Origin of the sequence: Aeromonas sp. R2-2, from assembly GCF_040908355.1 — a bacterium.
GTDB lineage: Bacteria > Pseudomonadota > Gammaproteobacteria > Enterobacterales > Aeromonadaceae > Aeromonas > Aeromonas veronii.
Window position 1 is genome coordinate 56,901 of sequence record NZ_JBFODQ010000022.1, and the last position, 84,983, is coordinate 141,883.

An 84,983-nucleotide genomic window follows, 5' to 3' on the forward strand; every position below is an offset into this window, starting at 1 on the left:
ACTTCGTGTTCCTGGATCAGGGCCAAAACGTTCTGGGCTGACATGCTAAGTAACCTCCGGTGTTAAAACTCTCTGGGTGAATGCGTCGTCGTATTCACATAAGCCAGTATCGTGCCAAGTTTGTGACAGCTTGATTTCAGGGCAATCTCGCTGAAGAGGCTCCCCAAAATCAGGCGATCTCGACTCGCGTTGCATCAATTTAGTGCGATGGTGGATCGTTTTGGTGCACTGTAATGGTGCGCGAAATACGGTCACCGCCCATCTAAGCAGGGTTTGTCAGAGAGGTCTATGATCCAGATCTGTTGTTATGCGCGAATGTACTGCAATTCTGCTAGGCAGATCACAAAGGCAAGAGTACAATTAGCGCCCAATTTTACCCGGTGATTGAGGCGAGAATGTTAGAGAATTTACGCAATATTGCGATTATTGCGCACGTTGACCACGGCAAAACGACTCTGGTTGATAAGCTGCTGCAGCAGTCCGGCACCCTGGACCGCTCCACGGAAGGCCAGGAACGGATCATGGACTCCAATGATCTGGAACGGGAACGTGGCATCACCATTCTCGCCAAGAACACTGCGATCCGCTGGAATGACTACCGCATCAACATCGTTGATACCCCGGGTCACGCCGACTTCGGTGGTGAAGTAGAGCGCGTACTGTCCATGGTTGACTCCGTGCTGCTGCTGGTTGACGCCGTAGACGGCCCGATGCCGCAAACCCGTTTCGTGACCCAGAAGGCGTTCGCTCAGGGTCTGAAGCCGATCGTGGTCATCAATAAGGTTGACCGTCCGGGTGCTCGTCCTGACTGGGTAATGGATCAGGTATTCGACCTGTTCGACAACCTGGGCGCGACTGACGAACAGCTGGATTTCAAAGTTGTTTACGCCTCTGCACTGAACGGTTGGGCCACCATGGATCAGGACGTCGAGTCCGAGAACATGGAGCCGCTGTTCCAGGCTATCGTTGACAACGTTGAAGCGCCGAAGGCTGATGCCGAAGGTGGTTTCCAGATGCAGATCTCCCAGCTGGACTACAACTCCTACGTGGGCGTTATCGGTATCGGCCGTATCACCCGTGGTCGCGTCAAGACCAACCAGCAAGTCACCATCGTTGGTGCTGACGGCAAGACCCGTAACGGTAAAGTCGGTCAGGTGCTGGGTTACCTGGGTCTGTCCCGTACTGAAGTTACCGACGCGCAAGCGGGTGACATCATCGCTATCACCGGTCTGGGCGAGCTGAAAATCTCCGACACCATCTGTGACAACGGTGCCGTTGAAGCCCTGCCGCCGCTCTCCGTTGACGAGCCGACCGTGAACATGACCTTCCAGGTCAACACCTCACCGTTCGCCGGTAAAGAGGGCAAGTTCGTGACCTCCCGTAACATTCTGGAGCGTCTGAACCAGGAGCTGGTCCACAACGTGGCCCTGCGCGTGGAAGAGACTGATGATCCGGACAAGTTCCGTGTATCCGGTCGTGGTGAACTGCACCTCTCCATCCTGATCGAAAACATGCGTCGCGAAGGTTACGAACTGGCTGTGTCCCGTCCGGAAGTAATCCTGCGTACCGTTGATGGCGTTCTGCAAGAACCGTTCGAAACCGTAACTGTGGACGTTGAAGAAGCGCACCAGGGTTCCGTGATGGAGCAACTGGGTCTGCGTAAGGGCGAAATGACCAACATGACTCCGGATGGCAAGGGTCGTGTCCGTCTGGACTTCATGATCCCGAGCCGTGGCCTGATCGGTTTCCAGACCGAGTTCATGACCATGACCTCAGGTACCGGTCTGCTGTACCACACCTTCGACCACTACGGTCCGCACAAGGGTGGCAGCATCGGCGAGCGTCAGAATGGCGTGCTGATCTCCAACGCAACCGGTAAGGCTCTGACCTACGCCCTGTTCGGTCTGCAAGACCGCGGTCGTCTGTTCATCGGTCACGCGACCGAAGTGTACGAAGGCCAGGTGATCGGTATTCACTCCCGTTCCAACGACCTGACTGTTAACTGCCTGAAAGGCAAACAGCTGACCAACATGCGTGCCTCCGGTACCGACGAAGCTCAAGTGCTGACTCCGCCGATCCGCATGACTCTGGAACAGGCTCTCGAGTTCATCGATAACGACGAACTGGTAGAAGTGACTCCGAAGAACATCCGTATCCGTAAGAAATTGCTGACCGAGCTGGATCGCAAGCGCTCTGGCCGTGGTTAATGCTATGTGCTGAGTCTCGGCAGCCCTTGCGGCCGCTGACGGTTCACTGATAAACGGACCCAAACCTCTGGTTTGGGTCCGTTTTTTTATGCTTGTGATCCGCTCTGGCCATCCTGATGAGCTCGTTCAGGCCATCCGGTAATGGGGCTGATGAGCGTTGAGCGAAGATCGTGGGGGTGGGTGAGATAAAAAAGCCGCAGCGGATGAACGCTGCGGCTTTTTGCTGGCTTGCAGTAAGGGGTTACTGGCGCCAGAAGGAGGGGAAGAAGAGCACGGCGACCGTCAGGATCTCCAGTCGTCCCAGCAGCATGCCGAATGACAGCAGCCATTTGGCCGATTCCGGCAGGCTGGCAAAGTTGGTGCTGGGGCCGACCACAGGGCCCATGCCCGGGCCGACGTTGGCAACGGCGGTGATGGAGCTGGATATGGCTGTCAGAGGGTCAAGCCCTATGGCGCCCAGCAGCGCAGCTATCACCAGAATGATGGCGAAGTAGGCCAGTACGAATGAGATCATCGAGCGGATGATGGCGTCATTGACCGTCCGGCCGTTGTACTTCTGGGGGAATACGGCAGAGGGGTGCATCAGCTGGCGCATCTGCTTTCTGAACAGGGCGAATGCCACCTGTACCCGGAAGATCTTGAGACCCCCCGCAGTGGAGCCTGAGCAGGCCCCCAGCGCCAGCAGCACGATGAAGACGATGCTGGCGAGCGGCCCCCAGGTGCCGAAGTCACCAAGGCCGTAGCCGGTGGTGGTGAGCACCGAGACGATGTTGAAGCAGCTGATGCGCAGGGCATCCCAGAAGCCGAACAGGTCTCTCTCCCACAGATAGAAGGTCATGATGACGGTGACCCATACCACCAGCCAGAAGAAGCCTCGCACCTGGGCATCCTTGAACAGGCTGTTGTCCCTGTGGTTGAGGCTCTGCACATAGAGCAGGAAGGGCAGGCCGCCAAGGAACATGAACAGGGTGCCAATCCAGTGAGCCGAGTTGGAGAAGTGGGACATGGATTGATCGGAGGTGGAGTAGCCGCCGGTACTGAGGGTGGTCATGGCGTGGTTGATCGCTTCGAACATGTTCATGCCGCTGGCCCAGTAGGCCATGAAGCAGAGCATGGAGAGCACCAGATAGACCACGACGATGTTGTTGGCGACCGTCTTGGCCCGCGGCGCGCTTTTGTCCGACCAGTCCGAGCTCTCGGTCTGGAACAGCTTCATACCGCCGACGTTGAGGTAGGGCAGCACGGCAACCGCCATCACGATAAAGCCAACCCCGCCCAGCCACTGCAGGATGGAACGCCACAACAGGATGCTGTGGGCCATGTTGTCGAGGCCGGAGAGCACGGTGGAGCCCGTGGTGGTCACTCCCGACATAGTCTCGAAGTAGGCGTCGGTGAAGTTGATGTGGGTGATGAAAACAAAAGGCAGGGCGCCGAAAGCGCAGGCCACCACCCAAACCGAGGTGGTGAGCAGGAACATCTCCCGCACCCCCAGATGAAACTCCGCTTTGCGGCCGTAGTGGAGGCAGAGCAGGGCGGCGCCGTGAGTGATCAGCACGGACTTGAGAAACTCGACAAATCCCTCTGACCCGGTGAGCAGTGCCAGCAAGGTGGGCAGCCACATGAAGAGCGCCAGCTTGGAGAGCACCAGCCCGAGGGTGAAGATAATGGGACGCAGCTTGATCATGTTCGATAACCTGGTCGTTGATTAACAAAAGACCCGGACCATCCCCTTGGGGGAGCTGAGCCGGGTCTGGTTTGACAGCCTGTGCGCATGAAGACGTTACAGGAAGAAGGGGCTTGGCTGGAATAGCCGCTCCACTTCCGGGATGTACTTCTTGTCCACCAGGAACATGACCACGTGGTCATCCTGCTGGATCTTGGTGCGATCGTGGGCGATCAGCACCTCATCCCCGCGTACCACGGCACCGATAGTGGTGCCCGGTGGCAGCTTGAGTTCGCCAACCGTCTTGCCGACCACCTTGGAGGTGTTCTCGTCGCCGTGGGCGATCGCCTCGATCGCCTCGGCCGCGCCGCGGCGCAGACTGTAGACGTTGGCGATATCGGCCCGGCGCACGTGGGTCAGCAGGGCCGAGATGGTGGCCTGCTGGGGCGAGATGGCGATATCGATGGAGCCACCCTGCACCAGATCGACGTAGGCGCCGCGCTGGATCAGCACCATGGTCTTCTTGGCGCCCATCTTCTTGGCGAGCAGCGCCGACATGATGTTGGCCTCATCCTCGTTAGTCACGGCGATGAAGACGTCGATCTGGTCGATGTGCTCCTCGGCCAGCAGCTCCTGATCCGCCGCATCGCCACAGAAGACGATGGTGTTCTCCAGCAGTTCGGAGAGCTGCTCCGCCCGCTTCTGGTTGCGCTCGATGAGCTTGACGCTGTAGCGCTTCTCCAGCTGGCGGGCGAGACCCGCGCCGATGTTGCCACCACCGACGATCATGATGCGGCGGTAGGGGCTCTCGAGGCGCTGCAGCTCCGACATCACGGCACGGATATGGCCCGCGGCGGCAACGAAGAAGACCTCGTCATCCGCTTCGATGATGGTGGTACCTTGCGGACGGATCGGGCGGCCCTGACGGAAGATAGCCGCTACCCGGGTCTCGATGTTGGGCATGTGCTCGCGCAGGGTTGAGAGGGCGTTACCCACCAGCGGGCCGCCGTAGTAGGCCTTGACCGCCACCAGACCGACGCGGCCACCTGCAAAATCAACCACTTGCAGGGCACCCGGATATTCGATCAGGCGACGCACATAGTCGGTCACCAGTTGCTCCGGCGCGATCAGGTGATCCACCGGCACCGATTCCGGCAGGAACAGGCGATCCCGCTCGGTCAGATAGGCGGGCGAGCGGATCCGTGCCACCTTGTTCGGGGTGTTGAACAGGGAGTAGGCCACCTGACAGGCGATCATGTTGGTCTCGTCACTGTTGGTGACGGCGACCAGCATGTCGGCATCCTGAGCACCCGCTTCGCGCAGCACCTTGGGGTGGGCGCCGTGACCGTTGACCACCCGCAGGTCAAACTTGTCCTGCAGTTCGCGCAGGCGTTCGCTGTCGGTGTCGACGATGGTGATGTCGTTGTTCTCCCCGGCCAGGTTCTCGGCCAGAGTGCCGCCGACCTGGCCGGCTCCCAAAATGATGATCTTCATAGGGAACGTCTACTCACGTTGAGGCAGTAAAGGGGCATTTCGCCTGCATGGCGATTGCCCCGGAAGAAGCATGTCAGCGTCACAGCTTGACCAGCTTGGCGTAGTAGAAGCCATCCATCTCGGCTTCACCCGGCAGGAACTGGCGACCCGGGCAATCCGGGGTGTCCTGTTCGTGCAACGGTACCAATTTGGCATCTTTGGTCGCGGCAAGGAAGGCGCGGATCTGGTCGCGATTCTCTTCCGGCAGGACGGAGCAGGTGGCGTAGAGCAGGGTGCCGCCGCTCTTCAGCTTGCCCCAGAGGGCGTTCAGAATACGGCGCTGCAGCTCGGCCAGCTCGCGGATGTCCTGATCACGGCGCAACCACTTGATATCGGGGTGGCGACGGATAACACCAGTGGCGGAGCAGGGGGCATCCAGCAGGATGCGGTCGAACTGGCCCTCCGGCCACCACTGTTCCGGTGCCGCGGCATCGCCGTGGATCACTTTGGCGGTCAGGCCGATGCGATCCAGGTTCTCCTGCACCCGCTTGAGGCGGTTCTCGTCTGCATCGACGGCGACCACGCCAGCCAGCTTGGGCTGACGCTCCAGCAGGTGGGCGGTCTTGCCGCCGGGGGCGGCGCAGGCATCCAGCACCCACTCACCCGGTTGCGGGTCGAGCAGGGCGGCAGCCTGTTGTGCTGCACCATCCTGTACCGAGCAGTCACCGACCTCGAAGCCGGGCAGCTTGGTCACATCGCAGGGACGCTCCAGCAGGATGCAATCCTCGCCCTCTTCACCGGCCACCGCATTGATGCCGGCTTCGGCCATGCGAGCCAGCATGGCATCGCGGCTCTGGCGCTGGCTGTTGTTGCGGATCCACATGGGGGGACGCTGGTTGTTCGCCTCCATGATGAATTCCCACTCATCGTGATAGGCCTGACGCAGGCGCTTGGTGAGCCACTCCGGATGACCGAGGCGAATGCTGGGAACGCGGTCGATGCGCAGCAGAATGACTTCGGCGCTGCGCTGGAAGTTGCGCAGCACGCCGTTGATGAGGCCACGCAGGGAGGTGCCCTTGAGCAGTTTGACGGCGTTGACGGTCTCGGCCACCGCGGCGTGAGCCGGAATGCGGGTGTAGATGAGCTGATAGAGACCGACCAGGATGAGGTAGTGGAAAATGCGGCTCTTGTTTTTGAGCGGCTTGTCCATCATCTCGTTGACTGCCGCATCAAGGCGGGGCAGCCAGCGCAGGGTGCCGTAGCAGAGTTCTTGCAGGAGAGCGCGATCGCGAGGTGCAACCTTCTCCTGGGCAGCAGGCAGAACAGCGGAGAGGGATTGACCCTGATCCAGCACCTGTTGAATAACGAGAGCGGCCTGTGCACGTGTTTTCATAGAGTTACCTTAGATGCGCAAGTCGGGGCCTGGGCCCCGCTTGTGTCAATTCAATCCAGTTCAATTCAATTGCGTGCCGGGTTCAAACCAGTCGCGGCGAGAGTTGAGCAGATCCGAAACGGACATCGCCTTCTTGCCGGGCGGTTGCAGGGTCAGCAGGCGCAATACCCCTTTGCCGGTGGCGATATCGATCCCCTGCTTGTCGGCCTTGAGCAGGGTGCCGTCGGGTTGGCCGTGGTCGCTGTCAATGACGGCGGCTTGCCATACCTTGACGGTCTGGTCAGCCACTTCAAACCAGCTGATGGGCCAGGGGTTGAACGAGCGGATGCAGCGTTCGATGGCAACAGCCTCCATCGACCAGTCGATGCGGGCCTCTTCCTTGGAGAGCTTCTCGGCGTAGTTGGCCAGCGCATCATCTTGTGCCTCGGCAGCGGTTTCACCGGCGGCCATGGCATTGATGGTGTCGACCAGTGCCTGCGGGCCCAGCTCGGCCAGCTTGTCATAGAGGCTGGCGGAGGTCTCGTCGGCGGCGATGGGGCAGGTCACTTTGCGGATCATGGCGCCGGTATCCAGCCCCACATCCATCTGCATGATGGTGACGCCGGTTTCGGCATCGCCCGCCCAGATAGAGCGCTGGATCGGTGCGGCACCGCGCCAGCGGGGCAGCAGGGAGCCATGGACGTTGATGCAGCCCAGCCGCGGGGTATCGAGTACCACCTTGGGCAGGATCAGACCATAGGCCACCACCACCATTAGGTCGGCGCCAAGGGCGGCCAGTTCGGCTTGCGCCTCTTCCTTGCGCAGAGAGGCAGGTTGGTAAACCGGCAGGTTGTGGGCCAGTGCCAGCTCTTTGACCGGGCTGGCGGTGAGCTTCTGGCCACGGCCAGCGGGCTTGTCAGGCTGGGTATAAACGGCAACGACCTCGTGGTCGGAAGACAACAACGCCGCCAGGTGACGGGCGGCGAAGTCGGGAGTACCGGCAAAAATCAGTTTCAGCTTATTCAATGGGGCAGATCCTCAGAGGACTTTGCGATCTTCACGGGCCATCTTTTCCAGCTTCTGGCGAATGCGCTGGCGCTTGAGCGGGGACAAGTAATCCACAAACAGCTTGCCGACCAGATGATCCATCTCATGCTGGATGCAGATGGCGAGCAGATCGTCGGCTTCCAGCTCGAACGGCTTGCCGTTGCGATCCAGGGCGCGGATTTTGATCTGTTCAGCGCGAGGCACCAGAGCTCGGCTGCCGGGCACGGAGAGGCAACCCTCTTCAATGCCGGTGCTGCCGCACTGCTCGATGACCTCCGGATTGATCAATACCAGAGGATCTTCACGGTTTTCAGAGACATCGATCACTATGATGCGCTGGTGAATGTCGACCTGAGTCGCGGCCAGGCCAATGCCTTCCTCCGCGTACATGGTTTCGAACATATCATCTACAATCTGTTGTAACTCGGGTGTAAAGGTCTCGACAGGGGCTGCAACGGTGCGCAGGCGCTCATCGGGAAAACGCAATACATCTAGAATGGCCATAGTTTTTTCTTTAGTTTCGTATAAATGCAGTCAATATTGGCGTAATTCTAGTCATTTACGCCGACAAAAAACAGCAACACTTTGCGTACAGAAGTAACAGGGAGTGTTATGTATCTGAAGCAAACCATCCTCGCCTGCCTGCTGGTGACCGTGAGTCAGGCAGCATTGGCCGATCAGCTGAGGCTGAAAGCGGGTTACCCCGAAAGCTATGTAGTGCAAAAAGGCGACACCCTGTGGGATATCTCCGGCAAGTATCTTTCCGAACCCTGGCTCTGGCCCCGTCTCTGGAACATCAATCCGCAGATTGCCAATCCTCACTGGATCTACCCCGGTGATGTACTGCATCTGAGCTGGGTCAATGGTGAACCCCGGCTCGGCAAGGCGATGCAGGGTGGCAAGCAAGTCATCCGTCTCGGCCCGAAAACCCGTTACGAGAACAAGGCCAACCCCATTCCGACCTTGCCTATCAGCGAGATCGGCCCCTTCCTGCAAACCGACCATGTTCTGGCTGACAGCCAGCAGCAGAAAACCTTGCCCTATCTGCTGGGGTCGGATCAGAAACATATCGGCATGCTGGAGGGGGACACCCTCTATGTGCAGGGCTCCCTGACGCCGGGGCAGGTTTATGGCATTTATCACCCCGGAGTGGTCTACAAGGATCGCGAAACCGGTGAACTGCTGGGCCAGGAGGCGATCTTTGCCGGTGTGGTGCGGGCCGTGGCGCGTCTTGATGGCGATCGGACCGAGGTGACTCTGACTCATAACCAGCGCGAAGTGCTGCAGGGCGACAAGGTGATGCCGCTGCCCGCTCAGGAGAACATGCCCGCCGTCTTCACACCGAAAGCGGCACCTGCCATCACGCCGGGCTATATCATCGATTTGCCGAACAAGACCCGGGGCGGTGGCAAGTTTGATGTGGTACTGATCAACCGGGGTGGCCGCGATCAGCTAGTCGCCGGGGATGTACTGGATGTCAGACGGCCCGGTGCTGCTCTGGTCACCAAGAATGGCGATGTACAGTACAAGGAGCTCTCGTCGGTTTTTAACCGGGTGTTTTACAGCAGCAACAAGAAGGCACCACTACCCTCTGAAGCGATTGCCCGTGTCATGTTGTTCAAGGTGTATGACAAGCTGAGTTACGGTCTCATCATGCAGAGTAACGACATGGTGAGTGCGGGCTATCAGGTCACTCACTTCTGACGTGAACTACCCCGACGCGCGTCTGGCGCTCTGGCTAACTCTCGATGCGGTCACCGGTATCGGTCCGGTGACCGCTGCACGTCTGTTGGAGCGGGCCGGGGGAAGTATTGAGACCCTGTTCCAGAGCGATGAAGCGCAACTGCATGGTATGGGGCTGTCGTCAGAGCAGATCAAACAACTGCGCTGGCCCTCGCCAGTGGTTGAGCAGAGCCTGGCTTGGACTGCTTTGCCTGACAATCTCCTTATTCCGCAAGATCACCCGGTTTATCCACCCTTGTTACGGGAAATTCCCGCAGCCCCCCTGTTGCTCTACTGTCGTGGCGATCTTGCTGCGCTATCGCGACCCCAGCTGGCAATGGTGGGGACACGCCATCCTACCTATGCAGGTAAAGATAATGCCTCCCGCCTCTGTAGCGAGCTGGTTGGATGCGGGTTAGCCATCACCTCGGGCCTTGCGCTCGGTATCGATGGTGTTTGCCATCAGCAAGCGCTGGCTTGTGGCGGTATCACCCTTGCCGTGTTGGGTTCCGGGCTGGATTGCCTCTACCCCAAACGCCATCAGGGGCTGGCAGGCCAGATTCTGGAGAGCGGTGGTTTGCTTATTTCCGAGCTGGCGCCGGATAAAGGGCCGCTGGCTGAACATTTTCCTCGTCGCAACCGTATTATCAGTGGTCTGTCGTTGGGAACTCTGGTGGTGGAGGCGACCGAGCAGAGTGGGTCGCTGATCACCGCTCGCTATGCGCTTGAACAGGGGCGCGAAGTGTTTGCGGTACCCGGTGCCCCGCAAAACGCCCAGGCGATAGGGTGCAACAGATTAATTCAGCAGGGGGCCAAACTTGTGCTGAGTGCGGCCGATATAGTGGAAGAGCTGCCAGAGTGGGTCGCACGGCCACATCCGTCGGTTACACCATCTGAGCAACCGCATAATAGCGAATTGCCTTATTCCGATTTGTTGGATAACGTAGATTATGAGACCACGAGCGTGGATACCGTTGCCGAACGGGCCCAGCTTCCTGTCGAAGTGGTATTGGGCAGGTTGGTAGAGCTGGAGCTGGCCGGTGCAGTGATGGCGGTAGCCGGTGGATACGTCAGAGCGAGGAGGGCGAATCATGTTTGATGTATTGATGTACCTTTTCGAGACCTACATCCACAGCGATGCAGATGTGATGGTCGAGCAGGATGAGCTCACCGACGAGTTGAGCCGGGCCGGTTTCGATAAAGAAGAGATCGACAAGGCGCTCGACTGGCTGGAGCGACTAGCCAATCTGCACGATAGCGAGCGAGAGGTCTATGTCACCGCCAGTGCGCAAGGCTCGATGCGTATCTATGCTCCGCAAGAGCTGGCACGCCTCAGCACCGAGTGCCGCGGCTTCCTGCTCTTTCTGGAACAGGCCCAGGTGCTGAATGCCGAAACCCGCGAGATCTGTATCGAGCGCCTGCTCGAACTGGACAAGCCGGATATCGAGCTGGATGACCTTAAGTGGGTCGTCATGATGGTGCTGTTCAACGTACCGGGCAGTGAAAATGCCTACCAGCAGATGGAAGAGCTGGTGTTTGATGAGTCAGACGGCGTCATTCACTGACAGTCCGCTGCCGCGCTGGTAGAATTCAGGCCATCTGGATTTCAAGGCGCGGCCCATGTCAAAAATCGATCATCACCTCTTTTCAGCCCACGAACATGCCTTCGAGCGCGAGCCGTGCCCGCAGTGTGGGGCCGAGCTGGTGATCCGCCAGGGCAAACATGGCCCATTTCTAGGCTGTTCTGCCTATCCTGCCTGTGATTACATACGCTCCCTGACGCCATCCGGCCGCGACATCGAAAAGGTGCTCGAAGGCTCTGCCTGTCCCGATTGCGGAGAGCCGCTGGCGATCAAGAAGGGGCGTTACGGTCTGTTTGTCGGTTGTACCCAGTATCCGGCCTGCCAGCATATCGAATCCCTGCAGGAGAGCGACGATACCCAGATCCTCTGCCCCGAGTGCGGCAAGGGTCATCTGGTGAGCCGCACCTCCCGCTACGGCAAGCAGTTTTACTCTTGTGATGGCTATCCACACTGCAAATATGTGGTGAACGACAAGCCGATCCCCATGCCCTGCCCCGAGTGTGGCTGGGGCATCATGGTTGAGAAAAAAGTGAGGGGAACGCTGCGTTGGGTCTGTCCGCAAAAGAAATGCGGCCACCAAAGTGAGCAGGTATAATCCCGCCGCCGCAACCGGATTGAAACGTTTTCGGTGAACTTCAACCCCCCACTTGGAGTAAGGAAATTCCCACCATGAATAAACCCTTTGTTGCCGTATTGATGGGCTCTGATTCTGATTTCCCCGTGATGCAGACTACCCTCGAGGTGCTCAAGTCATTTGATATCGCAGTGGAAGTCAAAGTCACCTCCGCGCACCGCACGCCGGCTGCGACCCATCAGTATGTGACCGATGCCGAGGCCCGTGGCTGCAAGGTCTTTATCTGTGCTGCCGGTCTGGCTGCGCATCTGGCGGGTGCCGTAGCCGGCATCACGACTCGTCCCGTGATCGGGGTGCCCATCGATGGTGGCCCGCTCAAGGGGCTGGATGCGTTGCTCTCCACCGTGCAGATGCCAGGTGGTGTGCCGGTAGCGACCGTGGCGATCGGCAAAGCCGGTGCCAAGAACGCAGGTTATCTGGCCGCCCAGATGCTGGCAGTAGCCGATGATGAACTGGCGGCCAAGGTTCGGGCCGAACGCCAGAAGAATGCCGAAGAGGTGATGGCCAAGGATGCCGCCCTGCAGGCTCAACTCAAGTAAGTGAACGGGTGGCGATCCGGATGTGTCGTATTTTTCCTGTGCTACAGCAAAACGTCACTTTGCCATGGTCGCCGCCATACGGATTCAACTTGCTACTAAGTGACGAGGCGGCAGCCAAGCTGCCGCATTTTTCCTATGCCAAATGAATTTGAACAGGCAGTTGCCGCCCTCCAGCAGGAAGGGGTGATTGCTTATGCGACCGAGGCCGTGTTTGGTCTGGGATGTGATCCCGACTCCGAAGTTGCGGTGCAGCGACTGCTGGCCATCAAACAGCGTCCGGTGGAGAAGGGGTTGATCCTGATTGCTGCCGACGTAGAGCAATTGCAGGATTACATCGATCTGAGCCAGCTTAGCGGTGAGCAACTGGCTCTGGTTGAAGCCAGCTGGCCCGGCCCCTTTACCTGGATCATGCCTGCCCGTACAACGACGCCGGCCTGGCTGACCGGGCAGTTCGAGACCATCGCGGTACGCGTGACGGCTCATCCTCAGGTGCAGGCGTTGTGTCGCGCCTTTGGCAAGCCGCTGGTCTCTACCAGCGCCAACCTGACCGGTGAGGAGCCTGCCCGTCGGGTGGCCGATATTGGTGAGCGGCTGGCAAGCAAGTTGGCCTATATCCTGCCCGGTGAAGTGGGTGGTCAAGCTAACCCCTCCGAGATCAAGGACGCCCGAACCGGCGCCATTATCCGCCCCTCCTGAGCTGGCGGATACGTCATGATTTGCTATCAATCTGCTGAGTGGTGAGCTCACCGGATTGATTTAACTATAAAAATGGACAGGGCGTTCACGATCCTGCCTGACTGGAGACAAGATGAGCAAACCAGATGTGGCCCAGGTCAAGGCCTTCCTGTTGCAGTTGCAGGACGAGATCTGCCGTGGTCTGGAGCAGGCCGACGGCAGTGGACTCTTTGTGGAAGATGCCTGGAGCCGTGAAGGCGGTGGCGGTGGTCGCACCCGTGTGCTGCGCCACGGTGCGGTGATCGAGCAGGGGGGCGTCAACTTCTCCCATGTGTATGGCGATGCCATGCCTGCCTCTGCTACAGCACATCGACCAGAGTTGGCCGGTCGCAAGTTCGAGGCGATGGGCGTGTCGCTGGTGATCCATCCGCACAACCCCTATGTGCCGACCAGCCACGCCAACGTCCGTTTCTTCATCGCCGAGAAAGAGGGTGAAGAGCCCATTTGGTGGTTTGGCGGTGGTTTCGATTTGACGCCCTTCTACCCGTTTGCCGAGGATGTGCAGCATTGGCATCAGGTCTCCCGTGATCTCTGCCAGCCCTTTGGTGATGAGATCTACCCCGAGTTCAAATCCTGGTGCGATCGCTACTTCTTCCTCAAGCACCGCAACGAGACGCGGGGGGTGGGCGGTCTCTTCTTCGACGATCTGAATCGCTGGCCTTTTGCCGACTGCTTTGCCTTTATGCAAGCGGTAGGTCGGGGTTATCTGGATGCTTACCTGCCGATCATCGAACGACGCAAGGCGCTGCCCTATGGCGAGCGGGAGCGGGAGTTCCAGCTCTATCGTCGCGGCCGTTATGTGGAGTTCAATCTGGTGTATGACCGTGGCACCCTGTTCGGGCTGCAGACCGGCGGACGTACCGAGTCGATCCTGATGTCGATGCCACCGCTGGCCCGTTGGGAGTATGACTGGCAGCCGGAAGCGGGCACTCCTGAAGCCTTGCTCTACACCGACTATCTCACGCCGCGAAAATGGCTGTGATCCGAGGGGCCATGATGGCCCCTTTTTACTGGCCGATATTCGGCTTGTTCCCGAGTGCGAAAACCCGTTAAATCGGAATATTGCCCTCTGATGGAACTCTTTGATGGATCGTTATCTGGTTTTTGGCCACCCGGTGCGCCACAGCAAGTCCCCCTTCATTCACACCCTGTTTGCCAGACAAACCCAGCAAGAGCTGGAGTATGGGCTGGCTGAACCCGCCGTCGACGAGTTTGCCCAAGCCCTGCGCACCTTCTTTGACCAAGGGGGCAAGGGATGCAATGTCACCGTTCCCTTCAAGGAGCAGGCATTCACTCTGGTCGATCGCTTGAGCCCGAGGGCCAAGCGGGCGGGCGCGGTCAATACCATCAAGCTGACCGATGATGGCGTGTTGCTGGGGGATAATACCGATGGCGCTGGATTGGTCGCCGATCTCAAGTCCCATGGTGTGACGCTGGCGGATAGTCGGATCCTGCTGCTGGGTGCCGGTGGCGCGGCTCGTGGTGCATTGGCGCCGCTGCTGGCTGAGTTGCCGAGCGAGCTGGTGATCGCCAACCGTACCCACACAAAAGCGCAACAGTTGGCTGCCGAATTCCACGATCTGGGGCCTGTGACTGCCCAGACCTATGAGCAGTTGGCTGGTCCGTTCGATCTCGTCATCAATTCGACTTCAGCCAGCCTGCAAGGAGAGCTGCCGCCGTTGGCCCCAGCCCTGATCCACACTGATATTGCCATCTACGACATGATGTATGGCGCCTCGGATACGGCGTTTATCAGTTGGGCCAAACAGCATGGGGCCCGTCAAACCATGGATGGACTCGGCATGCTGGTGGAACAGGCCGCCGAAGCGTTTACCGTGTGGCGCGGAATTCGTCCCGGGACTAAACAGGTATTGAGAGAGTTGAAGCGTAACTTGGGGGTGATATGAACCAGGGTATTCTGTTTCCTGATCTGATGGAGTGGCAGGCTGACGAACAGCGGGTGCGTTTTCCTGCCCAGCAGATGGGGGCGCTGATAGATTGTTACATCAGTCAGCGGCGGCTGGAGAGAATGACCGGTCTGGCGCTGACGAGAGAGGATGACATCGTTAGAGCCTTCGAAAGTGTACGTTTTGATATTGAAGATATGGCTGAAAAACTCATTGAAGAACAAGAGTTTGCTGAAGATGGCGCTATCTCTCTCTGATTTTTCAAAGTTTTTTTGTTTTGTAGCGGAACTACTTTGAAATGGCGCTGACTAACTAGATAGTTGAGGAAGTGCTAGCTAGTCACCTTTATAACTCCCCGGTATTCGTACTGGGGATTTTTTTATCTGTATGAAAATAAAAGATTTTTTCTTAATCTGTAAGTTGTGAAACTAAATTACATAAATTACTTTCACTTTCTGCTGCTTTGCTGTACAGTTGTCTGCGTAGGGTACAGAGGTAAGATGTTCTATCTTTCAGACCTTTTATTTCACGTAATTGAATGTGGCTGAATAGCTGCCCCGATGAGGTTCTCGTCGGGGTGTTTTTTTATGCGCGCCATTTAGAGTAAATGCTTTAAATTGGCGATGCATTTGATAGAATGAGGCTGCTTCTTGAGGAATACCTGTCGTCTGGTACTCAAGATTCAGCTTCTTCCCAATTTTTTGAACTTATTATTTCAGGCTGGATGGCATCACTGTCGTCCGGCCTCATTTTTATCCCTTTCGGTTAGATCTTGTAATTAAATTTCATTTTTGTCTCTTTTTGTAATTCTGGTTCGTTTTGAAAGAACGAATTTGAAAACGTTCTCAACGTCTTTAGAGGTTAATTTCTCGTGTGAATTAACTGCCTATCTATATGAACTTTAAGCAGTATTGGATATAGCAGGGGGAGGCGAATGCGGGGTGTTTGTCGTAAGGCAGGTGAAAGCGGCAATCTGAAACCCTTTCAATCAGCGGAGGAGTGCTCCGCCAATTGCAATGAGAGCGAGGAGTAGATTACTCCTCGGCAGGTTGCTGTTCGTCAGCGTTCAGCAGGTCGGTATCGTCACCACTTACGTACCATTCGGTCAGGGTTTGCGCCAGCTTCTCCACACCGATATTGGTGAGAGAGGAGAATGCTTCGACCTGGATCTGGGAACCGAGGTTGGCAACGGCCTGGCGCACCTTGATTACCTGGTTGTTGCGCGGGCCGGGGCTCAATTTGTCAGCCTTGGTCAGCAGCAGCATGACGGGCAACTGACGGTGCGAGCTCCACTCCAGCATGTTCATGTCGGCATCTTTGAGCGGGTGGCGGATGTCCATCAGGATCACCAGACCTTTCAATGACTCACGGCGCTGCAGATACTCTGCCAGTGACTTTTGCCACTTGAGCTTCATTTCCAGCGGAACTTGCGCATAACCATAACCCGGCAAGTCGACCAGACGCTTGCCCGGTTCCAGCTCAAACAGGTTGATCAGCTGAGTACGACCGGGTGTCTTACTGGTGCGCGCCAAGTTCTTGTGTTTGGTTAAGGTGTTCAATGCAGATGACTTACCGGCGTTGGAACGGCCGGCAAACGCGATCTCGACACCCCCATCATTTGGCAGGTGACGGATGTCGGGTGCGCTGGTCACAAAATGCACCTTATTGAAATTCAGAGTTTGTGTATCCAACGTAAATTCCCCATGGAGATAGAGGGTTATAGAGTTACTTTTTTGTAAAATGGTGTAAAATAGCGTCGCTTAAACGCGTTTATTTTAACATGCCTTCAGCGGCATGGGATCTGGAAGCCTAATAACGAAAAGTTGGAACGCCATGAAGAACCTAGTCATTACTCTTGCTCTGATGGTTGGCGTAACGGGGATGGCACAAGCCAAGGGCGATGCCGCTGCGGGACAGACCAAGGCTGCCGTTTGTGCGGCTTGTCATGGACCGGACGGAAACAGCCTGGTTGATATGTACCCCAAAATTGCTGGTCAGCACGCATCATATATCAAAAAGCAGTTAGTTGAACTGAAGGCTGCCGCTTCTGGTCAAATTGGCCGGGTTGCGCCAGTGATGGGGCCGATGGCGTTACCTTTGTCGGAACAGGACATGGATGACCTGGCGGCTTATTTCTCCAGCCTGAAGGTTACCCCTATCGCTGTCCCTGACGACGTGGTCGAAGCGGGCAAGGCTCTCTATATGGGTGGTGACATGAGTCGTGGTCTGGCAGCTTGTACGGCTTGCCATGGTCCCCGTGGCTCGGGTGTCGAACAGGCGAAGTATCCCAACCTGTCCGGCCAGCATCCTGCCTATATCAAGGCTCAGCTCACCGCATTCCGTGCCGGGACGCGTGACAACGATCCGAACGGCATGATGCGGGACGTTGCCAAGAAACTGACTGATCAGGATATCGAAGCCCTCTCCAAATATGTGGCGGGTCTGCACTGATATAGTCGATACGGTCGATTTGAGTTGAAACGGGGAGCCTGGGCTCCCCGTTGTTTTTATGGCTTTCAGATAATTCTCGGTTTAATCCCCCCGTTCTGTAAGAGATCTCCCATTCTCAAGGCAGGCCAAGGCTCATAAAATTGCATAAAATATTAAATAACCATTATTTATCAACAGGTTATATTAATGTTGATGTTTTTCGACATGTTGAGAATGTTTTGAGTGGATTGAGCCGCTTTATAGAGTTGGTACAGTAGGCTTAATGGATTCACCCACGGATTGGGTGGCGGTTTCACGACAGGGTGTTGTGAGCAGAGGATGGCTGGCGTGGCGGGATGCCATGGGCTCGGATGAGCTGGCAAAGGATTGAAGGATCAGGATGGTGACCATCTCCGGAGCGGGATGGGGTTGCGGGATGCAGACTCCCCGGCACGATGGCAGGATGCGGTCGAGACGGGTCAAACAGGCACACGCACATTCAGGAACGACCAATATAAGGTCAGGATGACCACACAACGATATGATGCGGCGACAAGTTGTCACGGAGAGGACGAAACAGATTGTTTTGCCATTCAGGATGGCGCACGCATGAACATATCAAGGCAGCTTCGGCTGCCTTTTTTCTTTTGGGTCATTAACCCGATTAGCCATTCTGTGTCAAAATACCAGCAACATGCCCAGAGGATACCGATCCTGCGGTGTTCAGTGGCCTGATTGGGCCGGATTGGTGCGGGATCCTGCTCTTGTTCCAGCCTTACTGTTCCTCGCATCGTATCCCACCGGGTGAGATCATCCCGGGTACGGGTCAAACCAGTTATTTTCGGAGTTAGCCATTCATGTCTGCCAAACAACCCACTCGCAAGCCTACTGGCAAGCGCAAAGAATCTGATGTCAGTGCTCAGGAAGGCCGTGAGCGTAAACGGGCTGCCAAGCGCAAGGGCCTGAAGGCTGGTTCTCGTCAGCAAGTTGAACAGCCGAAGAGCAAGTCTGGCAACAGCCAGTCCAAAGATCCGCGTATCGGTTCCCGCAAGCCGGTAGTTCTGGTGGTGGATGACAAACAGAAGAAGCCGGCAGCACTCAAGGCGGTGAAAGAGAAGAAGCTGGTGATGACGCCCGAGCAGGAGCTGGCTTCCATCGAAAACGATGACCGCTTGAATGATCTGCTGGATCGTCTGGATGCCGGTGAAACTCTGGAAGCGGCCGAGCAAGCCTGGGTTGATCAGCGCGTCGACCGTTATCAGGAGCTGATGGATGAGCTGGGCATCATCGACAACGACGATGATGAAGATGACGAGCTGCCGTTTGATGATGGCGATGACGCCGAGTTCGACGAGCAGAAACCAGCTTCCGAAGAGGAGCTGTGGGACCGTTTCAACCAGGTCGATTTCAAGCCGGAACCCAAGCCTGAGCCGAAGAAAAAGTGATGAGTGGATGGATGCTGGCCGCCCTGTTGGGCGGCCTGATTTTGTCAGGGTTGGCCATCTATGCAGGCATGCTGCTGGCCAGACTGAGACGACAGCAAGCGATGCAGTGGCAGGCTATTACTGCTCGCAATGAACGAATTCTGGAGAGCGTGCGGGTCATTGCCCATGCGGTGCAGGAGGGGCAGTGCGATTACTCCGAAGGCGCCATTCGGCTGACCAATCTGCTGGATGCGTTGCAGATCAAGGGGGGGCGGGCGTTCGTTGCCGAGTTCCCGGGTCTGTACGGGCTGTATGAGAAGGTGAAAGATATGCCGACTCATGAGGCCAGACGCGCCCTCAAGCGCAATGAAGTGATGAAGATGGATCTCGAACGAAGCGGCTACGAGGCCGAGCTGGAGGCTCAGATCCTCAAGGATGTTGCCCAGCTGAAGGATTTTCAGTTAGGTCGGTGAGCCAACAATAACAACAAGAGAGGAAGCGAGCGTGCAAGCAGAACAGATTGTGTGGGATCAGGCCCTGATCGAAAAATATAACTACAGTGGCCCGCGATACACCTCTTATCCCACTGCGCTGGAGTTTAACGAGAGCTTCGGCTATCCGGATTTTGTCCGCGCTGCCAGCCAGTATCCCGAGCGCAATCTGTCGCTCTACGTGCACATCCCTTTCTGTCACAAGCTCTGCTACTACTGCGGCTGCAACAAGGTCATTACCCGCCATCAGCACAAGGCTGACGAGTACCTCGACTACCTGGAGCAGGAGATCAAGGCGCAAGCCCCGCTCTTCAAGCACCGTATGGTCACCCAGCTGCACTGGGGTGGCGGTACACCCACCTATCTGGATGAAGCGCAAACGCGCCGCCTGATGGCCATGCTGCGTGAGCACTTCCATTTCGCCGAAGAGGGGGAGTTCAGCATCGAGGTCGATCCGCGCGAGATTGCCATTACCATGCTGGATGTGCTGCGAGACGTCGGCTTCAACCGCATCAGCCTTGGGGTGCAGGACTTCAACAAGGATGTGCAGGTTGCGGTCAACCGCGAGCAGGACAACGACTTTATTAAAGCCATGTTGGAGCGGGCCCGTGAACTTGGCTTCCGCTCGACCAACCTCGACCTTATCTATGGCCTGCCGCATCAGGATCGTGCCAGCTTCCACCATACGCTGGAAGAGGTGCTCAAGACGGATCCGGCGCGCCTCTCCATCTTCAACTATGCCCATCTGCCGAGCCGCTTTGCCGCCCAGCGCAAGTTGAAAGAGGTGGATATGCCTGCGCCGCAGGAGAAGCTGGCCATGCTGCAGGACACCATTGCCTTCCTCACTGGCCAGGGTTATCAGTTCATCGGTATGGACCATTTTGCCAAACCCGATGACGAGCTGGCGGTCGCGCAGCGCGAGGGCAAGCTGCACCGCAACTTCCAGGGCTATACCACCCAGGGAGATTGTGATCTGCTGGGGCTGGGGGTCTCCTCCATCAGCATGATCGGTGATGCCTACTCCCAGAACCAGAAAGAGCTCAAGGCGTATTACGCACAGGTTGCAGAGCTGGGTCATGCCCAGTGGAAAGGCTGCTCGCTCAATCAGGATGACCTGATCCGCCGTGAGGTGATCAAGCGGCTTATCTGTGATTTCCGTCTGAACTTTGCCGCTGTCGAGCAGGCGCACGGTCTCAATTTCAGAGAGTATTTTGCCGACGATCTCAAGCTGCTGCAGACCTTCATCAACGATGGATTGGTGCGTATGACGGAGGATGGTCTGGAGGTCTCCTCCACGGGGCAGCTGCTGATCCGCAATATCTGCATGTGTTTCGACGTGTACTTGCGCAACAAGGCGCGTCAGCAGCAGTTCTCTCGCGTGATATAAACTTGTTTGCCGATTAGAAAACAGAGAAGGGCGCCATCGTGGCGCCCCTTTCATATGTATTTTTGCTTAAGCAGCTGGTCGGGAAGGTTCTGGTAAGAAGTCTCTGCGCTGAGGCAAGCTATTGGGAATCAAGCAATGGTCGAGGTGAAACGCAGATAAAAAGATGGGGGCGACTTGCGTCGCCCCCGGTAGTCGTATCGCTCAGATCCTTGAACGAAGTTGCTCCCTGCAATCCCTGACTGTTTACCTCTTCCTTTAGGTTTCCCCTTCCCAATCCTTTGGGGTGTCCTTTAGCCATCTTGGCCTGACGAGTCATCCTGTCCCGTCGCACTTTCTCCGTCCTGGGAGGTGTCCTTTACCACATCCTGTGGTGAGTCCATTTGCCCAACCCTGGCAGCCAGTCTTCCTGACCGACTTCATTGCGTCCGTGCATGAGTAACTATAAGGATTTTCTAACCGGCTACAACGCCAGATTGGAAAACGTTTTTGTCATTAGCTATTTCGAAAGTGATGAGTTTCGATATATTCATTTATAAACAGCTAGTTAAGTTTATCATCTTCATATTTTAAGATCTTATCTTCCGATTATCTCGGGGATCTTTTCGGCTGTTGGCTTACATATGGAATGGCAGATCTCTTACAGCGCGTTTTGGTTGCTTCAGAAACAGATTTTGCAGTCTGATGATGGTCATTCGGGGTGAGTTGGTGAGGCACACAAAGAGCGGTTGAATGGAGAAATTATGAGCGCTGGTTGAGCCGCTCATAGATGGTCTGGCGCTCTTCAGGAGTCAGCGAAGAGAAGTAATGGGTAAAGAGGCGCAGCAACAGGGACTTGTTCATGCCATCTTGCTGGGTCAGATTACCCAGTTCGTCGATGGCCACCGTGCTCATGGAGAAGGTGGCTTTTTTGTAGCTGGGCTTCAGGTGCTCGCCACTCTCGATAAAGGCCAACGCCGACAAGGCCTCATCACGATGCAGGCCCAGTTCGAGGCTGACCACCTTGGGTTTGCCCTTGGCGTAGAACTCCGCATCTTCGATAAATTCGTCGACGGTGAACTTCTTCTGGTGATGCAACTGGTGCTTTTTCTTCAGATCGGCCAGACCCATCTCACACCCCCACTTGCAGGAACTCTTTGGCGATGGCCCGGATCTCTTCGGCGGATTTGCCATCCGGCTCGATCTCCATCACCGACAGTCCCTTCTCTTCGCTGTCGTCATAGACGTTGCGGCCATAGGTGATGGCGTTCAGGACGTCGACACCGAACGAGGAGCAAACCTCTTTCGCTTCCAGAATGCGTTTTACCTGATTGGGCAGGGCGGGGCACTGGGTCAGCACTACGGCTGCATTGAGGGTCGGGTTGACCATCTTGCAGGTGGTGATGAGATCTTCCATGTGGGGCAGGGTCTTGAGGTCGCGACGTTTCGGGCGCAAGGGGATCAGGGCGTGGGTGGCGACAGCCATGGTGGAGCGCAGTGCCCGGTTGTCTTGCCCGCCGCAATCGACGATGACGTAGTCGTAGCGGTTTTTCAGGCTGAGCAGGTCGTTGCGAATATTGCCATAGAGCTGCACGCAGTTGATTTGTGGTAGCTCCGGGTTGTCGTTGCGCTCCTGAATCCAGTCAGAGGTGGTGCGCTGCGGGTCGCAGTCGACCAGTAACACCTCCCCCTGAAATTGGGATCTGAGGTAGACCGCCAGATTTTGTGCCAGGCAGCTCTTGCCACTCCCCCCCTTCTCTCCACCGACCAACAAGATCATGACGTTCCCCTATCCATGAGAAAACCGCTGATTTCAGTATAGGAGGGGCCTGTCTCATCACAAGGCGAGAGGAGTGATGCTCCTCTCGTTGTTTCGACTAGTAATGAACGCTGCCTCCCTGCCAGCGGCAGACATAGTCAGGCACCAGCATTTGGGGGGCCTTGTCGACATGGCATACCACCATGGGCATGGCAGGGGCTCCTTCAGCCTGGCTGAGGGTGGGGAGCGCAGAGAGCAGCAAAGTCGCGAGCAACAGCATGGGTTTCATCTTCATAACAACTCCTTGGTAGTGCCATTCCTGTGTGATCTGGATCACTTTCTGAGTTAAGTCGAGGTTGGCGCCAGCGCAAGGTGAGACGAATAAATTCAATTAATGAAAAAAGTATCAAAAGGCGTTGTGGTGACCGACGAGGATGGTTGCCCACCTTGATGCGGACTTTGTGCATATTAAGTTGAACCGCACAAAGAGGTGGTGACTTATGGGGCTGAGCCTGATGGGGTTGGCATCAATGCCATGATCTGGAACAAGAAAAGATTTATGCAGTGAATGTGGTCGATGTGAGTATTTATTTCTCCCGCGTTCCTCCCGTCACGGCGATGTATTCAATACCTAGGGAGTAATATTCAAATTATATTTGTAAAGTTATTTATGGTAATGATTTTTTAACGGTTTTTTTATTTACATTTAATCACTCCAGTGAACTGGTATGAATAAAAAATGAATCAATCTGAAATATAGCAGGGTGGTTTTGCATGGTTATTCGGTGCGCTTTGTGTGGAAAATGCGCAATTTGCTACCGGGGTCATAGATTGAATGGTGAATATATTCAGTTCTGAGTGAATGTGATCAATGTCTAAGTTTGTCGTGATTCGCAGGGCTAACCTCGGTCTCGAAAGGCAAGGGCAGGATAGAACATAAGCCGATTACCCTACATAAAGAATATCCCGCCTTAGCCACGAGCATGAATAGAAGGAATCTATTCAATCACTCGCAGGGACCACTGCTAGACGGAATATAATCATGAGCAAATTTTATGTAGGTTCTGAAGTTGGCCAATTGCGCCGTGTCATGTTGCACCGCCCCAACCTCAGTCTGAAGCGTCTGACTCCTTCCAACTGCCAGGATCTGCTGTTCGATGACGTCCTGTCTGTTGAACGCGCTGGTCAGGAGCACGACAAATTCGCTCAGGTACTGCGCGATCAGAATGTCGAAGTTTTCCTGCTGACCAATCTGCTGGCCGAAACACTTGATGTGCCGGAAGCCAAAACCTGGCTGCTGCAACACCAGGTCTCCGACTACCGCCTCGGCTCTTCTTTTGCCAACGACGTGCGCTGCTTCCTGGCTGACATGCCGCACCGTGAACTGGCCCGCATTCTCTCCGGCGGCCTGACCTACTCCGAGATGCCCTACAGCGGCGTCAACATGGTAGTGGGCATGCACGCTCCGACCGATTTCATCATCGAGCCGCTGCCCAACCACCTCTTCACTCGTGACACCTCCTGCTGGGTTTACGGTGGCGTTTCCATCAACCCGATGGCCAAGCCGGCTCGTCGCCGCGAGACCAACCATGTGAAGGCTATCTACCGCTGGCACCCGATGTTTGCCGGTCAGGACTTCATCAAGTACTTCGGTGACGAGGAGCGTGACTACGACAACTCCACCATCGAGGGTGGCGACGTACTGGTTATCGGCCGCGGCGCCGTGCTGATCGGCATGTCCGAGCGCACCACCCCGCAAGGTGTCGAGCACCTGGCTCGCAGCCTGTTCAAACATGGTCAGGCCAAACAGGTCATCGCCATGGAGCTGCCGAAACACCGCAGTTGCATGCACCTGGATACCGTCATGACCCACATGGATATCGACACCTTCTCCGTCTATCCGGAAGTGATCCGCAAGGACGTGCAGTGCTGGAGCCTGACTCCGGGCGGCGCCACCGGCATGAACATCAAGGAAGAGGGTTACTTCGTCACTGCTATCGAGAAAGCACTGGGCGTCGATCAGCTGAAGATCATCACCACTGGCGGTGACAGCTTCGAAGCAGAACGCGAGCAGTGGAACGACGCCAACAACGTGCTGACCGTACGTCCCGGCGTGGTGGTGGGTTACGAGCGCAATACCTACACCAATGAGAAATATGACAAAGCCGGTATCACAGTTCTCTCCATCCCAGGTGATGAACTGGGCCGTGGCCGCGGCGGCGCCCGCTGCATGAGCTGCCCGATGGAACGCGACAGCATCTGATGAGACGGCGTGGCGCCGGCAGAAGCTGGCGCCACACAGAACCAAACTCGAGATTAACCACTATGAAAAAACCAACTGTCGTCGTCGCTCTGGGTGGCAATGCACTGCTCCGTCGTGGTGAGCCACTGGAAGCGGATATCCAGCGCAAGAACATTGCAACTGCCGCCAAGACCATCGCCCTGATCGCTCAGGAGTACAACGTGGTGCTGGTGCATGGCAACGGCCCGCAAGTCGGCCTGCTGGCTCTGCAAAATAGCGCCTACACCAAGGTATCCCCCTATCCGCTGGATGTGCTGGGTGCCGAGTCCCAGGGCATGATCGGCTACATGCTGATCCAGGAGCTGAAAAACCTGATGCCGAGCCGCAACGTCACCGCGCTGCTGACTCAGGTACAGGTCGACCCCAAGGATCCGGCGTTTGCCAACCCGACCAAATTTATCGGCCCCGTCTACGAAGAGGCTGAAGCCCACGCCCTGGCAGAAGAGAAGCACTGGGTGGTCAAGGCTGACGGCAAGTTCTTCCGCCGCGTAGTGCCGTCCCCGCTGCCCCAGCGCATCGTTGAAGGCGATGCCATCGAAACCCTGATTGCCCAGGGCCACCTCATCATCTGTACCGGTGGTGGCGGCATCCCTGTGACCTGGGATGGCCAGAGCCTGACCGGTATCGAAGCCGTCATCGATAAGGACATGTCTGCCGCCTATCTGGCCAAGCAGATCAAGGCCGACGCCCTGCTGATCCTGACCGACGCCGATGCCGTCTATCTGGATTGGGGCAAACCGACCCAGCGTCCGCTGCGAGTCACCAGCCCGGACGAGCTGGCCGGGGTCAAGTTCGATGCAGGTTCCATGGGACCGAAAGTCGAAGCCTCCTGTGAATTTGTCAAGGCGACCGGCGGCATGGTTGGCATCGGCTCTCTGGAAGATGGTCTTGCCATCCTCAAGGGTGAAGCCGGCACCAATATCGTCGCCACCCGCACCGTACATGCGTAATTACCGATATCTGTACTGAGAATGCGTAGTCAACACTACTGCCCGAACTGGTCTGAAACATATATAGAGAGAACTCATCATGGCTTTTAATCTGCGTAACCGTAACTTCCTGAAACTGCTGGACTTCACCCCGCGCGAAATCCAATACATGATCGATCTGGCCATCGACCTGAAGAAAGCCAAATACGGTGGCTACGAGCGCAAGCATCTGGTCGGCAAGAACATCGCCCTGATTTTCGAGAAGACCTCCACCCGTACCCGTTGTGCGTTTGAAGTGGCGGCCTTCGACCAGGGCGCGCAAGTCTCCTACCTTGGCCCAAGCGGTTCCCAAATCGGTCACAAGGAGTCCATGAAGGACACCGCCCGTGTACTGGGTCGCATGTATGACGGTATCGAATACCGCGGCTACGGTCAGGAGATCGTGGAAGAGCTGGGTGCCTACGCCGGTGTCCCGGTCTGGAACGGCCTGACCAACGAATTCCACCCGACCCAGATCCTGGCCGACTTCATGACCATGCTGGAGCACGGCAAGGGCAAACGTCTGGATCAAATCAAGTTCGCCTACCTGGGTGATGCCCGCAACAACATGGGTAACTCCCTGATGGTCGGCGCCGCCAAAATGGGCATGGACATCCGTCTGGTCGCACCGAAAGCCTTCTGGCCGGAAGAGGAGCTGGTTGCCAAGTGTCGCCTGATCGCCGAAGAGACCGGCGCACGCATCACCCTGACCGAAGATGTGAAAGAGGGTGTGCTGGGTGCTGACTTCCTCTACACCGACGTCTGGGTATCCATGGGTGAAGCGAAAGAAGCCTGGGATCAGCGCGTCAAACTGATGACCCCGTATCAGGTCAACATGGATGTCATCAACGCCACCAAGAACCCGGATGTGAAGTTCATGCACTGCCTGCCGGCGTTCCACAACGACGAGACCACCATGGGCAAGGAAGTGGCTGACAAATATGGCATGAAAGGCCTGGAAGTGACCGAGGACGTGTTCGAATCCGAGCACAGCATCGTGTTCGACGAGGCCGAAAACCGGATGCACACCATCAAGGCAGTGATGGTTGCTACGCTGGGCGACTAAGGTCGCAGTAGTGGTGCCGGGGGGCGACCCCCGGCTTTTCGACCATGTGACAGCGGCATAATACCTCTAACCCTACAACCCGCAGCCTGCATGGATACCACACCCACAGAAGGAAGCTGGACCATGACCAAATTCAAGTTCCCGTCAGCCTACACGATACTGTTTGTGCTGATCGCCCTGGTGGCCGCCCTGAGCTGGATAGTGCCGGCCGGCAAATATGAGATGACCATGAACGAAGCCCTCGGCAAAGAAGTGCCGGTGGCAGGTACCTACAAACTGGTGGAGGGGAATCCCCAGGGGATCGTCGACGTGCTGCTGGCACCTATCGATGGCCTCTACAACCACGACACCTATGAGGCAGGCGCCATCGACGTCTCTCTCTTTATCCTGATCATCGGTGGTTTTCTTGGCATTGTGACCAAGACAGGTGCCATTGATGCCGGTATTGAACGTGTGACCGACCGCCTGCGCGGCCGGGAAGAGTGGATGATCCCGATCCTGATGGCGCTGTTCGCCGCAGGCGGCACCATCTACGGGATGGCCGAAGAGTCGCTGCCTTTCTACACCCTGCTGGTGCCGGTGATGATGGCCGCCCGTTTTGACCCTGTGGTGGCGGCGGCAACCGTATTGCTGGGCGCCGGTATCGGTACTCTCGGTTCTACCATCAACCCGTTTGCGACTGTTATTGCCGCCAACGCTGCCGGTATCTCCTTCACCGACGGTATCTGGCTGCGCGTTGCCATGCTGGTCGCCGGTTGGCTGCTCTGTGTTGCCTACGTCATGCGTTACGCCAAGATGGTGCGCAGCGATCCGAGCAAATCCCTAGTAGCTGACAAGTGGGAAGAGAACCGTGCCCACTTCCTCGGCAACAAGAGCGACCAGATGCTGGAGTTCACCCTGACCCGTAAAATCGTGCTGGGAATCTTCGTCGCCGCCTTTGCCGTGATGATCTACGGTGTGGCCGTGCTGGGCTGGTGGATGGCGCAGATCTCTGGTGTGTTCCTGGCTGCCGCCATCATCGTTGGTCTCATCTCCCGCATGAGCGAGGAGGAGCTGACCTCCAACTTTATCGACGGTGCTCGCGACCTGCTGGGGGTGGCGCTGATCATCGGTATCGCCCGCGGTATCGTGGTGGTAATGGATAACGGCATGATCACCCACACCATTTTGCACAGTGCAGAAGGGATCGTGACCGGCCTTTCCACCATCGTCTTTATCAACGTGATGTTCGTGCTGGAAGTGGTGCTCTCCTTCCTGGTGCCGTCCTCCTCCGGTCTGGCTGTGCTGACCATGCCGATCATGGCGCCGCTGGCCGACTTCGCCAACGTGGGCCGCGATCTGGTGGTGACTGCTTACCAGTCAGCCTCCGGTCTGGTGAACCTGGTGACCCCGACCTCCGCCGTGGTCATGGGCGGTCTGGCTATCGCCAAGGTGCCTTATGTGCGCTGGCTGAAGTGGGTGGCTCCGCTGCTCGGTATCCTGACCGTGCTGATCGTGGTCTGCCTGAGCCTGGGCGCCGTGCTCTCCTGAGGGATAACAAGCAAGATGAAACGGGAGCCTGCGGGCTCCCGTTTTTTATGGGCGCAAGAAGTGATGGGTACAACATAACTGGCAACAAAAAGGCGACCCGCAGGTCGCCTCAGTGCATTTTGGGGAGAGAGCTTAGCGGGCCTGCGCCAGCGTGCGCACCACGGCGGCATGGGCCTGACGGGTACGGCTGATATGGCGCGGCGCGACCAGCACCACGTCATTGCCCGCGACGGCGCCCATGATCTCGGGATTGGCGTTGCGATCCAGCAGGCGGGCCACCACGGTGGCGGCTCCCGGAGTGGTGTGGATCAGCACCATCTGCTGGTTGTGCACCACTTCGCGCACCATGTCGTGGATCGAGCGGGTACTGCCGGCGGGTTCCAGCTGCTCATCGACCAGGGTGTAGACCTTCTTGCCGTTGGCATTCTGTGCCTTGGCAACGCCGAGACGGCGCAGCAGGCGGGAGATGGTGGACTGGCTGATGTCGGCAAAGCCGCGCTCCGACAGCTCGCGACGGATCTCTTCCTGGGTGCTGTAGCAGTGCTGACCGATGATCTGGCGACAGGCATCCAGCTGGGCCAGATCGGGCTCTTGGGCAACGGGACGACTGAGGGTTTTGACCACGGCGAATTCCTTTGATGATGACCGGAGGTAAACGCGCGATATCTGCCATAGCAGTCAGTTATCAGGCAAAAACACTGATAATCCATCTATATGCAGGGAATGAGCGGGCATTACCATCTTGCGATGGCAAATTATAGCTGACTGGAAATTCGGTGATGTGACAGGGTTCAAAAATGGGCCCCGCAGGGCCCAATCAGATATCAGTAACGCTCGCTGACGATGTCCTGAGTGAAGGACTTCTCGCAATATTTGCACTTCATCCGTACCACGCCTTTCACTTCGCGCACCCGGAAGTAGCTGTCTACCGGCTCGTTGTGGGAGATGCAGTTGGAGTTGGGGCAGTGGAACACCCCGGCGATGAACTCCGGCAGCTCCAGCTGGTGCTTCTTCACCACATTGAAGTCTTCGATGATGTTGACGGTCGCTTTCGGGGCGAACAGCGCCAGCTGGTTGGCTTGCTGTTCGGTCAGGCGGGTGTTCTCAATCTTGATGAGATCCTTCTTGCCCAGCGCGCCGGATTTCAGGTTGAAGCCGACGGTGATCCGCTCCTGGGTTTCGACCAGCTGGAACAGCTTGAGGATCTTGATGCCCTGGCCAGCGGGGATGTGATCGATAACGGAGCCGTGACGGATGGCTTCGACTTGCAGTTGGTTCTTGTCAGACATGATATTCCCCTAAGCTCAGACAGTTTCGTTCAGTACCAGTGCCAGCAGCGCCTGGCGTGCATAGACCCCGTTCTCCGCCTGCTGGAAGTAGCAAGCGTGGGGAGTCTTGTCGACCGCCACATCGATCTCGTCGACGCGGGGCAGGGGATGCAGGATCTTCATGGTGGGCTTGGCCCCTTCCAGAGTCGCCAGCTCCAGAATGAACTTGGCGGCCATGTGCTTGTATTCGGTCTCGTCGAAGCGCTCTTTCTGGACGCGGGTCATGTAGAGGATGTCCAGCTCCGGCATCACCTCTTCCATGGTCTGGTGGACGCTGAACTGGATACCCTTCTCTTCCAGCTCTTCGCAGATGTAGTCCGGCATCGCCAGCGCTTCCGGGGAGATGAAGAAGAAACGGCAGTTGAACAGGCTGAGGGCCTGGGCCAGCGAGTGCACGGTGCGGCCATATTTCAGGTCACCGACGAAGGCGACGTTGAGGTTGTCCAGACGACCCTGGGTCTCATGGATGGTGAACAGGTCGAGCAGGGTCTGGCTCGGATGCTGGTTGGAGCCGTCGCCGCCGTTGATGACCGGCACGCGGGAGAACTCGGAGGCCAGACGGGCAGCCCCCTCTTTCGGGTGGCGCATCACCACCGCATCCGAGTAGGAGCCGATGATCTTGATGGAGTCAGCCAGCGTCTCGCCCTTCTTGGCGCTGGTGTTGCCACCGTCGGCGAAGCCGATGATGTTGCCGCCAAGGCGCTGTACCGCGGTCTCGAACGAGAGGCGGGTGCGGGTGGAGGCTTCGAAGAAGCAGCTGGCAACCAGCTTGTCTTTCAACAGGCTGGTGTCAGGTTCAGCCTTCAACCGTTGTGCGGTTGAGACTACCAGTTCCATTTCTGACCGGGTCAGGTCCGAAATGGAGATGACATGTTTCTTATAGAGTGGATTGGTCATCGTCTGCATTCCCTTTGACATCATTGGAGGTTTTTCGGGCACAAAAAAAAGCCCCTGAAACAGGGGCTTTTTTTAAAAATAACTGGGGATCGTTGGGGTGGGAACCGGAAACAACGGGGCCGCTCTGGTGCGCACCACCCGTCTGCAAGGCTGTTTTCTGAATCAAAAACTGCATCGTTTCGTCCCGACCTTTTTCAAAACCGGACAGATTATAGGGCCGCTTTTTTAATTGTCAAAATTTTATTTCCGATGCCAATTTCAGCATGAAAAACGTTTAAATGGCGGAAACATGACGACAAATCCACACCTTGTGCGTCTCTTGCAGCGATTCCCCATCGCGGGCCATGGCGCGCAAATAACCGAGTCTGTGGTGTCCTTCCAGCAGGCAGTAGGGTTGCGGTAACGGTTGCCCATTCGGGTAGCTGGCTCCCTCCTCCGGCACCAGCACGATGACAGGTTCGGGCCAGGTGCCGTCGCTCAGCATCTTCTCGCCGAGCCAGGAGCGGCGGACATAACGGTTGCTGCGCAGCATCTCGCCCCAGCGCTCGATCACCTCCATATGGCGGGAGTCCACCTGCTCTACCAGTTGCGCGGTGGGCCAGCTTTCACAGGTGAACTGATGGCTGGCGAGATCGATAAAGCTCCAGTTGGACTCAAAACCGCGCCAATGGCGGTAAATCCACTGGGAAAGCACATTTTCAGGAATAAAGGGCACCAGCGGCGCGACCCGTTCAAGATAGGCGGGCAGGGCCTCTGTCTTGCGTTCATCCCTGAAATTGAGGGGCGCCAGTTGTTGGAGCAGTCGGTAATTGAGCATAAGTGGCCTCCCGGTACCTGATTTCACCCTACCCCCATTTATGTCCCATTCCTACCCCGGCAGGGCTGCAAATACAGCAAGTTATCCCGCTTTGCTGCACAAACAAGCGCGACTTGTTCGGGATTTGTGCAATCGCATCGAAAGCGTAAAAAAAGCCTTTACCTTTGATCTCCACTTTGTATACTACGCCTCGTTTGTTGCAGGGGCGTAGTTCCAATTGGTAGAACAGCGGTCTCCAAAACCGATGGTTGCGGGTTCGAGTCCTGCCGCCCCTGCCATTTTCAGAAAGGCCAGCTCATTGAGCTGGCCTTTCGCATTTCCGGCGTTCGCCAATTTATCCCTCTCTCCTTTCTCTTCTCCTTCTTGCCGCTAGCCCTCGGTAACTGTGGTCACATTGATCTCGATGTCTGCCGCAAGAGCGTTCAATGTGCAGCAACCCGCTGTTTCAGAACGGTGACCAGCCGCTGGTGGCGGGCGGGGAGCGGCCACTCGGCGCGGTAGATCAGCCAGAGGGTGTCGATCACTTCAATGCTGCTCTGGATCACCCGGATCTTCTCCTGCTGGGCAAAGGCGGTGACGGCGAAGCGGGGCAGCACGGTAAAGCCGAGGCCGCGGGCGACCGGCTCCAGGATCAGGCCGATCTGGTTGGTAAAGCCGCGCAGCGGGATCTCGTCAACGCGCTGGCCGGGGTAGCGTCGTCCCAACAGGCGTTGTGCCATGCTGCGGCCATCCGGGTGGTCGATAAAGCCGAGCTTGCAGAGGTGCTGCCAGCTCTGCTCCTCGCCGTCGTTGGGTACCACCAGACAGAGGGGTTCGCGGGCGAAGGGCTCGGCGGCGATGCTGGGGTGCTCCGGTGGTTGATCCACCAGTCCCAGATCGCTGCGCCCTGCCAGTACCGCCTGCACTATGTCGGGGGTGGGGGCGAAACGGTGCTGGATGGTGAGTCCGGGGTGCTCCTGTTGCTGGTCGAGCAGCAGGGGATAGAGCAGCAGACCAATGCTACCCGGGGTGGACAGGGTGATGGCGCCGCGGTGAGGGTCGTCGTCAGAGAGGCGCGCTCGCAGCTGTTCGGCGGCCTGCGCCTGCTGGCGGGCGAAGTCGAGCAGCACCAGCCCGCGCGGAGTGAGCTCCAGCTGACGGGGCTTGCGCAGCAGCAGGGGGCCAAATTCGGCCTCGAGGCGCGAGATATGCTGACTGACGGCGGCCTGGGTGAGATCCAGCCGATCGGCGGCACGGGTAAAACTGCCGGTTTCATGCACCACCACCAGGGTGTGGAGCCAGAGCGGATTAACCATAAATTTAATTTATGCCTTCCATTAGTTTGACCTTATTTTTCATTATGTCGCCCCTTCCTATCATGTCACCTGTTTCCCACACACAATTTCAAGGTGACGTATGACCTATCCACGCAACTTCTCCCACATCGGCATCACGGTGACTGACCTCGACAAAGCGGTCGAGTTCTATACCAAGGTGATGGGCTGGTATCTCATCATGCCGGCGACCACCATCACCGAGGATGACTCTGCCATCGGCGTGATGTGTAACGACGTGTTTGGCCCGGGTTGGGGCTCCTTCCGCATCGCCCACCTCTCTACCGGCGACAAGATCGGCATCGAGCTGTTCGAGTTCCCCAACAGCGAGCAGCGCGAAAACAACTTCGAATTCTGGAAGACCGGGGTGTTCCACTTCAGCGTGCAGGATCCGGATGTCGAGGGGCTGGCGGCGCGCATCGTCGCGGCGGGCGGCAAGCAGCGGATGCCGGTGCGCGAGTACTACCCGGGCGAGAAGCCCTACCGCATGGTCTACATGGAAGATCCCTTCGGCAACATCATCGAGATCTACAGCCACAGCTATGAGCTGACCTACTCCGCCGGTGCATATCAGGGGTAAGTGACAGGCCGCCTTCGGGCGGCCTGCTGCTTTGTTGTTACAAGAGTCAGTAGCATGGAATAGCGATCTGGTTCACACGAATAGCGCGTTCTGTTGTTGATAGATTGGAAAATATACAGATTCACTAAAGTCTGTTCATATTGCGGCCGATAGCCTTTGATACATCAGGGTTTTCCCTGCCTGACACAACAACAAGGATTCGTCGTCATGACCCTCTCTCTGCGCGGCAAGCTGCTGGCCACCAGTCTTGGCGTAGTGCTGCTGATGGCATCACTGCTCGGCATCGTTGCCTTTCACACCCTAAAATCCCGCACCATGAGCGCCATCCAGAGCGAGGCGGTCAACTATGGCCACGCCTACTCGGTCGCCATCGGCGAATGGATGACGGATCGCAAGAACACCGTCCATGCGCTGGTCAACCTGATCAGCGATAACCCCCAAGCCGAGCTGGTGCCGCACCTGAAGCAGGCCTACACCTCCGGTGGGTTCGGCCTCACCTATTTTGGCTCCGCGCAGGGGGTAATGACCCGGCAGGATCCCTCCCTCAACACCGGCAACTATGACCCGCGCGAGCGTCCCTGGTATCAGGATGCGGTGAAGGCGGGGCAGCTGATCGTCACTGCCCCCTATGTCAGCGTCACCATGCAGAAGCTGGTGGTAACCCTCTCCGAGCCGGTACGCCATCAGGGGGAGCTGGTCGGTGCCGTGGGGGCCAACCTGGCGCTCGACAAGCTGATCGACGAAGTGCTGGCGATGAAGGTGCAGGGTGAGGGCTACGCCATGCTGCTCGACAGCAGCGGCCTCATCGTCGGCCATCCGCAGAAGGATCTGGCGCTCAAGCCCATCGCCGAGCTGGCGCCGGGACTCTCTGCCGCCACCTTCCAGCAGTGGGGCCGCGAAAACAGCGAGCTGCACGCCGCCACCCTCGACGGGCGGGATGTGCTGCTGGCGGTACAACCGGTACCGGGCACCGACTGGCTGCTGGCCATGGTGATGTATCGCGATGTGCTGGAGGCGCCGCTCAGCAGCCTGCTGTGGGAGCTGGTGGGGCTGACCCTGGTGCTGATGCTGGTGTTCAGTGCCCTGCTCACCGCCACCTTCAAATACCTGTTCGCCGATCTCGGTCGGGTCGCGCACGCCCTGCACGACATTGCCCACGGCGAGGGGGATCTCACCGTTCACATCAACACCCACAGCAAGGATGAGGTGGGTCAGCTGGCCCAGAACTTCAACCAGTTCGTGGCGCGGCTGCACGGCATCGTCAGCCGGTTGCGGGATGTGACCATCGAGCTGGCGGCACAGTCTCGCGCTCAGGCGGCCGGGGCGCAGGCCCGCAGTCAGCGGGTACGCCAGCAGCAGGATGAGATCGTGATGGTGGCGACCGCGGTGACCGAGATGGCTTCCGCTACCCAGGAGATCGCCGGCAACGCCGAGTTTGCCGCCACTACCGCCACCGATGCGGTCGCACTGGCGGTCGCCGGTCAATCCCAGGTTGGCCAGAGTCAGCGCAGCATTACCGGTCTGGCGGACGAAGTGGCCGATGCCAGCCAGATCATCAATGAGCTCGACAGCCATGCCCAGAAGATCAGCGGCATTCTGGCGACCATCAGCGGCATCGCCGAGCAGACCAACCTGCTGGCACTCAACGCCGCCATCGAGGCGGCGCGGGCCGGTGAGCAGGGGCGCGGTTTTGCGGTAGTCGCGGACGAGGTGCGGGTGCTGTCGCGCCGTACCCACGACTCCACCGACGAGATCCAGCAGATGATCGAGACCCTGCAGCAGACCACTCGTCGCGCCGTGGGTGGTATGGAGACCAGCCGTCAGCTGGCGGGTACCAGCGTCGAGGATGCGGAAGCGGCCAACCAGAGCCTTGCCCGGATCAACGAGGCGATCGGCTCCATCAGCGACATGGCGACCCAGATCGCCGCAGCGGCCGAGGAGCAGACTTCGGTGACCGGCGAGATCAGCCGCAATACCGAGAATATCCGCCACGTCTCGCAAGAGCTGGCCGAGCAGGCGGGCAACGAGGCGGCACAGGCGGCCGAGCTCAAGTCACTGACCGAGCGGCTGGAGCAGGAGATTGGCCGCTTCCGGCTCTGATCCTCCGCCTACTCTCCATGAAAAAGGGCAGCCCGCGGGCTGCCCTTTGTTATTTCACGACTGGCTTAAGGGGTCTGTTTGACCCAGATAAGCTGGTCGGTGGCAAAGCCCAGCGACTTCGCCTTGGCGACCAGCGCATCCACCTTCGCCTTGGGCGGGTTGGGTGAGCGGGAGAGGATCCAGAGGTAGTCGTGGTTGTAGCTGGTCACCAGCGAGAGCTGGTAATCGGGGTCGAGGTCGATGACGTTGTAGCCGCCGTAGAAGGGGCCGAAGAAACTCACCTTGAGCCGCGCCTCGTCCGGGTTGCCGACGAAGTAGGCCTTGCCCTCGGCTTCGCGCCAGCTGCCATCGCTCTGCTTGCCGCGGTTGAGCACCTTGACGCCGCCATCATCCCGCATGCTGTAGGTGGCGCTCACCTGCTCCAGCCCCCGCTCGAAGCTGTGGTCGAGGCGGGCAATCTCATACCAGGTGCCAAGATAACGATCGAGCTGGAAGCCGGTGACGGGGCGAATGCCGTCGGCAATCCCGGTACAGGCCGTCAGCAGTAAAGCGGTGAACAGGCAAAGCAGTGAACGCATAAGTAATCCCTCTCTTGTTATCCCTCGATGATGCGCAACTGACCATCCCGGAAGCGGGAGGCCTGATCCGTCGGCGTGCTGCCGAAGAAGCGCTTGTACTCCCGGCTGAACTGGGAGTTGCTCTCGTAACCGACTCTGGCCGCCGCGGTGCCCGCCTTGATGCCGTCGTGCAGCATCATCATTCGCGCCTTGTGAAGGCGAAACGACTTGATGTACTGCAGCGGCGAGGTGGCAGTGACCGCCTTGAAGTGGTGGTGAAAGGCGGAGACGCTCATGTTCACCTCCCGCGCCAGCTCCTCCATGGTGAGGTTGTCGGCATAACGGGACTCTATCATACGCAGCACCCTGGCGATCTGGCCCACATGGTTGTGGCGATTGGCGAGCGCCTGCAGCGCCGGGCCGCCCCCCTCGGTGAGGGCGTGAAACAGCATCTCGCGCACCGTCTGCGGTCCCAGCACCCTGGCGTGCAGCGGGTTGTCCATCAGCTCGATCAGTCGCTCGGCGGCGCAAAACATGGTTTCGGACAGGGGGACCGAGTGGACGCCGCTCTTTTGCGGCGCGGGGGCGGGCAGGGCATCGCCCAGCTCCAGCAGCAGCTCTTGCAGGGTTACCAGATCGATCTCGATGGTAAAACCGATAAGCGGCTGCTCGGGGGAGGCGAAGCACTCGCACTCGCAGGGCAGCGGCAGGGTCATCAGCAGATAGTGGTTGGGGTCGTAGCGAAACACCTGATCCGCCAGATAACCCACCTTGTGCCCCTGCAGGATTACGATCATCCGCGGTTGGTAGAGCACCGGGGTGCGGCCATGGTGTTCGGTGGTATAGATGAGGTTGACCTGTTTCACAGGTGATGGGGTGATGCCGGGGGCGGTGACGTGGCGGGTCAATCTGGTTGCGAGGTCGCTGTAACGGTTTTGCATGGGGGCTCTTTGATTCGACAGTTCCGGTTTTTGCTGCTTTGTAGAAATAGGCAAGAATCAAGCAGGATGTTGTCTTGATGGTAGGGTGGTTCTGGAGAAAAATGCAATCACGATTTCGCGGCCAGGCCGCCCTGACTATCAGAAGAAGGCAATGTCGATGAACAACTTTACTCTCCATACCCCGACCAAAATCCTGTTCGGCCAAGGGCAGATCGCCCAGCTGCGCGAGCAGCTTCCGAGCGATGCCCGCGTCATGATCACCTATGGTGGCGGCAGCGTGGTACGCAGCGGCTTGCTGGAGCAGATCCGTAACGAGCTGGCTGGCATGACCCTGTTTGAATTTGGCGGCATCGAACCGAACCCGGCCTACGAGACCCTGATGGGCGCCGTGGAGCTGGCCCGTGCCGAGCGGGTCGACTTCCTGCTCGCCGTTGGCGGTGGCTCTGTACTCGATGGCACCAAGTTTATCGCCGCTGCCGCGCACTACGATCTGGCCAAGGATCCCTGGCACATTCTCGAGACCGTCGGCAGCGAAGTGCGTTCCGCCATCCCGCTCGGTTCCGTGCTGACCTTGCCGGCGACCGGTTCCGAAATGAACATGGGCGCCGTCATCACCCGTCGCAGCAGTGGTGACAAGGTGCACTTCTTCTCGCCGTTCGTGATGCCGCGCTTCGCCGTGCTGGATCCGGTGCTCACCTACACCCTGCCCGAGCGTCAGGTGGCGAACGGGGTAGTGGATGCTTTCGTCCACATCGTGGAGCAGTACCTCACCTATCCGGTCAATGCCAAGGTGCAGGATCGCTTCGCTGAAGGCTTGCTGCTGACCTTGATCGAAGAGGGTCCCAAGGCGCTGGCCGAGCCGCACAACTACGAGGTACGCGCCAATATCATGTGGAGCGCCACCATGGCGTTGAACGGCCTGATCGGTGCCGGTGTGCCGCAGGACTGGGCCACCCATATGCTGGGTCACGAGCTGACTGCCCTGCACGGCCTCGACCACGCCCAGACTCTGGCGGTGGTGCTGCCCGCCCTGCTGCAGGCCAAGCGCAAACAGAAACATGCCAAGCTGCTGCAATACGCCGAGCGGGTGTGGGGTCTGCACAGCGGTAGCGAAGCGGAGCGCATCGACGATGCCATCGCCGCGACCCGTGACTTCTTCGAGCGGATGGGGGTCAAGACCCGACTGCGCGACTACGGTCTGAAAGATCTGGGTATCGACACTCTGATCGGCAAGCTGGGTGAGCACGGCATGACCCGTCTGGGCGAGCACAGCGATATCGATCTGGTGCAGAGCCAGCATATTTATGAAGCGGCCTGGTAAGGGCCGCCAATCGGTGCCAAACGGGCGAAACGATTGAATTGCCGGGGCCCTCTCCCGCTATCTGGCGGCTGAGCGGTCCCGCTTTTGTTGGTAAAATGTTACTTTTCGGCGTTTCGCTGCGAGAAGTGAGACGAAAGCGGATTTCGTAAGAACAAAAAACGCTAAGATAGAGGGCCGGTAAAACATTTTTTTTGACTGGTTGGATCACTTTTTTCAGCCGTTTTTACTGGTATAAGCCTCTAATTTGGTTTGTTTTTTTTAATCGTAGCCAGGGATGGGCTGAATTCTGTACGAGTGCCGTCGGGACTGCGGTTGTAATAAAACTCCAAAATTTGATACTAATCACCTTCGCGCCTGAAAAGCGGGGGCCTGACCATGACAGGAGGTTGAGGTAAAGCCTACTGATTTTCATAACAAAGAGCCCTGGACCTGCACTTTGGTCATGTCTTGTTTCGTCAGAAGTGAGACACTGGGCAGCGATTGTTTATTAACCATCAGGGAATAGTCATGCAGATTGGAATACCGAGAGAGAGTCTCGCCGGTGAGACCCGGGTCGCAGCGACCCCGGCTACCGTCGAGCAGCTGAAAAAGCTCGGCTTCGAGGTCGCCATCGAGACCGGCGCAGGCCTGTCGGCCAGCTTCGATGATGCCGCCTTCGAGGCTGCCGGTGCCAGCGTGGTGCCGAATGTCTGGCAAGCCGACCTTATCTTCAAGGTCAATGCGCCGACCGATGCCGAGATCGCACAAATTAAAGATGGCGCCACTCTGGTGAGCTTCATCTGGCCTGCCCAGAACCCTGAGCTGGTCAAGAAGCTGTCCGAGCGCAACATCAATGTGATGGCGATGGATATGGTGCCGCGGATCTCCCGTGCCCAGTCCCTCGATGCCCTCTCCTCCATGGCCAACATCGGTGGCTATCGCGCCGTGGTTGAAGCTGCGCACCAGTTCGGTCGCTTCTTCACCGGTCAAATCACCGCAGCCGGTAAAGTGCCGCCTGCCAAGGTACTGGTGATCGGTGCCGGTGTGGCCGGTCTGGCTGCCATCGGTACGGCCGGTTCCCTCGGTGCCATCGTGCGTGCGTTCGATACCCGTCTGGAAGTGGCCGAGCAGATCGAATCCATGGGTGGGGAATTCCTCAAGCTGGACTTCGGTGGCGAAGACGGTGCATCCAGCGATGGTTACGCCAAAGTCATGTCCGATGAGTTCATCAAGGCCGAGATGGAGCTGTTCGCCCAGCAGGCCAAAGAGGTGGACATCATCATCACCACCGCCCTGATCCCGGGCAAGCCGGCTCCCAAGCTGATCACCAAAGAGATGGTCGACAGCATGAAGCCGGGCTCCGTCATCGTGGACATGGCCGCTCAGGCTGGCGGTAACTGCGAATACACAGTGCCGGGTGAGCTGCATGTCACCGACAACGGCGTCAAGGTGATCGGTTACACCGATCTGCCGGGTCGTCTGCCTGCCCAATCCTCCCAGCTCTACGGTACCAACCTGGTCAACCTGATGAAGCTGATGTGCAAGGAGAAGGACGGCAACATTGCCATCGACTTCGAAGACGTGGTTCAGCGCAACATGACGGTGATCCAGGCCGGTGAAGTGACCTTCCCGCCGCCCGCCATCTCTGTCTCTGCTGCCCCGCAGAAACCGGCCGCCGCCAAACCGGCAGCCAAGAAGGAAGAGGCCAAGCCCTCCAACAAGAAGTTCGTGTTCGGTGCCATCGGTATCGCCGCCTTCGGCTGGATCGCCTCCGTTGCCCCGGCAGCCTTCCTCTCCCACTTCACCGTATTCATCCTGGCCTGTGTGGTCGGTTACTACGTGGTGTGGAACGTCTCTCACGCCCTGCACACGCCGCTGATGTCGGTCACCAATGCCATCTCCGGCATTATCGTGGTCGGTGCCCTGCTGCAGATCGGGCAAGGGTCGACCCTGGTCACCGCGCTGGCGTTCATCGCCGTGCTGATTGCCAGTATCAACATCTTCGGCGGCTTCACCGTCACTCAGCGCATGCTGAAGATGTTCCGTAAGGATTAAGGGGGTTTAACGTGTCTCAAGGACTGGTAACAGCATCCTATATCGTTGCCGCCGTGCTCTTCATCCTCAGTCTCGCGGGACTGTCGAAGCAAGAAACGGCCAAGCATGGCAACCTGTTCGGTATCGCGGGTATGGCTATCGCCCTGCTCGCCACCGTATTCAACCCGGAGACCAGTGGTGTTCACTGGATCATCCTGGCCATGGTGATCGGCGGTGCCATCGGCGTGCGTCTGGCACTCAAGGTCGAAATGACCGAGATGCCCGAGCTGGTGGCTGTGCTGCACAGCTTCGTGGGTATGGCGGCAGTGCTGGTGGGCTTCAACAGCTTCATCGATCTGCACCCCTCCGCACCTGCTGAGGTCGTCGTCTCCGTCGGTTCCAATCTGGATGCCACCCTGGCAGCCGCCCGTGCGGCGTTCGAGCAGGCCAACAGCGTTGCTCAGGTCGAGCACCTGACCGGCGCCATGCTGAACATCCACCTGGTCGAGATCTTCCTGGGCGTCTTCATCGGTGCCGTAACCTTTACCGGTTCCGTGGTTGCCTTCGGCAAACTGCGCGGTCTGATCTCCTCCAAGCCGCTGATGCTGCCGCATCGCCACAAGCTGAACCTGCTGGCCGTGGTTGCTTCTTTGGCGCTGATGGTCTACTTCGTCAACGCGGGCGGCTCTACCTTCGCCCTGCTGGTGATGACCCTGATCGCCTTCGCCTTCGGCTGGCATCTGGTTGCCTCCATCGGTGGCGCAGACATGCCGGTGGTAGTCTCCATGCTGAACTCCTACTCCGGTTGGGCGGCAGCGGCGGCGGGCTTCATGCTCTCCAACGACCTGCTGATCGTCACCGGCGCTCTGGTGGGTTCCTCCGGTGCGATCCTCTCTTACATCATGTGTAAGGCGATGAACCGCTCCTTCATCTCCGTGATCGCCGGTGGCTTCGGCTCCGATGGCGTGGCCTCCACGGCTGATCAGGAGATGGGCGAATACCGCGAAACCAGCGCCGAGGAAGTGGCTGACCTGCTGAAGAACTCCAGCTCCGTCATCATCACCCCGGGCTACGGTATGGCGGTGGCGCAGGCCCAGTATCCGGTTGCCGAGATCACCCAGAAGCTGCGTGATCGCGGCGTCAAGGTGCGTTTCGGTATCCACCCGGTTGCCGGTCGTCTGCCTGGCCACATGAACGTGCTGCTGGCGGAAGCGAAAGTCCCGTATGACATCGTGCTGGAAATGGACGAGATCAACGACGACTTCGCCGATACCGATACCGTGCTGGTGATCGGTGCCAACGACACCGTTAACCCGGCCGCGATGGAAGATCCGGGCAGCCCGATCGCCGGTATGCCGGTGCTGGAAGTATGGAAAGCGCAGAACGTCATCGGCTTCAAGCGCTCCATGAACACTGGCTACGCCGGTGTCCAGAACCCACTGTTCTTCAAGGAAAATACCCAGATGCTGTTTGGCGATGCCAAGGCCAGCGTCGAGGCAATCCTGAAAGCACTGTAAGTGCCACTCAGAGAGTGAATATCAAGGAGGCTTCGGCCTCCTTTTTTATTGCCCATCCCTTGTATATCCTCAATCCATACGGACCATGAGGGATCTCCATGATGTGGTGTCAGGGTTGGCGAAGGATCGGGTTGTACGGCTGGCTGCTGGCCTTCCTGTTTGGTGCTGGTTCGGCCGTAGCAGCGGACGAGCCGCCGACTCTGACGCTGCTGACCGAGCTGTGGCCCCCTTATGTGATGCGTGGTGACAATGGCGAGCTGGCCGGCGCCGATCTCGATCTGGCCTGTACCGTGTTGCGCCAGATGGGTTATCGCACCGAAATCAGGGTGCTGCCCTGGAAGCGGGTTCTGCAGCAGGCCCGTCTCAGGCAGGGGGATGCGGTGCTCGATGTCTTCTTTGAACCTTCCCGTCAGCAGTGGCTCCACTACCCCGAAGAGCCGCTCTCTTACAGCGGTGAAGTGCTCTTCTATCCATCGGCTCGTCCGGTGGATTTCAAACAGCTCTCCGACCTCAAGGGTCTGCGGATAGGTATTCAGGAAGATTATGCCTACAGCCCCGATTTTCTGACCGATCCCGGGGTGATCCGGATGCCGATGACGGGGGAGGGGAATGCCATCAAACAGCTGCATCTGATGATGGCCGGTCGGCTGGACGGGGTGGTGCTCAACGAGCGGGTCGGTCGTTATCTGCTGCATACCCAGGGGTTGCAGGATCAGGTGAACCACGGCTCGCGCCTGCTGACCGACGACAACCGCAACTTCCTCGCGTTTACCCACAAGCCCGGCCACGACCAGCTGGCTATCCGCTTCTCCTCTGCCCTCAAGGCATTCAAACAGACTCCCGCCTACAAGCAACTGCTGGCCCGCTATCACCTCTGAGTTGCCGCCCTGCTGTGCGCAGCTTCACAATTTGTCGCACTTTGTTAAAAGGTGGGCATAATGGCGAACAAAAAGGGGATGCCGCTCAACATTAGTTGATCTTGTTGATAGTAGAATCAACTGCGGTTTACTCAGAGTTACTCATATATGTCCACAGCAGCCACCACTGACCAGATCAATTCGTTAACGGATGAAGAACGTCATCTGATCGCCAGTTTCGAGCCCGCAGTCGATGCGCTGGCCGCGCTGTTTGGCGCAGGGTGCGAGGTGGTGTTGCATGCGTTCGATACGCTGGATGCATCGGTCATCAAGATTGCCAACGGCCATGTCACCGGTCGTCGGGAGGGGGCGCCGGTCACCGACTTTGCCCTCAACCGCTTGCAGGGGGAGGCGGGCAGCCAGTGGAGCAGCTACTTCAGCCGTACCCGCGACGGGACGCTGATGAAGTCCTCCTCCATCACCATCAGCAACCGGCAGGGCAAGCCCATCGGCATGCTCTGCGTGAACTTCAGTCTGGATACCTCCCTTGGCAGCCTGCTCGATACTTTTGCGTTGCCAGCGGCACCAGCGCCGCTCAACAACGAGACTTTTGCCAGCTCGGTGGACGATCTGGTGACCCAGGTGATTGAGAAGGTGGATCGGGACGATTCGCTCTCCTGCACGGTGCGCAACAAGGAGATAGTGACCCGGCTCTTCGACATGGGGATCTTCGAGATCAAGGAGGCGGCCCAGCTGGTTGCCCGGATGCTCGGCATCTCCCGTCATACTGTTTATCTGCATATCCGCAACCACAAGGCGGATCTGAACAAGCAATAACTGCCTGCGGGCACCCTGAACATGAGAAACACTGCGATGAAAGCACAATGGACCGACTTTATTACCCTGCTCAAGCGTGAAGTGGTGCCGGCCCTGGGCTGTACCGAGCCGATGTCGGTGGCGCTGGCGGCGGCCAACTGCCGCAAGCTGCTGGGGGAGACCCCGACTAGCATCAGCGTCTGGGTCAGTGGCAATCTGTTCAAGAACGGCATGGGGGTCGGGGTGCCGGGTACCGGCATGATCGGTCTGCCGGTCGCCGCTGCGGTCGGCATCACAGGGGGCAATCCCGATGCCGGGCTGGAGGTGCTCAAGACCCTCACACCAGAACAGGTGGAAGCGGCCAAGGCGTTGCTGCCGGTCATCAAGGTGGATGTGAAGGATGTACCGGATGTGCTCTACGCCGAGGTGCTGGCCGAAGTGGAGGGTCATAGTGCCCGGGTGGTGATCTGTACAGACCACACCCGCATCATCCTGATGGAGAAGGATGGCGAGGTGCTGATGGAGCAGGCCAGTGCCCCCGGCGTGCAGATCCAGCCAGCCAAATCCGCCAAACCGGCCATGACCCTGCGGGAGATCGTCGATTTTGCATTGGAAGTGCCGCTGGCGGAGATCGACTTTATCCGCGAGGCCGCCACCATGAATCAAGCGCTGGCGGACGAAGGGTTACAGGGCTACGGCCTGAAGATCGGCAAGATCCTCACCGAACAGGTGGAGCGCAAGCTGCTCTCCGATGACCTGATGACGCTGGCGATGCGCCTCTCCTCCGCCGCCTCCGATGCGCGAATGGATGGCGCCATGCTGCCCGCCATGTCCAACTCCGGTTCCGGCAATCAGGGCATTGCCGCCACCATGCCTGTGGTCGCGGCTGCCCGCTTCCTCAAGGCGAGCGACGAGCAGCTGACCCGGGCACTGGTGATGAGCCATCTGGTGGCCATCTACATCAAGACCTATCAGAACAAGCTGTCGGCCCTCTGCGCCGCCAGTACCGCCGCCATGGGGGCCGGTGCCGCCATCACCTGGCTGCTGGGCGGCCAGTATCAGCAGATCAGCCACTGCATCAACAACATGATTGGCGATGTCTCCGGCATCATCTGCGACGGCGCGGGCAGCGCCTGCTCCATGAAGGTCTCCACTTCCACCTCGGCGGCGGTTAAGTCTTCGCTGATGGCCATCAACAACCTGCATGTCCCCCAGAGCGAGGGGATCGTCTCCGACGATGTGGACCAGACCATCGCCAATCTGGGCCGCCTCTCCAAAGAGGGGATGCTGGATACCGACATCGAGATCATCAACATCATGCGAGCGAAACAGCAGAAGCAGTGAATCTGTGACAAGGGGGCGATAGACCCCCTTGTTCTTGTCACGACGGCGCAGACCGTATGACACGGTTGCCAGGGCAAGCATGGCGCTTGCTCTTGTTTCTCGGGCGCAAGCCCGCTTTTTGGGGAGTCATACCATGACATTTAGCGTTATCGGCAATCTGGCCATCGCCGCCATCTTGCTGTTCTTTCTCTACCGGTTACAGGAAAAACATGTGAGCTTCACCCGCCGGGTATTTGCCGGTCTGGGGCTCGGTATTCTGTTCGGCGCCGCGTTGCAACTGCTTTACGGTGCTGGTTCGTCCGTCATTGTTCAGACCATCGACTATCTGGATATCGTGGGTAGCGGCTATGTGAAGCTGCTGCAAATGATCATCATCCCGCTCATCATGGTCTCCATCATCAGCGCTATCTTGAAGCTCAATGGTGGCACTGCGCTGGGCAAGATCAGCGCCATGACCATAGGCGTGCTGATCTTTACCACCGCCATCGCCGCCGGGGCGGGAATCCTGATGTCCAACCTGTTTGGCCTGACCGCTGAAGGGCTCACCTCCGGTGCCGCCGAGAGCGCCCGTGGCGCCGCGCTGCAGACCACCCTCGGCAGCGTCGAGAGCATGTCTTTCGCCAAGATGATGCTGGAGTTCATTCCCGCCAACCCCTTCCTCGACATGACCGGGGCGCGCAAGACCTCCACCATCGCCGTGGTGATCTTCTCCATCTTCATCGGCCTCTCCTCCACCGGCATCGCCCGCAAGAAGCCGGAGATCTTCGCCAGCTTCAGCCACTTCGTGGCCGTGGCTCATGCCATCGTAATGCGAATGGTGACTCTGGTGCTGCGCCTAACCCCGTTTGGCGTACTGGCGCTGATGACCAAGGTGGTCTCCGGCTCCAACTATGCTGACATCCTCAACCTGCTCAGCTTTGTGATGGCCTCTTACGGCGCCATCGCCATCATGTTTGTCGTGCACCTGCTGCTGGTGAGCATGGTCGGCATCAACCCGCTGCGCTTCCTCAAGAAGATCACTCCGGTGCTGGCGTTTGCCTTCACCTCGCGCACCAGTGCGGGCTCCATCCCGATGAACGTGCAGACCCAGACCAAGTCGCTGGGTATTCCTGAGGGGATCGCCAACTTCGCCGCCTCCTTCGGTTCCACCATCGGCCAGAACGGCTGTGCCGGTATCTATCCGGCCATGCTGGCCGTGATGATTGCCCCGACCGTTGGGGTTAACCCGATGGATCCCGGCTTTATCATGACCCTGATCGCCATCATCACCGTCAGCTCCTTCGGGGTGGCCGGGATTGGCGGTGGCGCCACCTTTGCCGCGCTGATCGTGCTCTCCGCGCTGGACTTCCCGGTGGCGCTGGCCGGTCTGCTCATCTCCATCGAGCCACTGATCGACATGGGCCGTACCGCGCTCAACGTTTCCGGTTCCATCACCGCAGGGACGGTCACCAGCCGTCTGATGGGCGAGACCGACATGCATGTGTTCAACAGCGATCACGAAGTGAGTCTGGACGGCGAAGAGTCTACCGTCTGATTTGCTGTCGGTTGATCTGCCCGTGGAAAGGGGCGACTCTTTCCCGTCATAGACCGCAGGGAGGGCATGCCCTCCCTGCGCCATTGAGAGGAAAAACTATGAGAATTCTGATCATCGGTGGCGAAGCCGCCGGTATGAGTGCGGCCGCCAAGGCTCGCCGTCTGGCCATCGATGCCGAAATCGTGGTGTATGAGGCCTCCGAGGTGATCTCTTTCGGTGCCTGCGGCCTGCCTTACTTCGTCGGTGACGAGTTTCAGGAGCCCGGTTACATGGCCGAGTTCACCCCGGAGCAGTTCGCCGCCAAGGGGATCGAGGTCAAGATTGGCCATCGGGTGCTGAGCGTCGATGCGGCTGCCCAGACTCTGGTGGTGGAGCACAACGGCGACACCTTCACCGATCGCTACGATCGCTTGATGATTGCCACCGGTGCCCGCGAAGTGATGCCCCCCATCCCCGGTCTGCAGCAGCAAGGGGTATTTGGTCTGCGCCGGATGGCCGACGGGCTGGCGCTGAAGGCGGCGGTGCAAGACAAGAACAATCGCCGCGCCGTGGTGATTGGCTCCGGCTTTATTGGGCTGGAGGTGGTCGAGGCGCTGGTCCATCAGGGCAAAGAGGTGCGTCTCATCGAGCTGGCGGAGCGGGTCATCCCCGACGCGTTTGATGGCGAGATCACCCAGCACATTGAAACCGAACTGCGCGAGCAGGGGGTCTCTCTCCATCTGGGTGAGCGAGTTGAAGCACTGCTGGGGGATGGTCGGGTGACCGGCGTGCGAACCAGCCATGGCGAGCACGAGGCCGATATCGTGGTGGTCTGCACCGGGGTCAAGCCCAACACCGAGTTTCTGGCCGACACCGGCATCAAGCGGCTCGGCAACGGCGCAATCAAGGTGGATCGTCAGGGGCGCAGCTCGCTCGCCAACGTCTGGTCAGCCGGTGACTGTGCCAGCGTCTGGCACAGCGTGAAGCAGCAGCAGGTCTATGTGCCGCTCGCCACCATCGCCAACAAGCTGGGGCGCATGGTGGGTGAGAACCTGGCGGGGGCCGAGCAGGAGTTCCCGGGCACCCTCGGCTCTGCCGCGCTCAAGGTGTTGGGGCTGGAGGCGGGCCGTACCGGTCTTTCCGAGCAGGAAGCCAAGGCGATGGGCATCGACTATCGCACTGTGGTGATCAAGGACAAGTGCCATACCAACTACTGCCCGGGCCAGTCCGACATTCACGTCAAGCTGGTCTATGAGGCGGGCAGCAAGCGGCTGCTGGGCGGCCAGATCCTCGGTCGCAAGGGGGCGGTCCACCGCATCGACGCGCTGGCGGTGGCCATCACCATGGGAGTGACCACCGATCAGCTCGGCATGCTGGATTTTGCCTACGCGCCGCCCTTCTCCCGCACCTGGGATGCCCTGAACGTGGCGGGTAACGTCGCGAAGTAAGCGTTGCGATGACTGCGTCGTTACGCAGATTCTGCTCTGCAGAGCAATCTGCGGGTAATAGCTGAGGGTAAATTGCAGCGATAAAAAAACCGATGCCTTGGCATCGGTTTTTTGTTACCGGTTTATCCGTATCACTCAGCCACGGCCGAGGCGGTTCTCCGGGTAGTTCTTGGCCAGCACTTCGCGGGCATGCTTGGCCAGCTGAGGCATCTTCAGGGCGTCGTAAGACTCGACCATGATCTCCAGTGCCTTCTCGGTTTCGGCTGTGTCGGGGTAGGTTTCGACAATCAGCTTGGCCCGGTTGGCGGCCGCGACCAGTGCATCACGCTTCACGTAATACTCGGCCACGCTCAGGTCATATCGGGCCAGACGATTCTTCAGGCCAATCATGCGCGCACGGGCATCGGCGGCATAGACGCTGTTGGGGTAGTTTTGCAGCAGAGTCTTGAAGTCCTGGAATGCCTGACGGGCATAAGCCGGGTCTTTGTCGTCCCGATCGATACCGAACAGGCTCTGGAAGAAGTTGTAATCCGCCGCCATGTTGGTCAGGCCGCGCATATAGAAGACGTAATCGATATTTTTATGCGCCGGATTGAGGCGGATAAAACGGTCGATATTGGCGATCGCCTGAGCGGTATCATCCTGCTTGTAGTAGGCATAGATGAGGTCAAGCTGCACCTGGTTGGAGTAGGCGCCGAACGGGTAGCGAGAGTCCAAAGCCTCCAGCAATTCAGTGGCTTGCACGTAATTGCCAACGTCCAGTTTGAGGCGTGCTTTCTGGTACAGGGTCTCCGGCGGTTCGTCGGGTACCTTGGGTTTGGTGCTGGAACAGCCTGTGATCAAGGTAGCGACCAAGGCGAGCGACATCAGCAGGTGAGACTTCTTTCCCATCAACAACATCCGGTCCATTTCCACGAAATTGGCAAAGTATCCGTTATGCTTGGCTAAAAGAAAAGCTAGAATACCCGGATTATTTCGAATTGATACCCCCCGCTCAAGAGACCATACATGAGCCAGCATATTGAACTGACAGGCGAATTCCAGGATCACCAATTCGGGCAGCGACTCGACCAGGCCCTGGCCGAATTGTTTCCAGACTACTCCCGCACCCGCATCAAGGAGTGGATTTTACAGGACAGAGTGACCCTGGACGGTCAGGTTGCCAACACCCCGCGCGAGAAGATTCTGGCCGGGCAGCAGGTGCATGTGAATGTCGAGCTGGAAGATGATACCCGCTGGGATGCCCAGGATATCGAGCTCAACATTGTTTATGAAGATGAACACATTCTGGTGATCGACAAACCGGCCGGTCTGGTGGTTCACCCGGGCGCAGGTACGCCGGATGGCACCATCCTCAACGCCCTGCTGCACCGCTACCCCGGCATTGCCGAGGTACCTCGCGCCGGTATCGTGCACCGTCTGGATAAAGACACCACAGGCTTGATGGTGGTTGCCAAAACCGTACCCGCACAGACCCATCTGGTGGAAGCGCTGCAGGCGCGCCAGATCACCCGTGAGTACGAAGCGATCGCCATCGGTCACATGACCGCAGGTGGCACCGTCGATGCGCCCATCGGCCGTCACCCGACCCAGCGTACCCATATGGCCGTGGTGCCCAATGGTCGTCCTTCCGTGACCCACTACCGGGTGCACGAGAAGTTCCGTGGCCACACCCGCCTGCGTCTGCGTCTGGAGACCGGCCGTACCCACCAGATCCGTGTCCACATGGCGCACATCAAACACCCGCTGGTGGGCGATCCCGCTTACGGTGGCCGTCTGCGCCCGCTGCGCAACGCGACCCCCGAGCTGACCCAGGCACTGCGCAACTTCAACCGTCAGGCGCTGCATGCCACCATGCTGCAACTGGCTCACCCCATCACGGGTGAAGTGATGCAGTGGCATTCAGCTACACCGCAAGACATGGTGGAGCTGATGGAAGTGCTGCGCGCGGATACTCTCGCCAATCCGGATGATTTAGTCTGGAACTGATGCGATAGGGCCTGCTGCGTCGGTTTCTGGCGTCATCCGGCCCGAATAGATGCCAATCGGGGTTCCCTTGCAGGAGCCCCGTTTTTATATCGGTGAATTGAAGGAGTCACAGATGAAATGGATCGAACCCGACTGGCCAGCCCCGGCGTGTGTCAGGGCGTTGTCGACCACCCGGGATGGCGGCGTCAGTGAAGGGGTCTTTGTCGGTCTCAATCTGGGCGCCCACGTGGGTGACGAACCGGCGCGAGTCGAGGCCAATCGGGCGCGGCTGCAGCAGGCGGCTGCCATCCCGGGGCCCCTCAACTGGCTCAATCAGGTGCACGGCACCGTGGTTCATCAGGTCAGCAGCCATTATCAGCAGGTGACGGATGCTGATGCCGCCTGCGCCCATGAGGCGGATCAGGCCTGCATCGTGATGACTGCTGACTGTCTGCCGGTGTTGTTCTGCGATCGGGCGGGTACCGTAGTGGCTGCCGCCCACGCGGGCTGGCGTGGCCTGAAAGAGGGCGTGCTGGAGGCGAGCATCGCCGCCATGGGCTGCGAGCCGGGCAAGATCCTGGCCTGGCTGGGCCCGGCCATCGGCCCCACAGCATTTGAAGTGGGTGGCGAGGTGCGCGAGGCCTTTATGGCTGAGCAGGCTGAAGCAGAAGCGGCGTTCGTCCCTTCGTCCAACGACGGCAAATGGTTGGCGGATATCTACCAGCTGGCGCGGTTGCGCCTCGCCCGTGCTGGCGTTACCGCCGTCTATGGCGGCGAATATTGCACCTTCAGCGATAGCGAGCAGTTCTACTCTTATCGTCGCGACGGCCAGACCGGCCGGATGGCCTCCCTCATCTGGTTGGCCCGCTAAGCAATCACCCGCCAAGTAATAACCCGTTTCTCTCAAAAACAGATCCGTATGAGAGAGGCGGGGATTCTGCCCTCTCCCCGCTTTGCAGAAAAAATAACCAGCCCATGCCCTTGAAATAGCCCGTACGGGCCTCATCTTTCATCTCAGAAAGTTATGTTGTTTGCCGCGCAAGCGGCGTCTGCCTGTTTGAAGGGGGAGTGCAATGCGCCTCGATCGCCTTACCAGCAAATTCCAGATTGCTATTTCCGATGCCCAGTCTCTTGCGCTGGGTCGTGACCACCAATTCATCGAACCCGTTCACCTGATGACCGCGCTGGTCAATCAGGATGGCGGCTCCATCCGTCCGTTGCTCACCCTGACCGGGATGGATATCAATGCCCTGCGCTCCCGTCTCGGTGAGGAGCTGGATCGCCTGCCGCGCGTCAGCGGCGTGGAAGGGGACGTGCAGCTCTCCAACGGCCTCGGCCGCCTGCTCAATGTCTGCGACAAACTGGCCCAGCAGCGCAAGGATCAGTTCATCTCCTCCGAGCTGTTCGTGCTGGCTGCCCTCGACGACAAGGGAACGCTGGGTGAGCTGCTGCGCGCTCAGGGGCTGACCAAGGAAAAACTCGAAGCGGCCATCGACAAGGTGCGTGGCGGCAAGAAGGTGGAAGATGCCAACGCCGAGGAGAACCGCCAGGCGCTGGAGAAGTACACCATCGATCTGACCGAGCGGGCCGAGATCGGCAAGCTCGACCCGGTGATCGGCCGTGATGACGAGATCCGCCGCACCATTCAGGTGCTGCAACGCCGTACCAAGAACAACCCCGTGCTGATCGGTGCTCCCGGCGTCGGCAAGACCGCCATCGTCGAGGGGCTGGCCCAGCGCATCATCAACGGCGAAGTGCCGGAAGGGCTCAAGAACAAGCGGGTGCTGTCGCTGGACATGGGGGCGCTGGTGGCCGGTGCCAAGTATCGCGGCGAGTTTGAAGAGCGGCTCAAGGCCGTACTGACCGATCTCGCCAAGGAGGAGGGCAACGTCATCCTCTTTATCGACGAGCTGCACACCATGGTCGGCGCCGGCAAGGGCGAAGGGGCCATGGACGCGGGCAACATGCTGAAACCTGCGCTGGCCCGTGGCGACCTGCACTGCGTCGGTGCCACTACTCTGGATGAGTACCGTCAGTACATCGAGAAAGACGCCGCGCTTGAGCGTCGCTTCCAGAAGGTGCTGGTGGAAGAGCCGAGCGTGGAGGACACCATCGCCATCCTGCGCGGCTTGAAAGAGCGTTACGAGCTGCACCACCATGTGCAGATCACCGACCCCGCCATCGTGGCGGCGGCCCAGCTGTCCCACCGCTACATTGCGGATCGCCAGCTGCCGGACAAGGCCATCGACCTCATTGACGAGGCGGCGGCCAGCATCCGGTTGCAGATCGACTCCAAGCCTGAGGCGCTCGATCGCCTCGAGCGGCGCATCATCCAGCTCAAGCTGGAGCAGCAGGCGTTGATGAAAGAGGACGACGACGCCAGCCGCAAGCGTCTGGAGCTGATCAATCAGGAGATTGGCGAAAAAGATCGGGAATACAACGAGCTGGACGAAGTATGGAAGGCCGAGAAAGCCGCCCTTGCCGGCACCCAGCATATCAAGGCGGCGCTGGAGCAGGCCCGTCAGGATCTCGATGTGGCACGCCGGGCAGGCGACCTGGGCCGGATGTCCGAGCTGCAATATGGCCGCATTCCGGAGCTGGAGAAACAGCTGGATCTCGCCACTCAAGCCGAGATGCAGGAGACCAGTCTGCTGCGCAATCGGGTCACCGATGTGGAGATCGCAGACGTCCTGGCCCGCTGGACCGGTATTCCGGTCGCCCGCATGCTGGAAGGGGAGCGCGACAAGCTGCTGCGGATGGAAGATCAGCTGCACAGCCGGGTGATTGGTCAGGAAGAGGCGGTCGATGCCGTCTCCAACGCCATTCGTCGCTCCCGTGCCGGTCTCTCCGATCCTAATCGCCCCATCGGCTCCTTCCTGTTCCTGGGGCCCACCGGGGTGGGCAAGACCGAGCTGTGCAAGGCGCTTGCCGAGTTCCTGTTCGATACCCAGGATGCCATGGTGCGGATCGATATGTCCGAGTTCATGGAGAAACACAGCGTGGCCCGTCTGGTGGGGGCGCCTCCCGGATACGTGGGTTATGAAGAGGGTGGTTATCTGACCGAGGCGGTACGCCGTCGTCCCTACTCGGTGATCCTGCTGGACGAGGTGGAGAAAGCGCATCCGGATGTGTTCAACATCCTGTTGCAGGTGCTTGATGATGGCCGCCTGACCGATGGTCAGGGTCGCACCGTCGATTTCCGTAACTCGGTGGTGATCATGACCTCCAACCTCGGGTCGGATCTGATTCAGGAGCACCACTCCGAGAAGGATTACGACGAGATGAAGGCCATGCTGATGGATGTGCTGACCCGCAGTTTCCGGCCGGAGTTTATCAACCGGATCGACGAGACCGTGGTGTTCCATCCGCTCGGCGAGGAGCACATCAAGTCCATCGCCCGCATCCAGCTCAAGAGCCTGATGGGCCGTCTCGAGGCTCAGGGTTACGAGGTGGAGGTGAGCGAAGCGCTGCTCAACAAGCTGGTTCACGCCGGGTTCGACCCCGTTTACGGGGCACGACCCCTCAAGCGGGCGATCCAGCAGAAGGTGGAGAACCCGCTGGCGCAGGCCCTGCTCTCCGGCCGCATCGTCCCCGGCAAGAAACTGTTGCTGGGAGCCGACAGCAACGGCCTCACCATGACCCAGTAACCGATCTCGTGTCGATGTTTGCAACGCCAGCCCTCGGGCTGGCGTTGTCATATCTGGTGGCGGGGATTCGGGCGCAAAAAAACGGCAATCCGAAGATTGCCGGGAGGAATGTAGTGAAGCGACCTGACGTGGGTTGAGCGGGTCGCAGGGGCAAGCCCCCGATTTCGAAACAAAGCCGCTAACGGCCTTGCGTCTTACAGCCTGCCGGGGATGCGCTCGCTCAACCCCGACGGCCACCTGCCTGTTGCCATGCCGGCTGAGATGGCGCCGGCATGGCCTTCATTCGTTACAGCATGCCTTGCACGGCAGCTTTCATCTCGGCTGGCCAGACGCCGACCTGCACCTGGCCGATATGCTCTTTTTGCAGCAGCAACATGGCCAGACGGGATTGGCCGATGCCGCCGCCGATGGTCTGCGGCATCCGTGCGGCCAGCAGATCCTGATGCCAGTCGTACTGCAGGCGATCCTCGTCGCCTGTGATAGCCAGCTGGCGGCGCAGCGCCTCGGCATCGACCCGGATCCCCATGGAGGAGATCTCGAAGCTGTCTTGCAGCACCGGGTTCCACACCAGAATGTCACCGTTCAGACCCGCCAGACCCAGCTCGCTGTAGCTGCTCCAGTCGTCATAGTCGGGGGCGCGCACATCGTGACGCTCACCGTGGGAGAGGGCACCGCCGATGCCGATCAGGAACACGGCCCCCAGCTCTTTGGCTATGGCACGCTCGCGCCCCTTGGCATCGAGCTCCGGGTAACGGGCCAGCAGCTCTTCGCTGTGCAGGAACTGAATCTCCGCCGGCAGGAAGGGGGTCAGCTCATGCTCGGCACAGACCGCGCGCTCGGTGGCCTTGATAGCGGCCCAGATGCCGCGCACGGTTTCCTGCAGATAGGCCAGATCGCGGCGCTCGCTCGGCATCACCTTCTCCCAGTCCCACTGATCCACGTAGACCGAGTGGATGGGGGTGAGCTTGTCTTCATCCGGACGCAGCGCCTTCATGTGGGTGTAGATCCCTTCGCCCGGGCCGAAGCCGAAGCGACCGAGAGTCTGGCGCTTCCATTTGGCCAGTGAATGAACCACTTCGTAGCTGTGCTCCGGCAGGGTTTTCACTTTGACCTGCACTGCATTCTCATGGCCAGAGAGGTTGTCCTGAGTGCCATCACCGACCCGGCTCAGAATGGGGGCTTGCACCTCCATCAGACCCAGTTGCTGGGCGAGTTGGCGGGAGAACATCTCTTTGACGAAGCTGATCTGCTGTTGGCTGCGAATGTAGTGCTGTTTCATGCTGAATTCCTGTTTCAAACCCCGTTGGATGTGGTGATTCTTCAACGGATCGCCAATTAAATTCAATATTCGATAATAGAAATAGGCTTTATGTATTTTTTTCTTCAAAATAAGCCGTTATTTAATGAGGTATCGTCAACGGGAGTGCAAAAAAATGCCGGAAAATTACCGGATCGATAATCTCGATCAGGCCATCCTCACCGCTCTGATGGAAAATGCGCGAATCCCTTACGCCGAACTTGCAAAACAACTGGCGGTCAGCCCGGGCACCATCCATGTGCGGGTGGAGAAGATGAAACAGGCGGGGATCATCGAGGGGACACGGGTGCAGGTTAACCCCAAGAAGCTGGGTTACGACGTCTGCTGCTTTATCGGGATCAATCTGAAGAGTGCCAAGGATTATCCCTCGGCACTGGCCAAGCTGCAGGCGCTGGACGAGGTGGTGGAGGCTTACTACACCACCGGCCACTACAGCATCTTCATGAAGGTGATGACCCGCTCCATCGACGAGCTGCAGATAGTGCTGATCAACAAGATCCAGACCATCGACGAGATCCAGTCCACTGAAACCCTGATCTCGCTGCAAAACCCTATCCTGCGGGATGTGAAGCCTTGAGGTGGGTTGTATAAGGGGTAGGGCGTAGAGATCCATCTCCCGTGCGAAACCCTGACCCCTTGATCAGGGTTCGATATAGGGGATGGCGTACTTGTCGTAGAGGGCCTTGAGGCTGCCGTTGCGCTTCATGCGCAGCAGTTCGGCATCGTAGGCGGCCATCAGGGCTGGGGTCTGTGCATCCGCCCGTGCGCGGGCCCAGGTGTTGAAGTAGGGACTGCTCTTGAGCGGTTTGGGCAGGTAATCGATCTTTCCCGTCAGCCCCTCTTCCTTGATCTGGGTGAAGGCGGTGACCAGCGGCATGGGTACGGTATCGATCCGTCCGGCCAGCAGTTTGCGCAGTTGCAGCTGGTTCATAGTGATCTCCTGAAACTGATAGGCCGGGTCGGTCATGGCCGCTGCCAGTTCAGGGGTGTAGGAGAAATCCTTGGTCACGCCGATGCGCCAAGGTTTGAGATCGGCCAGCGTTTCGTAGCGGATCTTCATCAGGTCCGCCTTGCGCACGAAGAAGTGCCAGCTGTGGCGAAGATGGGCCTGTTGGGGATAGATGAGATAACTCTCCCGCTCCGCCTTGTAGGAGTGGGTCATGACCAGATCGCAGGCGCCGGTTTCGGCATTGCGGGTGAGGCGGGCGCCGGAGTCGGCCAGCTCGATCCGAAAGGGCGTCTCCAGCTTGTCGAAGATGGCGGTGACTATGTCTATATCGAGTCCGCGGGGTTTCTGATCGGCATCGAGATACTTGAGCGGGGGCTCCATGGTGCCGCAGATCACCAGCTCTTTGGCGGGCAATCCGAGTGGAAACAGCAACCAAAACAGGGGGATCACACGCAAACTACGTCTCCTGAGCCCGTTTGAAGATATTCCAAGACCTGATTCCAGTATATTGGATGGCACCTGATCCGTTAGAAGCGACTGTTTATGGCAAATCCTGAAATCGAGAGCCCGCTGGACGGGATCGACAAGTTGACCGTCTCGCTCTACCGCCTTGGCTTGAGTGCGGCAGCCTTGTTGCTGCTTTGCCGCGGTGCGGCGCTGCTGAGCGGGATGGCACTGCTCCCGTCGGCACAATGGTTGATGTCGCTGGCAGTGACAAGCGCAATATGCGGCTTCTCGCTGCATATCTACGACAAGCGGATTCGCCTGATTCTGCAGGGATTTGGGTGGGGCGCACTGGCTCTGGCAGCGGTGGGGGCACCGGATGCGCTGGTGCTGGGGGCGGCGTTGGCGACCCTCTCCGGGCTGGCGTTCAAGGAGCAGTTTTGCTTCGCCATTCCCGGCATCAAGCTGGTGCCCGTATTGCTGCCGGCGTTATGGCTGCTGGAGTGGTTGCGGGTGGAGTGGGCCGCCGCACTGGTGGCGCTGGTCTGCGGGGCCCTGTTGACCTTGCTGGCGCTGGCCAAGTGGCGAATGCCCCTGCACTTCGATATCGGTGACAAGGGGCGTTATCAGATCTAGGTCTGCTGGCACACCTTCATCTGCTGGTTGAGGGCCTGCATCACCTGACGGCGGCTGATGATGCCGATCACCTTGCCCTGTTGCAGCACCGGGTAGATCTTGGGTTTGGCATCGGCCATCTGGCGAGCCAGATCCAGAATGCTCTCATCCGGCCCGACCGAGAGGGGCGAGCGGTTCATCAGATCCTCCACCCGGGTGCGGGTATCGCAGTGGTAGCTGCCGGTGAGCAGACTGGGGATGCAATCTTGTTCGGAAAGAAAGCCGATCAGCCGTTTCTGCTCATCCAGTACCGGCAGGCCGCCAAGACCCGATTGATGCAGGCGATCCAGCGCTTCTGCCAGGCCGAGTCCGGCAGTGAGGGAGTGGGTCAGGCGACCCATGTGGTGGTGTACTTTCAGCATGGTGGTGACTCCGCAAGAGGGGGATGCCGCCACTATGACGCGGGCGGGGGGCCCGCGACCAATGGCTTGTGCCGCAGGGATTGATAGGCACAAGCCATCGGCGGTGATCCGCTGGCAGGCGGGCTTCGTTCATGCAAGACCATGAAAGGGAAAGGAGATCGTATGCGTGCATTGGTTACGGGCTGCGGCCGTCGACTCGGATTTTATCTCTGTGAACAACTGGTGGCAGCGGGCTGGCAGGTGACGGGCAGTTATCGCAGCGAGCGGCCGGAGCTGGCCACGCTGGCAGTACTGGGGGTCGAACTGGTGCAGGCGGATTTTGGCCGGGAAGAGGACGTTGGCAAGCTGATCGATGTGCTGGCGACCCATCAGGATCTGACGCTGGTGATCCACAACGCCTCGGCCTTCGAGCCGCAGGCAACTGATCCGGCTGCACAACTGGCCCAGTTCGAGCAGTTCTACCGGGTGCACATGGCGGCCCCCTTCCAGCTAAACTGGGCGCTGGCCCCTCAGCTTGCCAGCAACCCCAACGCCAGCATCATTCACATCACCGATATCTATATCCATGCCCCGGCCCCCCGTTTTGCCAGCTATGTGGCGACCAAGGCGGGAGCCCATTCGCTGGCCATGAGCTTTGCCCGGGAGCTGGCGCCTGCGGTGCGGGTCAACACCATAGAGCCGGGGCCGATCCTGTTTCTCGACGAGCATGACGAGGCATGGCGCCAGCAGGTGTTGGCGAAAACACCGCTGGCGCGGGAGGGGGGACTTGAGCCCATCTGGCAGGCGGTGCAGTTACTGATGGGGAACAGTTATATGACGGGGGCCAGCATCAAGGTAGATGGCGGGCGCGCGCTGGCCACTCTCTGAAGGCTTGCCAAGCACCAGCGGCTCCAGCCCGACCAGCCGGGTCAGCAAGCCTTTGCCGGGTTTGAGCTTGCCCGACGGGGCGGGGAGCGTCACTTGCAGCGCCACCTTGGGGTCATGCACCTCGCCATGGCCATAGAGCTCGGCCAGCAGCTCCGCCAGATAGGAATCGACCTCTGCCGAGGCAAGGTCACCGCTCCTGTTGCTGGCCAGAATATCGATGTCGAGCGGCCGATCGTGCACCTTGCAGAGCGGATCGCTGCGATCCCGGCCGTGAGCCACTTCAAGGGCGACAAAGTACTGCTTGAGGCGGGCGGCATCGAGCGGGCTCTCCACCACCAGCAGACAGTTGAGAAAGTCGTGGCTGGAGTGCATTCCCACCGGCTTGGTGCGGATCACCGAACTCAGCCGCAGGGGGCCGACGTTGGCAAGCAGCTCGGCCAGCACCCGGCTGACATGGATATGCGGGTCAAGATTGGAACCAATGCTACACAGATAGAACATGCTCACCTTCCCTGGGTTGGGCTCATCTGAAATGTATACGCAGCTCACGGTTATCGGATTAACTATGGCTTAACATTGTCTTATCTATTGTGATCCGGCACTGATTGGCAGAAAGGAGGTTTGCATGAGTGTGGAGCTGAAATGGGCGCTGTTGACCGCCTCGGGCGCGCTGGCGATGATCATGATTATCTGTCTGGCCTCTGTCGCGTTGGCGTGAATCACCACAATCCAGATAATACAAACCGGCCTGTTGGCCGGTTTTGTTTTTTGGGGCGGTGCGGCTATGCTGGCGCACCGGTGAGAATGCAAGAGAAGAGATGATGACCAAGGTTCGCCCACGCTCCCTGCTGCAGGTGGTATTGATGGGATTTGTGCTGGTGTTGATGCCGCTGGGCGGCATGATCTGGCACAACAGCACCTCCCTTGCCCACCTCAGTCAGCTCACCAGCGACGAGATGGAGCGGGCAGTCAAGGATACCCGCCGCGCTACCCTGCTGACGGCGCAAGCCATCGATATCGAACGCACCTTGCGCCGCTTCGCGGTGCTGGGGGATCGTCGCAGTCTCACCAGCTACCAGCAGCAACTCGACGGGTATCGGGTGTTGCTGGCGGAGCACCGCAACTCCATCACCGACGGTCGGCTCTACAGCGGGCTCGATCAGGGGCTGGCCTGGCTCGATAGCCTGCAGGATGCCGCGCTGGCCCGGGCGGCGGTAGCGGGGGACAAGCTGGAGCAGTTCAACGATGCCAACAAGCAGCTCGAAATAGTCACCCGCAGCCGGGTTGACGAACACATGGATCGGGTGCAGCTCACCATCGCCGGACTGACCAGCGAGCTCTGGTGGGTGAGCGGAGCGGTGGCGGCGCTCAGCCTGCTGATGGTCTTTATCTTCACCTACCTCATCATTCACCCGGTACGACAGATTGAGTCGCGCATCTTGAGCCTGGGAGCCGGGGTCGAACCCGATCCCAAGCCGGTTGACGGCCCTGCCGAGCTGGTATTGCTGGGGGAGCGGATCCTCTGGCTGCACGACAAACTCAAGGAGCTGGAGCTGCAGAAATACCAGTTTCTGCGCCATGTTTCCCACGAGCTCAAGACCCCGTTGGCGGTGCTGCGGGAGGGGACGGATCTGCTCTGCGAGCAGCTGGTCGGGCCTTTGACGCCGGATCAGCTGGAGATCTGCCAGATGCTCGACGAGAACAGTCGGCGTTTGCAGACCCTGATCGAGCGGCTGCTCGACTTCAACCGGCTCAGTCAGCAGGAGGCCTTCGAACTGGAGCCTGTCCCCCTGCTGCCGATGTTGTCGGAACTTTCTACCGAGTACCGGCTGGCATTGGAGTCCAAGCAGATCCGTGTACACTTGCCGACCGTGCCGGTTACCCTGTGGGCGGAGCCCTACCGGCTACGACTGATCCTCGATAACCTCTTCTCCAACGCCGTCAGTTACGGCGTCAGCGGGGGCAATATCTGGATCAGGGCAGGGCAGAATGAACAGATAAGCTGGCTGGAAGTGGCCAACGAGGGGCCCAAGATCCCCGTGGCCGATCAGCAACGTATTTTTGAACCCTTCGAGCAGGGCAGCACTGTGCGGCAAGGCCTCCTGAAAGGCTCGGGCATGGGCCTCTCCATCGCCCGCGAGTCTGCCAACAGCCTGGGGGGGGAACTGGTTCTGGTAGAGGATGAACAGGCTGATGTCTGTTTCAGGTTGACGTTGAAATGAGGACTATGAAGATACAACGCGTATTTCCAGCTCTGATGGCAGGGCTGCTCGCGGGTTGCTCCTTGCTGCCGCAACAGGCACAGCGGGAGTCCTCCGATATCGCTTTTGCCAAGCGGATGGAGTTTGCCAACAAGGAGATGCAGGTGCGTCTGCAATACTCCGACTGGCTGCTGGCCAGTCACCCCCAGCAACGGGTGCAGGAGCGTCAGCGTCTGAAAGGGGCTGACGATCTGGAGAGCCGGGTCAGTCTGGCCATGGTGGACTCCCACCCCGCCGAGTCGGTGGCCAATCGCACCGCCGGCCTGGCGCGCCTGAAGCAGATGCTGCCCGAACTGGGTCTCGATGCGCAGGCCTTTTTACGTAGCTGGATCGCCCTCGGCGAACAGCTGCTGGCTCGCGACAGCCGTCGCGATGACCAGAGTCAGGAGATCCAGCGGCTGCGCCGCCAGATCGAGCAGCTGACCGCTATCGACGACCAGCTCAACCAGCGCAAGCTGAACGAGAATCGTGAGGTAATACCATGAGCCGGATCCTGTTGGTGGATGACGACGTCAGCCTGCTCAAACTGATGAGCATGCGGCTGCGCAGTCAGGGTTATGAAGTGGATACCGCCGACAGCGCGGAAGGGGCTCTCGACCGGTTGCGTCAGCAACGGGCCGATCTGGTACTGAGCGATCTGCGGATGGCCGGCATGGACGGGCTGGCGCTGTTCGAGCGGATCCAGGCCCAGTGGCTGGGTTTGCCGGTGATCATCATGACCGCCCACGGCACTATCCCGGACGCCATTCAGGCGACCCGCTCCGGGGTCTTCAGCTTTCTGACCAAACCCATCAACAAGGATGAGCTGTTCGCCACCATCGAACATGCGCTGAGTCTGACCCGGCCGAAACAGCAGCAGGAGTGGCAGTCGCTGATCCTGACCCGCAATCCCCAGCTGGAACAGCTGCTGATCCAGGCCCACAGCATTGCGACCATGGAGGTGCCGGTGCTGATCATGGGGCCGTCAGGCTCCGGCAAGGGGGCGATGGCGCAGGCGCTGCATCAGGCCAGCCAGCGGCGCGACAAGCCGCTCCATACCATCAACTGCGCCGCCATTCCGTGGGCGTCACTCGACTTGCAGCTGTTTGGTGAAGATGGCCAGTCAGGGTTGTTCGAGCAGGCCAAGGGGGCGACCCTGTTTCTCGACGAGATTGGCAGCCTCTCCGAATCCCTGCAGGCCAAGCTGCTGCAGGTGATGGAGGAGTATGGTCAGGGCACGCCGGAGGTGCGTGTGCTCAGCTCCAGCCATCAGGATCTGGTCAAGGCGATGGAGGAGGGGCGCTTTCGGGAAGATCTCTTCTACCGTCTCAACGTCGCCAATATCACCTTGCCGTCTCTCAGTGCCCGCAGCGAGGATATCCCCCTGCTGGCCCGTCAGGCGCTCGACGATTACCGTAGCCGCCACAGTGACTGCGCCGCCATGGGATTTTCGCCCGAGTCGCTGGCGATGCTGGCTGCCGCGGCCTGGCCCGGCAACGTGCGCCAGCTCTGCAACGTGGTGGAGCAGCTCGCCAGCCTCTGTTGCAGCCCGGTGATCGGGGTCTCCATGGTGGAGTCCGCCCTGAGCGGCGGTGGCGGCGGCATCCCCTCGTTCAACGAGGCGCGGGCCGAATTCGAGAAGGAGTATCTGATCCGTTTGCTGCGCACCACCGAGGGCAATGTGACCCTGGCGGCCAACATGGCGGGCAGAAACCGTACCGATTTCTACAAATTATTGAATCGGCACGGTATTGAAGCAGCAAACTTCAAATCGAAGGGATAAATCAGGCGGGATCAACCACCGCCGGAGCGGCATCGGCTTTTTGAGTTTTATGGGAGAGCCAGAGGCCGCTCGCCTTCATCAGGTAACCAAACAAGGCGCCAATGATGAGGGAGGGCAGGATCAGCCGCCACTCGCCAGCCGCTCCGAAGGTGGCACAGCAACCGGCAAAGGTGCCGGGAATGTAGCCGAGCCACTGCTGCTTGGCCTGTACACACATCAGGGTGGCGACCACCCCCGTCATCACATAACCCGCCACACCCGCTCCCCACAGACTGTCGCCATGGATCAGCAGCAGTGCCCACAGCATGCCGCTGGTGTTGCAGAAGATGGTCTGCAGCAGCGCCTTGTAGCCGCCGCTTGACGCGAAATAGCTGGTGCAGCCGAGAAAGCCGACCCAGGAGATAAGGCCGAACGCGACGGCAATCCAGCCCCAGACGGCGGAGAGAATTCCAGTGGTGATGGCGATGGCGATCAGTGGGCTCATGGGGCGACTCTTCAGTTGGCTTCGCAAAATGGGCAGCCTACCCCCGGCAATCGGGGCGGCAAGCGGGGGCAGAATTGTGTGTGATCTTCATCACCCTTTTCAACTCAGGAATACGCTTGCGCTCGCGAAAAAAATTCATTGGTGACCGACCTGACAGTCGGCCATAGTTAGAGGCCCTGTCCTGCTCATGGAGTGAGTCTGATGGCGCCAAATGTGATCGTTCCCCTGCTGGTGTTCGTAGTCTTGTTTCTGGTCGGCACCATGGCCAAGGCACTGCCCCTGCACCACATGATGTAAATTGTGTGAAATAAAAATCTGCCGGGGCGGGTCTTATCCATACTGCCTCATTCAGCCCCGGGAGTTTTTCATGTTGATCAAGCGTCGTGCCGCTCACCCCCTCACCGAACAGGATGTCACCCCGGAAGCCGTCTATCAGGATCGCCGCCTTATTCTCAAGGGGCTGGGTCTGGGCGCGGCCACCTTGGCGTTTCCCACTCAGGCCGGAGTGCTCGACCTGCTGCGTGGTAAAGAGGATGCGCCCCAGTTAGCCACCAAGCCGCTTAACAGCAAGCCTGCCGAGCGCCCGGCCAATCTGGTACTGACACCGGAAGAGAAGGCCACCAGTTACAACAACTTCTATGAGCTCGGCACCGACAAGTCCGACCCGGCTCGCAACGGCCATTACCTCAAGCCCGAACCCTGGACCCTCAAGGTGGAGGGGGAGGTGGCCAAGCCCTTTACCCTCGATGTGTGGGACCTCATCAACAAGAGCGAGCTGGAGGAGCGGATCTACCGGCTGCGCTGCGTCGAAGCCTGGTCCATGGTACTGCCCTGGAATGGCATCTCGCTGGCAGAGATCATCCGCCGTGCCGAGCCCACCAGTCGTGCCAAGTTTGTCGCCTTCGAAACCCTGTTTGATCCGAAACAGCTGCCGGGGCAAGCCTCCAGTTTGGGGGGCGGCATCGAGTATCCCTACGTCGAAGGGCTGCGTATCGACGAGGCGATGCACCCTCTCTCTTTCCTTGCGATGGGGCTCTATGGCAAGATCCTGCCCGCCCAGAATGGTGCGCCGATCCGGCTGGTGGTGCCGTGGAAGTACGGTTTCAAGAGCATCAAGAGTATCGTCTCGATCCGGCTGGTGGAGGAGATGCCGCCGACCACCTGGAATCTGCTGGCTCCCAACGAATATGGCTTCTACGCCAACGTCAACCCGCAGGTGGATCATCCGCGCTGGAGTCAGGCCAGCGAGCGCTTTATCGGCGAGGGCGGAGTGTTTGGCGCCAAGCGTCAGCCGACCCTGATGTTCAACGGCTATGGTGACGAAGTCGCCTCGCTCTATCAGGGGATGGATCTGCGCCAATGGTACTGAGATTGAAACCGGCCCATATCAGCGGCTTGCGGGCGCTGGTGCATCTGGGCTCCTTGGGTTTCCTGCTCTGGCTGGTTTTTGCCATTCCGGCAGGTCTGCTGGGGGGCGATCCGGTGCCCGAGCTTATTCACTACCTCGGCAAGGGGGCGCTCAACCTGCTGCTGCTCACCCTGCTGGTCTCGCCGCTGGCCAAGCGTTGGCGGCAGGGGCAGCTCATCAAGCTGCGCCGCCCCCTCGGGCTCTGGTGTTTTGTCTGGGCACTGCTCCACTTCATGGCGTGGCTGGGGCTGGATCTGCAGTTTGACTGGGGCCTGATTGGCGGCGAGCTGGTCAAGCGCACCTATATAGTGGTGGGGATGGTGGCCCTGTTGCTGCTGGCCGCCCTCAGCATCACCTCGTTGCCCGCATTGCAGCGCCGCATGGGCGCCGCATGGCAGAAGCTGCACAACTGGGTCTATGCCATCGCCCTGCTGGTGCCGGTGCACTACTGGTGGTCGCTCAAGAGTGGTTGGGGGGAGCCCCTCATCTACCTGCTGCTGGCCTGCGCCCTGCTCTGGCCGAGGCGGGAGAAACTGCTGCGCCCCATGCGGGGACGCTGGAATGCAAAAGAGGCCTAATCGGCCTCTTGTTGTTTGATCTCGCCGGTGTAGGCATCGACGATGAGATGCACCTTCTGATCCTGGCGATTGAGGGTTTTGACCTCGAATTTGTCCCCTTCCAGCTCCACTTCCCGAATGTCGTGATACCCTTGCGCCAGCAGGAGTTTGACCAGCCCGGCCATGTCGAGACGGCTCTGGGCCGCCCAGCTTGTGGCACTCAACAGGCAAAGGATCAGCAGGAAACTGCGCGGGATCATATTCATTCCGGATTCATGGCTGGCAGACTATAAACGCCATTATGTTAGGTTTTTGGAGATGAATCATCCATGAATAGAGCGCTCCCTCTGCTTGGGTTATTGCTGCCGTTGCTGGCACAGGCGGTCACGCCTGATGAAGCCATGCTGCAGCAAGCTGTCCATGAGGGACGGGTTCGGCCCTTCCATGAAATGATGGAGGTGGCGGCCAGATTGCCGGTGCGGGTGTTGCGGGTGGATCTGGGGGAAGAGGATGGTATCTGGCTCTATGAACTGCGAGTCATCGATCGGGAGAACAGCGTGATCAAGGTAGCCTATCGGGCCGACAACCTTGAGCTGGTGTGGGCCAAGGGCCACCATCTGGAGCGGCTGTTCGAACCGCCAAAGCCCCTGGTCGAGGATGATGAATAACCCCTGTGTGGAAGCCTGTTCATGCGAATTCTGATTGTTGAAGACGAAAAAATTCTGGCTGGCCAGCTGGCCGAACAGCTGCGCCTCTCCGGCTTTGTCACCGACCTCTGCCACGATGGCAACGAGGCCGGTTTCCTCGGTGAGACTGAACCCTATGACGCCATCATTCTCGACCTCGGCCTGCCGGGGCGCGATGGCCTGAGCGTGCTGAAAGAGTGGCGCAGCAAGGGGATCGATACCCCTGTGCTGGTGCTGACCGCCCGTGGTCAGCTGCACGAGAAAATCGAGGGGCTCAACGCCGGTGCCGATGACTACCTGACCAAGCCGTTCCAGGTGGCCGAGCTGGTAGCGCGGGTCCATGCGCTGGTGCGCCGGGCAGCGGGCAACGCCAGCTCCATTCTGGAGATTGGCGGGGTGCGGCTCGACATGGCGGCGTCGCAGGTGTGGTACGAAGGGACCCCGATCAAACTGACTGCACACGAGTTCCGGGTGCTCGGTTATCTGATGCAGCACCGGGGCAAGGTGGTGTCGCGCAGCGAGCTGATCGACCACATCTACGCTCAGGATTTCGACCGCGACTCCAATACCGTGGAGGTGTTCATCGGCCGGATCCGCAAGAAAACCAACCCCGATCTGATTGAAACAGTGCGCGGCCTCGGGTACCGGATCAACGAATGAGGCTGGTCAGAACCCTGCGGGGGCGACTGGTCGCCATCGCGCTGGTCTGGTGCGGGCTGTTTCTGTTCGCCACCGGTTTCAGCTTGCAGACCATGATGCGCAACTACTGGCAGGAGGCGGAGGCCGACGGTTTGCGCCTGCAGCTCTATGATCTGCTCTCCCGGCTGGAAGTGGCCAAAACCGGCCTGCCGGTGGTCACCGGCTCCCTCTCCGATCCCCGCTTCAATCAACCCTACTCCGGCTACTACTGGCAGCTGGAGCTGGGCCGCGATGTGGTGGGGCGCTCCCGTTCCCTGTGGGATACCAACCTGAAGAGCGATGGCCTCAAGTCGGCGTTTGGCGATCCCGACCTCTTTGTCGGCAAGGGGCCCAACAAGGAGCCGCTGCTGATCATGACCCGTACCGTGCTGCTGCCCGGTTCGGATCGGGTCTTCACTCTGGTGATGGCCAAGGACAGCAGCGCCCTGACCCAGACTCTCAACAAGACCCGCATCAGCCTGTTCCTCGGTCTCGGCTTTGCTGCCGCCGGTCTGGTGCTCGGCTTCATGTTCCAGATAGTCTACGGCTTGCGGCCGCTGCACCTGCTGCGCCGCGAACTGGGGCGGGTTCACGAGGGCCATCAGGAGGGCTTCCGGCTGCGCTATCCGCTGGAGATCCAGCCGCTGGTGGAGGATATCAACCGGCTGCTGCACCACTACGGCGAGCTGCTGCAGCGGGCGCGCTCCCACACCGGCAATCTGGCCCACGCCCTCAAGACGCCGCTCAGCATCATGCGCAATCAGGTGGCTCAATTGTCGCCGGAGGATCAGGCCGCCATCGGCGAGCAGCTCGACCAGATCCAGCGCCATATCGACTACCACCTCGGCAAGGCACGGGTGACCGGCGCCGCCAAGATCCTCGGGGTCTCGACCCCGGTGCGGGCGCGGGTGGAGTATATCTGCCGCGCCTTCTCCCGCCTCTATCCGGGCAAAACGGTGGATCTGCAGGTGCCCGCCAATCTGGCGGTCGGGGTGGAAGAGCAGGATTTCGACGAGATGGTAGGCAACCTGCTGGAGAATGCCTTCAAGTGGTCCGCCAGCGAGCTGCGCATCTCCAGCGCCGAGCTGGGAGGCTGGATCACCCTGCGTATCGAGGATGACGGCCCCGGCATGAGCGAGGATCAGATCGCCAAGGCGGTGCTGCGCGGGGTGCGGCTCGACGAGAAGGTGCCGGGCTCGGGCCTGGGTCTCAACATCGTCTCCGATCTGGCGGAAGCCTATCGGGGCAGTTTCATCATGGGCCGCGCCGAACTGGGCGGTCTGGCCGCCTCCCTCTCGTTGCCCAAGGTGGCAAGAGTCGAGAGCTAGGCATAACATATGGCATTTGTTTTAGCCTGAGGAAGAGAAGCATGACCGACGATCCGTGGGCACTGTGTCACCTTGACGATTCGTTTGATGCCTCTGTGCTGGGGGTCAAGGGCGCCCAGATCCAGTGGTTTGAAGACAGGGATGGCCTGATCGCGTTCCTGCTGGAAGATTTTGTCGACCTGCTGGCCGATGTGGGCGAGCTGGACGAGGAGCAGACCGAGCAGGCGCGCGAGCGCTTCACCCTGCTGGTGGAGCAGAGCTTCGACGATCGCACCCTGATGGATGCCATCAACGATCTCGCCTCCGGCCTGCGCCGCATTGCCTGGTTGGGGCCGCTCTCGGAGCTGGCCGAGATCAGCGACGACTTTGCCTCCGGCCTGCGCCGCTATTTCTGGAGCCAGTACGACGGGGATGAAGATGACCCGGACGCCTGGGTGCCGGAAGAGCTGTGGCCGCAGCTGGTTGAGTGCGCGCAGGAGTATATGGAGGAAGGGGAGTTCTAAACCCGTCCCGACCATGCCTGCGTTTTGGCAGACAGATAAAGAAACGGCGCCTTGATGGCGCCGTTTTTATTGGGTGGCAATCGCCTTAGCCGTTGGCCGGTACCGCGTGGGCGGTGTTGGCCAGCACTGGGCCAGTGTACTTCTCGATCTGCAACTGGGCCATGTGGCCGCAGTTGCCCTGCGCCAGACTGGACGAGCCTTCGTCGAAGGTGAGGCAGTTGACGTTGCCGTTCTTGCAGATGCTGCCCGCTTCGCCCGGCTTGGCCGGGTCATACCAGGCCCCTTCGCAGATCCGCACCACCCCTTGGCGCACATCTTCGGAGAGCAGGGCGCCCACCAAAATCTGGCCGCGCTCGTTGAAGGCGCGCACCAGATCCCCCTGGGCGATGTCACGGGCCTTGGCGTCGGCGGGATGGATCATGATCGCCTCGCGGTCGGCGATGGCGAACTTGTCCCGCAGCGGAGTGTTGTCGAGCTGGGAGTGCAGCCGCTGGGTCGGGTGGGAGGTGTTGAGCGACAGCGGATAGCGCGCCGCCACCTCGCTCTTCACCCACTCTTTGGGCTCATACCACTTGGGATGGCCAGCGCAGTCGGCGTAACCCATCCCCGCCACCGTGTTGGAGAAGATCTCGATCTTGCCGGACGGAGTACCGAGCGGGTTGAGCAGCGGGTTCTCGCGAAAATCGGCGTGACGGATCCACTGGCGGTTGGCCTCGGGGATCGGGAAGCGGATGTAGTTGTTGGACTCCCAGAACATGTTGAACGGCGGCAGCGCCACGCGTGCACCACGGGCCTGCGCCGCCATGCCATCGTACATCTGCTTGAGCCACAGCATCTCGTCCTTCCCTTCGGTGTACTGCTCCTGCACACCCAGTTTGGCGGCGATGGCGCTGAAGATGTCGAAGTCGTTGCGGGACTCGTGCTGGGGCGGCACGCACTGGTGCATCGGGAACACATAGCGCTGAGAGTAGTCGCCCCCCATCTCCAGATCATTGCGCTCGTAGCTGGTGGTGACCGGCAGCACGATATCGGCGTGCTTGGCGGTGGCGGTCCAGTAGGGCTCGTGAACGATCACGGTCTGCGGTTTGCGCCACGCCTGCAGCAGGTTGTTGGTGTCCTGATGGTGGTGGAAGGGGTTGCCGCCCGCCACGTAGACCAGCTTGATGTCCGGATAGGTCACCTTGCGGCCGTTGAAGTCGATGGTCTTGCCCGGGTTGGCGAGACAGTCGGCGATGCGGGCCACCGGGATCGGTGCCGGGCTGTTCTTCGGTGCATTACCTGCGGATATACCCGCCAGAATGCCGCCCTTGGCGGTGGGGCTGCCACCGGAGGAGTAGTGGTAGCTGAAGCCGTAGCCGCCGCCCGGCAGGCCGATCTGGCCCAGCATGGAGGCCAGAGTGACCAGCATCCAGTTCGGCTGTTCGCCGTGCTGCTGACGCTGCATGCCCCAACCGGCCATGATCATGGTGCGCTTGGTGGCCATGTCGAGAGCCAGCTGGCGGATCACCTTGGCATCGACGCCGCAGACGGTGCTCGCCCACTCGGCGCTCTTCGGTTGGCCGTCATCCTTGCCGAGCAGGTAGTTCAGGAACTTGTCGAAGCCGACGGTGTAGCGATCGAGGAAAGCCTGATCGTGCTTCTTCTCGCTGTAGAGGGTGTGAGCCACACCCAGCATCATGGCCACGTCGGTGTAGGCGTTCGGCGCAATCCACTCGGCGCCGACCAGCTTGGCGGTCTCGTTGTAGATGGGGTCGATGCTGATGACGCGGGTGCCCTTCTCTTTCAGCGCCATGAAACCGGCCTGACCTTCGTGGTCCGGTATGTTCCAGCTGTTCTTCAGGGTGACCTGAGCGTTGACCCCCCACAGCACCACCAGTTCGGCGTTCTCGACCACGTTGGGCCAGGCGGTCTGCTGCTCGTACACCTCGATGGAGCCCATCACGTGGGACATGATCACCTGAGCCGCGCCGGTGGAGTAGTCACCGGCATAACCGGTGAAGCCGCCGGAGAGGTTCATCAGGCGGTGCAGCAGGGTGCGGCTGTTGTGGAACATGCCGACACTCTTCCAGCCGTAGGAACCGGCGTGGATCGCCTGCGGACCGAAGTCACTCTGAACCCGCTGGATTTCACCGGCCACCAGTTCGATCGCCTTGTCCCAGCTTACTCGCACCCACTCGTCGGCACCGCGCAGCTCGGGTTTGGCGCCCGGGCCATGCTCCAGCCAGCTCTTGCGTACCATGGGGTATTTGATGCGGTTCTTGGCGTGCACCTGGAACGGCGCCATATCGATGAGATCGTTCGGCGCCGGATCATCGGCTACCGGCTGGACGCGCACCATGCGGCCATCTTCGACGATCGCCTCGAAAGCACCCCAGTGGGCGCCGGTCAGAATGCCCTTCTGGGCGGGCACTAGGGTCGGGAACTGACTCAATGCGGTGCTGATGGCTTGTGCCAGCGCACTCTTGGGAAAAATGCCGCCGAGCAGGGGCAGGGCTGCGCAGGCGCCGAGCCCCTTGAGCAGGTTGCGGCGGGACAGATTGGTCTTCTTGTCATTGAAAAAAGTCATAACGGTTTTCCTCTGTGCCAGCCTTAGTGGGCCGCGCTCATGTCACTGGCGTGTTTCTGGACATACTGGGTCAACATGCGAGCCTGTTCCGGGGTCAGGGAGGTACGAGATTCCATCCCCTTGATGACGCCGATCCACTGGTTGGCATTGAAGTGATCCAGCGCGGTGAGGCCGTGGCAGCCGGTACAGTTGTTGGACATCAGGGTGGAGGCGTATTGCCACAGCTTGCCCTGATCGCCGATGAGCTGGCTCTGGTCGACCCAGGCGGTCAGCTTGACCTGATGCCAGGTGAGGTTGGTGGCGCTGTCGGTTTCGCTCTGGCCGGTGACCAGCGCTTTCTTGGCGGCATCGCCGACCAGTACGTTGAGGATCCGTTTGCCCGGTGCGGCGTAGAATACTTCGCTCACACCATCCTGTTGCCAGCCTTCGATCTGCACCTTGGCTCGGCCGTTTTCGTTGGCCAGCACTTCCACCTTGGTCGAAGGCATCAGGGTGCCTTCGTCGGTCTTGGCGGCGGCATCGAGGAACAGCGGGGTGGTGGCGATGGCGTAGCGGGTGGTGACGTTGGCCGGAGTCTGGGCCGCAGCCTGCGCCAGCTCGCTGGCACCGGCGGCAGCCAGGCCGCTCATGTCAGGCATGATGTGGGCGACACCGCGGTGGCAGTCGATACAGGTCTGGCCCTCCTTGATGGCGACCGGGTGCTCGGCGCGGGCATTGGGGCGCTGGGCCAGAATGTCCATCGCCTCGTAGCTGTGGCAGCTGCGGCAGGTGGCGGAGTCGTTGGCTTTCAGCTCGTCCCAGACGGACTGGGCCATCCGCAGCTTGTGGGCTTCATACTTTTCCGGGGTATCCAGGGTGCCGATCGCCTCGTGATAGATATCCTTCACGGCGCGGATCTTGGTCCACAGGTAGGAGGTGGGGTCGCCCGGGATGTGGCAGTCGGCGCACTCGGCGCGGATCCCCTTGGTGTTCTGGAAGTGGACACTGCCCTGATACTCGGCGAGCGGAGTCTGCATGGAGTGGCAGGAGACGCAGAATTCGGTGGAGCTGGTCTTGTGCAGCACGGTCACGGTGACACCCAGTGCCGCGACACCCAGCAGGGCCCCGAGCAGCAGGAGCCAGAACCAGGTTTTTCTTATCAGTTTTCCAATCATGGCGGCGTTTTCCTACGGTCAATAATTACCTACATAGTACTAGTCCAATAGTAGTAGTAATGATAGGGATAAGGCGTTGACCTCCATCATGGTTTATATTTTTGATTGTTGTCACATTTTGTTTTTTGTTTTGTTGTTGACATATTTATCGAATTAAATTCAGTTTTTTCTGTTTTATTTATTTGTGCACTTTCCGCGACAGCTGTTAGCCCCCTCGCAAAACCCCACAAGATTCGCTGATATAGTGAGCAGTGAGCCTCAACGGAGTGTCGCTGATGAGCCCTTTCTCACTGCTGTGTGTCGCCGCCAACGTGCAACTGCTGGCCGAATTCGAACAGGAGTTGGCTCCGCTGCTCGGCCATTTCGCGCTGGTGGTGGTAGTCGGTCAGGGGGCGGCGGAGCTGGCCTTGGACGAACTGGATCGAAAGGGGCAGCCACCCGCAGTGGTGGTGTGTGACAGCGAGCTGGGGGATGGGCGAGGGGCTGATTTTCTGATCCGCCTCGGCAGCCGTCACGAGGCGTGCCGCAAGATCCTGCTGGGCAGCCAGCCGGAGATGAAATCGATCATCGAGGCGGTGAACCTAGGTCGTCTCGACTACTACCTGCAACGCCCCTGGCGCGATGGCAGCCTGCGCCGGGCGGTGATCGAGCAGGCCAGCCACTTTGTATTGCAGCGTCCCGAGGCGGATCTGCTGAGCTATGCCGCCGTGCTCGACAACCAGAAGCTGTTGCGAGCCCATGTCGATCGCCAGTTGGCTGCCTATCGGCAGGGCTTTATGGATTACACCCACTGCAGCGATGAAGAGCTGTCGCGGCTGGTGATCGACGGTCTCTACCAGTTTTTCGAGGGCAATGACGAGGAGCGGGTCTGCCGCCACTACAGCCCGGGCCATGTGCTGACCCGTGAGGGGGAGCCCAACAGCTTCCTCTGGTTTATCGCCAAGGGGGAGGTGGTGCTGCGCAAGCGGGACGAGCAGGGGATCGATCAGGAGGTGGTGCACTACCGCACCGGCTCGCTGGTGGGGGGCATGTCATTTGTGACTGGAGAACCCGCCTTCACCACCGGCGTGACTCTGACCGGTGCCGAGGTGATCAAGCTCGATAAGCTGCAATTCTCCCGGGTGATGCAGGCGCGCAGCGAACTGCTCCCCTCCTTTACCAACCTGCTGCTGCGCCACTTCAACCGCCGTCTGCAAAACAGCATCCGCACCGAGATGCGGCTGCAACAGACCCTCAACTCCCTCGATGCCGCTCACGCCCAGCTGGTGGAGAGCGAAAAGATGGCGATGCTGGGTCAGCTGGTGGCCGGTGTCGCCCACGAGCTGAACAACCCGGTGGCGGCTATTATCCGTGGCAGCGAGACCCTGCGGGCCGCCATCCCCGATCTGGTCAATCTCGAACTACCTGCCCCCATCAAGGGTCTGGGCAACCAGACCCTCTGTCAGGCGCTCTCCTCCCAGCCGGTCTCGACCAGCGAGATCCGTGACAAGACCCGGCAGGCGGAGGGGCGCTTTGGTGACCGCCAGCAGGCGCGGCTGGCGGTGCAGATGAATCTGGATGACGAGCTGAACTGGCAGCGCTGGTTTGCCAGCCGCACTGCCGACGAGCGGGAGGCGCTGCTCTCCCGGCTGGAGCTGTTCCAGCAGACCGGCAGCTTCCTGCGCAATATCGAAGTGTGTGCCCGTCGCATCGGCGATCTGGTCAAGAGCCTCAAGCAGTATGCGCGGCAGGATCGGGCCGAGCCCTCGCTGGTGGACCTGCACGAGGGGCTGGAAGATACCCTGATGATTTTCGAAAACCGCCTCAAGCAGCATGAGCTCTGCAAGGAGTACCAGCCGCTGCCGCTGGTACGCTGTCACCCCATCGCCCTGCAGCAGGTGTGGACCAACCTGATCGCCAACAGTCTGGATGCCATGAGCGGCCCGGGGCGACTCACCATTCGCACCGGGTTGCTGGATCCCGAGTGGGCCATGGTGGAGATCGAGGATAGCGGTTGCGGCATCGAGCCCGAGCTGTGGCAGCGGATCTTCGATCTCAACTTCACCACCAAGCGGGAGGGACATTTCGGCCTCGGTATCGGTCTGAGCGTTTCGCTGCAGATAGTTCAGCAGCACCACGGCCGGATTGAGGTGGCCTCCGAACCGGGCCGTTACACCCGGATGCGGGTCTGTCTGCCGCTGGACGGCATGGGGCAGGCCGGTTACGGGGGCGAACCTCATCACAACAAGGAGCATGCGGCCTGAGCCGTCGCCAGCATCAATCGCGCGGCGTGCCAAACCATGTCGCCAAGGAGGAGCAATGAACAAATACTATCTGATCCTGTGTGTGGACGATGAGCGGGAGGTGCTGGATGCGGTGATCCACGATCTCGCCCCGTTCCGTTCCCACTTCGAACTGGAAGCCGCCGAGAGCGTCGATGAGGCGCGTGCGGTGGTGGAGGAGTGGGAGCGCGACGGCAACAAGCTGGCGCTGATCCTCTGTGACCACATCATGCCGGGAACCCTGGGGGTCGATTTTCTGGTGGAGCTGAACCGGCGTGCCACCACTCGGGCCAGCCGCAAATTGCTGCTGACCGGACAAGCGGGGCTGGAGGCCACCGTCGAAGCGGTCAATCGCGGCGGGTTGCACTACTACCTCGCCAAGCCGTGGAAGCTGGAGACCCTGCAAGAGGCGGTGCGCGAACAGCTGACCGACTACCTGCTGGCGGAAGATGGCGAAAATGCCTTCCACTATGCGCCGCTGCTCAATCAGGCGCGGCTGTTTGCCGCCATCCACGATCACCCGTTCGACGAGTAGGGGCAGTTGGGCTTTCGCGGTGGCAGTTGTATACTGTCTGCATATACAGTATTGCAGGTAGCCACCGATGCGACTCTTTATCGCCGAGAAGCCCACGCTGGGCCGCGCCATTGCCGATGCCCTGCCCAAGCCCCACAAGAAGGGCGACGGTTTTATCGAAACAGCCCAGGGGGATGTGGTCACCTGGTGCATCGGCCATCTGCTGGAGCAGGCCGAGCCCGATGCCTATGACGCCGCCTTCAAGCAGTGGCGGATGGAGCATCTCCCCATCATCCCCGCCCAGTGGCAGCTGGTGGCCAAGCCCAAGACCAAAACCCAGCTCACCGTCATCAAGCGGCTGATCAAGCAGGCCGACTGCGTGGTCAACGCCGGTGACCCGGACCGGGAAGGGCAGTTGCTGGTGGACGAGGTGATCGACTTTCTCGGCTACCCGAAAACCAAGCCGGTGCAGCGCTGCCTCATCAGCGATCTCAACCCGCCTGCGGTGCTCCGCGCTCTCGAGAAGCTGAGGGACAACAAGGAGTTCGTACCGCTGGCGGTCTCGGCGCTGGCCCGCAGTCGGGCCGACTGGCTCTACGGTATCAACATGACCCGCGCTTATACCCTGCTCGGGCGCAAGGCCGGTTGCAGCGAGCTGCTCTCGGTTGGCCGGGTGCAGACCCCGCTGCTGGGGCTGGTGGTGCGGCGGGATCTCGAGATCGAGGCCTTCGTCCCCAAACCCTTCTACGAGGTGCTGGCCCATCTGCTGACCGATAGCAACGAGCGCTTCACCGCCAAGTGGCTGCCATCGGAAGCCTGTCTGCCGTGGCAGGATGAGGAGGGGCGGGTGCTCAACCGGGCGCTGGCCGACAAGGTGGTGAGCCGGATCAACGGCCAGCCTGCACAGGTCGAATCGGTGGAGGAGCAGGCCCGCAAGCAGGCGGCGCCGCTGCCCTACAACCTCTCCAGCCTGCAGATCGATGCCGCCAAGCGGTTCGGCATGGATGCCAAGCGGGTGCTCGACATCTGCCAGAGCCTCTACGAGCGCCATAAGCTCATCACCTACCCGCGCTCCGACAGCCGTTATCTGCCGACCGACCATTTCAAGCGGGCCGAGCAGGTGCGCGGCGCCATCGCTGCCACTGCTCCTGCGCTGGCCAAGGCTGTTGCCGAGGCGGACGGCAAGATCCGCAGCAAGGTGTGGAACGACAGCAAGGTGGATGCCCACCACGCCATCATCCCCACCGAGAAGCAGGGCAACCCCGCCACGCTGGGGGCCGACGAGGCGAAGCTCTATGGCCTGATTGCCCGCCAGTATCTGCTGCAGTTCTATCCCCCGTTCGAATACAACGACAGCAAGGTGCTGCTGCGCATCGCCGGTGGCCTGTTTCAGGCCAAGGCGCGGCGCATCCTTAAGGCAGGCTGGAAGGCACTGCTCGGGGTGGAAGAGGATGACGACGAAGAGAAGGCGGGCACGCTACCCGCGCTGAAGGAGGGAGAGCAACTGCTCTGTGAGCGGGGCGAACTGCTGGAGAAGATGACCCAGCCACCCAAGTCATTCACCGATGCGACTCTGCTGGCGGCCATGACCGGGATTGCCCGCTATGTGCAAGATCCCGAGATCCGCAAAACCCTGCGCGATACCGACGGTCTCGGCACAGAAGCGACCCGGGCCGGTATCATCGACCTGCTGTTCAAGCGCCGCTTTCTGGTGCGTCAGGGCAAGAGCATCAAGGCGACCCCGACCGGGCGGGCGCTGGTGCAGGCACTGCCTGCTACTGCCACCACGCCGGATATGACGGCGCTGTGGGAGCAGAGCCTTGGCCAGATCGCCGAGCGCCACGGCAGCTACCAGCAGTTTATGGGGCCGCTCACCGAGCAGCTCAACGGCCTGATCGAGGGGGCGCGGCAGGACTCCGGCGCCAGCTTCAGCGCCCTGCCCAAGGAGGCGCCGGGTGCCAGCAAGCGGCGTTTTACCAAACGCAAGAGTCCGGCAGCCAGCACGACTGGCGGGCCCCGACCGCGCAAGACGACCAGCAAGCGCCAGACCAGGGCGGCATAACGAAAAAAGGCGCCCATCCCGGGCGCCAAAGGCATTGTTGTCAGGCTGCCTGAGTGGACAAGCTGGCACGGATCCTGTGCTGGTAGTGCAGAACCACACCGAGAAACACCAGATCCTTGAACAGGAAGAACTCGGTGACTGGCACGCCATCAACCACTTTCCAGACACCTGTCAGGGTCAGCAGGAAGCTCAGCGTCGTCAGGAAGGTGACGATAGCCCCCATGCTGCACCAGTAACCGATGCGAGGTTGCCACAGACCCACGACCAGTCCGATGGCGATCACTATCTCGACCACCCCGATCAGGTTCGATACGTTCTGTTCCGACAGGGGACCATAGAGCCAGCTCATCAAGGGGTGGCTTGCTACCAGTGGTTTGATGGCGGCTGCCTCTGTCGGGGTAAACTTGAAGACGCCGATCCAGAGCAGGGTCAATACCACGCCCGCCAGGGCGACCAGAAAGCCTTTGTCATGTTGCTGCATGGGGGCTCCTTGTTTAAGGGGTCAGAGTGACGGGCGGGAAGTCGATCTCGGTCGCCGCCAGGTGGTTGCCATAGTTGGTCAGGGTATTGACCACCACCTGGCCGAGCACTTCCAGCAGTAGCTCGTCATCTACGCCTGCGGCACGGGCGCTAGCAAGCTGCTCGTCACTGATCACTCCGCGCTGCCTGACCAGCGCCGTTGCCAGTTGCAGCAGGGCGTGATCAAGGGGTGCCGAGGCCTGGCCGAGTCGGGCTGCCCGGATCTCCTGGGCCGAGAATCCGGCCTTGCCCGCCAGTAGTGTGTGGGCAGACAAACAGTATTGGCAGGCGTTGGCTTGACCTATGGCCAGTGCAAGCAACTCCCGTTGTGGGGCAGTGAGGCGCCCCTTGCCAAGCGCCTCGGCAAAGCCCAGGAAGCCATTGAGCAGGGCTGGCGAGTGGGCCAGGGTGGCGTAGAGGTTGGGCACCATACCCAGATTGCGTTGCAGGGTGGCCAGGGTCGGGGCGGCTGCGGGTTGCGGCTGGGATACGGGTTGGATACGGCTCATGATCTTCTCCTGTGGTAGTGAAGGTTCGGGAGACAGTGTGCCGTCATTCGTGATACGGTTTATCACTCATCGTCTGCAAATAAATACTATTCGTCTCAAATATGGATCCGCTCTCTGCCCTGTTGGTTCATGCCTCCCCCGAAGCCAAGATCTTCTTCGCCGGCAACCTGTGCCAGAACTCCTCCAGTGATGATTATCCGAGTGGCGGACATCTTCATCTGCTGCGCAGCGGTGCCGTCATGCTGCGTGAAGAGGGGGGAACCAGCTTGCTGCTCGAGGAGCCGACCCTGATCCTGTTCCCTCGGGGGCGTCCCCACAAGCTTGAACCCAGAACGCTGGGGGGTTGTGATTTGGTGTGCGCCAATGTCGCATTCGGCAAGGGGGGCGCATCGCCGTTGCAACTGGCATTACCGGGCTCGCTGGTGCTGCCGCTACGTGAGTTGCCTGCCCTGACGCCGGTGCTGAGTCAGCTGTTTGAAGAGGCGTTTCACCCCCGCTACGGGCAGGATCCGCTGATCTCCCGCTTGCTGGAGGTACTGTTGATCCTGCTGCTGCGTCATCTGGTCGAGCAAGGGGTGTGTCAGCAGGGGATGCTGGCAGGTATTTCCGATCCCCAGTTGGCCAAGGCGATCTCGGTGATGCATCAGCGTGGGGATGAACCCTGGACGGTGGCCACGCTGGCGCGGGAGGCCGGCATGTCGCGGGCCCGCTTTGCCGCGAGGTTTCAGGAGCGGGTTGGTCAAGCGCCGCTAGGTTATCTGACCCACTGGCGCATGGCGCGAGCCTGCCAGCAACTACTGGCGGGGGAGCCTATGGTGCAGGTGGCGCTGGGGGCGGGATACAGCAGCAGTGTCGCCTTTGGTCGGGCATTCGAGCGGGAGCTGGGGGTGAGCCCGGGGCGCTGGCTCAAGGCGCAACAACAAGCCGAATAAAAAAACGGGGCAGCCAATGGCTGCCCCGTGTTCATGGCTGGTCAGCCGGTATAGACGTTCTCTTCCGGATAACGGATGCGGGTTTCGACCGGGCGGGCCAGCATAAAGGCCAGGGTCAGGGGGCCGAGACGGCCGCAGATCATCACCAGCACCAGGATCAGCTTGCCCGGCTCGCTCAGGGAGGCGGTGATGCCGGTAGAGAGGCCGACGGTGGCAAATGCCGAGATGGTCTCGAACATGATTTTGTCGAACGGCAGATCCTCGGTCACCATCAGCAGGAACATCGCCAGCATCAGCACCATGGTGCTGACGATGATGATGGCCAGCGATCGGGTCACGATCTGGGGCGACAGGGTGCGACCAAAAGCGGTGACATGGGGCCGTTTGGTCAGAAACGCCTTGGTCGCCAGTAGCACCACGGCGAAGGTGGTGACTTTGATACCACCACCGGTCGAGGTGGCACCGGCACCGATAAACATCAGCATCATCAGGAACAGCAATGCCGCCGGGGTCATCAGCCCGATATCTATGGTATTGAAACCGGCGGTACGGGCACTGGCAGACTGGAAGAAGGCTGCCAGAAGCTGGCCACCGATACCTGCCTTGCCGAGGGTGCCGGGGTTGTTGTGTTCCAGCAACCAGAACATCAGGGTTCCCGCCAGCAGCAGCGCCGGGGTCATCAGCAGCATCAGCTTGCTGTGCAGCTTCAGCTTGCGCCAGCGGCGGTTGCGCACCAGATCGACGATGACGGTAAAGCCGATCCCCCCCAGGATCAGCAGACCGGCGATCGTCAGGCTGATGATGGGGTCGTCCCTATAGTCCATTAGGTTGTTGGCAAACAGCGAAAACCCGGCGTTGTTGAAGGCCGAGACCGCGTGGAAGAAGCTGACGTAAAGGCCGTGTACCAACCCCATCTCGGGCACCCAGCGGATCGCCATGATGCCGGTGCCGATCAGCTGGGCAATAAAGGCGAACAGCACGATCCGTTTGACCAGCTGAATGATGTTGACCGAACCCTCCTGTCCCAGCGCCTCCTTGGCCAGTACCTGCTGGCGTAGGCCGACCCGCTTGCTGAAGATGGCGATCAGCAGCAGGGTCATGGTCATCTGGCCCAGACCACCGATCTCCATCAGCATCAGCAGGAAAATCTGCCCCTGCAGGGTGAAGGCGGTGCCGGTATCCACCACGCCAAGACCTGTCACGCTGATGGCCGAGGTGGCGGTAAACAGGGCGTTGACGAAGGTGACCTCGCCATTGTGGCTGGAGGGTTGCACCAGAAAGATGGTGCCAATCAGCAGAATGATCAGAAAGCTGCCGAGGATCAGCCGGGCTTCGCTCCAACGAGAGTCCTGCTCCCGATGGAGGGCGAAGGCGTAGCTGCTGCGCCAGTTGATCATAGGGTTTCGAGCCAGTGGTCGATGGCGTGCTTGTTGCCCGCCAGGATCAGGATGTCGCCCAGTTGCAGCTCCATCTTGCCGGTCAGCACGTTGTGCAGCACGTCACCACGCTTGATGGCTAGCAGCTGGAAATCGCTCTGTTGCAGCAGATGGAAGTCGCCTAGTTCCCGGCCGTTCTGTTGCAGGCCGATCACGAACTCGGTCAGCACCATGTCGTGGCCCAGCTCCAGATAGTCGAACAGTCGGTTGTCCAGCATGCTCTGGGCGACCCGGCGGCCCATGTCCCACTCCGGGTTGATTACCTTGTCGGCGCCCACTTTCTGCAGGATCTTGGCGTGGAACTTGTCGCGCGCCTTGACCCACACCTTCTTCACGCCCGCCTCTTTCAAGACGAGGGTGGTGAGGATGCTGGTCTCCAGGTTGTCACCGATGGCAACGAAGACGATATCGAAATTGGCCAGTCCCAGCTCGGCCACGGTGGCCTCGTCGGTAGCATCCGCCACGATCACGTGATTGCAGAGGGCGGCGATTTGCCGGGTCTTGCTCTCGTCAATATCGATGGCCAGTACTTCGGCATCTTGCCGTTGCAGCTCTTCGCACAGCGCGCTGCCAAACAGGCCCAGGCCGATGACGGCAAACTGGTTGTTCATGAGTTTTTCCTCAGCAGTTGAAGTCGCCTACTCTAAACCACTGCTATTCCCCCGAAAAGGGCTCGGGTTTTTCGTCATGGGGTAACTTGAGGTAGACTGCGCCCTTGCACCAAGCCGGGATAGACCGATGAAACTGAATGCCAACGCCTCCTTGTTGAAGCTCAACACCCTTGCCCTCGATGCGTACTGCCTCTGGCTGGCCGAGGTGGAGCAGGTTGCCGATCTGGCAACCCTGAGTGCCGATCCGCAGCTCAACCAGTTGCCACGCCTCAATCTGGGCGGCGGCAGTAACATGCTCTTCACCACCGATTTTCTCGGTCTGGTGGTGCTCAACCGGCTCAAGGGGATTACCGCTGAAGATGGCGGCGATCACTGGTTGCTCCATGTGGCGGCGGGTGAAGATTGGCATCAGCTGGTGCGTCATACCTTGCAACAGGGCTGGTTCGGGCTGGAGAATCTGGCGCTCATTCCCGGTACGGTCGGTGCAGCTCCGGTGCAGAACATCGGTGCGTATGGCGTTGAGCTGGCCGACTTCTGCGCCTATGTCGAGGCGTTCAACTGGCAGAGTGGCGAGATTGAACGGATCGCGGCGGCAGAGTGCCGCTTCGGTTATCGCGACAGCATCTTCAAACACGAGTATCAGGATTCCCACCTGATCACCGCCGTCGGGCTCAAACTGCCCAAGGCGTGGCAACCGGTGCTGGGCTATGGCCCGCTGGCAGCGCTCGGTGACGCGCCTTCGGCGCAGGTCATCTTCGATACCGTCTGTGCCACCCGCATGGCCAAACTGCCGGATCCTGCGGTGCTCGGCAATGCGGGCAGCTTCTTCAAGAATCCGGTGGTGCCTGCCGCGCTGGCGGAGAATCTCAAGGCGCGCTATCCGCAGATGCCCTGCTATCCGGCCGGAGAAGGGCAGGCCAAGCTGGCGGCGGGCTGGCTCATCGATCAGTGCGGGCTGAAAGGTTTCGCCATCGGCCGCGCCGCCGTTCATCAGGAGCAGGCGCTGGTGCTGGTCAATCTGGGGGGCGCCAGTGCCATGGAGCTGATCGCGCTGGCGGCTCATGTCCGCGACAGCGTGGAGCAGACGTTTGGCGTGGTGCTGGAGCACGAGGTGCGTTTTATGGGTGCGCACGGTGAAACCTGGCTCGACGAGGTGCTCTCATGACGTTGACTCCCATCAGACAGACCCTGATCACTCTGCTCAGCGACGGCCAGTTTCACTCCGGCGAACAGCTGGGTGAGCAGCTCGGCATCAGCCGGGCGGCGGTGAGCAAACACATGGCGGCGCTCAAGGAGCTGGGGCTGGATCTCTTTAGCCTGACCGGCAAGGGCTACCGGCTGGCGGTGCCGATGGCGCTCTATGATCAGGCTACCTTGCAGGCACTGGCCCCGATGGCGCCGGTGCACTGTTTTCCGGTCATTGGCTCGACCAATCAACACCTGCTGGATCGGGCCAATGAGCTGCGCTCTGGCGAGAGCTGTCTGGCCGAGTGTCAGACAGCCGGGCGCGGTCGTCGTGGCAAACCCTGGATTTCGCCGTTCGGTTGCCAGCTGATCCTCAGCATGTACTGGCGACTCGAACAAGGCATGGCGGCGGCCATGGGGCTCAGTCTGGCGGTCGGCGTGGCAGTGGTTGAAGCGCTGGAGTCCCTTGGTTATCAGGGGGTCGAGCTCAAGTGGCCGAACGACCTCTACTATCAGGGCCGCAAGCTGGCGGGCATTCTGGTAGAGATGAGCGGTAGCGCCGGGGCCAGCTGTCATCTGGTGATCGGCATCGGTCTCAATCTGGCGATGCCTGCCCGCGAAGGTGAGAAGATCGATCAGGCCTGGGCCGAGCTGCGCCACATCAATCCCGAGCTGGTCGATCGCAATCAGTTGGCAGCCCGGATGATCGTCCATCTGCAGCGGGCGCTGCATACCTTTGAGCAGCAGGGGTTGGCAAGCTTTGTCGATGAGTGGAACCGGCTCGATCACTTTGCCGGTCGCCCGGTGCGCCTGCTGATGGGGGATCAGGAGATCCGCGGCATCGCCCGTGGCATCGACGATCGCGGCGCCCTGCGACTGGAGACAGGCGAAGGGATCAAATTCTATCTGGGGGGCGAGCTCTCCCTGCGCCGGGGCGACTGAGGGTCAGCAAGGCCGCTCATGATGCCAAACAGAAGAGGGGCCCGCGGGCCCCCTCTTCGTTATCCGGCAACGGCAGTCATCATTTGCGCAGCTTGATCTGCTCGATGGCGTGCTCATGGCCCTTGGTCATGATCAGGTTGGCACGCTCACGCGTTGGCAGGATATTCTCTTGCAAATTCAGATAATTGATATCTTGCCAGATGTTGCTGGCGATCTGGGTTGCCTCACTCTCCGTCAGCTTGGCGTAGTTATGGAAATAGGAGTCGGGATCCGAGAAGGCGCCGCTTCTGAACTTGAGGAACCGTTCGATATACCAGGTACGCAGCAGATCGGCATCGGCATCCACATAGATGGAGAAGTCGACGAAGTCCGACACGAAGACCCGATGGGGCTCCTGAGGGTAGTCCATGCCGCTTTGCAGCACATTGAGCCCTTCCAGGATCAGGATGTCCGGCTGCTCCACCACCTTCTTCTCATCGGGAATGATGTCGTAGATAAGGTGGGAGTAAACCGGCGCTTCGACCTTCTCGTGACCGGCGCGGATATTGGCGACAAACTCCACCAGATGGCGGATGTCGTAGGATTCCGGGAACCCCTTGCGGCGCATCAGGCCGCGCTCTTCCAGTACCTTGTTGGGATAGAGGAAGCCGTCGGTGGTGACCAGCTCCACCCGCGGATGTTCCGGCCAGCGCTCCAGCAAGGCCTGCAGAATACGGGCTGTGGTACTTTTGCCCCCCGCCACGCTGCCGGCAATGCTGATGATATAAGTGCCCTTGCCGCGGGACTGGCCGAGGAACTGCTCCAGCACCCGGCTGCGACGCTGTTTGGCTTTGACATAGAGATTGAGCAGGCGGGAGAGAGGCAGATATATCTCTTCCACTTCCCGCAATGACACCTTCTCGTTGATCCCGCGCAGGGTCTGCAGATCGTGTTCGGTCAGGGTCAGGGGGACCGAATCGCGCAATAACGCCCATTGTTCGCGGGTGAATTGCAGATAGGGGTTATGCTCTGTCGTCATGGTGTCATCACTGTTTCTTGGGCACGGCGACCATACACCAAGGGTGGGGGAGCGACAAGGGACGCAGCAGGATTGGCTTGTTTGCCCCCGCTTTTTTGCAAACTTCCCAGCAATAAAGCATATTTTGCCGGGTTCAATGGTTGCATCCCCCAAAACCTTACAATAAAATGCGCGACGCTTGACTGTCTGTCGTCTATTTGCCGTGCAAAAGCGATAAACACAACGGGTGCAAGCAGAATTACCGTTGTGACAATCTGGCGTCTGGAGGGGTTCCCGAGCGGCCAAAGGGATCAGACTGTAAATCTGACGGCTCTGCCTTCGAAGGTTCGAATCCTTCTCCCTCCACCATATTTCTCTGCGGTTTGAGTTCTTTGGGTTAGAGAAATGCGGGCATCGTATAATGGCTATTACCTCAGCCTTCCAAGCTGATGATGCGGGTTCGATTCCCGCTGCCCGCTCCAAGATGCTGATATGGCTCAGGCGTTAGCAGAGCCGCACCCTAGGGTGAGTTCGGCAAGCGAACCAGCCATCAGTACCTCTCTCTTTCCCACCAGATTCAAATCCATCATATAAACTGTTCTGTGGTTAGCTTGCCACCGCGTACTCAGCGTTAGTTTAGAGGGACGATCATGTCTAAAGAAAAATTTGAGCGTAATAAACCGCACGTTAACGTGGGTACCATCGGCCACGTTGACCACGGTAAAACCACCCTGACTGCAGCTATCACCAACGTGCTGGCCAAGCACTTCGGTGGTAAAGCTTTCGCCTTCGACCAGATCGACAAGGCACCGGAAGAGCGTGAGCGTGGTATCACCATCAACACCTCCCACGTAGAATACGACACCGCTACCCGTCACTACGCCCACGTAGATTGCCCGGGTCACGCCGACTACGTTAAAAACATGATCACCGGTGCTGCCCAGATGGACGGCGCGATCCTGGTAGTAGCAGCGACTGACGGCCCGATGCCGCAGACTCGTGAGCACATCCTGCTGGGTCGTCAGGTAGGCGTTCCGTACATCATCGTGTTCATGAACAAGTGTGACATGGTAGATGACGAAGAGCTGCTGGAACTGGTCGAGATGGAAGTTCGTGAACTGCTGTCCGAGTACGACTTCCCGGGTGATGACCTGCCGGTAGTTCGTGGTTCTGCACTGAAAGCGCTGGAAGGCGAAGCTCAGTGGGAAGAGAAGATCCTGGAACTGGCTGGCCACCTGGACAGCTACATTCCGGAGCCGGAGCGTGCGATTGACCAGCCGTTCCTGATGCCGATCGAAGACGTATTCTCTATCGCTGGCCGTGGTACTGTAGTTACCGGTCGTGTAGAGCGCGGTATCGTTAAAGTAGGTGAGACCGTAGAAATCGTTGGTATCAAAGATACCGTTTCTACCACCTGTACCGGTGTTGAAATGTTCCGTAAGCTGCTGGACGAAGGTCGTGCAGGCGAGAACATCGGCGCGCTGCTGCGTGGTGTTAAGCGTGAAGACGTAGAGCGTGGTCAGGTACTGGCCAAGCCGGGTTCTATCAAGCCGCACACCAAGTTCGAATCTGAAGTGTACGTACTGTCCAAAGAAGAAGGTGGTCGTCATACCCCGTTCTTCAAAGGCTACCGTCCGCAGTTCTACTTCCGTACTACCGACGTGACCGGTACCATCGAACTGCCGGAAGGCGTAGAGATGGTAATGCCGGGCGACAACATCAAGATGGTTGTTACCCTGATTGCGCCGATCGCGATGGACGACGGCCTGCGTTTCGCTATCCGTGAAGGTGGCCGTACCGTAGGTGCTGGTGTTGTAGCTA

83 protein-coding genes and 3 tRNA genes (1 of these 86 only partly in view) are annotated in these 84,983 nt (G+C 59.4%); 54 read left to right on the forward strand and 32 right to left on the reverse strand.

All coding sequences use genetic code 11. The annotated features are described in order from the left end of the window. A protein-coding gene (gene glnA / locus AB5Z09_RS03620; protein ID WP_005339672.1) for a glutamate--ammonia ligase crosses the window boundary here: on the reverse strand, positions 1 to 44 show its 5' end (the start). The gene continues 1,366 nt to the left of window position 1, outside the view; only the first 44 of its 1,410 coding nucleotides appear in the window; the start codon lies at positions 42 to 44; the stop codon falls past the left edge of the window. A gap of 351 nt (positions 45 to 395) precedes the next feature. Between glnA and typA the strand changes: the two genes are divergently transcribed. Then, entirely contained in the window at positions 396 to 2,207 is a 1,812-nt protein-coding gene (gene typA / locus AB5Z09_RS03625; RefSeq protein WP_005339679.1) for a translational GTPase TypA, read from the forward strand. Positions 2,208 to 2,448: 241 nt separating this feature from the next. Here typA and AB5Z09_RS03630 read toward each other — a convergent pair whose 3' ends face one another. From AB5Z09_RS03630 to def, 5 genes are all read right to left on the reverse strand, one after another. Further along, positions 2,449 to 3,891, reverse strand: coding sequence for a TrkH family potassium uptake protein (locus AB5Z09_RS03630; RefSeq protein ID WP_005341967.1), 1,443 nt, complete (start codon positions 3,889 to 3,891; stop codon positions 2,449 to 2,451). 96 nt (positions 3,892 to 3,987) lie between these two features. After that, positions 3,988 to 5,364 (reverse strand): Trk system potassium transporter TrkA, encoded by a 1,377-nt coding sequence (gene trkA / locus AB5Z09_RS03635; protein ID WP_005339689.1) that lies wholly within the window; start codon positions 5,362 to 5,364, stop codon positions 3,988 to 3,990. A gap of 79 nt (positions 5,365 to 5,443) precedes the next feature. Beyond that, positions 5,444 to 6,736: a 16S rRNA (cytosine(967)-C(5))-methyltransferase RsmB gene (gene rsmB / locus AB5Z09_RS03640; RefSeq protein ID WP_005341964.1), complete on the reverse strand. Its 1,293-nt coding sequence runs from the start codon at positions 6,734 to 6,736 to the stop codon at positions 5,444 to 5,446. Between the two features lie 60 nt (positions 6,737 to 6,796). Further along, positions 6,797 to 7,741 (reverse strand): methionyl-tRNA formyltransferase, encoded by a 945-nt coding sequence (gene fmt, locus AB5Z09_RS03645; RefSeq protein ID WP_368194663.1) that lies wholly within the window; start codon positions 7,739 to 7,741, stop codon positions 6,797 to 6,799. 12 nt (positions 7,742 to 7,753) lie between these two features. After that, a complete protein-coding gene (gene def, locus AB5Z09_RS03650) occupies positions 7,754 to 8,266 on the reverse strand; it encodes a peptide deformylase (RefSeq protein WP_005357510.1) in 513 nt (170 codons plus the stop codon). A 108-nt stretch (positions 8,267 to 8,374) separates the two neighbouring features. On the opposite strand from def, the gene AB5Z09_RS03655 reads away from it, so the two are divergent. The 9 genes from AB5Z09_RS03655 to AB5Z09_RS03695 all read left to right on the forward strand — a co-directional run bounded on the left by AB5Z09_RS03655 (position 8,375) and on the right by AB5Z09_RS03695 (position 15,139). Beyond that, positions 8,375 to 9,466 (forward strand): LysM peptidoglycan-binding domain-containing protein, encoded by a 1,092-nt coding sequence (locus tag AB5Z09_RS03655; protein ID WP_069555584.1) that lies wholly within the window; start codon positions 8,375 to 8,377, stop codon positions 9,464 to 9,466. Between the two features lies 1 nt (position 9,467). After that, positions 9,468 to 10,583 carry a DNA-processing protein DprA gene (gene dprA / locus AB5Z09_RS03660; RefSeq protein ID WP_368194664.1) on the forward strand — a complete coding sequence of 372 codons (1,116 nt, stop codon included), beginning with the start codon at positions 9,468 to 9,470 and terminating at the stop codon, positions 10,581 to 10,583. After that, complete coding sequence (locus tag AB5Z09_RS03665) at positions 10,576 to 11,049, forward strand: DUF494 family protein (RefSeq protein ID WP_005339699.1); 474 nt, start codon at positions 10,576 to 10,578, stop codon at positions 11,047 to 11,049. Before dprA ends, AB5Z09_RS03665 begins: the two co-directional genes overlap by 8 nt. A gap of 55 nt (positions 11,050 to 11,104) precedes the next feature. Continuing rightward, positions 11,105 to 11,662 (forward strand): type I DNA topoisomerase, encoded by a 558-nt coding sequence (locus AB5Z09_RS03670; RefSeq protein WP_064338964.1) that lies wholly within the window; start codon positions 11,105 to 11,107, stop codon positions 11,660 to 11,662. A 74-nt stretch (positions 11,663 to 11,736) separates the two neighbouring features. Further along, a complete protein-coding gene (gene purE, locus AB5Z09_RS03675) occupies positions 11,737 to 12,240 on the forward strand; it encodes a 5-(carboxyamino)imidazole ribonucleotide mutase (protein WP_005339704.1) in 504 nt (167 codons plus the stop codon). 135 nt (positions 12,241 to 12,375) lie between these two features. Beyond that, positions 12,376 to 12,936 (forward strand): L-threonylcarbamoyladenylate synthase, encoded by a 561-nt coding sequence (locus AB5Z09_RS03680; protein ID WP_368194665.1) that lies wholly within the window; start codon positions 12,376 to 12,378, stop codon positions 12,934 to 12,936. Positions 12,937 to 13,048: 112 nt separating this feature from the next. After that, positions 13,049 to 13,957 carry an oxygen-dependent coproporphyrinogen oxidase gene (hemF, locus tag AB5Z09_RS03685; protein WP_307895739.1) on the forward strand — a complete coding sequence of 303 codons (909 nt, stop codon included), beginning with the start codon at positions 13,049 to 13,051 and terminating at the stop codon, positions 13,955 to 13,957. A gap of 103 nt (positions 13,958 to 14,060) precedes the next feature. Next, on the forward strand, positions 14,061 to 14,882 hold the full coding sequence (gene aroE / locus AB5Z09_RS03690; protein ID WP_069527001.1) for a shikimate dehydrogenase: 822 nt from the start codon (positions 14,061 to 14,063) through the stop codon (positions 14,880 to 14,882). Continuing rightward, positions 14,879 to 15,139 (forward strand): DUF1488 domain-containing protein, encoded by a 261-nt coding sequence (locus AB5Z09_RS03695; RefSeq protein ID WP_368194666.1) that lies wholly within the window; start codon positions 14,879 to 14,881, stop codon positions 15,137 to 15,139. Before aroE ends, AB5Z09_RS03695 begins: the two co-directional genes overlap by 4 nt. Positions 15,140 to 15,916: 777 nt before the next feature. On the opposite strand, the gene yihA is transcribed toward AB5Z09_RS03695, so the two are convergent. Beyond that, a complete protein-coding gene (gene yihA / locus AB5Z09_RS03700; RefSeq protein WP_100647077.1) occupies positions 15,917 to 16,573 on the reverse strand; it encodes a ribosome biogenesis GTP-binding protein YihA/YsxC in 657 nt (218 codons plus the stop codon). A 142-nt stretch (positions 16,574 to 16,715) separates the two neighbouring features. Here yihA and AB5Z09_RS03705 point away from each other — a divergent pair, with 142 nt between their 5' ends. The 4 genes from AB5Z09_RS03705 (at position 16,716) to hemN (ending at position 20,614) form a co-directional block, all read left to right on the forward strand. Next, entirely contained in the window at positions 16,716 to 17,333 is a 618-nt protein-coding gene (locus AB5Z09_RS03705; RefSeq protein ID WP_005339710.1) for a cytochrome c, read from the forward strand. Between the two features lie 836 nt (positions 17,334 to 18,169). Then, positions 18,170 to 18,757, forward strand: coding sequence for a Der GTPase-activating protein YihI (yihI, locus tag AB5Z09_RS03710; protein ID WP_194494719.1), 588 nt, complete (start codon positions 18,170 to 18,172; stop codon positions 18,755 to 18,757). A gap of 11 nt (positions 18,758 to 18,768) precedes the next feature. After that, positions 18,769 to 19,209, forward strand: a complete 441-nt coding sequence (locus tag AB5Z09_RS03715; RefSeq protein ID WP_005339712.1) for a DUF2489 domain-containing protein — start codon at positions 18,769 to 18,771, stop codon at positions 19,207 to 19,209. Positions 19,210 to 19,240: 31 nt separating this feature from the next. Beyond that, on the forward strand, positions 19,241 to 20,614 hold the full coding sequence (gene hemN, locus AB5Z09_RS03720; protein WP_100647075.1) for an oxygen-independent coproporphyrinogen III oxidase: 1,374 nt from the start codon (positions 19,241 to 19,243) through the stop codon (positions 20,612 to 20,614). A 738-nt stretch (positions 20,615 to 21,352) separates the two neighbouring features. Here the strand turns inward: hemN and AB5Z09_RS03725 are convergent. From AB5Z09_RS03725 to AB5Z09_RS03735, 3 genes are all read right to left on the reverse strand, one after another. Beyond that, the gene (locus AB5Z09_RS03725; RefSeq protein ID WP_005339715.1) at positions 21,353 to 21,721 is read right to left on the reverse strand and encodes a hypothetical protein; all 369 of its coding nucleotides are present in this window, start codon (positions 21,719 to 21,721) and stop codon (positions 21,353 to 21,355) included. Between the two features lies 1 nt (position 21,722). Further along, a complete protein-coding gene (locus AB5Z09_RS03730; protein WP_005339716.1) occupies positions 21,723 to 22,370 on the reverse strand; it encodes an AAA family ATPase in 648 nt (215 codons plus the stop codon). Positions 22,371 to 22,467: 97 nt separating this feature from the next. After that, on the reverse strand, positions 22,468 to 22,644 hold the full coding sequence (locus AB5Z09_RS03735; RefSeq protein ID WP_005339717.1) for a hypothetical protein: 177 nt from the start codon (positions 22,642 to 22,644) through the stop codon (positions 22,468 to 22,470). Positions 22,645 to 23,391: 747 nt separating this feature from the next. Between AB5Z09_RS03735 and arcA the strand changes: the two genes are divergently transcribed. From arcA to AB5Z09_RS03755, 4 genes are all read left to right on the forward strand, one after another. After that, positions 23,392 to 24,612, forward strand: coding sequence for an arginine deiminase (arcA, locus tag AB5Z09_RS03740; RefSeq protein ID WP_005339718.1), 1,221 nt, complete (start codon positions 23,392 to 23,394; stop codon positions 24,610 to 24,612). A gap of 62 nt (positions 24,613 to 24,674) precedes the next feature. Further along, positions 24,675 to 25,601, forward strand: coding sequence for a carbamate kinase (arcC, locus tag AB5Z09_RS03745; RefSeq protein ID WP_368194667.1), 927 nt, complete (start codon positions 24,675 to 24,677; stop codon positions 25,599 to 25,601). Positions 25,602 to 25,680: 79 nt separating this feature from the next. After that, the gene (gene argF, locus AB5Z09_RS03750) at positions 25,681 to 26,685 is read left to right on the forward strand and encodes an ornithine carbamoyltransferase (RefSeq protein WP_005339721.1); all 1,005 of its coding nucleotides are present in this window, start codon (positions 25,681 to 25,683) and stop codon (positions 26,683 to 26,685) included. 123 nt (positions 26,686 to 26,808) lie between these two features. Beyond that, complete coding sequence (locus tag AB5Z09_RS03755) at positions 26,809 to 28,215, forward strand: YfcC family protein (RefSeq protein ID WP_005339725.1); 1,407 nt, start codon at positions 26,809 to 26,811, stop codon at positions 28,213 to 28,215. 132 nt (positions 28,216 to 28,347) lie between these two features. On the opposite strand, the gene AB5Z09_RS03760 is transcribed toward AB5Z09_RS03755, so the two are convergent. The 5 genes from AB5Z09_RS03760 to AB5Z09_RS03780 form a co-directional block, all read right to left on the reverse strand. Beyond that, entirely contained in the window at positions 28,348 to 28,839 is a 492-nt protein-coding gene (locus tag AB5Z09_RS03760; protein WP_005339728.1) for an arginine repressor, read from the reverse strand. A gap of 200 nt (positions 28,840 to 29,039) precedes the next feature. Beyond that, positions 29,040 to 29,504, reverse strand: a complete 465-nt coding sequence (pyrI, locus tag AB5Z09_RS03765; protein WP_005339730.1) for an aspartate carbamoyltransferase regulatory subunit — start codon at positions 29,502 to 29,504, stop codon at positions 29,040 to 29,042. Positions 29,505 to 29,519: 15 nt separating this feature from the next. Beyond that, the gene (gene pyrB, locus AB5Z09_RS03770; RefSeq protein WP_005339735.1) at positions 29,520 to 30,440 is read right to left on the reverse strand and encodes an aspartate carbamoyltransferase; all 921 of its coding nucleotides are present in this window, start codon (positions 30,438 to 30,440) and stop codon (positions 29,520 to 29,522) included. Next, positions 30,421 to 30,615, reverse strand: coding sequence for a hypothetical protein (locus AB5Z09_RS03775; RefSeq protein WP_013724188.1), 195 nt, complete (start codon positions 30,613 to 30,615; stop codon positions 30,421 to 30,423). Before AB5Z09_RS03775 ends, pyrB begins: the two co-directional genes overlap by 20 nt. A 99-nt stretch (positions 30,616 to 30,714) precedes the next feature. Beyond that, complete coding sequence (locus AB5Z09_RS03780; RefSeq protein ID WP_128834731.1) at positions 30,715 to 31,257, reverse strand: hypothetical protein; 543 nt, start codon at positions 31,255 to 31,257, stop codon at positions 30,715 to 30,717. Positions 31,258 to 31,458: 201 nt separating this feature from the next. Here AB5Z09_RS03780 and AB5Z09_RS03785 point away from each other — a divergent pair. After that, positions 31,459 to 31,535: transfer RNA gene (locus tag AB5Z09_RS03785), tRNA-Trp, on the forward strand. Positions 31,536 to 31,679: 144 nt separating this feature from the next. On the opposite strand, the gene AB5Z09_RS03790 is transcribed toward AB5Z09_RS03785, so the two are convergent. Next, the gene (locus AB5Z09_RS03790; protein ID WP_368194668.1) at positions 31,680 to 32,552 is read right to left on the reverse strand and encodes a LysR family transcriptional regulator; all 873 of its coding nucleotides are present in this window, start codon (positions 32,550 to 32,552) and stop codon (positions 31,680 to 31,682) included. A gap of 100 nt (positions 32,553 to 32,652) precedes the next feature. On the opposite strand from AB5Z09_RS03790, the gene AB5Z09_RS03795 reads away from it, so the two are divergent. Together AB5Z09_RS03795 and AB5Z09_RS03800 are read left to right on the forward strand one after the other, a co-directional pair. Then, the gene (locus AB5Z09_RS03795; protein ID WP_041209527.1) at positions 32,653 to 33,150 is read left to right on the forward strand and encodes a lactoylglutathione lyase family protein; all 498 of its coding nucleotides are present in this window, start codon (positions 32,653 to 32,655) and stop codon (positions 33,148 to 33,150) included. A 207-nt stretch (positions 33,151 to 33,357) separates the two neighbouring features. After that, positions 33,358 to 35,250: a methyl-accepting chemotaxis protein gene (locus AB5Z09_RS03800; protein ID WP_274160755.1), complete on the forward strand. Its 1,893-nt coding sequence runs from the start codon at positions 33,358 to 33,360 to the stop codon at positions 35,248 to 35,250. 65 nt (positions 35,251 to 35,315) lie between these two features. Here AB5Z09_RS03800 and AB5Z09_RS03805 read toward each other — a convergent pair whose 3' ends face one another. After that, positions 35,316 to 35,828, reverse strand: a complete 513-nt coding sequence (locus tag AB5Z09_RS03805; protein WP_127007115.1) for a lipocalin family protein — start codon at positions 35,826 to 35,828, stop codon at positions 35,316 to 35,318. A gap of 17 nt (positions 35,829 to 35,845) precedes the next feature. Then, a complete protein-coding gene (locus AB5Z09_RS03810) occupies positions 35,846 to 36,748 on the reverse strand; it encodes an AraC family transcriptional regulator (RefSeq protein WP_005339751.1) in 903 nt (300 codons plus the stop codon). 157 nt (positions 36,749 to 36,905) lie between these two features. Between AB5Z09_RS03810 and yqhD the strand changes: the two genes are divergently transcribed. From yqhD to AB5Z09_RS03850, 8 genes are all read left to right on the forward strand, one after another. Beyond that, a complete protein-coding gene (gene yqhD / locus AB5Z09_RS03815; RefSeq protein WP_139405384.1) occupies positions 36,906 to 38,069 on the forward strand; it encodes an alcohol dehydrogenase in 1,164 nt (387 codons plus the stop codon). A 507-nt stretch (positions 38,070 to 38,576) separates the two neighbouring features. After that, entirely contained in the window at positions 38,577 to 40,103 is a 1,527-nt protein-coding gene (gene pntA, locus AB5Z09_RS03820; protein ID WP_368194669.1) for a Re/Si-specific NAD(P)(+) transhydrogenase subunit alpha, read from the forward strand. An 11-nt stretch (positions 40,104 to 40,114) separates the two neighbouring features. Then, complete coding sequence (pntB, locus tag AB5Z09_RS03825) at positions 40,115 to 41,599, forward strand: Re/Si-specific NAD(P)(+) transhydrogenase subunit beta (protein WP_005339759.1); 1,485 nt, start codon at positions 40,115 to 40,117, stop codon at positions 41,597 to 41,599. Positions 41,600 to 41,697: 98 nt separating this feature from the next. After that, positions 41,698 to 42,477, forward strand: a complete 780-nt coding sequence (locus tag AB5Z09_RS03830; protein WP_201958759.1) for an ABC transporter substrate-binding protein — start codon at positions 41,698 to 41,700, stop codon at positions 42,475 to 42,477. A 147-nt stretch (positions 42,478 to 42,624) separates the two neighbouring features. Next, complete coding sequence (locus AB5Z09_RS03835) at positions 42,625 to 43,293, forward strand: transcriptional regulator (RefSeq protein WP_181269842.1); 669 nt, start codon at positions 42,625 to 42,627, stop codon at positions 43,291 to 43,293. A 21-nt stretch (positions 43,294 to 43,314) separates the two neighbouring features. Then, a complete protein-coding gene (locus AB5Z09_RS03840) occupies positions 43,315 to 44,616 on the forward strand; it encodes a serine dehydratase subunit alpha family protein (protein WP_368194670.1) in 1,302 nt (433 codons plus the stop codon). A gap of 133 nt (positions 44,617 to 44,749) precedes the next feature. After that, on the forward strand, positions 44,750 to 46,150 hold the full coding sequence (locus AB5Z09_RS03845; protein ID WP_368194671.1) for an L-cystine transporter: 1,401 nt from the start codon (positions 44,750 to 44,752) through the stop codon (positions 46,148 to 46,150). Positions 46,151 to 46,248: 98 nt separating this feature from the next. Further along, a complete protein-coding gene (locus AB5Z09_RS03850; RefSeq protein ID WP_368194672.1) occupies positions 46,249 to 47,577 on the forward strand; it encodes a CoA-disulfide reductase in 1,329 nt (442 codons plus the stop codon). 135 nt (positions 47,578 to 47,712) lie between these two features. Here AB5Z09_RS03850 and AB5Z09_RS03855 read toward each other — a convergent pair whose 3' ends face one another. Then, complete coding sequence (locus AB5Z09_RS03855; RefSeq protein WP_019446583.1) at positions 47,713 to 48,468, reverse strand: outer membrane protein assembly factor BamD; 756 nt, start codon at positions 48,466 to 48,468, stop codon at positions 47,713 to 47,715. A 117-nt stretch (positions 48,469 to 48,585) separates the two neighbouring features. Between AB5Z09_RS03855 and rluD the strand changes: the two genes are divergently transcribed. From rluD to clpB, 3 genes are all read left to right on the forward strand, one after another. Further along, positions 48,586 to 49,566, forward strand: coding sequence for a 23S rRNA pseudouridine(1911/1915/1917) synthase RluD (gene rluD / locus AB5Z09_RS03860; RefSeq protein WP_005339771.1), 981 nt, complete (start codon positions 48,586 to 48,588; stop codon positions 49,564 to 49,566). 112 nt (positions 49,567 to 49,678) lie between these two features. Further along, positions 49,679 to 50,416: a peptidoglycan editing factor PgeF gene (gene pgeF / locus AB5Z09_RS03865; RefSeq protein WP_368194673.1), complete on the forward strand. Its 738-nt coding sequence runs from the start codon at positions 49,679 to 49,681 to the stop codon at positions 50,414 to 50,416. Positions 50,417 to 50,618: 202 nt separating this feature from the next. Continuing rightward, a complete protein-coding gene (gene clpB, locus AB5Z09_RS03870) occupies positions 50,619 to 53,192 on the forward strand; it encodes an ATP-dependent chaperone ClpB (protein ID WP_064337531.1) in 2,574 nt (857 codons plus the stop codon). Between the two features lie 286 nt (positions 53,193 to 53,478). On the opposite strand, the gene asnA is transcribed toward clpB, so the two are convergent. Next, on the reverse strand, positions 53,479 to 54,471 hold the full coding sequence (asnA, locus tag AB5Z09_RS03875; protein ID WP_368194674.1) for an aspartate--ammonia ligase: 993 nt from the start codon (positions 54,469 to 54,471) through the stop codon (positions 53,479 to 53,481). A 154-nt stretch (positions 54,472 to 54,625) separates the two neighbouring features. Here asnA and asnC point away from each other — a divergent pair, with 154 nt between their 5' ends. Continuing rightward, positions 54,626 to 55,087, forward strand: a complete 462-nt coding sequence (gene asnC / locus AB5Z09_RS03880; protein WP_005339783.1) for a transcriptional regulator AsnC — start codon at positions 54,626 to 54,628, stop codon at positions 55,085 to 55,087. A 63-nt stretch (positions 55,088 to 55,150) separates the two neighbouring features. Here asnC and AB5Z09_RS03885 read toward each other — a convergent pair whose 3' ends face one another. After that, positions 55,151 to 55,915 carry an ABC transporter substrate-binding protein gene (locus tag AB5Z09_RS03885; RefSeq protein WP_236288076.1) on the reverse strand — a complete coding sequence of 255 codons (765 nt, stop codon included), beginning with the start codon at positions 55,913 to 55,915 and terminating at the stop codon, positions 55,151 to 55,153. A gap of 87 nt (positions 55,916 to 56,002) precedes the next feature. On the opposite strand from AB5Z09_RS03885, the gene AB5Z09_RS03890 reads away from it, so the two are divergent. Then, positions 56,003 to 56,539: a DUF2301 domain-containing membrane protein gene (locus AB5Z09_RS03890; protein ID WP_368194675.1), complete on the forward strand. Its 537-nt coding sequence runs from the start codon at positions 56,003 to 56,005 to the stop codon at positions 56,537 to 56,539. Here AB5Z09_RS03890 and AB5Z09_RS03895 read toward each other — a convergent pair. Further along, positions 56,536 to 56,940, reverse strand: coding sequence for a CBS domain-containing protein (locus AB5Z09_RS03895; protein WP_005356342.1), 405 nt, complete (start codon positions 56,938 to 56,940; stop codon positions 56,536 to 56,538). The genes AB5Z09_RS03890 and AB5Z09_RS03895 overlap by 4 nt on opposite strands. Before the next feature lie 162 nt (positions 56,941 to 57,102). Here AB5Z09_RS03895 and AB5Z09_RS03900 point away from each other — a divergent pair, with 162 nt between their 5' ends. Beyond that, a complete protein-coding gene (locus AB5Z09_RS03900) occupies positions 57,103 to 57,807 on the forward strand; it encodes an SDR family NAD(P)-dependent oxidoreductase (protein ID WP_368194676.1) in 705 nt (234 codons plus the stop codon). Here the strand turns inward: AB5Z09_RS03900 and AB5Z09_RS03905 are convergent. Next, positions 57,733 to 58,308 carry a 2-amino-4-hydroxy-6-hydroxymethyldihydropteridine diphosphokinase gene (locus AB5Z09_RS03905; protein ID WP_368194677.1) on the reverse strand — a complete coding sequence of 192 codons (576 nt, stop codon included), beginning with the start codon at positions 58,306 to 58,308 and terminating at the stop codon, positions 57,733 to 57,735. The two genes, AB5Z09_RS03900 and AB5Z09_RS03905, sit on opposite strands and share 75 nt — an antisense overlap. Before the next feature lie 124 nt (positions 58,309 to 58,432). Here AB5Z09_RS03905 and AB5Z09_RS03910 point away from each other — a divergent pair, with 124 nt between their 5' ends. From AB5Z09_RS03910 to AB5Z09_RS03925, 4 genes are all read left to right on the forward strand, one after another. Continuing rightward, positions 58,433 to 58,525: a YnhF family membrane protein gene (locus AB5Z09_RS03910; protein ID WP_005339800.1), complete on the forward strand. Its 93-nt coding sequence runs from the start codon at positions 58,433 to 58,435 to the stop codon at positions 58,523 to 58,525. A gap of 103 nt (positions 58,526 to 58,628) precedes the next feature. Then, positions 58,629 to 60,029, forward strand: coding sequence for a sensor histidine kinase (locus AB5Z09_RS03915; protein ID WP_368194692.1), 1,401 nt, complete (start codon positions 58,629 to 58,631; stop codon positions 60,027 to 60,029). Between the two features lie 5 nt (positions 60,030 to 60,034). Further along, a complete protein-coding gene (locus tag AB5Z09_RS03920; protein ID WP_040070048.1) occupies positions 60,035 to 60,553 on the forward strand; it encodes a hypothetical protein in 519 nt (172 codons plus the stop codon). Then, positions 60,550 to 61,830, forward strand: coding sequence for a sigma 54-interacting transcriptional regulator (locus AB5Z09_RS03925; protein ID WP_005339807.1), 1,281 nt, complete (start codon positions 60,550 to 60,552; stop codon positions 61,828 to 61,830). Before AB5Z09_RS03920 ends, AB5Z09_RS03925 begins: the two co-directional genes overlap by 4 nt. A 1-nt stretch (position 61,831) precedes the next feature. Here the strand turns inward: AB5Z09_RS03925 and AB5Z09_RS03930 are convergent, their stop codons facing one another. Then, positions 61,832 to 62,314, reverse strand: coding sequence for a DUF1097 domain-containing protein (locus AB5Z09_RS03930; RefSeq protein ID WP_005339809.1), 483 nt, complete (start codon positions 62,312 to 62,314; stop codon positions 61,832 to 61,834). A 367-nt stretch (positions 62,315 to 62,681) separates the two neighbouring features. Between AB5Z09_RS03930 and msrP the strand changes: the two genes are divergently transcribed. Next, positions 62,682 to 63,683 carry a protein-methionine-sulfoxide reductase catalytic subunit MsrP gene (msrP, locus tag AB5Z09_RS03935; protein ID WP_368194678.1) on the forward strand — a complete coding sequence of 334 codons (1,002 nt, stop codon included), beginning with the start codon at positions 62,682 to 62,684 and terminating at the stop codon, positions 63,681 to 63,683. Continuing rightward, on the forward strand, positions 63,674 to 64,300 hold the full coding sequence (msrQ, locus tag AB5Z09_RS03940; protein ID WP_368194679.1) for a protein-methionine-sulfoxide reductase heme-binding subunit MsrQ: 627 nt from the start codon (positions 63,674 to 63,676) through the stop codon (positions 64,298 to 64,300). The genes msrP and msrQ overlap by 10 nt, the downstream gene beginning before the upstream one ends. Here msrQ and AB5Z09_RS03945 read toward each other — a convergent pair. After that, positions 64,297 to 64,545, reverse strand: a complete 249-nt coding sequence (locus tag AB5Z09_RS03945) for a PepSY domain-containing protein (protein WP_013724184.1) — start codon at positions 64,543 to 64,545, stop codon at positions 64,297 to 64,299. The genes msrQ and AB5Z09_RS03945 overlap by 4 nt on opposite strands. A 63-nt stretch (positions 64,546 to 64,608) precedes the next feature. Here AB5Z09_RS03945 and AB5Z09_RS03950 point away from each other — a divergent pair, with 63 nt between their 5' ends. The 4 genes from AB5Z09_RS03950 to AB5Z09_RS03965 are packed head-to-tail and all read left to right on the forward strand — an operon-like array spanning position 64,609 to position 67,474. Further along, positions 64,609 to 64,947, forward strand: a complete 339-nt coding sequence (locus AB5Z09_RS03950) for a PepSY domain-containing protein (RefSeq protein WP_058056208.1) — start codon at positions 64,609 to 64,611, stop codon at positions 64,945 to 64,947. 21 nt (positions 64,948 to 64,968) lie between these two features. After that, the gene (locus tag AB5Z09_RS03955; protein WP_005339826.1) at positions 64,969 to 65,625 is read left to right on the forward strand and encodes a response regulator transcription factor; all 657 of its coding nucleotides are present in this window, start codon (positions 64,969 to 64,971) and stop codon (positions 65,623 to 65,625) included. Beyond that, a complete protein-coding gene (locus tag AB5Z09_RS03960) occupies positions 65,622 to 66,971 on the forward strand; it encodes a sensor histidine kinase (protein WP_128815778.1) in 1,350 nt (449 codons plus the stop codon). The genes AB5Z09_RS03955 and AB5Z09_RS03960 overlap by 4 nt, the downstream gene beginning before the upstream one ends. A gap of 41 nt (positions 66,972 to 67,012) precedes the next feature. Then, complete coding sequence (locus AB5Z09_RS03965; RefSeq protein ID WP_123173962.1) at positions 67,013 to 67,474, forward strand: hypothetical protein; 462 nt, start codon at positions 67,013 to 67,015, stop codon at positions 67,472 to 67,474. A gap of 85 nt (positions 67,475 to 67,559) precedes the next feature. On the opposite strand, the gene torA is transcribed toward AB5Z09_RS03965, so the two are convergent. Then, positions 67,560 to 70,040: a trimethylamine-N-oxide reductase TorA gene (gene torA / locus AB5Z09_RS03970; RefSeq protein WP_368194680.1), complete on the reverse strand. Its 2,481-nt coding sequence runs from the start codon at positions 70,038 to 70,040 to the stop codon at positions 67,560 to 67,562. Between the two features lie 23 nt (positions 70,041 to 70,063). Beyond that, positions 70,064 to 71,194: a NapC/NirT family cytochrome c gene (locus tag AB5Z09_RS03975; RefSeq protein WP_368152878.1), complete on the reverse strand. Its 1,131-nt coding sequence runs from the start codon at positions 71,192 to 71,194 to the stop codon at positions 70,064 to 70,066. A gap of 275 nt (positions 71,195 to 71,469) precedes the next feature. Between AB5Z09_RS03975 and AB5Z09_RS03980 the strand changes: the two genes are divergently transcribed. The 3 genes from AB5Z09_RS03980 (at position 71,470) to AB5Z09_RS03990 (ending at position 76,031) form a co-directional block, all read left to right on the forward strand. After that, on the forward strand, positions 71,470 to 73,437 hold the full coding sequence (locus AB5Z09_RS03980; protein ID WP_368194681.1) for an ATP-binding protein: 1,968 nt from the start codon (positions 71,470 to 71,472) through the stop codon (positions 73,435 to 73,437). 55 nt (positions 73,438 to 73,492) lie between these two features. Then, positions 73,493 to 73,990, forward strand: a complete 498-nt coding sequence (locus AB5Z09_RS03985; RefSeq protein WP_368194682.1) for a response regulator — start codon at positions 73,493 to 73,495, stop codon at positions 73,988 to 73,990. Positions 73,991 to 74,057: 67 nt separating this feature from the next. After that, positions 74,058 to 76,031 carry a DNA topoisomerase III gene (locus AB5Z09_RS03990; protein WP_368194683.1) on the forward strand — a complete coding sequence of 658 codons (1,974 nt, stop codon included), beginning with the start codon at positions 74,058 to 74,060 and terminating at the stop codon, positions 76,029 to 76,031. A 40-nt stretch (positions 76,032 to 76,071) separates the two neighbouring features. On the opposite strand, the gene AB5Z09_RS03995 is transcribed toward AB5Z09_RS03990, so the two are convergent. Both AB5Z09_RS03995 and AB5Z09_RS04000 read right to left on the reverse strand, forming a co-directional pair. Further along, entirely contained in the window at positions 76,072 to 76,512 is a 441-nt protein-coding gene (locus tag AB5Z09_RS03995) for a DUF417 family protein (protein ID WP_368194684.1), read from the reverse strand. 13 nt (positions 76,513 to 76,525) lie between these two features. Beyond that, positions 76,526 to 77,059, reverse strand: coding sequence for a carboxymuconolactone decarboxylase family protein (locus AB5Z09_RS04000; protein ID WP_368194685.1), 534 nt, complete (start codon positions 77,057 to 77,059; stop codon positions 76,526 to 76,528). A gap of 101 nt (positions 77,060 to 77,160) precedes the next feature. Between AB5Z09_RS04000 and AB5Z09_RS04005 the strand changes: the two genes are divergently transcribed. Beyond that, a complete protein-coding gene (locus AB5Z09_RS04005; protein ID WP_368194686.1) occupies positions 77,161 to 77,991 on the forward strand; it encodes a cupin domain-containing protein in 831 nt (276 codons plus the stop codon). A 41-nt stretch (positions 77,992 to 78,032) separates the two neighbouring features. Here AB5Z09_RS04005 and AB5Z09_RS04010 read toward each other — a convergent pair whose 3' ends face one another. Both AB5Z09_RS04010 and AB5Z09_RS04015 read right to left on the reverse strand, forming a co-directional pair. Further along, complete coding sequence (locus tag AB5Z09_RS04010) at positions 78,033 to 79,388, reverse strand: TrkH family potassium uptake protein (RefSeq protein ID WP_368194687.1); 1,356 nt, start codon at positions 79,386 to 79,388, stop codon at positions 78,033 to 78,035. Further along, complete coding sequence (locus AB5Z09_RS04015; RefSeq protein WP_005339863.1) at positions 79,385 to 80,038, reverse strand: TrkA family potassium uptake protein; 654 nt, start codon at positions 80,036 to 80,038, stop codon at positions 79,385 to 79,387. Before AB5Z09_RS04015 ends, AB5Z09_RS04010 begins: the two co-directional genes overlap by 4 nt. A gap of 127 nt (positions 80,039 to 80,165) precedes the next feature. Between AB5Z09_RS04015 and murB the strand changes: the two genes are divergently transcribed. Together murB and birA are read left to right on the forward strand one after the other, a co-directional pair. Beyond that, on the forward strand, positions 80,166 to 81,203 hold the full coding sequence (murB, locus tag AB5Z09_RS04020) for a UDP-N-acetylmuramate dehydrogenase (RefSeq protein WP_368194688.1): 1,038 nt from the start codon (positions 80,166 to 80,168) through the stop codon (positions 81,201 to 81,203). Next, the gene (gene birA / locus AB5Z09_RS04025; protein ID WP_368194689.1) at positions 81,200 to 82,165 is read left to right on the forward strand and encodes a bifunctional biotin--[acetyl-CoA-carboxylase] ligase/biotin operon repressor BirA; all 966 of its coding nucleotides are present in this window, start codon (positions 81,200 to 81,202) and stop codon (positions 82,163 to 82,165) included. Before murB ends, birA begins: the two co-directional genes overlap by 4 nt. Before the next feature lie 79 nt (positions 82,166 to 82,244). Here birA and coaA read toward each other — a convergent pair whose 3' ends face one another. Then, positions 82,245 to 83,183: a type I pantothenate kinase gene (gene coaA / locus AB5Z09_RS04030; protein WP_368194690.1), complete on the reverse strand. Its 939-nt coding sequence runs from the start codon at positions 83,181 to 83,183 to the stop codon at positions 82,245 to 82,247. 263 nt (positions 83,184 to 83,446) lie between these two features. On the opposite strand from coaA, the gene AB5Z09_RS04035 reads away from it, so the two are divergent. The 3 genes from AB5Z09_RS04035 to tuf form a co-directional block, all read left to right on the forward strand. After that, positions 83,447 to 83,531 (forward strand) — tRNA-Tyr (locus AB5Z09_RS04035). Positions 83,532 to 83,569: 38 nt separating this feature from the next. Beyond that, positions 83,570 to 83,644 (forward strand) — tRNA-Gly (locus tag AB5Z09_RS04040). Between the two features lie 168 nt (positions 83,645 to 83,812). Next, a partial coding sequence (gene tuf, locus AB5Z09_RS04045; RefSeq protein ID WP_368194691.1) for an elongation factor Tu occupies positions 83,813 to 84,983 on the forward strand: 1,171 nt, incomplete at its 3' end.

Coding starts and splice junctions, on each gene's coding strand:
- typA (WP_005339679.1), top strand. CDS start 396: ATGTTAGAGAATTTACGCAATATTGCGATTATTGCGCACGTTGACCAC.
- AB5Z09_RS03630 (WP_005341967.1), bottom strand. CDS start 3,891: ATGATCAAGCTGCGTCCCATTATCTTCACCCTCGGGCTGGTGCTCTCC.
- trkA (WP_005339689.1), bottom strand. CDS start 5,364: ATGAAGATCATCATTTTGGGAGCCGGCCAGGTCGGCGGCACTCTGGCC.
- rsmB (WP_005341964.1), bottom strand. CDS start 6,736: ATGAAAACACGTGCACAGGCCGCTCTCGTTATTCAACAGGTGCTGGAT.
- def (WP_005357510.1), bottom strand. CDS start 8,266: ATGGCCATTCTAGATGTATTGCGTTTTCCCGATGAGCGCCTGCGCACC.
- AB5Z09_RS03655 (WP_069555584.1), top strand. CDS start 8,375: ATGTATCTGAAGCAAACCATCCTCGCCTGCCTGCTGGTGACCGTGAGT.
- AB5Z09_RS03665 (WP_005339699.1), top strand. CDS start 10,576: ATGTTTGATGTATTGATGTACCTTTTCGAGACCTACATCCACAGCGAT.
- AB5Z09_RS03670 (WP_064338964.1), top strand. CDS start 11,105: ATGTCAAAAATCGATCATCACCTCTTTTCAGCCCACGAACATGCCTTC.
- purE (WP_005339704.1), top strand. CDS start 11,737: ATGAATAAACCCTTTGTTGCCGTATTGATGGGCTCTGATTCTGATTTC.
- AB5Z09_RS03680 (WP_368194665.1), top strand. CDS start 12,376: ATGCCAAATGAATTTGAACAGGCAGTTGCCGCCCTCCAGCAGGAAGGG.
- hemF (WP_307895739.1), top strand. CDS start 13,049: ATGAGCAAACCAGATGTGGCCCAGGTCAAGGCCTTCCTGTTGCAGTTG.
- aroE (WP_069527001.1), top strand. CDS start 14,061: ATGGATCGTTATCTGGTTTTTGGCCACCCGGTGCGCCACAGCAAGTCC.
- AB5Z09_RS03695 (WP_368194666.1), top strand. CDS start 14,879: ATGAACCAGGGTATTCTGTTTCCTGATCTGATGGAGTGGCAGGCTGAC.
- AB5Z09_RS03705 (WP_005339710.1), top strand. CDS start 16,716: ATGAAGAACCTAGTCATTACTCTTGCTCTGATGGTTGGCGTAACGGGG.
- yihI (WP_194494719.1), top strand. CDS start 18,170: ATGTCTGCCAAACAACCCACTCGCAAGCCTACTGGCAAGCGCAAAGAA.
- AB5Z09_RS03715 (WP_005339712.1), top strand. CDS start 18,769: ATGCTGGCCGCCCTGTTGGGCGGCCTGATTTTGTCAGGGTTGGCCATC.
- AB5Z09_RS03725 (WP_005339715.1), bottom strand. CDS start 21,721: ATGGGTCTGGCCGATCTGAAGAAAAAGCACCAGTTGCATCACCAGAAG.
- AB5Z09_RS03730 (WP_005339716.1), bottom strand. CDS start 22,370: ATGATCTTGTTGGTCGGTGGAGAGAAGGGGGGGAGTGGCAAGAGCTGC.
- AB5Z09_RS03735 (WP_005339717.1), bottom strand. CDS start 22,644: ATGAAGATGAAACCCATGCTGTTGCTCGCGACTTTGCTGCTCTCTGCG.
- arcA (WP_005339718.1), top strand. CDS start 23,392: ATGAGCAAATTTTATGTAGGTTCTGAAGTTGGCCAATTGCGCCGTGTC.
- arcC (WP_368194667.1), top strand. CDS start 24,675: ATGAAAAAACCAACTGTCGTCGTCGCTCTGGGTGGCAATGCACTGCTC.
- argF (WP_005339721.1), top strand. CDS start 25,681: ATGGCTTTTAATCTGCGTAACCGTAACTTCCTGAAACTGCTGGACTTC.
- AB5Z09_RS03755 (WP_005339725.1), top strand. CDS start 26,809: ATGACCAAATTCAAGTTCCCGTCAGCCTACACGATACTGTTTGTGCTG.
- pyrI (WP_005339730.1), bottom strand. CDS start 29,504: ATGTCTGACAAGAACCAACTGCAAGTCGAAGCCATCCGTCACGGCTCC.
- pyrB (WP_005339735.1), bottom strand. CDS start 30,440: ATGACCAATCCACTCTATAAGAAACATGTCATCTCCATTTCGGACCTG.
- AB5Z09_RS03775 (WP_013724188.1), bottom strand. CDS start 30,615: ATGCAGTTTTTGATTCAGAAAACAGCCTTGCAGACGGGTGGTGCGCAC.
- AB5Z09_RS03780 (WP_128834731.1), bottom strand. CDS start 31,257: ATGCTCAATTACCGACTGCTCCAACAACTGGCGCCCCTCAATTTCAGG.
- AB5Z09_RS03790 (WP_368194668.1), bottom strand. CDS start 32,552: ATGGTTAATCCGCTCTGGCTCCACACCCTGGTGGTGGTGCATGAAACC.
- AB5Z09_RS03795 (WP_041209527.1), top strand. CDS start 32,653: ATGACCTATCCACGCAACTTCTCCCACATCGGCATCACGGTGACTGAC.
- AB5Z09_RS03800 (WP_274160755.1), top strand. CDS start 33,358: ATGACCCTCTCTCTGCGCGGCAAGCTGCTGGCCACCAGTCTTGGCGTA.
- AB5Z09_RS03805 (WP_127007115.1), bottom strand. CDS start 35,828: ATGCGTTCACTGCTTTGCCTGTTCACCGCTTTACTGCTGACGGCCTGT.
- AB5Z09_RS03810 (WP_005339751.1), bottom strand. CDS start 36,748: ATGCAAAACCGTTACAGCGACCTCGCAACCAGATTGACCCGCCACGTC.
- yqhD (WP_139405384.1), top strand. CDS start 36,906: ATGAACAACTTTACTCTCCATACCCCGACCAAAATCCTGTTCGGCCAA.
- pntA (WP_368194669.1), top strand. CDS start 38,577: ATGCAGATTGGAATACCGAGAGAGAGTCTCGCCGGTGAGACCCGGGTC.
- AB5Z09_RS03830 (WP_201958759.1), top strand. CDS start 41,698: ATGATGTGGTGTCAGGGTTGGCGAAGGATCGGGTTGTACGGCTGGCTG.
- AB5Z09_RS03835 (WP_181269842.1), top strand. CDS start 42,625: ATGTCCACAGCAGCCACCACTGACCAGATCAATTCGTTAACGGATGAA.
- AB5Z09_RS03840 (WP_368194670.1), top strand. CDS start 43,315: ATGAGAAACACTGCGATGAAAGCACAATGGACCGACTTTATTACCCTG.
- AB5Z09_RS03845 (WP_368194671.1), top strand. CDS start 44,750: ATGACATTTAGCGTTATCGGCAATCTGGCCATCGCCGCCATCTTGCTG.
- AB5Z09_RS03850 (WP_368194672.1), top strand. CDS start 46,249: ATGAGAATTCTGATCATCGGTGGCGAAGCCGCCGGTATGAGTGCGGCC.
- AB5Z09_RS03855 (WP_019446583.1), bottom strand. CDS start 48,468: ATGGGAAAGAAGTCTCACCTGCTGATGTCGCTCGCCTTGGTCGCTACC.
- rluD (WP_005339771.1), top strand. CDS start 48,586: ATGAGCCAGCATATTGAACTGACAGGCGAATTCCAGGATCACCAATTC.
- pgeF (WP_368194673.1), top strand. CDS start 49,679: ATGAAATGGATCGAACCCGACTGGCCAGCCCCGGCGTGTGTCAGGGCG.
- clpB (WP_064337531.1), top strand. CDS start 50,619: ATGCGCCTCGATCGCCTTACCAGCAAATTCCAGATTGCTATTTCCGAT.
- asnA (WP_368194674.1), bottom strand. CDS start 54,471: ATGAAACAGCACTACATTCGCAGCCAACAGCAGATCAGCTTCGTCAAA.
- asnC (WP_005339783.1), top strand. CDS start 54,626: ATGCCGGAAAATTACCGGATCGATAATCTCGATCAGGCCATCCTCACC.
- AB5Z09_RS03890 (WP_368194675.1), top strand. CDS start 56,003: ATGGCAAATCCTGAAATCGAGAGCCCGCTGGACGGGATCGACAAGTTG.
- AB5Z09_RS03895 (WP_005356342.1), bottom strand. CDS start 56,940: ATGCTGAAAGTACACCACCACATGGGTCGCCTGACCCACTCCCTCACT.
- AB5Z09_RS03900 (WP_368194676.1), top strand. CDS start 57,103: ATGCGTGCATTGGTTACGGGCTGCGGCCGTCGACTCGGATTTTATCTC.
- AB5Z09_RS03905 (WP_368194677.1), bottom strand. CDS start 58,308: ATGTTCTATCTGTGTAGCATTGGTTCCAATCTTGACCCGCATATCCAT.
- AB5Z09_RS03910 (WP_005339800.1), top strand. CDS start 58,433: ATGAGTGTGGAGCTGAAATGGGCGCTGTTGACCGCCTCGGGCGCGCTG.
- AB5Z09_RS03915 (WP_368194692.1), top strand. CDS start 58,629: ATGACCAAGGTTCGCCCACGCTCCCTGCTGCAGGTGGTATTGATGGGA.
- AB5Z09_RS03920 (WP_040070048.1), top strand. CDS start 60,035: ATGAAGATACAACGCGTATTTCCAGCTCTGATGGCAGGGCTGCTCGCG.
- AB5Z09_RS03925 (WP_005339807.1), top strand. CDS start 60,550: ATGAGCCGGATCCTGTTGGTGGATGACGACGTCAGCCTGCTCAAACTG.
- AB5Z09_RS03930 (WP_005339809.1), bottom strand. CDS start 62,314: ATGAGCCCACTGATCGCCATCGCCATCACCACTGGAATTCTCTCCGCC.
- msrP (WP_368194678.1), top strand. CDS start 62,682: ATGTTGATCAAGCGTCGTGCCGCTCACCCCCTCACCGAACAGGATGTC.
- msrQ (WP_368194679.1), top strand. CDS start 63,674: ATGGTACTGAGATTGAAACCGGCCCATATCAGCGGCTTGCGGGCGCTG.
- AB5Z09_RS03945 (WP_013724184.1), bottom strand. CDS start 64,545: ATGAATATGATCCCGCGCAGTTTCCTGCTGATCCTTTGCCTGTTGAGT.
- AB5Z09_RS03950 (WP_058056208.1), top strand. CDS start 64,609: ATGAATAGAGCGCTCCCTCTGCTTGGGTTATTGCTGCCGTTGCTGGCA.
- AB5Z09_RS03955 (WP_005339826.1), top strand. CDS start 64,969: ATGCGAATTCTGATTGTTGAAGACGAAAAAATTCTGGCTGGCCAGCTG.
- AB5Z09_RS03960 (WP_128815778.1), top strand. CDS start 65,622: ATGAGGCTGGTCAGAACCCTGCGGGGGCGACTGGTCGCCATCGCGCTG.
- AB5Z09_RS03965 (WP_123173962.1), top strand. CDS start 67,013: ATGACCGACGATCCGTGGGCACTGTGTCACCTTGACGATTCGTTTGAT.
- torA (WP_368194680.1), bottom strand. CDS start 70,040: ATGACTTTTTTCAATGACAAGAAGACCAATCTGTCCCGCCGCAACCTG.
- AB5Z09_RS03975 (WP_368152878.1), bottom strand. CDS start 71,194: ATGATTGGAAAACTGATAAGAAAAACCTGGTTCTGGCTCCTGCTGCTC.
- AB5Z09_RS03980 (WP_368194681.1), top strand. CDS start 71,470: ATGAGCCCTTTCTCACTGCTGTGTGTCGCCGCCAACGTGCAACTGCTG.
- AB5Z09_RS03985 (WP_368194682.1), top strand. CDS start 73,493: ATGAACAAATACTATCTGATCCTGTGTGTGGACGATGAGCGGGAGGTG.
- AB5Z09_RS03990 (WP_368194683.1), top strand. CDS start 74,058: ATGCGACTCTTTATCGCCGAGAAGCCCACGCTGGGCCGCGCCATTGCC.
- AB5Z09_RS03995 (WP_368194684.1), bottom strand. CDS start 76,512: ATGCAGCAACATGACAAAGGCTTTCTGGTCGCCCTGGCGGGCGTGGTA.
- AB5Z09_RS04000 (WP_368194685.1), bottom strand. CDS start 77,059: ATGAGCCGTATCCAACCCGTATCCCAGCCGCAACCCGCAGCCGCCCCG.
- AB5Z09_RS04005 (WP_368194686.1), top strand. CDS start 77,161: ATGGATCCGCTCTCTGCCCTGTTGGTTCATGCCTCCCCCGAAGCCAAG.
- AB5Z09_RS04010 (WP_368194687.1), bottom strand. CDS start 79,388: ATGATCAACTGGCGCAGCAGCTACGCCTTCGCCCTCCATCGGGAGCAG.
- AB5Z09_RS04015 (WP_005339863.1), bottom strand. CDS start 80,038: ATGAACAACCAGTTTGCCGTCATCGGCCTGGGCCTGTTTGGCAGCGCG.
- murB (WP_368194688.1), top strand. CDS start 80,166: ATGAAACTGAATGCCAACGCCTCCTTGTTGAAGCTCAACACCCTTGCC.
- birA (WP_368194689.1), top strand. CDS start 81,200: ATGACGTTGACTCCCATCAGACAGACCCTGATCACTCTGCTCAGCGAC.
- coaA (WP_368194690.1), bottom strand. CDS start 83,183: ATGACGACAGAGCATAACCCCTATCTGCAATTCACCCGCGAACAATGG.